The organism is Streptomyces sp. GL_148 (assembly GCF_057834205.1).
This window is the reverse complement of record NZ_CM174396.1, coordinates 1,306,665-1,419,883: the sequence shown is the minus strand read 5'-3', so window position 1 is coordinate 1,419,883 and position 113,219 is coordinate 1,306,665. Positions and strand designations below refer to the sequence as shown.

The following is a 113,219-nucleotide window of genomic DNA, read 5'->3' as shown; positions in this document are numbered from 1 at the left end:
TGGTCCCCGAGACGGCGAAGGAGGCGGCGAGCGCGCCCTGCGCCATGACCATCGCCATCGCCCCGACCGCGACGACCGCGGGCATCGCGACGGCGGCCGTCTTCTTCCAGTTGACCCGGCCCTCGGATGTCTTTCTCGTCGTGTGCGTCCTGCCGTTGCCCATGAGGTGTTCCTCCCGTACGTCGTCCGGTGCGCAGGGGGAGTGCAGAGGGGGGTGCACAGGGGTCTGCCATACTGCGGGCTTCCTGTGGCAGTTCGAGGCTAGGGCTGAATTTGAATAATAGTCAACAGCGCGGAACGAGCGGACGTTCGCAGGTTCGGCGGGCCGAACTCATAGCGATCGGCCGCAAGTTGTTCGCCGACACCTCGTACGACGCGCTCTCCATGGACGACATCGCCAAGCACGCAGGCGTCGCCAAGGGCCTCATCTACTACTACTTCAAGAGCAAACGCGGCTATTACCTGGCCATCGTCGAGGACTCGGTGGCCGAGCTCGTGGCCCGCGCCGCCGGCGAGAGCGAGCTGCCCAGCGCGCAGCGGGTGCGCACCACCATCGACGGCTACCTGTACTACGCCGAGCACCACCAGGCCGCGTACCGCACCATCGTCACCGGCGGCGTCGGCTCCGACTCCGAGGTCCTCGCCATCCGCGACGCCGTCCGCGAGGAACTCATCGCGACCATCGCCGACGGCGCGTACGGCCACCGCGAGATCCCGCCGATCGCCCGGCTGGCACTGGTCGGCTGGCTGGCGGGCGTCGAGGGCAGCACGCTCGACTGGATCGGCCCGGCGGAGCCTGCGGCGCAGGTCCCGGCGCAGGCCTCTGCGCAGGCCTGCGACGCGACCTCTGGCGAGACCTCTGGCGAGACGCCTGGCGAGGCCCCTGACGAGACCGCTGGCCGAGCCTCCGCCCAGACCCCTGCCCCGACCCTTGCCCAGCCCTCTGACGAGACCCTTGCCCAGACCCTTGCCCAGACCCCTGACGAGACCCTTGAGCAAGGCCTCACCCAGGCCCGGGAGGGCCGTGGACCCGGGGCTTCCGGGCGCCGCGGACACCCCGACCGGACCGAGTTCGGCGCCCTGCTGGTGCGCACGCTGCGCGCCACTCTGACGGTGATCGAGGAGTTCGCCCCCGAGTGCCCGGCCCCGCCCGTCCCCGAGGAGGATCCCGTGCCCGTGACGGGAAGCCCCTGATCGGGCATACTCAACCGCCGCAGCCCCTTGAACTGGACCTTCCCGCGATCCGGGAGGGCACCATCGGTTGTGAGCCCCGAGACCCGGCGACGCGTACCACCCTCACGCGCCGCCCCGTGCTTGACGAGTGAGGAGAGCGCTGCCATGACCGACCGCGCGCCGCAGGTGGACCGATCGCTGCCGACCGAGGAGTCCCGAGACCTGCTCGCGCTCGTACGCGAGATCGCGCAGCGGGAGATCCGCCCCCGGGCCGCCGAGGAGGAGGACGCCGGCCGTTTCCCCCGTGAGGTCTTCGCACTGCTCTCCGAGGCCGGACTGCTCGGGCTCCCGTACGCCGGTGATTTCGGCGGCGGCGACCAGCCGTACGAGGTCTACCTCCAGGTGCTGGAGGAGCTGGCCGCGGCCCGCCTGACCGTCGGGCTCGGCGTCAGCGTGCACTCGCTGGCCTGCCACGGCCTGGCCGGCTACGGAACCAAGGAACAGCAGACCGCGCACCTGCCCGCCATGCTCGGCGGCGGACTGCTCGGCGCGTACTGCCTCTCCGAGCCCGCCTCGGGCTCGGACGCGGCCTCCCTGACCACCAAGGCGGTCCGGGACGGCGACGACTGGCTGATCAGCGGCACGAAGGCCTGGATCACCCACGGCGGCGTCGCCGACTTCTACACGGTGCTGGCCCGCACCGGCGTGGACGGCCCGAAGGGCATCACGGCCTTCCTGGTCCCGGGCGACGCGGAAGGCCTCACGGCCGCGGTCCCCGAGAAGAAGATGGGCATGAGGGGCTCGCCCACCGCCCAGCTGCACTTCGACGGCGTGCGGGTCCCCGACGCGCGCCGCATCGGCGAGGAGGGCCAGGGCTTCACCATCGCCCTGGCCGCCCTGGACGCGGGCCGCCTCGGCATCGCCGCCTGCGCGATCGGCGTGGCGCAAGCCGCCCTGGACGAGGCCCTGGCCTACGCCCTGGACCGCAAGCAGTTCGGACACCCCATCGCGGACTTCCAGGGCCTGCGGTTCATGCTGGCCGACATGGCGACGAAGATCGAGGCGGGCCGCGCGCTGTACCTGGCGGCGGCCCGGCTGCGGGACGCGGGCAAGCCCTTCTCCCGCCAGGCGGCGATGGCCAAGCTCTTCTGCACCGACGCGGCGATGGCCGTCACGACGGACGCGGTCCAGGTACTGGGCGGCTACGGCTACACGGCGGACTTCCCGGTCGAGCGGCTGATGCGCGAAGCGAAGGTCCTCCAGATCGTGGAGGGCACGAACCAGATCCAGCGCATGGTCATCGCCCGCCACCTGGCGGGCCCGGAATCCCGTTGACCGGCCGGCCCGGGGCGGAGCTGACCGTACGGGAGGCCCTGTCCGACGCCGAGCTGAACGGACTGTTCTCCGCGTCCTGGCCGGGGCACCGGGACACGTCCTTCGCGCCGGTCCTGGCCCGCAGCCTGACCTGGATCACGGCGCGCAGCGGCGGGCGGCTCGTCGGCTACGTCAACGTGGCCTGGGACGGGGGCGTGCACGCCTTCGTCCTCGACACCACGGTGCACCCGGACGAGCGCCGCCACGGGCTCGGAGTGCGCCTGGTCCGGGCGGCCGCCGAGGCGGCGCGGGGCGCGGGCGCGCAGTGGTTGCACGTGGACTACGAGCCGCACCTCGGCGGGTTCTACGCCCGGTGTGGTTTCCGCCCGACGGCGGCGGGCCTGCTCGCCCTGTGAGCGGTCAGGCGCCGAAGAGGGGGCCGGTCGGCCAGATGGGGGAGGAGGCGATCCGGGACCACTCCGGATCGCGCTGCCCCGGCACGGTCCGGCCGTCCTCCTCCCACCGGGTGAGCAGCGCACGGTAGATGGGCGGGTCGGGGGCCTGCCGAACCGATTCTTCGTACCCTGCGGCGGGCGCCCGCCGCCGACGCCCCACCCTCGGCGTGGAAGTCTCCATCGTGGTCATACCGGGCCAACGCGCCACCGGACCCACGGGTAACCCCGCCCATCCGTTCGACCCTTCCCCACACCCCGGCACGGCTCAGCCAAATTCCAGCCTCGCCGGCGCTTGAGGCGCGGGGGCCCCGGGCGCCGGCCCCCGGCAACGGCGCCGCACCCGGCAACGGGTCCGGGCGGAGCCCGGGGAGGGGTCCGGGCGGAGCCCGGAGAAGTTGCCGGGGTGCCGCATCCGGCGAAGCGTCCGGGCGGGGCCCGGGGGAGGGGTCCGGGCGGAGTCCGGAGAAGTTGCCGGGGTGCCGCATCCGGCGAAGGGTCCGGGCGGGGCCCGGGGGAGGGGTCCGGGCGGAGTCCGGAGAAGTTGCCGGGGCGCCGCACCCAGCAACGGGTCCGGGCGGGGCCCGGGGAGGGGTCCGGGCGGAGTCCGGGGAAGTTGCCGGGAACGGCGCCGCACCCGGCAACGGGTCCGGGCGGAGCCCGGGGAACGGTGGAAGGGCGGGTAGGGGACAGCCCCGCAGGGCCCCGCCCCTCCAGCAGGAGCCGGATCAGCGCCAACCGGAAAGCATCCCGCACGCTCGGCCGGAGCCCCCGGAGCCCCCGGAGCCCCCGGAGCCCCCGGAGCCCCCGGAGCCCCCGGAGCCCCCGGAGCCCCCGGAGCCCCCGGAGCCCCCCGAGCGCCCAGGCGAGCGCACCCCACCCCCGCCGACGGCCCGGCCCCAACCGGGCCCCCGCACGACGTGTCTCCCTGCCAGTTCGTGCCACAACCCTGGCCCCCACCCAGCAATCTGACGTACCGTCATCTCCGCCCAGGTGTCACCCCTCGCACCCGTATCCGGAGGTTCGTCATGCCCGCCGACCGGCCCGTACCGCTCGATGAATACCCCATCCACCAGGCCCCGTTGTCGATGAAGCACCTCGTCACCGGCGACCGCAACGCCTACGACCGCTGCATCTTCCACGTCTTCGACCACGCGGGCCGCGCCGTCCTGATCCTCGGCCTCGGGGTCTACCCCAACGCCGGTGTCATCGACGCCTACGCCACCCTCCGCGTCGGCGACGAACTCCTCGCGGTCCGCGCCTCCGACGCCCTCACCGACGACCGCATGAACCTCTCCGTCGGCCCGCTCCGCATCACCGTCGACGAACCCCTCCAGCGGCTCACCCTCTCCTGCGCCGCCGACCCCGAGGACCCCGACGGGCTCTCGTACGACATCACCTGGACCGCGGAGTTCCCCGCCGTGTGGGAGCCGCACCACACCCAGCGCCGGGGCGACCGCCTCATCCTCGAAGGCCGCCGATTCGTCCAGGCGGGCGGCGTCACCGGCACCATCCGCGCCAAGGGCGAGGAGTTCACCCTCGACGCCGACTGGACCGGCACCCGCGACCGGAGCTGGGGCGTGCGCCCGATCCCCGGCGAGGAGGGCGGCCGCGCCGCCGAGGAGCACCGGCCCGAGGGCTTCCACTGGCTCTGGATCCCCGTCCGGTTCGAGGACCGCTTCCTGATGGTCATCACCCAGGAGGACGCCGACGGCCACCGGGCCCTCAGCGAGGCCGTCCAGGTCTTCCCCGAGGGCAGCGGCCGCCACGACGTACAGCTCGGCTGGCCGCACACCGACATCCGCTACCGTCCGGGCGGTCGCCACCCCGAGAGCGCCGTCGTGCACCTCACCGACCCGGCCGGCCGCAAACCCCTGGAGCTCGGCGTGGAGATCCTGAACTCCTCCCCGCTCGCCGTCGGGGCCGGCTACCCGCCCGCCTCCGACTGGCAGCACGGCACCTGGCAGGGCCGCGCCTGGACCGACCGCCGCACCTACGACCTCTCCGACCCCGCGGCCCACCCCATGGCCGCCTTCGGGGTCACCGACCACTCGGCCCGCTTCACCCTGGAAGGCCGCACCGGCTACGGCATCTTCGAGCACGGCAGCTTCGGCCGCCACGACCCCAGCGGCTTCGTCGACTACAGCTCGGTGGCCCCGTAGTCCCGGCCCACCGGACGGAACGACCGGCACCTCGACCTCAGCCTCAACAGCCAAGCCAGAGAAGGGGTTTCCCATGGCAGGACCGGCACCGCGCCCCCGTACCTCCACCCGCGAACCCGAGGAGCTGGGCCGGCGCCTCGCCGCCTGGCTCGACACCGAGCTCCCCGGTGCGAAGGTCACCAACATCTCCGTCCCCGGCTCCAACGGGATGTCCAGCGAGACCCTGCTCTTCGACATAGAGCACCCCGACGCGCCGATCCGGGCCTGCGCCCTGCGCCTCGCCGCCGACCCGGCCGCCTACACGGTCTTCCCCACCTACGACATGCCCCGCCAGCACCGGGTGATGAGCCTGGTCGCCACCCACACCGACCTACCGGTCCCGCGCGTGCAGTGGCTGGAAGAGGACCCCGGCCCGCTCGGGGCCCCGTTCTTCGTGATGGCCCGCGCCGAAGGGCGCGTACCGCCCGACGTGATGCCCTACACCTACGAGGGGAACTGGCTGCACGCCGCGACCGACGCGCAGCGCGCCGTACTCCAGGAGTCGAGCATCGCGCTCCTCGCCCGGCTGCACGACCAGTTCCCGCCCGAGGAGGCGCGGTTCCTCCTCCCGGAGGGCGACGGGAGCCCGCTGCGCCGTCACGTCGAGTCCCAACGCGCCTACTACAACTGGGTGGTGGCGGGGAAGTCCCGATCACCGCTGCTGGAGCGGGCGTTCGCCCGCCTCGAAGAGCTCTGGCCGGACGACGAGGGCGGCCCGGCCGTCCTCAACTGGGGCGACGCGCGCATCGGCAACGTCATCTACGAGGCCGACGGCTTTGAACCCGTGGCCGTACTCGACTGGGAGATGGCGGCCTGCGCCCCGCGCGAGGTCGACCTCGGCTGGACCGTCTACCTGCACTGCTTCTTCCAGGACCTGACCGTCGGTTTCGGCCAGCCGGGCCTGCCGGGCTTCCTGCGCCGCGAGGACATAGAACGCCGGTACGCCGAACTCACCGGGCACAGGCCGCGGGACATGGAGTTCCACACGCTCTACGCCGCCCTGCGGCACGGGATCGTGATGCTGCGCATCGCCTACCGGCAGGCGCACTTCGGCGAGGTGGAGATCCCGGCGGATCCCGACAGCTTGATCCTGCACCATGCCAGTCTCACCGCCATGGTGCAGGGAACGTACTGGTAAACGCCCTGGCAGCCGCCCGGCCCGCGGCTCAGGCGGCCTGCGCGTGCTGGCGCATCTGCGGCATCGCCGCGGGCTCGGGCATCCGCACGGGACGTGAGCCGGGGCCGCCGACGTGCGAGAAGGGCTGTGTACGCCAGTCCAGCCCCTGCGGCAGCGCCAGGTGGACGACGGGCTCCAGCTCGAGCTCCTGGGCGAGCTCGTCGTCACCGAGGCCGAGGGTGGGCAGCGCGTCGGAGGCCGGCCGCCCGGTGCCCGCGCACACCGTGAGCCCGAAGGGGTTCCACGGGGTCAGGCACAGGGCGTGCTCCGGCAGGAACTCCTCGTCCGCGACGAGGGCGATCGACTGGCCGCAGTCGGGGCAGGTGGCGTGGTGGATCTCGAAGCCCTCGGCGTATTCGAGGTAGTCGTCGTCGGCGGCGTAACCGCTCTCGACGATTTCCAGGGGCTCCGGTTCGGTACGACCGGCGCGCTTGGTGTTCAGCATGGATGTACTCCCCCTTGGGTGGGCCGGGCGGGCAGGTTCTTCGGCCACGGCCACTCCAAGCACTTCCCGTCGCGCGGCACGAGTAACCACATCCGGCCGCCGTACGCCCGCATACGCCTGTGGCCTTGGTCACATGCCTGCCGCAGGTGCCACCTCAATCCGTGGACACGGCTGGGCCAGAACGGATCGGGGCCGTAAGTTGTGCGGCTATGAGCGCAATGGAGGAGCTGGACCGTCAGATCGTGGATCTGCTCGTGCGGGACGGGCGGATGAGCTACACGGACCTGGGCAAGGCCACCGGGCTGTCCACGTCGGCGGTCCATCAGCGAGTTCGCCGGCTGGAGCAGCGCGGGGTCATCCGCGGTTACGCGGCGGTCGTCGACCCCGAGGCCGTCGGCCTTCCCCTGACGGCCTTCATCTCGGTCAAGCCCTTCGATCCGAGCTCACCCGACGACATCGCGGACCGGCTGGCCGGGGTTCCCGAGATCGAGGCCTGCCACAGCGTCGCGGGCGACGAGAACTACATCCTCAAGGTCCGCGTGGCCACCCCGCTGGAGCTGGAAGACCTCCTGGGCCGCCTGCGCGCCCTGGCCCACGTCTCCACCCGCACGACGGTCGTCCTCTCCACCCCGTACGAGGCCCGCCCGCCCCGCGTGTAGATCCAGCCTCGCCGGCCAACTCCAGCTCCTCCGGCGTTTGAGGAGCGGGGGCCCGGGGGCCGGCCCCCGGCAACGGCGCCGCACGCGGCAACGGGTCCGGGGCGCAGCCCCGGGGAACGGGCGAAGGGCCAGTAGGGGAATCGCCCCCAGCCCCCCACAGAGGGGCAGTGTTCCGGGAGGCGGACGGCACCCGCCAGACTGTCGGCATGACAGACCGCACCACCGCCGACTCCGCCACAGCCGCCGGAGCCCCCACCCCCACCGCCGGAGGCCCCCGCACGGTCCTCCTCCGCGGCGGCGAGGTCCACAGCCCCGCCGATCCCTTCGCCACCGCGATGGTCGTGGAGCGCGGCCACGTCGCCTGGGTCGGCTCCGAGGGCGCCGCGGACGCCTTCGCGCAGGGCGTGGACGAGGTCGTCGACCTCGACGGGGCGCTCGTCACCCCCGCCTTCACCGACGCCCACGTGCACACCACCTCCGCCGGCCTCGCCCTGACCGGCCTGGACCTGTCCACGGCCGGCTCCCTCGCCGAAGCCCTCCAGCGCGTGCGCGCGTACGCGGACGGCCGCCCCGCCGACCGGGTCCTGCTCGGCCACGGCTGGGACGCCGCCCGCTGGCCCGAACGCCGTGCGCCCCGCAGGCAGGAGCTCGACGAGGCCACCGGCGGCCGCCCGCTCTACCTCAGCCGCATCGACGCGCACTCCGCCGTGGTGACCACGGCGCTGCTCCGGCTCGTCCCCGAAGTCCGCGAGGCCGCCGACGAGCCGCTGACCCAGGGCGCCCACCACGCCGTACGCCGCGCCGCGCTCGGCGCCCTCACCCCGGCCCAGCGCGCCGAGGCCCAGCGGGCCGCCCTCGACCGGGCCGCTTCCCTCGGGATCGGCTCCGTCCACGAGTGCGGCGGCCCGGAGATCTCCTCCCCGGAGGACTTCACCGCCCTCCTGGAGCTCGCGCAGACCCACCCCGGGCCCCGGGTCTTCGGCTACTGGGCCGACCGGGACCTCGCCCGGGTCAAGGAACTCGGCGCCGTCGGGGCGGCCGGCGACCTCTTCGTCGACGGAGCCCTCGGCTCGCACACCGCCTGCCTGCACGCCCCGTACGCCGACGCGGACCACACGGGCATCGACTACCTCGACGCGCGGGCCGTCGCCGAACACGTCGCCGACTGCACCGCGGCGGGCCTCCAGGCGGGCTTCCACGCCATCGGAGACGCCGCGATCACCGCCGTGGTCACCGGGGTGCGGGCCGCCGCCGACATGGTCGGCCTGGACCGCGTCCGGGCCGCGCGGCACCGCGTCGAGCACGCCGAGATGATGACCCCGGCCACCATCGCGGCCTTCGCCGAGCTCGGCCTCACGGCCTCCGTGCAGCCCGCCTTCGACGCGCTGTGGGGCGGCGAGGAGGGCATGTACGCCGACCGGCTCGGCAGCGAGCGCGCCCGCACCCTCAACCCGTACGCGGCCATGCTCAAGGCGGGCGTCCCGCTCGCCTTCGGCTCCGACGCCCCGGTCACCCCGCTCGACCCCTGGGGCACCGTCCGGGCGGCCGCCTTCCACCACACCCCCGCCCACCGCATCTCCGCACGGGCCGCCTTCGCAGCCCACACCCGCGGCGGCTGGCGGGCCCTGGGACGCGACGACGCGGGCATCCTCGTCCCCGGCGCACCGGCCGACTACGCGGTCTGGGACACGGCCGAACTGGTGGTGCAGGCCCCCGACGACCGGGTCGCCCGCTGGTCCACGGACCCCCGCTCGGGCACCCCCGGACTGCCGGACCTGACCCCCGGCGGCGAGCTGCCGGTCTGCCTGGCCACCGTGGTCGGCGGCCGGGAGGTATTCGTACGGCCACAGGGGTGATCCGGGTGGCCGTGGTTCGGTGAGGGCGGCCGGACCCGGATAGGTTCGGCCGGGTCCACCACCGGACGTCCGAACCGGGCGGAGCCGATCGCACAGCCGCGCCCGCGCCTCGGGGGCGAGGGAAGGTTTCACCGCAAGGGTGTCCCCCCTGCTTCGCAGGGAGTTGGGGGCGGGTGGCCTCAGGTCGGGACCCGCGGTCCAGTAGACAACGGTCAGGCGGCCCGCAGCCAGCGGGAAGCCGGTCCGGCCCGAAGGACCGCGGGCCCCGATCGCTGTTCTAAAATCATCCTCTGCGACACGACGTACAGGATGTACGAGAACGCAAAAGGGGAATCAGTGAGCGACGGCGGACAGCGAAGCTACGGACCGCTCGGCACGGCCTTGGTGATCATTCCGACCTACAACGAGGCGGAGAACATCGGGCTGATCGTCGGCCGCGTCCGCGCGGCTGTACCCGGGGCCCACGTCCTGGTCGCCGACGACAACAGCCCGGACGGCACCGGAAAGCTCGCCGACGAGCTGGCGGCCGCGGACGACCAGGTCCACGTCCTGCACCGCAAGGGCAAGGAAGGCCTCGGGGCGGCCTACCTGGCCGGCTTCGGCTGGGGCCTGGAGAACGGCTACGGCGTCATCATCGAGATGGACGCCGACGGCTCCCACCAGCCCGAGGAGCTGCCCAGGCTGCTCACCGCCCTGGAGGGCGCCGACCTGGTGCTGGGCTCCCGCTGGGTGCCGGGCGGCCGGGTGGTCAACTGGCCCAAGAGCCGGGAGTTCCTCTCCCGGGGCGGGTCCACGTACTCACGGCTGATGCTGGGCGTCCCGATCCGCGACGTGACCGGCGGCTACCGCGCCTTCCGCCGCGAGACCCTCGAAGGGCTGGGCCTGTCCGACGTGGCCTCCGCCGGCTACTGCTTCCAGGTCGACCTGGCCCGCCGGGCCGTGCGGAAGGGCTTCCGCGTGGTCGAGGTGCCCATCACCTTCGTCGAGCGCGAGTTCGGCGACAGCAAGATGAGCAAGGACATCGTGGTGGAGGCCCTCTGGCGGGTCACCCAGTGGGGCATCAAGGAGCACGCCGGCAAGCTCTCGGGCAAGGTGTCGGACAAGCTGACGGGCAAGGCCCGGGACAAGTAGGCAGCCCGCGCCCGAGGCGGCCCGCCCTCCTGTCCGCCCCCCTAGGGGATGTCCGGTACCTCCGGCTGAGGACGTCTTTACACCCGCCCAGGCACACTGGGGGTATGACGACCGGAGTTCCGACCTCTACGGCCCCCCGGCGGCGTTCGCCCGCCCGTACGTACCTTCCCCTGGCCATCGCGGCCTGGTTGATCCTGGAGATCTGGCTGCTCGGCCAGGTCGCGGGAGTGATCGGCGGCGGGGGTGTCGCCCTGCTGCTCGCGGGCGGCCTGGTGCTGGGTGCGGTGGTCATCAAGCGGGCCGGGCGACGTGCCTTCAAGAACCTGACAGACACCTTCCAGCAGGCCCAGGAGGGCCGTCAGCCGACTCCGCAGCAGTCCGGCAGGCCCGGCACCGGAAACGGCATGACCATGCTGGCCGGCCTGCTCCTGATGATGCCCGGCCTGATCTCCGACGCGGCCGGGCTGCTGCTCCTGCTCCCGCCCGTCCGCGCCTTGATCGGCCGCCGGGCCGCCCGTTCCCTGGAGCGCAAGATGGCCTCCGCGGCGGCGGGCTCCTTCGGCGACGCCTTCCAGCAGGCCCGGATCCACTACCCGGACGGCAAGGTCGTCCCGGGCGAGGTCATCCACGGCGAGGTCATCCGCGAGGACGCCCCGCAGCGGCCCGACAATGGCTACCGGCCGCCGCTGACCCCCTGACCGGAGAAGCACGAATCAGACCGGACAGCAGACCGGACAGCGCGAAGCAGAGGGGCCCACCACACACTGTGTGGTGGGCCCCTCTGCTTCGTGCTGTCTTGCTGTGCCGCTGTGGCGTCCGGCTGTCAGGCGGACTTGCGGCTGTCCCGCGGATGCACGGCAATGTTCATGGCGCCGGAACGAAGGACCGCGAGCCTCTCGGCAAGCACTTCCTCCAGCTCCTCGCGGGTGCGCCGCTCCATGAGCATGTCCCAGTGCGTTCGCGCAGGCTTGCCCTTCTTCTCTTCGGGCCCATCCCCGTCAACCAGGAGTGCCATGGCGCCACACGCCTTGCACTCCCACTCCGGCGGAATTTCTGCCTCAACCGAGAACGGCATCTCAAATCGATGTCCGTTCTGGCATGCGTACTCCACCGCCTGGCGCGGGGCCAGATCGATGCCGCGGTCCGTCTCGTAGCTGGTAACCACGAGCCGCGTACCGCGGAGAGCTCGCTCACTCATGAATCGTGCCTCCCGGGCTTGTCGCCCACAGGACAGGTGTCGCTGTCGTCGTCATCCGGTCAACGTCCGGTCGGCGGTATAGATTCCCGCTCCGGGTCATGCGTCGCCCGTCGTACCGCCCCTTGTTGTACCCACCAGTGCCCGTTTTGTCACATCTGGCAGCAGATGTCACCCAACGTCTTCGCTTCATCAGCGCGCAGTAACGGTCCGCCTGGCAGGCCAAAGGCGTACACTACCGGCCCTTAGCGTGAACGTCGAAATTCGTTCCGAATTCGCGCGGCTGAAGTCTGCCGGATCCGGCGGAACCGCCGGATCCGCCGGATCCCCGGTCAGATCCGTTCGGGTACAGGATTCCCCGCCGCCTCCACCGCGCGCCGCACCGGCACTCGGGCGAGCAGCACGAAACCCAGTGCGAAGAAGACCACCAACGAGATGATCGCGTCCCGGTAGCTGCCCGTGACCTGGTACGTGAGCCCGAAAACGAGCGGCCCCACCCAGCTCAGCCCCCGGTCGCTCATCTCGTACGCCGAGAAGTACTCGGCCTCCTTGCCCGCCGGAACCAGGTGCGAGAACAGCGAGCGCGACAGCGCCTGGCTGCCGCCGAGCACCAGCCCGATCATCGCGGCGAGTGCGAAGAACCACACCGGGGTCCGGGCAGGCAGGAAGTATCCGGCGGCCAGCGTCACGCCCCAGGCCGCCAGCGATCCGAGAATCGTCCGCTTGGCGCCGTACCGGAGGGCCAGCCGGCCCATCCCCAGTGCACCGGCCACCGCCAGGACCTGTACGAGCAGGATCGCTCCGATGAGGGTGGACTGCTCCAGTTTCAGCTCCTCCGACCCGTAGATCGAGGCCTGGGAGATCACCGTCTGCACGCCGTCGTTGTAGATCAGGTACGCCAGCAGGAACGACAGGGTCAGCGGGTAGCGCCGCATGTCCTTCAGGGTGGCGATGAGCTGCTTCCAGCCGCTGACGGCCGGGGCGGCTCCCGGCTCCCGGACCACGGCGCGGTCCCGCAGCCGGCGCAGCGGGATCAGTGCGAAGGCCCCCCACCACAGGCCCGCGGAGGCCAGGCAGATGCGGATCGCCATGCCCTCGGTGAGACCGAAGGAGTCGTGGCCCATGTAGAGCGCCAGGTTCATCACGAGCATCAGCGAGCCCGAGGTGTATCCGAAGGCCCAGCCGCGCGAGGAGACCGTGTCCCGCTCGTCGGGTGTGGAGATCTGCGGCAGATAGGCGTTGTACAGCACCATCGAGACCGACAGCGAGGCGTTCGCGACGATCAGGAGCAGTCCGCCCAGCAGGTAGCGCTCACCGGCCAGGAAGAACATGCCGGCGGTCGCCGCGGCTCCCGTGTACGCGGCCACGGCCAGCAGCGGCTTCTTGCGGCCGGTCCGGTCGGCGACGGCCCCCGCCAGCGGCATGAGCAGCACCGCGAGGATCACCGAGGCCGACACCGTGTAGGCGAAGAAGGAGCCGGCCCGCACCGGGATGCCCAGTGGATGCACGAAGCCCTCGGCGTCCGCCGCGGCCTTGGCGATCGACGTGAGGTACGGCCCGAGGAACACGGTGAGCACGCTCGCCGAGTACACGGACACCGCGAAGTCGTAGAAGTACCAGCCGCGCTGCTCGCGCTTGCGGGCAGCCGTCGCCGCAGCCACTGCTGCGGCGGTGGTGGATCTGCCGTCCTCGGAACCCGGTTCCGCTTCGTCCGTCGTCTGCGCGCTCATGGCGGCCCCCTCGCTGGTCCCCGTAACGCCTCGCTGCCTCATGCCGGCGCGGGGCTGCGGGCACTGTCAGGCCCAGGCTCCGCGCCGGTCCAGCACCGTGCGCAAGATGTCGATCCGGTCGGTCATGATGCCATCGACTCCCAGGTCCAGGAGAGCCTCCATGCGTTCCGGTTCGTTCACGGTCCACACGTGAACCTGGAGTCCCCGCTCGTGGGCCGTCCGCACGAACCTCCGGTCCACCACGCGGATGCCCGCCTGGGTCTCCGGCACCTGCGCCGCCACCGCGCCCGCGCGCAGCGCGGCGGGGATCGCGTAGGACCGCAGCCGCAGCCCGAGCACCCCCGCCACCCCGTACGAGGTCGCCAGGCGCGGGCCGGCGATCCTCTGGGCCCGGGCGACCCGGCGCTCGGAGAAGGAGCCCACGCACACCCGGTCCCAGACCCCGGTCCGCGCGATCAGGCCGACCAGCGGGTGCACGGCGGACTCGTCCTTGATGTCCACGTTCCACCGGGCGTCGGGGAACTCCTCCAGCAGGTCCTCGAAGAGCGCGAGGGGCTCGCTCCCGCCGGCCCGGACCTCGCTGATCCGGCTCCACGGCAGTTCCCGGATGCGGCCCTGCCCGTCGGTGACCCGGTCCAGGGTGGCGTCGTGGAAGGCGACCAGCTTCCCGTCGGCGCTGGCGTGCACATCGGTCTCGAAGTACCGGTAGCCCGCGGCGGCGGCCCGCCGGAAGGCGGCGGCGGTGTTCTCCAGCCCGTCCAAGGACCCGCCGCGGTGTGCGAAGGGGATCGGACCCGGGTGGTCGAGATAGGGGTGGGGGAGGCGTACGTGTGTCACCGCGGCAGTATGCCCCCTGCTCCCGCCGGGCCGGGAGCGCCCCCGTGTCCGGCCGGTGAACGCCCGCCCTCCGCCCCCTGGATCCCCCTGCGCCCCGGTGGCACCCCTGGGGCCGGCCTCGCACCGGTCCCGTGGCACTCTGGACCGCAAGGATCGATCCAATGCCGCCCCCAAGAGGCCGGCAGGGGCCAATTTCGCGAAGGTGGACCGGAACTCATGGCGCAGTGGACCTCGGCCGTCGGTGCCGCACAGCTCGGCCGGCTCATCACCTCCCAGCAGGGCCGGACCGCCGTGCCCGGCGGGCGCAAGCTGCCCGCGTACCGCACGCTCGCCGACGGCATCCGCCTGCTCGTCCTCGAAGGCCGCATCCCCGTGGCCGCCCGGCTCCCCGCCGAGCGGGAGCTCGCCGTCGCGCTCGCCGTCAGCCGCACCACCGTCGCCGCCGCCTACGAGGCGCTGCGCGGCGAGGGGTTCCTCGAATCCCGCCGGGGCGCGGGCAGCTGGACCTCGGTGCCCGCCGGCAACCCCATGCCGGCCCGCGGCCTGGAGCCCCTGCCCCCCGAGTCCCTCGGCTCGATGATCGACCTCGGCTGCGCGGCCCTCCCGGCCCCCGAGCCCTGGCTCACCAAGGCCGTCCAGGGCGCGCTGGAGGAACTCCCGCCGTACGCCCACACCCACGGGGACTACCCGGCCGGCCTGCCCGCGCTGCGCCGCACGCTCGCCGACCGCTACACCGAGCGCGGCATCCCGACCATGCCCGAGCAGATCATGGTCACCACGGGCGCGATGGGCGCCATCGACGCCATCTGCAGCCTCTTCGCGGGGCGCGGCGAGCGGATCGCCGTCGAATCCCCGTCCTACGCCAACATCCTCCAGCTCATGCGCGCCGCCGGCGTCCGCCTCGTACCCGTGGCCATGGGGGAGGGGCTGACCGGCTGGGACATGGACGTCTGGCGCCAGGTGCTGCGCGACTCGGCCCCCCGCCTGGCCTACGTGGTCGCCGACTTCCACAATCCGACCGGGGCCCTGGCCTCGGACGAGCAGCGCCGCGCGATGGTCGAGGCGGCCCGCTCGGCCGGCACCGTCCTCGTCGCCGACGAGACGATGGTCGAGCTCCAGCTCGATCCGGCGATGGAGATGCCCCGCCCCGTCTGCTCCTTCGACCCGGCCGGCTCCACCGTCATCACCGTCGGCTCCGCCAGCAAGGCCTTCTGGGCCGGCATGCGCATCGGCTGGGTCCGCGCGGCCCCCGATGTCATCCGCAGCCTGGTGGCGGCCCGCGCCTACGCCGACCTGGGCACGCCCGTGCTGGAACAGCTCGCGGTGGACTGGCTGATGCGGACCGGAGGCTGGGCGCAGGCCGTGGAGATCCGCCGCGACCAGGCCCGGGAGAACCGGGACGCCCTGGTGGCGGCCGTCCGCCGGGAGCTGCCGGACTGGGAGTTCCGGGTCCCGCTCGGCGGCCTGACCCTGTGGGCCCGCGCGGGCGGGCTCTCCGGTTCCCGGCTGGCCGAGGTGGGGGAGCGGGTGGGCGTACGGGTCCCCTCGGGGCCCCGGTTCGGTGTCGACGGGGCCTTCGAGGGGTACGTCCGGCTCCCCTTCACCGTCGGCGGCCCGGTGGCCGAGGAAGCGGCGGCCCGGCTGGCCGCCGCGGCCCGGCTGGTGGCCACCGGAGCGGGCGGCGGCGGGGCGGAGCCGCCGCGCACCTTCGTCGCGTAGGACCGGCCCGATCCGGGAGGAAGCGCCCTGGGGCAGACGGGAGTTTGACGACAGGCCCTACGGGGCGTCCGCCGGCACCTCGGGGATCTCCGAGGCGTCGATCGCCGGGCCCTGCGCCTGGGCGGGCGGCTGGACGATGTGCAGCGGCTTGACCGGCGTGACGTGGTCGGGGACGGGCTTGGGCGGCGCCTGCCGCTCGGGCAGCAGGTCCAGTACGGCCTGCCGGTGTCCCGGGTGCGTGGCCTCGTCGTACGGGTCCGGCGTGGCCGGCACCTGGAGCCGGTGCACGGGACCGGCGCCGAGCCGGGCGTACCCGCGCCCCGGCGGCAGTACGGCCGTCGGCGTGGTGTGCGGGGGCAGCCCCAGCACATCGGCGATCTGCTGGATCGTGGCGGCTCCGAGCACCACGCGGGCCCTGGTGTGCTGCCAGACGGAGTCGTTCAGGAGCTCCAGGTGGTCGAACTGCTCGGCCACCACCACGGTGACGTGCGCGGCGCGCCCGTGCCGCAGCGGCACCTGGACCTGCGCGATCGGATCGGGGGCGCCCTCGGCGACGGCCAGGTGGGCCAGCACGCTGGGCCGGTCGAGCAGGATCCACAGCGGACGGCGGGTGTCCTCGGGTGCGGGCCGGCCGGCTTCGCGGGCCCGGTGGGTGGCGATCAGGCGCCGCTCGGTCTCGCGGGCGGCCCATTCCAGGGTGGCCAGCGCCCCGGTCGGCCCGCACTCCACGGCGAGGACGCCGACGCGGCCGGAGAGGCAGGAGTACTCGCCGGTGCCGCCGCCCTCCACGATCAGTACGTCGCCCCCGTGCCGCAGGGCCTGCAGGGCGATGGAGCGCAGCAGCGTGGACGTGCCGCTGCCGGGCTGGCCCACGGCCAGCAGGTGGGGCTCGGCGGAACGGGAGCCGGTGCGCCAGATGACCGGCGGCATGTCCCGGGGCTCGTCGCCGTCCAGGACGGGCAGGGTGCGCTGCACGCTGCCGGGGTCGGTGAATCCGAGCACGGTCTCACCGGGGGAGGTGACGAAGGGCTGGGCGGCGATACCTGTCGGCAGCGCCGCCAGCACGCTCAGGTCGAGCTGGTTTCCCTCCTCGTCCCAGTCGAAGAGATACTCCCGTCCGCGCCCGGACTTGGCGTGCAGCAGTGCCTCGATCCGGGCCCTCGATGCGGCCTCGCCGTCGGTGAAGTAGGCCGGGTAGCGGATGTGGAGCCGGGTGACGCGGCCCGCCTCGTCGAACTCGTAGCCGCTGAAGGCCTTGTCCCATTCCCCGCCGTGGGCGAAGAGGGGGCTCGGGTCCTCCGGGATGGAGAAGTACGGCACGAGGGCTTCGTAGAGGGAGCCGAGCCGTTCGGTCTCGGCATCGCTGGGCCCGGTCTTCACCGGGGTGCGGTCGCGTCCCCGCCAGGCCGCCGCCGCCATGAGGGTGATCAGGGCGGTGAGGGGGCCGTAGGGGACGAGCGCGACCACGAGGACGCAGGCGGCTCCCAGGAACAGCGCGGGACCACGCTTGTCCTTGGGGGTGTCGCACCACTTGCGCCGTCCGGCCGAGGCCAGCACGCGCAAGCCCCGTCCGATGGTGAGGAGCGGATGGAGGACGTCCGTGGCGCTGTCGGCGGCCGTGCGAGCGAAGTCGCGGCCCCGGGTCAGCGACACGGTGCCGCTGCTGAGGATGCGGGGAAGTGGGCGCCGGGCCACGGGCGTCTCCTGGAGTTGTGGATGCTTCGGGTGGGTGCCGGGGCCGGGCGCTAGAGCTTGATCCCGCCGAGAAGGCTCGCGAGGCTCGCCGTACTCGCCGTGATGCTGGGGGCGATGGCGGAGCCGGCGAGGAAGAAGCCGAAGAGTGAGCACACGAACGCGTGCGTCAGCTTCATGCCGTCCTTCTTGAAGAACAGGAAGCAGATGATGCCGAGCAGGACGACACCTGAGATGGACAGGACCATGAGTCAGTTCTCCTGGTGGGTGGGGACAGTCACCATCAGTTCTTCCAGGCTCACAGGAAGTATCAATGCGATAAAAGGTGCATATGGGTGAATCCAGTAATTTTTCACTTGACCGGCCCATCCCGGCTGGCGCGCCTGGCGGGATGGGGGGACGGGGGCCGCAGGGTGATCATTGCCTCGGCCCGCGCCTCTCATGTGCAGGTCCGGGCGCTACTCTGACGCTTCACCCGTACGGATGCAGTGCCGTGCGCAGCCCTGCCCGCGAAAGGCGGTACGACCGATGAGTGAGCACGTCGAGAACGGCTCCCAGGACTCCCAGGACTCCCGGAATTCCCAGGGCTCCCAGGACGCGCCGGACGCGCTGGACTCTCCGGGCGTTCCCGACGAGGACGTCGTCGAGCTGGCCACCAAGATCTTCGACCTCGCCCGCCGGGGCGAGACCGAGACCCTCGCCGCGTACGTCGACGCGGGCGTCCCGGCGAACCTCACCAACGACCGCGGCGACACCCTCGTCATGCTCGCCGCCTACCACGGCCACGCCGAAGCCGTCACGGCCCTGCTGGCCCGCGGAGCCGAGGCCGACCGCGCCAACGACCGCGGCCAGACCCCGCTCGCCGGGGCGGTCTTCAAGGGCGAGGAGGCCGTCATCCGCGCGCTGCTCGCCGGCGGAGCCGACCCGAACGCCGGAACGCCGTCCGCCGTGGACACCGCCCGCATGTTCGCCAAGGCCGACCTGCTGGAACTTTTCGGAGCCAACTAGTCCGGTTCTGGCCGTTCCCTGGCCGGTTCCAGGCCGGTCCAGACCTCACGGGTTGGTCACGGAGGCCTTAAATGTGGTCGCGGCGCACAAACCGCCTGGGTCATCATGGCGTCGGATTCGATTCGCGGACAGGGCGGACGGGCAGGAGCGGGCAGGACACAACGGGTGTCCGGCCCCCGCTCCTGGCCGGGTGGGGACCGCCGCCCTGGCCGAGAACACCGACGAGAGTGAGAAGGCAATGGTCTACATCGAGCGGAACCAGACGGCGGACGTCCTCACATGCTGTTACGCGGCCCTGTGAATTCCGATTCCCGGTTGCGTCCCCAGCTTGATTTGAGGCCATTCCCATGTTCGAACCAGTCATAGCGCCGAGCGGCACCCTGCTCGGGCTCCTCCAGCGGGGCCGCGGCGACGGCACGCTGCACGCACTCGCGGCGCCCAGGGCCGAGGCCCTCGCGGCGCTCAACCACTGCGTGGCCGGCGATCCGCGCCAGGACTGGCAGGTCGAGAACCGCTCCCTGTACTACGCACGCCTGTACCTGGACCTCGACGGCCCCCTGGGCGAGATCGAGGCCCACCTCTTCAGCGTCGACGACCTCGTCGACGAGGACGACCGCCGCACGGGCCTCGCCCTGTCCGTCCTGGGCCACCTGGCCTCGTACGGCCGCGACGACGCGCTCATGCTGCTGCGCCGGTACGCCGCCACGGGCGCCAACTGGGCCTGGGCCCTCGACGAACTCGCCCTGCGCGACGACGACGGGGGACTGCGCTCCCTGGCCGCCCCCGTCCTCGCCCGCTTCCCCGCCACCGCCGAGGGCGAGGCGCGGCTCGCCGCCGCCGTCCGCGACGCCTACGAGCCCAGGCCCTGGCGCCTGTGGGAAGAGGACCCCGGAGCCCCCGCCTACGCCGAGCGGCTGCGCGTCGCCCGCCAACAGGGCTCCTTCGACCGCTGGCAGCGCCAGCTCACCCCGCGCGGCCCCCAGCCCGGCTGGGGCGTCCAGGCCGTCTTCGACTGGGCCGCCGACGGACTGCGCCGGGGCACCCCCCTGCACGTCCCGGCCGCCCGCTGCCTCGCCGCCGTGGCCACCCCCGAGGACCGCTCCGCCATCCTGGCGGCCGCCGCCGGCGCCTCCGGAGAGGCCGCCCGCGCCACCGCGCTGCACCACCTGGTCCTCGCCGAGCCGGAGAACCCGGCCGTACTGGACCTCATCGAAGCCGCCGGCGACGAGCCGGCCGTAGCCGCCTACGAGCGCATGTGCGGCCCCGCCGCCGTCGAGCGGGCCCGACGCTGGGTCCAGCGCCCCGACGCCCTCGGAACGGCCGCAGGAGCCCTCCTGGCCGCCCGGGGCGGAGCAGAGGACGCCACCCTGGTCCTCGGAGCCCTGCGCTCCACCGTCCGCGGCTCGGGCCCGGACTCGACGCCGCTGTTCACCCTGGTCGACGGAGCGGGCCGGCTCCGCATCGGCTGCGCGGCGCCCGTACTGCGCCACATCTACCGCGAGACGTCCTCCTCCCACCTGCGGGGCCGCGCCGCGCGCGCCCTGGCCGCTACGGACCCCTCCTTCGCTGCGGGCTTCGCCGTCGAGTGCCTCTGGGACTGCGAGGAGACGACCCGCGAAGTGGCCGCCCGCCACGCGGAGACGGCCGACGCCCGAGTGGCCCCGCGCCTGCGCCGCCTGGCGGCGGACCCGGCGGAGGAAGAGGACGTCCAGTCGGCGGTCCGGAGCCGGATCGCCCCGGAGTCGGCCGTGTAGCCGCGTAGCCGCGCACCCCTCCGGAACGCACCGCGCCCCCGGTCCAAGGAACGGACCGGGGGCGCGCTGTCGGTTGCCGACCGTCGGGCTACGGCTTGCGCGGAGAGCTCGGCGACGGGTTCGCCGTGGCGGATCCGCCCGTCCGGGCCTCCTTCTCCCGTTCCTCCTGTGCGAGCCGCTGCTTGTCCTTGAGCACCGCGGCCTCCTTCGGGCTCAGGGTCCGCTTGGGGGCCTTGGCCGGGTCGGCGTAGACGGGCACGCAGGACGGCACCTTCGACGTCTCGACGGCGCCGAAGCCGATCGGGTGGATGTCCGAGGCGTCCACGGGCGTGCTCACCACCAGCGTGTGGCCCGGCGGCACCGTCTCCGGGGTGATCATCATCTGTGCGGACTCGTCCTGGGCGCCGGCGAACTCGCCCCCGCCCTCCCCGGGAGTGAGCCCCTGCGGGTAGGCCACGCTCGACGGGCACTGCTCCGACGGTTTGCGCGGCACCACCGCCACCGTGATCCCCAGCTCCCGCAGCTCGCGGACCGTCCCATCGAGCCCGTCCGGGTGGTAGATGTGAACCGAGATGGTGCCGTCGTCGTTTCGGGACACGGCGTACGCGGGCGACGTACCGCCGCCGTCGCCGAGCACCGGCAGGGCCACCAGACCCGCGACCGCCGCCGCCACCACGCCGAGGCCGATCGGGATCCGGTAGCGCCGGGCGGTTGACCGGGAAGGGGCGGCGGCGGGGGGCTGGTCCGCGGCGATGGCCATGAGCTCGGCCTTGAGCCGCTCCTCGAACGCGTTGGGCCTGCTGCTCATCGGACTACCTCCAGGTGCGGTTCCGGGGTGGGAAACGGGGCGGGTTCGGCGGCGCGCAGGGCGCGGCGGGCACGGTGCAGGCGGACGCGGACCGTCGTCGTGGTGACGCCCAGGGCCTGCGCCGCCTCCGCCGGCGTGAGGCCGTCGACGACGACCAGATCGAGCGCCGCGCGCAGCGGCTCGGACAGGGCGGCGTGCCGCTCGGCGACGGCCCGGAAGGCCCGCTCCGCGTCGATCCGCTCCTCCAGCGCGGCCACGTCCTCGTCGTCGAGGAGGCGGCGGCCGCTGAGCCGGGCCAGTGCGCCGCTCTCGCGGGCCAGGCCACGGGCGTGGCCCGACAGGACGTTGCGGGCGATGCCGAACAGCCAGGCGACCGGCACGCCCCGATCGGGCCGGTAGCCGCCGGCCGACCCCATCGCCGCGAGGAAGACGTCCGCCGTCAGGTCCGCCGCCACGTGCGGATCGGCTGTCCGGCGGGTGACGAACCCGAGGACCGCGTCGACGTGCTCCTCGTAGAACCTGCCGAACCCCTCGGGCGTGGTGAGATCCGGTGGCCCGGCCTCCCGTGATGGGTTGCGCACCCGTTTCCTCCCCGGTGTGCGGGGCCCCTGCGGCCCCGTTCACCCGTACTTGGCACCCGGCGCGCGAAGCGTTTCATCGGCCGCGCACCGCGGGTGCTCACAGGCCCCGCGGGACCTCAGCGGCTCCGTACGAACCGGACGGGGACCCCCGGCCGGGCCTGGGCCGCCGCGTCGAGCGCGGGGCCCGGCGGGACGACGCCGACGACCGGATAGCCGCCGGTCACCGGGTGGTCGGCCAGGAAGACCACCGGCTGCCCGTCCGGCGGAACCTGGACCGCGCCGAGCACCATCCCCTCGCTCGGCAGCTCACCACCCCGGGCCCGGACCAGCGGCGGTCCCTCCGTGCGCAGCCCGATGCGGTTCGAAGCGGCCGAGACCCGGTACGTCGCCCGCAGCAGCCGCCCCGTCACCGACTCCGCCGTGAACCAGTCTGCCCGCGGCCCCAGCCGCAGCGGAAGCACCAGTTCCGGGGGCGGGCCCGGCGCCGCCGGGGCATCCGCCCCGGCCACCGGATCCGGACCGGGCTCGCCCACCGGCAGCAGCGCCCCCGCCGACAGGACCGGCGGGCCGAGGCCCGACAGCAGATCGGTCGAGCGACTGCCCAGCACCGGCTCGACCGCGAAACCTCCCCGCACCGCGACGTAGCCGCGCACCCCCGACTCCGCCCGGCCCACCTCCAGCTCCGCCCCGGCGCGCAGCCATACCGGGGCTCCCCAGGCCACCGGGCGCCCGCAGGCCCGTACCGCACACGGCGCCCCCGTGACCGCCACCGTCACCGGGCCGCCCACCGCCCGCAGCCCCACGCCGTCCAGGGTCGTCTCCAGGACGGCCGCCCCCGGCGGATTGCCCAGCAGCCGGTTCGCCAGCGCGTGCGCCCCCGCGTCGAGGGCCCCCGAACGGGGGACACCGAGGTGGGCGTACCCGGGCCGGCCCAGGTCCTGGAGGGTGGTCAGCGCGCCCGCCCGTACGACCTCCAGCCCCCTCACAGCTCCGCCTCCGCCGCGGCGAACCGCACCCGTACCCCCGGCGCGAACAGCGCGGCCGGCTCGCGCGCCGGGTCCCACAGCACCGCGTCGGTGGACCCGATCAGCTGCCAGCCTCCGGGGGAGGAGCGCGGATAGACCCCGGCGTACTCGCCCGCGAGGGCCAGCGAGCCCGCCGGTACCGCCGTACGGGGCGTCGCGCGCCGGGGCAGGTGGAGGCGGGCGGGCAGGCCCGTCAGGTAGCCGAAGCCCGGGGCGAACCCGCAGAAGGCCACCCGGAAGGTGATCGCGCCGACGATGCCGGGCACCTCCTCGGGGGACACCTCCCACCGTGCGGCCACCTCCGCGAGGTCCGGGCCGTCGTAGCGCACCGCGACCGTCACCGGGGGCGGCCCGTCGGCCGGCGCCAGGGGGGCGACCCGCCAGCGTGCGATCCGGGCCGCGAGGGCGCGCGGCTCCCGTACCCCGTCCAGCAGGACGGTCCGGGCCGCGGGCACGATGTCCCGTACGCCGCCCAGCTCGCCCGCGTCCCGGCGGCGCAGCAGCTCCGCGTGGAGCGCGGCCACCTCCTCGGTGGAGTCCACCTCCAACAGCAGCGCCCCGGCGCCGGCCTCCAGGGCCCTCACGCGAAGGCCTCCACCCGGACCCCGGCCCCATCCAGCGCCCCGCGCACGCGCAGGGCCAGGCCCGCCGCCCCGGGGGTGTCGCCGTGCAGGCACAGGGACCGGGCGGCCACCGGGATCCGGGAGCCGTCCGCGGCCGTCACCGCGTGCCCGGCGGCCATGTCCACCGCGCGGGCCACCACCGCGTCCGGGTCGTGGACCACGGCGCCCGGCTCGCCTCGCGGTACGAGCGTGCCCGCAGGGGTGTAGGCGCGGTCGGCGAAGGCCTCCGGGACGGCCGGCAGCCCGGCCCGCCCGGCGGCGTCGAGCAGCAGGGAACCGGGCAGCCCGAGCACCGGGAGTCCGCCGGGACCGGCCGCGAGCAGCACGCCGGCCACCACGGCGGCGGCCTGGCCCGCGTCGTGCACGGTGCGGTTGTAGAGCGCGCCGTGCGGTTTCACGTACGACACCCGGGAACCGGCCGCCCGCGCGAAGACCTCCAGCGCCCCGATCTGGTAGGCCACCTCGTCGGCCAGCTCACCGGCCGGCACGTCCATGGAACGGCGGCCGAAGCCCGCCAGGTCCCGGTACGAGACCTGCGCGCCGATCCGCACCCCGCGCGCGGCCGCCAGCTCGCAGACGCGCCGCATGATGGACGGGTCGCCGGCGTGGAAGCCGCAGGCGACGTTGGCGCTCGTGACGACGGACAGCAGGGCCTCGTCGTCGGTCAGCGTCCACCGCCCGAAGCCTTCGCCGAGGTCGGCGTTGAGATCGATCACCGGGCCGGGCGCCGGGGTGTCCGGCGTGATCATGGAAGCCATGCGGTGAGCGTAGAACAGGGTGCGGGCCGCGCTCTCGCCGACGGCGGGAGGATCGGGCGAACCATCCCGTTTGGGCTGTTGTCAGGGTCAGCGCCTAGTCTTTGCCCGTGACTCTCCCTGCCCCGGCGAAGACCCTTCCCTCCCCGGCGTCGGGCCCGGCCGCCGACGAGGGCCTGGCCCGGCGGCTGCGCGCGCTCGCCTGCACCGCCCCGCTGCACGACCTCGACGTACGCAAGGCCAATCTGGCCGGTGAGTACGGGGTCTACGCGATGGCGGAGGTCGCGCTCGCCGCGATCGACCTGGTCACGCTCAACATGGACTTCGACACCGGCGCGGACCACGAGCAGATAGTGGCCCGCCTGCTGCCGCGCGTCGCCGCCCAGGCACCTGCGCGCCCCGCGGCCGAGCACGAGCGGGTGGCCCGCTGGGTGCTGGAGAACCTGATCAACGTCGGCAGCGTCGACCGCGGATTCCGCGCGATCTACGGCACGTTCGGCCCGGACGGGGTGTACGTCCGCCGCGACTACGACTTCAAGCTCATCGAGGAAGTCCCGGGCTACGGCGGCGCGGTGTACCTGCGCACCACGGACGAGGCCGTCAACGTCCTGGTCGGCGCCCTCGACACGGACGTCACCAGCGCGCAGATCGCCGCCGAGGTCAAGCTGGAGGTCCTGATCAGCCGGGGCCGCCTCGCCGACGCCCAGCTCGCCGCCGAACAGGCCCGCTACCGCACCGTCCAGTACGCCGAGACCCTGCGCCGCACGCTCGACGCGACCCGGCGCAACGTGCGGGCCGTGGACTGGCTGGTGACCGTCCCCGACATGATCGCGGAGGCCCTGGACCACGTCGCCGACCGCTACCGCCACGAGAACGCGATCCTGACCAACATCCGCAAGGCCCGCGACGAGGCGGAGGAGCCGGACAACAAGCGCCGCGCCGCCGAACTGGTCGACATCGTCAAGGACTGCATCCGCCGTCACACCCAGCTCCAGTCCCGGCTGCTCGACGCCGGACCGCTCTTCCGCGCCGAACAGGACCGCCAGGCCTTCGCGGCCCCCGCCCGGCGCTCCGGGATCGACCTGTACGGGCAGCTGGTAGCCCCCACGCTGCCGCTCCCGGTCGCGCAGGCCATCCGGGTCACGGACGCCTTCTTCGCGTCGGGCGCCGGCCTGCGCACCCCCGTCTCCGTCCGCGTCGCGGACCTGGTGGAGATCCTGCTGACCCCACCGGTGGAGCGCGAACACCTCGGTGTGGAGATGCCGGAGCCGGACCTGATCGCCACCCCGGACGACAGCCGCTTCAGCGAGGAGCAGCTCGCCGCCGCGATGGCCCTCCTGGAACTCCCGCACGACGCCCCGCGCCGCCTGTCCGGCCTCCTGGCGGAGGCCCGCCGCTCCGACCCCGACCTCCCCTACCTGGTCGCCCTGCTGGCGGTCCACGCGGCGAGCCCGGCGGTGGGCACGGCGTACCGCCAGGGCGAGGAGCGGCTCCTCTTCGCGGTCGACGACGGCACGGAACTCGAGGACCCCGAATTCGGCGGCGCGGACCTGATCGTCGGCACCGCCCTCCTGGACGCGGCAGCCATGACGGCGGACCGCACGGAGGCGGCATGACCCCACCCCACCCCCCGGCCCCCACGCCAGGCCGTCCCACCCACCCGGGGCCGGACCCCGCGCCCTCCCCCGCCGGGGGAGCACTGACGGGCCCCGCACCCTCGCGCGGCCGTGCCACCCCCCTCGGGTCGGACCCCGCGCCTGCGCCCGGCCGTGCCGCCGACCCCGTGTCGGACCCCGCGCTCGCGCGCGGCTGGGCTGAGCGCCCCGGGTCGGTCCCTACGCCCTCGCACGGCGGGGGAGCACTGACGGGCCCCGCACCCTCGCGCGGCCGTCCCACCCGCCTCGGGTCGGGCCCCGCGCTCGCGCGCGGCCGTGCCGCCCACCCCGGGTCGGGCCCCACGCCCGTGCGTGGCGGTGTCGTCGGCTCGGGCGGGCCCGCAGGCTCCGTCACCGGGGCGGAGCCCCTGGTGGCGCGGTCCCACCCGGGGGTGTGGGGGCTTGCCCCTGCTTTCGGGAAGGGGCGGGGTGGGGGAAGAACCGCCCCCGCAGCGGGCCCCGCTGCCACTGCCGCTGTCGCGGTGGCCACCGGATCCGCCACCGCCGACGGTCCGGCCGGCCCCGCCGCCGCACGGCCACCCGCGCACGCCCGGACGCGAGCCGCCGTCCCGCACACCGCAGGTGCCCGGCACACGCGCATCCGGCACACCCGCACCAGCCCCAGCACGAGTACCAGCACCCGCACCGCCGAGGAGACCCACCCGTGAGCGACCACCACGCCGAGCCCCCCGCGTGGAGCGAGCCCGACGCCCAGTCGGCCTCACCCTCGGCACCGGCCACGACCACGGCACCGGCACCGGCCACACCGGGCGGCCCCACTCCCGTGACCCCGGCGGACGCCGCAGACGCGGCCCGGCTCGTCGCGTTCGGGCTCCAGCCCAAGCTGCTGCCCGCCCGCGACGCCGAGTACGCCGAGCTGCTGCGCCGCTACCGCGAGGACCCCGCCTTCGCCCGGCTCGCCGACGCCGTCGCCACCGGCCTCGGCCTCGTCGTCCTGGAGGTGTCCCCCCGCGCAGGCATGGCCGTGGCCGCCGGTGAGGACTCCGTCTTCGCCGTCCGCATGGGCGACTACGCACGCCGCACCACCGCCGACTCCGCGGACCGCTTCCTGCACGGCCTCGCCCACCTCGCCGTGGCGGCCCTGGCCTTCCCCCGCCCCGAGGACCTCGCCGACGACGGCTACATCGGCCGGATCACCGTCAACGGCGTCGACGCCTTCGTCCGGCAGACCTGCCGCCGCCTGGAGGAGCGCGCCGAGGAACTCGGCGAGAACACCGACCCGGCCTCTGACGCCCCCGGCCTGGAGGCCGCCTGGCGGGTCTACACCCGCCGCAGTGCGACCGGCGCCACCAAGGACGCCCGCCGGCTGGCCGGTTCGACCACCGGCATCGTCGGCAAGGCCGCCGCCTTCCTCACCGACTCCGGCTTCCTCCAGCGCACCGGGGACGACGCCGGAGGCACGTACCGCACCACCCCCCGCTACCAGCTCCAGGTCCGCGACATGGCGGGCAGCGCGGCCATGGCAGAGCTCCTCGACCTGGGCGTGGTCCCCGTCAGCGACGGCTCCGCCAGCCTGCTGCCGCCGCCCGAGGGCGACGACCTGGAGCTCGCCGCCGACGCGGGCCTGCCCTTCCACGCCTGAGCCACCCCACCCGCCCGGGCCACCCGGCCGCCCGCCACCCGTCCCCGTACGACCTACGAAAGACCACGAGAGTCCGCCGCCATGTACGAGCTGTCCCGGATCCGCCTCTACTCCATCGGGCCCGCCGGCGCGCGCTACGCCGACACCGTGCTCGACCTGCGCGGAGTCGGCGAGCCGGTGCCCCACCCGGCGCCCGCCCAGGCGGAGTTCTTCGAGGACGAGCCCACCGGCCCGCCCCGCCGCCCCGCGCCCGCCGGCGTGCTCTTCCTGGAGAACGGCGGCGGCAAGTCCGTCCTGCTCAAGCTGATCTTCTCGGTGATGCTGCCCGGCCACCGCAACACCCTCGGCGGCGCGAGCTCCGGCGTCCTGCGCAAGTTCCTGCTGGCCGACGACTGCGGACACGTGGCGCTGGAATGGCAGCACACCCAGACCGGCGAGTGCGTGGTCGTCGGCAAGGTCAGCGAATGGCGCGGCCGCCAAGTCTCCAACGACCCGCGCAAGTTCGCCGAGGCCTGGTACTCCTTCCGCCCCGGACCGGGCCTCAGCCTGGACAACCTTCCGGTGGCCGAGGCCACTTCGGTGCGTCCGCCCGTGGAAGGCGCCTCCGGCGCCCAGGGCCGGCGCCGCACCATGAAGGGCTTCCGCGACGCCCTGACCGAAGCCGGCAAGGCGTACCCGCACCTGGAGGTGTACTTCGAGGAGATCCACGACCGCTGGAACGAGCACCTCACCGAGGTCGGCCTCGACCCCGAACTCTTCCGCTACCAGCGCGAGATGAACGCCGACGAGGGTGAGGCCGCCGGCCTCTTCGCGGTCAAGAAGGACTCCGACTTCACCGATCTGCTGCTGCGCGCCGTCACCGACACCCGGGACACGGACGGCCTCGCCGACCTCGTCCACGGCTTCGGCAACAAGCTCGGCCGCCGCGCCGAGCTGATGGCCGAACGGGACTTCACCGCGGGCTCCGTCGACCTCCTCACCAAGATCGTCGAGGCCGCCGCGGCCCGTTCCCGGCTGCGCGACGTCCACGCCGGCGCAGAACGCCGTACGCGCACCCTCGTCCGGCGCCTGTCCGCCCGCGCCGGCGAGGAGCGCGGCCGCGCCGCCGACCTCGCGCAGCGCGTCACCGGCGCCGCCCACCAGGTCACCGCCGCCGAATCCGCGCGCGCCCGCAGCGACGCCGTCTCGGCCGAACTCGCCTACCGGCACGCCTCGCTGGCCCTGACCGTCGCCGACAAGGCCGCCGCCGCGCAGCGCCGCGAACTCCTCGAAGCCCGCACCCTGCACTCCGCCTGGCAGGCCGCCGAGCACGTGCTGCGCCACCGCTCCGCCGCCGACCGCTCCGCCCGGGTCGCCGTCGCGATCCTGGAAGCCGAGCGGGACGCCGCCCCGGCGCTCGCCGCCCGGGCCACCGCCGCCACCGAGCTCGTACGGGCCCTGCACGCCGCCGCCGAGCAGGGCGAGCGCGCCGCCAACGAGGAGGAGGAGCGCTCCGCCGTCCTCCAGGAGACCGGCGAGGCCTCCCACCGCGCCGCCACCGCCGCCGCCACGGCCGCCCAGCGGGCCCGCAGCGAGGCCGAGCACCTGCGCGCCCGCCTCGCCGAGGTCCAGCAGGAGACCGCCGAGGCCGTCCGGGCCGGCTGGCTCGACGACTCCGCCCCCGACGCCGACCCGGCGCGCGCCGCCCTGGCCGCCGCCGACGCGGAGAAGACGGCCGTGGCCGCCTGGGACGAGTCCCGCGAGGCCTCCCGCGCAGCCGCCGAGGCCGCCCGCGAGGCCGCCGCGGCGGAATCCCGCGCGGAACTCACCGCCGCCCGCGCGGCGGACGCCGCCGACGCGGCCGAGGCGGCCCACGACGCCGAGCACCGGGCCGCCGAGTCCCTCGCCGGGGCCCCGCGCCTGGCCGCCCTCCTGGGCCTCCCGGACGCCCGGGGAGCGACCGGGACGGGCGATGACCCCCGGGGCTCCGCAGGGTCCCCCGCCCCGACCGGCACCGAGGCCGCCGGCCTCACGGTCGCCGACCTCGACCGGGGCGCCGACGAGCTGCGCGAACTGCTGACCCGTGGAGTCGCGACCGCCGAACGCCAGCTCTTCGACCTGCGCACCGCCGCCGCCGACGACTCCCGCATCCTCGGCGCCCTCGGCGACGGCGGCCTGCTGCCGCCCGGCCCCGACGTCCTCGCCACCGTCGAGTTCCTCGGCGAACACGGCATCCCGGCCCTCCCCGGCTGGCGCTACCTCGCCCAGTCCGTGGACCCGGCCGACCACGCCGCCGTCCTCGCCGCCCGCCCCGAACTCGTCGACGGCGTGGTCATCACCGACCCCGACACCCACTCCAGGGCCCGCGAGGTCCTCTCCGGCGCCGCTCTGCTGCCCCGCTCCACCGTCGCCGTCGGCACCGCCGCCGCCCTGCTGGCGCCGGTTCCCCCGGCCGGGGACGCCGCCGGGTCCGGCATCTTCATCGTCCCGCCGAACCCGGCCATGCACGACGAGCACGCCGCCGACGAGGAGCGCCAGGCGCTGCGCGCCCGCGCCACCGCCCGCGACACCGAGATCCGCGAGCTCGCCGCCCGCCTCTCCGGCGACCGCGAGCTCGCCGCCCGGCTGCTGTCCTGGCGCACCGGCTGCCCGCCCGGCCGCCTCGCCGAGCTCGCGGAGCAGGCGGCCGCCGCCCGCGGCTTCGCCGAGGAGACCGACGCCGAGCTCGCGGAGGCCCGTACGGTACGCGCCGAGGCCGACGAGGCCGCCGCCGACGCCGCCCGTGTCCGCGACGAGCGCCAGGACACCGCCCAACGCGCCCGCCGCGTCGCGGACGCCCTCGCCGGTCTCGCGTACCGGCTGCGCGAACGCGCCGGCTGGCAGACCAAACTGCGCGAACTCGCCGACGACGCCGCCGAGTCCGAGGCCCGCGCCGAGGTCTGCCTCGACCGGGCACGCGCCGCCGACGAGGACCGCCGCGCCGCCCAGCGCGCCGCCGACGACGCCCGCCGCACCGCCCGCGCCCTGCGCGCCGAGCGCGCCGAGATCGCCGGGGCACCCGATCCGCTGCCCGAGGGCGACGGCACGGCCAAGGCGCCGCTCCCGGCACTGCGCGAGGCCTACCGCGCCGCCTCCCAGCTCTACGAGAAGGTCGGCGTCGGCGCCGACCTGCGCTCCGAACAGGCCCGCGCCGAGAGCGACGAGTCCGTGGCCCTCGCCGAACTGGACCGCCTCACCAACAAGGTCCGTACCCGCGCCGCCCAGCTCCTCGAAGGCACCGACGGAGCCGACGGCCCCTCCCGGCAGGCCGCTTCAGCCCGCGCCGAAGCCCTCGTACAGATGCTGGAGACCCGCGCGTCCACCGCGAGCGAGCAGCTCGGGCGGCTGCGCGGCGAGGCCGAACGGCACGCCCCCGCCGAGGGCGGAGCACACACCGAGCTGCCCGAGGAGCTGATCCCCGACAACGTCGAGGAGGCCCAGGCCAGGCTCCGCACGGCCACCGCCCAACTCGCCGCCCACACCGCCGCCGTGGAGTCCGCCCGCGCGGCCCACGCCGACCTGCTGCGCGCCCACCGCACCGCCGAGGAGGGCGCGGGCGGTTTCGACGAGACCGCGGCCATGCTCCGGGACCTCCTGCGCGACCACACCCACCCGGAGGACGAGCAGGAGCCGGTGGCCCACCCCGGCAGCCTGGAGGAGGCCCGCCAGTCGGCCACCGAGGCCCGCCGCTCGCTACGGGCCTGCGCCGCCGACCTGTCGGCCGCCGAGGCCGCCGTCCGCGAGGCGAGCGACATCCTGGTCCGGCACGCCAACGCCAACCGCTACGAGCAGGTACGCACCCCCGCACGCCAGCAGATCCGCGAACTGCCCGCCTCCGCCCTGCCCGAGCACGCCGCGGCCTGGGCCGTGGCCTTCGCCCCCCGGCTGCGCGTCCTCACCGACGAGCTGGCGCAGCTGGAGCGCAACCGGGACAGCATCGTGGACCGGCTGCGCGGCCTCGTGGAGTCGGCCCTGGCCACCCTGCGCTCCGCCCAGCGGCTCTCCCAGCTCCCCGAGGGACTGGGCGAGTGGTCGGGCCAGGAGTTCCTGCGCATCCGCTTCGAGGAGCCCGACCAGGCCACCCTCACCGAGCGGCTCGGCGAGGTCATCGACGAGGCGACCCGCGGCGCCCTGAAGAAGAACAGCACCGCGACCTTCGGCGAAGGCCGCCGGGACGGCATGTCGCTGCTGCTGCACGGGGTCTCCGCGGCCCTGGAGCCCAAGGGCATCGCGGTGGAGATCCTCAAGCCCGACGCGGTGCTGCGCGCCGAGCGGGTCCCGGTCGGCCAGATGGGCGACGTGTTCTCCGGCGGCCAGCTGCTCACCGCCGCGATCGCGCTGTACTGCACGATGGCGGCGCTGCGCAGCAACGACCGGGGCCGCGACAAGCACCGGCACGCGGGCACGCTCTTCCTCGACAACCCGATCGGGCGCGCGAACGCCACGTACCTGCTGGAGCTCCAGCGGGCCGTCTCGGACGCCCTCGGCGTCCAGCTGCTGTACACCACGGGCCTGTTCGACACCACGGCCCTCGCCGAGTTCCCGCTGGTCATCCGGCTGCGCAACGACGCCGACCTGCGCGCGGGGCTCAAATACATCAGCGTCGAGGAACACCTGCGCCCGGGCCTGCCCCAGCAGTTCGCGGACGGGGAGACGATCCACGGAGAGATCACGGCGACCCGCATGTACCGGCGGAGCTAGGCCGTCGGCGGCCCGCCTCAGCCCCGCCCCGTGCCCGTCTGCGGCGGCCAGATGCCGGTCGCCTCGCCGCGCACGGGTATGCGGGGCGGCAGGGGAGGCGCCGAGCGGGCCTCCCGGCGCGCCTTGCGCCGCTCGCGCCGCCGGCCCCGCGCCGTACTGCTGGGCTCCGAGAGCACCCCGTAGCGCTGGTTCCACGTCTGCCGGGTGATCAGCACGTCGAGCACGCCCCACGTGGCCACGACCACCCCCGCTATCGCGCACAGCGACAGCGGAAGCGCCAGCCAGGAGCCGGTGACCGTCAGGAAGAAGGCGATCGTCGCGTCCGTCAGCGTCACCGCGACGATCAGCACCGCCCGCACGGCGGATCTCCGCACCGGGTCCGGCATGCGCCTGCGCCCCGCCGGCTGGTCCACCCACAGGGCCCGTCCCCGCGGCGCCCCGGGCCCCGCAGCGCCGTCCGCGTCGTCGTGGCCCTCGTAGCCCTCGTACCTCTTCGCCATGGTCGGCTCCCTCCCCTCCACGCGGCCGCTCATGCCCGCCCCGAACAGGTAGACGCGCGGAGGGGCCGATAGATTCCCGGATCCCGGACGCACCGGGCGCCCGGAAGTATCGCGGAACGAAGAATTCCAGCCATCCATTCCGCTACGGGAACCGAGGCCCCACCAAGTGTCATCTGCCACATATCGGGCCGCACTTCACGGGAACTATCGGACAACTCGTGATCTTCGCCCAGGCCTCAGGCCGAAAACGTCCGGACAGGCCTTCGAAGGTTCGCTGTGGCAGTAGTAGGCTCACGCCGTTTAAATGACGGAACACCAACCCCCGGTAACGGGGTTGAGCTGGGGAGGCTGGGGAGGCCATGCGCTTTCGCGGGAAGTCCATCCGCCGGAAGATCGTGGCGTTGCTCCTTGTGCCGCTCATCTCCCTGACCGCCCTCTGGGGCTTCGCAACGGTGATCACCGGCCGGCAGGCCGTCCAACTGCTCGGTGTCGCCTACGTCATCGACAAGGTCGGCTACCCCGTGGAGGACGTCGTCCGCGTCATCCAGAAGGAGCGCCGCCAGACCCTCGTGGTCATCGGCGACCCGCGCGCCGCCACCGCCAACACCGAGCTGCTCAAGAGCCGTGCGGCCACGGACGAGGCGGTCGAGAGGATCTCCGCCGACGCCAAGGACCCCGAGGTCGCCGACGAACTCGACCCGGACTCCGCCCAGCACCTGAGCTCCATCCTCGAAGCCTTCCGCAGCATCGGAGCGCTGCGCGGCGCGGTGGACGGGGGCTCCCTCGACACCAACCAGGCGCTGGAGCTCTACAACCGGCTCGTGGACCCCTGCTACGAGTTCCTCATGAACCTCCACGCGCTCCAGGACGTGGAGATGGACAAGCAGGGCCGCGCCCTCGTCGGCATCACCCGCGCCCGCGAGACGCTCTCGCGCGAGGACGCCCTGATCGCCGGGGCCCTCGCCGCCCGCAACGTCAGCCAGGCGGACATCCGGCACGTCTCCGACTACGTGGCGAACCGCAAGCTGCTCTACGAGTTCAACCTCGCGATCCTCCCGGCCGCCGACCGGGAGCAGTTCGAGCAGTACTGGAACAACCCGGAGAGCCGCTCCCTGCGCGAGGCAGAGGAACGATTCCTCGTCCAGGGCCCGACCCACAGCCCGCGCAACGTGACCGCCGCCGCGTGGGACGCGGCCTCCGGCAAGGTGCTCGAAGACCTCGCCGTCATGGGCACCGGCGCGGGCGACCGCTACCAGAAGCGCGTCGAACCCGTCGCCATGGACGTCCTGATCCAGGCCGCCCTCGCCGGAGTGCTCGGGTTCATCGCCCTCATCGTCTCCCTCGTCCTGTCGATGCGCATCGGCCGCGACCTGATCCGCGACCTGTCCCGGCTCCGCAAGGAAGCCCACGAGGTCTCCGGCATCCGCCTCCCCGGCGTGATGCGCCGCCTCGCCGCGGGCGAGCACGTGGACGTGGAGACCGAGGCCCCCCGCCTGGAGTACGAGAAGGACGAGGTCGGCCAGGTCGGTCAGGCCCTCAACTCCCTCCAGCGCGCGGCCATCGAGGCCGCGGTCAAGCAGGCCGAGCTCCGTCGCGGTGTTTCCGAAGTGTTCGTCAACCTGGCCCGCCGCAACCAGGTGCTGCTGCACCGCCAGCTCACCCTGCTCGACACCATGGAGCGGCGCACCGAGGACACCGAGGAGCTCGCCGACCTCTTCCGCCTCGACCACATGACCACCCGCATGCGCCGCCACGCCGAGGGCCTGGTGATCCTCTCCGGCGCGGCGCCCTCCCGCCAGTGGCGCAAGCCCATCCAGCTGATGGACGTCGTACGGGCGGCCGTCGCCGAGGTGGAGGACTACGAGCGCATCGAGGTGCGCCGGCTGCCGCGCCTGGGCATCGCCGGCCCGGCCGTCGCCGACGTCACCCACCTCATCGCCGAACTCCTGGAGAACGCCACCGTCTTCTCCCCGCCGCACACGGCGGTCCAGGTCCTCGGCGAGCGCGTGGCCAACGGTTTCACCCTGGAGATCCACGACCGCGGCCTCGGCATGACCCCCGAGGCGCTCTTCGACGCCAACCTCCGGCTCAGCGAGACCTCCGAGTTCGAACTCTCCGACACCGACCGGCTCGGCCTGTTCGTCGTCAGCCGGCTCGCGCACCGGCGCGATGTCAAGGTCCGCCTCCAGATCAGCCCCTACGGAGGCACCACCGCGGTGGTGTTCCTCCCGGTGGCCCTGCTGACGGAAGCTCCCGAGACCAACGGCACCGGCATCCGGCTGGACGGCGGCAAGGCGCTCGGCGCGCCGGTCGGCGCCACCCGCCAGAGGGCCGTCGCGGAGAGCAACGCCGCCGGGCGTCGGCTCCCGGCCGGCGCCGAACTGCGCGGGCCCGTCGAGCTGGAGGCCCCGATCGGCGTGCTGGGGCTGGACGAGCCCGTCACGGCCGCCGAGGACGCCCCCACCGGCCTCGCGGGCCCCGTCGGAGCCACCGGGCTCATTGGGGTCTCCGGAGCCAAGGGCCGGCCCGCCATGGCCACCCTCGACGACGAGACCCCGCCGAACGGCATCTCGCGCAACTCCCTGCTCGGCCTGCGCCCGGGCGCCCGCCCGCACACGGACCGGCACACCGAACGGGGCGGCCCCCGCAAGGGCGACCGCATCTCGGACCGTATGGGCGAGCGGGGCGCGGACGGCTCCGGCGACCGCGCGGGCCTCTGGAAGGGCGACCGGTCCGCCGACGCCCCCGCCGAGCGGGGCGGCGCCCGGCTCACCGAGCGCGACGCGGGCCGGGACGGCCTCCGCGACCGCGACCGGAGCCACGACCGGGACCGCGACCGCAGCCGCGACCGCAGCAGCCGTGACCGCCGCGACCGCGAGCGGGAGCCCCTGCCGCCCACCGGCCCGGTCCGGCTGGAGCCGGCCCGCGCGGAGTCGAACCGCCCCGACGGCCCGCGCTCCCCGGGCGCCGTCCCGCTCCCGCGCCGCCGGCCCACCCCGACCCTGGTCGCCGAGCACGGCCGGCGTGTGGAGCCCCGCCCGGTCTCGGCTGTCCCGGACCCAGCCCAGGAGGCGCTGGCCCCGACCGGACCGACGCACTCTGCCTCGGTCCCGTCCGGCCCGGTCCCGTCCGGCCCGGTCCCGTCCGGCCCGGGCAGTGCCGGCCGGGAGACATCCCCCCCGGGCACGGCCACGACCCTGCCCCGCCGGATCCGCCAGGCCAGCCTCGCGCCCCAGCTCAAGGACGCCCCCTCCCCGGGCCCCGCCGAAGCCGCCGCCGATCCGGGGGCCGACCGCGACGCCGAGGACGTACGCCGGCGCATGTCCTCGCTCCAGCGCGGCTGGACCGCGGGCCGCGACCACCACGCGCGGCAGCAGGCGGAGCAGGCCGACCAGACACAGCAGTCACAGGCGGCACAGCAGTCACCGGCACAGCAGTCACAGGCACGGCAAGCGCAGCAGCACGCACCACACCAGTCCGTGACCGAGGCCGGCACCCCTGCCGCCACCGGTCCCGGAAGCGAGAACGAAGGGGACGGTCGATGACCGCACCGCAGTCCGGCAACGGCAACGACACCAGGGGCCGCGGCTCCGGCCCGCTCAACTGGCTCCTCGACGAGCTCGTCGACCGGGTCGCCAGCATCCGCAAGGCCGTGGTCCTCTCCGGCGACGGCCTGCCCACCGGCAGCTCCAAGGACCTCACCCGGGAGGACAGCGAGCACCTGGCCGCCGTGGCCTCCGGCTTCCACAGCCTCGCCAAGGGGGTCGGCCGCCACTTCGACTCCGGCAGGGTCCGCCAGACCGTGGTCGAGCTGGACGAGGCGTTCCTCTTCGTCATGGCGGCCGGCGACGGGAGCTGCCTGGCGGTGCTCGCCGACGCCGACTCCGACGTCGGCCAGGTCGCGTACGAGATGACCCTCATGGTCAAGCGGGTCGGTGACCACCTGGCGACCGCCCCGCGCACCGGGCTGCCAGCCGGAGGGTGAGTCGGACGGCATGAGCGATCCAGGCCAGGACCACCCCGCCCACATCCCCGACGCCGCCTCCGACGCCGCCGGCGACCAGTGGTTCGACGACGACGCGGGTCCGGTGGTACGTCCGTACGCGATGACCCGCGGCCGGACCAGCCACGCCGGACAGCACCGCCTCGACCTGATCGCGCTGGTGGTCGCGGAAACCGCGGCCGACGACCCGGTCTGGGACACGACCCTGTCCCCGGAACACGCGGACATCCTCGGGCTCTGCCTGCTACGCCCGCAGTCCGTCGCGGAACTCGCGGCCGAACTCGACCTCGCGGTCGGGGTCGTACGCGTCCTGATCGGCGACCTCGTCGACGACGAACTGGTGCACGTGACCCGGCCGGTCCCCCCGGCCGAACTGCCCGACGAATCCATACTGCGTGAGGTGATCGATGGCCTTCGGGCGCTCTAGCCGCACCGGCGCCATGCATGCCGTGACGCCGGTCGAGCCGCTGACCCTGAAAATCCTGGTCGCGGGCGGTTTCGGGGTGGGCAAGACCACCCTGGTCAGTGCGGTGAGCGAGATCAGACCGCTCCGGACGGAGGAGCAACTCTCCGAGCCGGGCCGCGGCATCGACGACACCGGGGGAGTGGAGGGCAAGAACACCACCACGGTGGCCATGGACTTCGGGCGCATCACCCTGCGCGAAGACCTGGTGCTGTACCTGTTCGGCACCCCCGGACAGAACCGCTTCTGGTTCCTGTGGGACGAGCTGGCCCAGGGCTCGCTCGGCGCCGTCGTCCTCGCGGACACCCGACGGCTCTCCGACTGCTTCGCCGCCATCGACTACTTCGAACGGCGCGAGATCCCCTTCCTCGTCGCCGTGAACTGCTTCGACGGAGCCGACCAGCACCCCGTGGTGGCCGTACGGGAAGCCCTGGACCTCACTCCCGAGGTACCGGTGCTGCTGTGCGACGCACGCGACCGGGAGTCGGTGAAGGACGTCCTGGTGGGGGTCGTGGAGCACGCGATGACCCTGGCCAGGGCCCGCCGCCGGAGCCTGACGACGGGGGACCGCGACCCGGCCTGATCCGAAGGCCCGGCCCGGCCCGGACCGAGACATGGAGGCGGCCCGTACCCCCGCCGACTGGGGTACGGGCCGCAGCTCTCATGGGGGGATCAGGGGGCCCGGTCGCGGCGCGGGACCGTGGAGAGAGTGTGAACCCGCCACTGGGGGCCGTCAAGCATTCGGACAGCAGCCGCTGTTCAGCGGCCCACCAGGCACTGAGCGGCCCCGCCTAGCGCACGGCGACGACCGCCGAACCGTGCCCGAACAGCCCCTGGTTCGCGGTGATTCCGGCCCGCGCCCCCGCCACCTGCCGCTCCCCGGCCGTGCCCCGGAGCTGCCAGGTCAGCTCGCACACCTGGGCGATGGCCTGCGCCGGCACGGCCTCCCCGAACGACGCCAGCCCGCCACTGGTGTTGACGGGGATCCGCCCGCCGAGCGCGGTCGCGCCCTCCCGCACCAGCTTGGCCCCCTCGCCCTCCCCGCACAGGCCGATGTCCTCGTACCACTCCAGCTCCAGCGCGGTGGACAGGTCGTAGACCTCGGCGAGCGAGAGGTCGTCCGGCCCGAGCCCCGCCTCCTCGTACGCGGCCCGCGCGATCGAGGCCCGGAAGGAGCCGGGCGTCGCCGCCACGGCCGTCACCGAGTCGGTGGCGATGTCCGGCAGGTCCAGGACGGTACGGGGATAGGTGGGCGTCACCGTGGACACGGCCCGGATCCGCACCGGGTCCAGGGCGCCCCGCGAGCGCGCGAAATCCATGCTGCTCAGCACCAGGGCCGCGCCCCCGTCGGAGGTGGCGCAGATGTCGAGCAGCCGCAGGGGATCGGCGACGATCGCCGATGCGGCCACCTCCTCGGCCGTCACGGCCTTGCGGTAGCGGGCGTTCGGGTTCAGCAGCCCGGCCGCCGCGTTCTTCACCTTGACCTGCGCGAAGTCCTCACCGGTGTCCCCGTAGAGGGCCATGCGGCGCCGGGCGTACAGCGCGAAGTACGCCGGGTTCGTGGCCCCCAGGACCCGGAAGCGCAGCCAGTCCGGGTCGTCCGGCCGGTCCCCGCCCACAGGCGCGAAGAACCCCTTCGGGGCGGCGTCCGCCCCGACCACCAGCACCACGTCGGCGAGCCCGGCCAGGATCTGCGCCCGGGCCGCGCCGATGGCCTGGGCGCCGGACGCGCAGGCCGCGTACACGCTGGTCACGCGGGCACCCTGCCAGCCCAGCGCCTGCGCGAAGGTGGCTCCGGCCACGTAGCCGGGGTAGCCCGACCGCACGGTGTCGGCCCCCACGATGGACTGCACGTCGGTCCAGTCCAGCCCGGCGTCGGCGAGCGCGGCCCGCGCGGCGGCCCGCCCGTACTCGACGAAGCTGCGGCCCCACTTGCCCCACGGATGCATCCCGGCCCCGAGGACGGCGATATCGGCGACGGCGGCGCTCATCCGGCCACCACCCCCACGGGCCGGAACTGCCACGTGGTCCAGGCGGTCCCGTCCGGGCCGTCCGGGCCGTCGGGGTCCACGTTCAGCACGCCGCCGACCACCTCGACCTCCATCCCGACCGCCAGATCACCGACGCCCACCCCGGGCACCGTCTGCCCGAGCACGACCATCCCCTCGGCCTCCAGCTCCACGGCGACCAGGGTGTACGGGGTCCAGGGCACGTCGGGGTCGGACACGTACGGCGCGGGCGGCCGGTACCGCCCGTCCGTGTAGGACCAGACCCGGCCGCGCGGGGAGAGTGGGGTCTCGGCGAGCTCGCCGCCGCCCGGGCAGTGCGGATTGCGGCAGTACGCGTCCTCGCGCGGGAAGAACACGGCGGCGCAGGCGGAGCACCTGGTGCCGAGCAGACGGAACCCGCCGTCCGCATCGTCCCCGGTGAACCACCCGCTGACCACGGGTGTGCGTGTGCGTTCCAAGACCCCTCCCGAAACCGACATCTGACGAACCGTCAGGAGTCTGTCAGGGAACGAGCGGGAGCGCACCCCCGGGAACGCACTCCTCGCACGGGTTCTCGGCGAGCCACTTCCGCGCGATCTCGCCGAGCTCGGCGTCCCGACCGGCCAGCATCATCCGGATCATCTGCGCGTCCCCGCGCAGCGACCACCCCGGATTTCCGAAGCTGGCGGGGTTGTTCCGCTCGATCAGGAAGTGCGCCGGCCACGCAGTCCCGTAGCCGATCAGGGGGAGCGCGGCGAGATAGCGCTTCCGGCCGCGCGCCAGCCCGTACACGGTGAGAGCGAGGCCGGAAAGGGTGCCGGTGAGATGGATCCAGCGGGTGGCGGCGCGGGAGTGCATGGCGACGTAGTAGGGCCAGAACTCCTCGTACGAACTGAATGTCATGCGGGCACGGTACTCAGCGGTGAACGGAGGCGACAGAGACGGGAAAATCGAAATACGCGTCCGGGAACGCCTCCGGTGCGTACGTGAAATGCCACCACTCCTGGGGCAGGTTCACGAACCCCTGCGCGCCGAGCAGCCGCCCCAGCAGCTTCCGGTGCTCGCGGGCCGAGCCCGTCACCCGAGGACTGTCGGTGTGCGCGAGCGGATCGAAGAAGTCGAAGGGCGTCCCCATGTCGAGCGGCCCCCGGCCCACCTGCGTCAAGGTCACGTCGACGGTGCTGCCACGGCTGTGCCCGGACCTCTCGGCGATGTATCCCTCCGGGATCAGCCGTTCCTTGGCCACCTCCGGATAGAACTCCGCCTTGGTCCGCTGATCCGCCCCGTCCCGGGCCCACCGCACGAACCGGTCGACGGCCCGCTGCGGCCGGTAGCAGTCGTACACCAGCAGCGAATACCCACCACGCAAAGCCTCCCGCTGCGCCCGCCGCAACGCCTCGGCGGCGGGCCGGGCGAGCAGACAGACGGGCTCGTCATAGCCGTCCACGACCGCCCCGGTGAAATTCCGCGACGTGGCGTACCGCATCTCCTGCCCGATGGTCGCATCCACCTCAGCCACCACAACGAACCCCGCGCCCCGCCCCGCGAGGCCGACCCGAGGCGGGACTACCACTACCTCAGAACTGCCCACCCCCCTGGGACTGCCCGCCAACCCGGCTGCGGTCACCGACCCGAGACCGCCGGGAGCGGCCACCGACCCTGGCGATGCCCCGGCTCCCGGCGTGCCCACTACCTCGGAACTGCCCACCACTCTGGGACTGCCCGCCAACCCGGCTGCGGTCACCGAGCCGGGACCGCCGGGCGTGACCGCCGCCCCTGGCGTGACCGCCGCCCCTGGCGCGGTCACCGCTCCGGGCGCGGTCACCGCTCCGGGCGTGCCCACCCTGGAACTGCCCGCGACCCCTGGCGCGGTCACCGCTCCCGGTGTGCCGAGCACGCCAGGAGGACTGCCCACCGACGCGGGCGCCACTGTCCCGGGATTGCCCGGTGCGGCCATCGCCCCCGGCGTAACCGCCGCCAGGACTCCCAGCACGCTCACCCATCCCGCAACGACGGCCATCTGCATACCCCTTGGCATACCATCGCCGCATGCCGGCGCACCTGAAGGACTCGCACTGCTCCGCCTGTGGGGCCCTGTTCGATACGGCCGACTGGCCCCGTACCTGCCCCTCGTGCGGAGCGGTCGCCTACCGCAACCCCCTCCCGGTCGCCGTCGCCCTGCTCCCCGTCGAGGACGAGCTCGGCACCGGCCTGGTAGTCATCACCCGCACCATCGAGCCCGCTCGCGGCGGCATCGCCCTGCCCGGCGGATTCATGGACTTCGGCGAGGACTGGCGCGAGTCGGTCGTCCGCGAACTCCGCGAGGAGACCGGCATCTACGCCCCGGCGTCCGAGGTCGCCCTCGCCGACACCCTGAGCTCACCGGCCGGCCACCTGCTCGTCTTCGGCCTGCTGCCCGTCCGCCCCGCCGCCTCCCTCCCGCCGTCGGCCCCGACGGACGAAACCACCGGCTGGCACGTCCTGCGCAGCCCGGAGCCCCTGGCGTTCCCGCTCCACACGCAGGCCGCCGCCGCGTGGTTCGAAGGCCGCTACACGTGAGCACCCGCACGGCTTAGCCCGGCCCCAGTCCCGGTCCGGGCACCTGCCCGGCCCTCGGCCCCGACCCCGGCTTCGGCCCCCGGCGCAGGCCTAAGCCCTGGTACCCGGCCCCGGCCTCGGCCCCCGGCCCTGGCCTCGGCCCCCGGCCCTGGCCTCGGCCCCCGGCGCAGGCCTCGGCCCTGGCCCCCGGCCCTGGCCTCGGCCTCCGGCCCTGGCCTCGGCCCCCGGCGCAGGCCTCGGCCCCCGGCCTCGGCCCCCGGCCGCAACTCCTCCCCGCCCGCCCCCGCCGGCGGCTACCGGCTGCCCCGACGCCAGCGCCGCTCCACCCGCAGGCCCCTCAAAGCCCCCGCAGCACCACCCCCTCCACCCGCTCCCCGGCCTCGTCCTCCACCACCACCGCGTCCCCGTCCCACCGCACCACGTACCGTTCCACCTCGCCCGGCTCGAAGCCCGGCCCCGGGTCCCGGATCACCAACCCGCCGCCCGTGCGGCCCCGCGCCGGGGCCCACGCCTCCAGGCCCACCGACCCGTCGGCCACCCGCACCGGCAGCAGCGAGCCGGCCCGTGCCAGCACAGGGATCCGGTCCGCCGGGGCGTCCAGCAGGATCTGGCCCGGCCCCTCGTACGCCCGTCCCGTCGCCGTGTCGTACCACCGCCCGCGCGGCAACCGCACCGCCCGCCGGTCCGACCCGCACTCCAGTACCGGGGCCACCAGCAGGGCGTCACCCAGCAGGAACGCGTCCTCGCAGTCCCGCAGCGCCCGGTCCTCCGGCGCCCCCCACCACAGCGGCCGCACGTACGGGGCCCCGGTCCGCCGCGCCAGATGGGCCAGCGTCACGAAGTACGGCCGCAGCCGCTCCCGTTCCGCCAGCGCGGCCCGCGCGGCCCGGGTGGTCTCCTCCCCGAACTCCCACGGCTCCCGCCGCCCCGCCCAGATCGCCGCATGCGTCCGGAACAGCGGCAGGTAGGAGCCCAGTTGCAGCCACCGCAGGTACAACTCCGGTGAGGGCGAACCCCAGAAGCCGCCGATGTCCGGCCCCGAGTACGGCACCCCGCACAGCCCGAGACCCAGGACCAGCGCCAGCGAGGCCCGCAGCCCGTCCCAACTGCTCTCCACGTCACCGGACCACGTACCCCCGTACCGCTGCATCCCCGCCCACCCCGACCGGGAGAAGAGGAACGGCCGCTCCGCCGGGCGCAGCCGTACGAGCCCCTCCCAGCCCGCGCGCGCCATCGCGAGGGCGTACACGTTGTGCGCCTCCCGGTGGTCCCCGCCGGCTCCGTCCAGCGCGTGCCGCGCGGAGCGGGGGAGCGTCCGGTCCCCGAACGGGGCGAAGGAGACCGGCTCGTTCATGTCGTGCCAGACCCCGGCGAAGCCCTGCGCGAGCCGTTCCCCGTACAGCCCGCCCCACCACCGCCGCACCGCCGGATCGGTGAAGTCCGGGTACGCGCACTCGCCAGGCCACACCTCGCCCCGCACTTCCCGTCCCGCCGCGTCCCGTACGAAGGCCCCGTGCGGGCCGACCGCGAGCCCCGAGTCGTGTATCGGGTCGCCGGCCTTCACCGCCGGGTCGACGATGGAGACCAGCCGGACACCGGACTCTCCCAACTCCCGTGCCAGCCCGGGCAGATCGGGGAACCGTTCGCGGTCCACGGTGAAGACCCGGTGGCCGTCGTAGTGGTCGATGTCCAGATGGACGGCCGACAGCGGCAGCCCGTGCTCGGCGTACCCCGCCACGATCCGGCGCACCTCCACCGCACTCCCGAACCCCCACCGCGCGTGCTGGTACCCGAGCGCCCACTCCGGCGGCACGGCCGCCCCGCCCGTCAGTCCGGACCAGCCCTGCAACACCCGCCCGGGCGGCCCCACCAGCACCCAGCACCGCAAGGGGCCTCCCTCCATGCGCAGTTCGCAGGAGCCGGGCCGGTCCGCCCCCGAGCCGGCGCCCTCCTCGCCCTCCCGCAACACCACCCGCCCGTCCCAGGAGTTGTCGTGGAAGACCAGGTGCGTACCCGCGTCCGCGACCACCAGCTGCACCGGCATCGTGATGTACAGGGGTTCCTCGCCGGAACCGGATCCGAACCCACCCTCGGGATCGGTGTTCCACAGCCGGTAGCTCCCGTCCCGCAACCGCGGCCCCACCGCCCGCCCGCCCAGCCCGAACACCCGCGCGTCCGCCGCCACCTCACTACGCAACAACCACCGCCCGCCCCCGCGGCCCCCACCGCGGGCTTCCGCTCCCGCGCCGCCGACCTGCCCGCTCGCTCCGCCCCCGCGGCCGGTCCCGTCGGCTTCGCCCGCGCCACCGGCGCAACTGCCGGCTCCCGCGGCCCGGTCCGTATCGCCGGCTCGGTCGGCTCCGTCGGCACCGGCCCCGCCATCCGTTCCGCCCCCGCTCCCCGGCCCGGCCGCATCACCCCCGGACCCGGCGGAGCCCACCGGCTCCCACCACCGCGGCGGCAGATCCCGCCGCAGCACCGCCCCGCCGGGCGTGCGCACCTCCACCGCCCCGTGCCGGGACACCGCCACCGTCACCCGCTCGGACACCACCCGCCAGCCCCCGTCGGTGTCCGGCTCCAGCACGGCACGCGGATCGGGCTCCGGCCCGCTGCCGACCACCGCGTACGAGGGCGTAGGCGCCGTGCCGTCCCAGCTCCAGAACACCGCCCCGCCCACGGTGACCCGGACGAGCAGCTCCGAACGGGTGAACCGGAGCACCCCACCACCCGGCCGGGGCTCCGTACCGGTCAGCAGACCCGGCACCCGCGCCCGCTCCGCGCCCCGGGGTGCGAGCCCCGCCGCGTCCACGCGCCGGTTGCGCCACGCGGAGCGCCAAGCGCGCCGCCCCCGCTCGCCGCCGAGGTCCTTCACCGCACGCACCAGCCCACGACCGTCCATGGCGCCCACCCTGCCACCGCCACCTGGCCCAGAAGGCGCCGTTCAACTGCCGTTCACCCGCAAAAGGATCACAGCCGACCGTCGATGACGGCTCTGGTGCGGATGTCGATCACATGGCATCGTCCCTGTGAGCCCCCGTGCGCACACCCCGCGCGCGATGGCACCGTACGAACACCAGACGCCACACACCACGCCAGACCACGACACGCCCACGAGGCGCGAACCGCCGACGTGACCGGGAGCCGACGCATGACCGCAGCAGCCACCCCCTCCGAGCCCCTCTGGTCCCCGGGCCCCGACCGGATCGCCGCGGCCCGGATCACCGCCTTCCAGGCCTGGGCCGCCGAACACCACGGCGCCCCCGCGGACGGCGGCTACCCGGCCCTGCACAGCTGGTCCGTCGACGAGCTGGACACCTTCTGGCAGGCCGTCGCCGAGTGGTTCGACGTGCGCTTCACCACCCCGTACGAGGCCGTCCTCGCGAACCGGTCCATGCCGGGCGCGGCCTGGTTCCAGGGCGCCACCCTCAACTACGCCGAGCACGCCCTGCGCGCCGCCGAGGACCCGGCCCGCGCCGCCGACGCGGCCCTGCTCCACGTGGACGAGACCCACGAGCCCACCCCCGTCACCTGGGCCGAGCTCCGCCGCCAGGTCGGCGCGCTCGCCGCCGAACTGCGCGCCCTGGGCGTGCGCCCCGGCGACCGGGTCAGCGGCTACCTCCCCAACATCCCCGAGGCCGTCACCGCACTCCTCGCCACCGCCGCCGTCGGCGCCGTCTGGACCTCCTGCGCTCCCGATTTCGGGGCCCGCAGCGTCCTGGACCGCTTCCAGCAGGTGGAGCCGGTGGTCCTCTTCACCGTCGACGGCTACCGCTACGGCGGCAAGGAACACGACCGCCGCGACACGGTCGCCGAACTGCGCGCCGAGCTCCCCTCGCTGCGCGCCGTGGTCCACATCCCGCTCCTCGGTACGCCGGCCCCCGCGGGCGCGCTCGACTGGTCGGACCTCACCTCGGGCGAGACCGAGCCGGTCTTCGAACCGGTCCCCTTCGACCACCCGCTCTGGGTCCTCTACTCCTCCGGCACCACCGGCCTGCCCAAGGCCATCGTCCAGTCGCAGGGCGGCATCCTCCTCGAACACCTCAAGCAGCTCGGCCTGCACTGCGACCTGGGCCCCGAGGACCGCTTCTTCTGGTACACCTCCACCGGCTGGATGATGTGGAACTTCCTCGTCTCCGGCCTCCTCACCGGAACCACCGTCGTGCTCTACGACGGCAGCCCGGGCTACCCCGACACCGGCGCCCAATGGCGCATCGCCGAGCGGACCAAGGCGACCCTCTACGGGACCTCCGCCGCCTACGTGATGGCCTGCAGCAAGGCGGAAGTCCACCCCTCCCGCGACTTCGACCTCTCCTCGGTCAAGTGCGTGGCCACCACCGGGTCCCCGCTGCCGCCCGACGGCTTCCGCTGGCTCCACGACGAGGTGGCGGAAGACCTCTGGATCGCCTCCGTCAGCGGCGGCACCGACGTCTGCAGCTGCTTCGCCGGCGCCGTCCCCACCCTCCCGGTCCACATCGGCGAGCTCCAGGCCGCCTGCCTGGGCACGGACCTCCAGGCCTGGGACCCCTCCGGCAAGCCCGTCACCGGCGAGGTCGGCGAGCTCGTCGTCACCAACCCCATGCCGTCCATGCCGATCCGCTTCTGGAACGACCCCGACGGCAGCCGCTACCGCGACAGCTACTTCGAGATGTTCCCCGGCGTCTGGCGCCACGGAGACTGGATCACGATCACCGAGCACGGTTCCGTCGTCATCCACGGCCGCTCCGACTCCACCCTGAACCGCCAGGGCGTCCGGATGGGATCCGCGGACATCTACGAGGCCGTCGAGCGACTGCCCGAGATCAAGGAATCCCTGGTCATCGGCTTGGAGGAACCGAACGGCGGGTACTGGATGCCGCTCTTCGTCCACCTTGCGCCCGGCGCCGTCCTCGACGACGCCCTCCGCTCCCGGATCAAGGCGACGATCCGCGAGGAGCTCTCCCCGCGCCACGTCCCCGACGAGATCATCGAGGTACCGGGCATCCCGCACACCCTCACCGGCAAGCGCATCGAGGTCCCGGTCAAGCGCCTCCTCCAGGGCGCCCCCATGGCCAAGGCGGTCAACCCCGGCTCGGTCGACAACCTCGACCTCCTGCACTTCTACGAGGAGCTCGCCCGCACCCGCGGCTGACGCGAACGGCCACTGTCAGTGGTGATGATTACTCTGAGTGAGCAAGCGATCGCGTCACTCAGGGGGAACCATGCCACGCTCGAACGACACCGGAACCGCCGCCACCACGGGCCGTCCGGCCCGCACCGGCAGGCGCCGCACCCTGCGCCGCGAAGTCCCCAGCACCGTCGGCCTCCTGGCCGACGCCGGGGACTTCGCGGCCATGCGCGGGTACCGCAGCTTCGCCTTCGACGACCACCGCGACTACCTGGACCACGTGGACCGGCTGCTCCGCTCCCTCGCGGCCCAGGGCATCCACACGACCATCGCCCTCTTCGACCCGGTGGAGTACGCCGACTACTGCGCGGACCGCGGACTGGATCCGGACACCCCCGGAGCCCGCACCCGCTTCACCGCCGTACTGGGCGGCGCCACCGGCGGCCTCCCGTATGCCGGCCAGCCCATCGACGAACTGGTCCCGCTCCTCGTGGACGCGGCCGTCCGGCAGGCCACCTGGGAGTACGCGAGCTCGCTGCTGGCCGAAGTGGGCCGCTGCGCCGACTGCGGGGAGGACATCGGGACCGCCTCCTTGGAGCGCGCCACCGAGGTGCTCCGGCGCCTGGTGGCCCGGGCCGGCCCGGGCCACCACCACCTGGTGTGCAGTGTCCCGGCACAGGAGGAACAGCTCGTGGCGGTCCTGCACGCCGACACCGGCCCGGGCGGCCGGCCCCGGGTGGACGGCCGCGACGGCCTGGACTTCGTGACCGTCCTCGCCGCGGGCCTGGCCCTCGGCGGGCCCGGGGGACTGGTCCTGCGCAGCACCACCGAGGGTGACCGGGACCGCGTCCACGGCTGGCGGCTGGACCGCGGCCGCCTGGTACCCCTCTCCGCGGCGGCCGTGTTCAACGCCTACTGCACCGACGCCGACACCGGAGAGCCCGTGGGCCCCGAGCCCGGCGTCGAGTACTGCCCCGGCTACGAGGTGGACGAACCGGGCCCGCCGCACCACTGAGCCGGGCCCGCCCCGCCCACCCCGGCAACGGCCGAGGGGCCCCCGCCACCGGCGAAGGCCCCTCGAACGTCGCGCCACACCAGCCGACGCAGTGCTTACTCGTCCTGCTCGTCCTACTCGCCGGACAGCACGGCCTGAGCTGCCATCCGGGCCTCCTCGGCGCTGTCCGCGGCGCGCGCGGCGGCAGCCGCACGCTCGCACTGCGCGAGGGAGTACTTGGCCAGCGTCGCCCGCACGTAGGGAATCGAAGCGGCACCCATCGAAAGGGAGGTGACACCCAGACCCGTCAGCACACAGGCCAGCAGCGGGTCGGAGGCGGCCTCGCCACAGACGCCGCAGCTCTTGCCCTCGGCCTTGGCGGCCTCGGCCGACATGGCGATCAGGTCGAGCAGCGCGGGCTGCCACGGGTCCTGCAGCCGTGAAACGGCGCCGACCTGACGGTCGGCGGCGAAGGCGTACTGGGCCAGGTCATTGGTGCCCAGCGAGAGGAACTCGACCTCCTGGAGGATCGAGCGCGCCCGCAGCGCGGCGGAGGGGATCTCCACCATCGCACCGAACTTCGCCTTCAGACCGGCCTCGCGGCAGGCGTCCGCGAACGCCTTGGCGTCGATGCGGTCGGCCACCATCGGGGCCATGACCTCGAGGTAGACCGGCAGCCCCTCGACGGCCTTGGCCAGCGCGGTGAGCTGCGTACGCAGCACGTCCGGGTGCTCGAGCAGCGAACGCAGACCACGGACGCCCAGAGCCGGGTTCGGCTCGTCGGCCGGGGTCAGGAAGTCCAGCGGCTTGTCGGCGCCGGCATCCAGAACGCGTACGACGACACGGCCCTCGGGGAAGGCTTCGAGGACCTTGCGGTACGACTCGACCTGCTTCTCCTCGGTCGGCGCGTGCTTGCTGTCGTCCAGGAAGAGGAACTCGGTGCGGAACAGGCCCACACCCTCCGCCCCGGCATCGAGGGCAGCCGGCACGTCCGCAGGGCCGCCGATGTTGGCCAGCAGCGGCACCTTGTGACCGTCGGACGTGGCGCCCGGACCGGAAGACGCGGAGAGAGCGGCCTTGCGCTCGGCGGCCGCGGCCTCCAGCTCGGCCCGCTTCGCCGCGCTCGGCTCCACGAACAGGTCGCCGGTGCTGCCGTCGACGGCGATGACCGTACCTTCGGCGATCTCACCGGCACCGGGCAGCGCGACGATGGCCGGCACGCCCAGCGCCCGCGCGAGGATCGCGCTGTGGCTGGTCGGGCCGCCTTCCTCGGTCACGAAACCGAGGACCAGCGCCGGGTCGAGCAGAGCGGTGTCGGCGGGAGCCAGGTCCCGCGCGATCAGCACGTACGGCTCGTCACTGTCGGGCACACCCGGCATCGGCACGCCGAGCAGGCGCGCGACGATGCGGTTGCGCACGTCGTCCAGGTCGGCCACGCGGCCGGCCATGTACTCACCGGCACCGGCGAGCAGGTCACGGTAGGCGGCGAACGCGTCGTACACACCGCGCTCGGCAGTGCTGCCGACGGCGATGCGCCGGTCGACGTCCGCCATGAGCTCGGGGTCCGTGGCGATCATCGCCTGGGCCTCGAGCACGTGCTGGGCCTCGCCACCGGCCAGCTGGCCCCGGGCGATCAGGTCGGCCGATACAGCCTCCACGGCCTGACGGGCGCGCCCCTGTTCGCGCTCCGCCTCGTCCGCGGTGATCTGCCGCGCCGGCGGCTCGAGAACCGCCGTGCCCATGTGCCGAACCTCGCCGATCGCCACACCGTGGCTCACGCCGACGCCTCGCAGCGTTGTCTCCATTTCACCTGTCTCCGATTGAGCGGCGGGTCCACCCGCCGCGTTGGATGTGCCAGTGCGTCTAGAAGGCGAAGGTCACTGCCAGCCGAAGAGGGCGTCTCCGGCCTTGACGTCTCCGGCCTCGATCACGTCGGACAGGGAATCGGCAGTCGCTTCCAGCGCCACGACGGGGCAGATGGGGGACTTGCCGGCGGCCTCGACCGCGGCGGGGTCCCAACGAATGACCTCCTGGCCGCGGGTCACGGTGTCGCCCTTGTTGACGAGCAGCTCGAAGCCCTCGCCGTTGAGCTGAACGGTGTCGATGCCCAGGTGCGTGAGTACACCGTGGCCTTCGCCGTCGACTACGACGTACGCGTGCGGGTGCAGGGAGACCACTACACCGTCTACGGGGGACACGGCCGCCGAAGGCTCGCGCACGGGATCAATGGCGGTGCCCGGTCCCACCATCGCGCCGGAGAACACCGGATCGGGCACTGCCGCGAGTCCGATCGCGGTCCCGGCAAGTGGGGACGTCACGCTGGTCATGGGGGCCTCCCAGGGGTGGGGCTTCGTCGTGTCGCCGTCACTACCTGTCGCGAACGGCGTACTCTCCAGAAGGATAAGTCACAACATGTTCGGGTTCGCCCGATGTTGGTCCCGAACCGGACTGGTCCTTCGGCACGGAGACTAGTGGACTAGACCGGTGGACTAGACCATACGCCTGAATCGATTTGCTTGGGCCCTGGCGGACCTGTACTGTCGTGACTCCCGCCAGCAAGCCCCGCGTGAACATTTCGCGAACGGCCGATGGACGGGACTCCTCCTCTCTCTTGTTCTGATCTTGATCTCACCTCCTTTTCGCATGCCTATTCGGCAAAGCGGAGAGTGGTCAGAGAGAAAGAAAAGGCCTGATAGAGTCGGACTCGCCGGAAAGGGAAACGCGAAAGCGGATGACCTGGAAGGCGGAAAACAAGCGAGACAGACTCTGATAGAGTCTGAAACGCAAGAACAGAACAGAACGAAAAGCCCGGAGGAAAACCCGCGAGGGTGAGTACAAAGGAAGCGTCCGTTCCTTGAGAACTCAACAGCGTGCCAAAAATCAACGCCAAAAAGTTGATACCCCGTCCATTTCGGTGGATGAGGTTCCTTTGAAAAAAGACCTGTGAGGTCGCGGCTTCGGCCCTGACACCTGCAGGCAATTACACAGCGAGGACGCAGTGGACGGTCGGTCTTATTCCGACATGACTGTCCCGCTCTAAGTGCGTGTGCACCGGATAACCGGTAAACATTCATGGAGAGTTTGATCCTGGCTCAGGACGAACGCTGGCGGCGTGCTTAACACATGCAAGTCGAACGATGAAGCCCTTCGGGGTGGATTAGTGGCGAACGGGTGAGTAACACGTGGGCAATCTGCCCTTCACTCTGGGACAAGCCCTGGAAACGGGGTCTAATACCGGATAACACTCCTGCCTGCATGGGCGGGGGTTAAAAGCTCCGGCGGTGAAGGATGAGCCCGCGGCCTATCAGCTTGTTGGTGGGGTAATGGCCCACCAAGGCGACGACGGGTAGCCGGCCTGAGAGGGCGACCGGCCACACTGGGACTGAGACACGGCCCAGACTCCTACGGGAGGCAGCAGTGGGGAATATTGCACAATGGGCGAAAGCCTGATGCAGCGACGCCGCGTGAGGGATGACGGCCTTCGGGTTGTAAACCTCTTTCAGCAGGGAAGAAGCGAAAGTGACGGTACCTGCAGAAGAAGCGCCGGCTAACTACGTGCCAGCAGCCGCGGTAATACGTAGGGCGCAAGCGTTGTCCGGAATTATTGGGCGTAAAGAGCTCGTAGGCGGCTTGTCACGTCGGATGTGAAAGCCCGAGGCTTAACCTCGGGTCTGCATTCGATACGGGCTAGCTAGAGTGTGGTAGGGGAGATCGGAATTCCTGGTGTAGCGGTGAAATGCGCAGATATCAGGAGGAACACCGGTGGCGAAGGCGGATCTCTGGGCCATTACTGACGCTGAGGAGCGAAAGCGTGGGGAGCGAACAGGATTAGATACCCTGGTAGTCCACGCCGTAAACGTTGGGAACTAGGTGTTGGCGACATTCCACGTCGTCGGTGCCGCAGCTAACGCATTAAGTTCCCCGCCTGGGGAGTACGGCCGCAAGGCTAAAACTCAAAGGAATTGACGGGGGCCCGCACAAGCAGCGGAGCATGTGGCTTAATTCGACGCAACGCGAAGAACCTTACCAAGGCTTGACATATACCGGAAAGCATTAGAGATAGTGCCCCCCTTGTGGTCGGTATACAGGTGGTGCATGGCTGTCGTCAGCTCGTGTCGTGAGATGTTGGGTTAAGTCCCGCAACGAGCGCAACCCTTGTCCTGTGTTGCCAGCATGCCCTTCGGGGTGATGGGGACTCACAGGAGACCGCCGGGGTCAACTCGGAGGAAGGTGGGGACGACGTCAAGTCATCATGCCCCTTATGTCTTGGGCTGCACACGTGCTACAATGGCCGGTACAATGAGCTGCGATACCGTGAGGTGGAGCGAATCTCAAAAAGCCGGTCTCAGTTCGGATTGGGGTCTGCAACTCGACCCCATGAAGTCGGAGTTGCTAGTAATCGCAGATCAGCATTGCTGCGGTGAATACGTTCCCGGGCCTTGTACACACCGCCCGTCACGTCACGAAAGTCGGTAACACCCGAAGCCGGTGGCCCAACCCGTAAGGGAGGGAGCTGTCGAAGGTGGGACTGGCGATTGGGACGAAGTCGTAACAAGGTAGCCGTACCGGAAGGTGCGGCTGGATCACCTCCTTTCTAAGGAGCACAGTACCGATTGCAGACAAACGTTCTGCACGGTCAGCTCAGGGTGGAACGTTGATTAGTTGGCACGGTTTCCTGGATGGATCACAAGTACTGCTTCGGCGTGGAAAGTGACTCACTGACGGGGGATCGTGCTTGGCACGTTGTTGGGTATCTGAGGGTACGGCCGTAAGGCTTTATCTTCGTGATGCCGGCCCCAGTGAACTCGCCAGCTTGTCTGGTGGGGTGATGGGTGGCTGGTCGTTGCTTGAGAACTACACAGTGGACGCGAGCATCTGTAGGCCAAGTTTTTAAGGGCGCACGGTGGATGCCTTGGCACCAGGAACCGATGAAGGACGTGAGAGGCCGCGATAGGCCCCGGGGAGCTGCCAACTGAGCTTTGATCCGGGGGTGTCCGAATGGGGAAACCCGGCAGTCGTCATGGGCTGTCACCCACTGCTGAACACATAGGCAGTGTGGAGGGAACGCGGGGAAGTGAAACATCTCAGTACCCGCAGGAAGAGAAAACAACCGTGATTCCGGGAGTAGTGGCGAGCGAAACCGGATGAGGCCAAACCGTATGCGTGTGATACCCGGCAGGGGTTGCGCATGCGGGGTTGTGGGAATTCTTTTGATCGGTCTGCCGGCCGGTCGGCGAGTCAGAAACCGTTGATGTAGTCGAAGGACATGCGAAAGGTCCGGCGTAGAGGGTAAGACCCCCGTAGACGAAACATCAGCGGCTTGCTTAAGAATCTCCCAAGTAGCATGGGGCCCGAGAAATCCCGTGTGAATCTGGCGGGACCACCCGCTAAGCCTAAATATTCCCTGGTGACCGATAGCGGATAGTACCGTGAGGGAATGGTGAAAAGTACCGCGGGAGCGGAGTGAAATAGTACCTGAAACCGTGTGCCTACAAGCCGTGGGAGCGTCGCCGTTATTCTTCGGAATAACGGTCGTGACTGCGTGCCTTTTGAAGAATGAGCCTGCGAGTTAGCGGTGTGTAGCGAGGTTAACCCGTGTGGGGAAGCCGTAGCGAAAGCGAGTCCGAATAGGGCGATTGAGTTGCACGCTCTAGACCCGAAGCGGAGTGATCTAGCCATGGGCAGGTTGAAGCGGAGGTAAGACTTCGTGGAGGACCGAACCCACCAGGGTTGAAAACCTGGGGGATGACCTGTGGTTAGGGGTGAAAGGCCAATCAAACTCCGTGATAGCTGGTTCTCCCCGAAATGCATTTAGGTGCAGCGTCACGTGTTTCTTGCCGGAGGTAGAGCACTGGATAGGCGATGGGCCCTACCGGGTTACTGACCTTAGCCAAACTCCGAATGCCGGTAAGTGAGAGCGTGGCAGTGAGACTGTGGGGGATAAGCTCCATGGTCGAGAGGGAAACAGCCCAGAGCATCGACTAAGGCCCCTAAGCGTACGCTAAGTGGGAAAGGATGTGGAGTCGCAGAGACAACCAGGAGGTTGGCTTAGAAGCAGCCACCCTTGAAAGAGTGCGTAATAGCTCACTGGTCAAGTGATTCCGCGCCGACAATGTAGCGGGGCTCAAGCGTACCGCCGAAGTCGTGTCATTGCAGCAATAGGGCCAACGCCCGCTGTGATGGGTAGGGGAGCGTCGTGTGCCGGGTGAAGCAGCAGCGGAAGCTAGTTGTGGACGGTTCACGAGTGAGAATGCAGGCATGAGTAGCGATACACACGTGAGAAACGTGTGCGCCGATTGACTAAGGGTTCCTGGGTCAAGCTGATCTGCCCAGGGTAAGTCGGGACCTAAGGCGAGGCCGACAGGCGTAGTCGATGGACAACCGGTTGATATTCCGGTACCCGCTTTGAAACGCCCAATATCGAATCAGGCGATGCTAAGCCCGTGAAGCCGTTCCGGACCCTTCGGGGAAAGGAAAGTGGTGGAGCCGGTGACCCAGACTTGTAGTAGGTAAGCGATGGGGTGACGCAGGAAGGTAGTCCAGCCCGGGCGGTGGTAGTCCCGGGGTAAGGGTGTAGGCCGAGGGGTAGGCAAATCCGTCCCTCATATAAGGCTGAGACCTGATGCCGAGCCGATTGTGGTGAAGTGGATGATCCTATGCTGTCGAGAAAAGCCTCTAGCGAGTTTCATGGCGGCCCGTACCCTAAACCGACTCAGGTGGTCAGGTAGAGAATACCGAGGCGTTCGGGTGAACTATGGTTAAGGAACTCGGCAAAATGCCCCCGTAACTTCGGGAGAAGGGGGGCCATCACTGGTGATCGGATTTACTCCGTGAGCTGGGGGTGGCCGCAGAGACCAGCGAGAAGCGACTGTTTACTAAAAACACAGGTCCGTGCGAAGCCGTAAGGCGATGTATACGGACTGACGCCTGCCCGGTGCTGGAACGTTAAGGGGACCGGTTAGTCACATTTCGGTGTGGCGAAGCTGAGAACTTAAGCGCCAGTAAACGGCGGTGGTAACTATAACCATCCTAAGGTAGCGAAATTCCTTGTCGGGTAAGTTCCGACCTGCACGAATGGCGTAACGACTTCTCGACTGTCTCAACCATAGGCCCGGTGAAATTGCACTACGAGTAAAGATGCTCGTTTCGCGCAGCAGGACGGAAAGACCCCGGGACCTTTACTATAGTTTGATATTGGTGTTCGGTTCGGCTTGTGTAGGATAGGTGGGAGACTTTGAAGCGGCCACGCCAGTGGTTGTGGAGTCGTCGTTGAAATACCACTCTGGTCGTGCTGGATGTCTAACCTCGGTCCGTGATCCGGATCAGGGACAGTGTCTGATGGGTAGTTTAACTGGGGCGGTTGCCTCCCAAAAAGTAACGGAGGCGCCCAAAGGTTCCCTCAGCCTGGTTGGCAATCAGGTGTTGAGTGTAAGTGCACAAGGGAGCTTGACTGTGAGACCGACGGGTCGAGCAGGGACGAAAGTCGGGACTAGTGATCCGGCGGTGGCTTGTGGAAGCGCCGTCGCTCAACGGATAAAAGGTACCCCGGGGATAACAGGCTGATCTTCCCCAAGAGTCCATATCGACGGGATGGTTTGGCACCTCGATGTCGGCTCGTCGCATCCTGGGGCTGGAGTCGGTCCCAAGGGTTGGGCTGTTCGCCCATTAAAGCGGTACGCGAGCTGGGTTTAGAACGTCGTGAGACAGTTCGGTCCCTATCCGCTGTGCGCGTAGGAATATTGAGAAGGGCTGTCCCTAGTACGAGAGGACCGGGACGGACGAACCTCTGGTGTGCCAGTTGTCCTGCCAAGGGCATGGCTGGTTGGCTACGTTCGGGAGGGATAACCGCTGAAAGCATCTAAGCGGGAAGCCTGCTTCAAGATGAGTATTCCCACCTCCTTGAGAGGGTAAGGCTCCCAGTAGACGACTGGGTTGATAGGCCAGATGTGGAAGCCCGGTAACGGGTGGAGCTGACTGGTACTAATAGGCCGAGGGCTTGTCCTCAGTTGCTCGCGTCCACTGTGTTAGTTCTGAAGCAACGAACTGTGTCATATCCGGTTTGGTTAACTTCATAGTGTTTCGGTGGTCATAGCGTTAGGGAAACGCCCGGTTTACATTCCGAACCCGGAAGCTAAGCCTTTCAGCGCCGATGGTACTGCAGGGGGGACCCTGTGGGAGAGTAGGACGCCGCCGAACAATCATTGTGGGAAAGCCCCGCACCAACCCTTATAGGGTTCGGTGCGGGGCTTTTCTGCGTTTACGGACCGGTGCACGGGCTCCTGTAGGGTCAGGGGGCACCGTTCGATATTTCTACAGTCACAGTGGAGGCCCCCGGGTGGAGGTCCAGGAGACTCGGGTTCAGACTGACCGAATTTTCACCATTCCGAACATCCTGAGCATGGCGCGCCTCGCAGGCGTGCCCCTGTTCCTGTGGCTGATCCTGGCCGAGCACGACGGCTGGGCTCTTGCCGTCCTCATGCTCAGCGGGATCAGCGACTACCTCGACGGGAAGCTGGCACGGCGCTGGAATCAGATCAGCAGCCTCGGCCGGCTACTGGATCCCGCCGCGGACCGGCTGTACATCCTGTCCACCCTGTTCGGTCTCACGTACCGCGAGATTCTGCCGCTGTGGCTCACCGGGGCGCTGCTCGCGCGTGAGCTGATGCTGCTGGTCATGGTCTGGATCCTGCGCCGGCACGGCTATCCGCCGCCCCAGGTCAACTTCCTCGGCAAGGCCGCGACCTTCAACCTGATGTACGCGTTCCCCTTCCTCCTGGTGAGCACCTGGTCGGGCTGGTTGGCCTGGACGGGGTCAGTTTTCGGATGGGCGTTCGCCGGATGGGGTACAACGCTCTATTGGTGGGCAGGAGTCCTTTACGTGGTGCAAGTCCGCCGGCTCGTGAAGGCGGACGCCACGGCCGATTGAGCTCGCTCGGCGCCTGACTGACGCGGGGGAGTGGTCCAGTCACCGTCCGGGACGGGTGAGGTCGGCGATACGCCGTCTCTCAAGGAGGACTCTTCCGACATGAAGGCCGTCGTGATGGCCGGTGGCGAAGGCACTCGGCTTCGTCCCATGACCTCAAGCATGCCCAAGCCGCTCCTGCCGGTGGCGAACCGGCCGATCATGGAGCACGTGCTCAGGCTGCTCAAGCGGCATGGGCTCAGCGAGACCGTGGTCACCGTGCAGTTCCTGGCGTCACTCGTCAGGAACTATTTCGGTGACGGCGAGGAGCTCGGTATGGAGCTCACCTATGCCAACGAAGAGAAGCCACTCGGTACCGCCGGCAGCGTGAAGAACGCCGAGGAGGCTCTGAAGGACGACACGTTCCTCGTCATCTCCGGCGACGCGCTGACCGACTTCGACCTGACCGACCTGATCCGTTTCCACAAGGAGAAGGGCGGGCTCGTCACGGTGTGCCTCACCCGGGTGCCGAACCCGCTGGAATTCGGCATCACCATCGTGGACGAGGAAGGCAAGGTCGAGCGCTTCCTGGAGAAGCCGACCTGGGGCCAGGTGTTCTCGGACACCATCAACACCGGCATCTACGTCATGGAGCCGGAGATCTTCGACTACGTGGACGCGGACGTCTCGGTGGACTGGTCCGGTGACGTCTTCCCACAGCTGATGAAGGAAGGCCGGCCCATCTACGGCTACGTCGCCGAGGGCTACTGGGAGGACGTCGGCACCCATGAGAGCTACGTCAAGGCCCAGGCCGACGTACTCGAGGGCAAGGTCCAGGTCGACATGGACGGCTTCGAGATCTCCCCGGGCGTGTGGATCGCCGAAGGGGCCGAGGTGAGCCCGGACGCGGTGCTGCGCGGACCGCTGTACATCGGGGACTACGCCAAGGTCGAGGCCGGAGTGGAGATCCGCGAGCACACCGTCGTCGGATCCAACGTCGTCGTGAAGAGCGGTGCGTTCCTGCACAAGGCCGTCGTGCACGACAACGTGTACATCGGGCCGCACAGCAACCTCCGCGGCTGTGTCATCGGCAAGAACACCGACATCATGCGGGCCGCCCGGATCGAGGACGGGGCCGTCATCGGCGACGAGTGCCTCGTCGGCGAGGAATCGATCATCCAGGGGAACGTCCGGGTCTACCCCTTCAAGACGATCGAGGCGGGCGCCTTCGTCAACACCTCGGTCATCTGGGAGTCCCGGGGGCAGGCACATCTGTTCGGCGCGCGCGGGGTCACCGGAATCCTGAACGTGGAGATCACCCCGGAGCTGGTGGTCCGGCTGGCCGGTGCCTATGCGACGACCCTGAAGAAGGGGGCCACGGTCACCACGGCCCGCGACCACTCCCGCGGCGCGAGAGCGCTCAAGCGGGCCGTGATCTCGGCGCTCCAGGCCAGCGCCATCAACGTCCGGGACCTGGAGAACGTACCGCTGCCCGTGGCGCGGCAGCAGACCGCACGCGGCAGCGCCGGTGGGATCGTGCTGCGGACCTCGCCGGGAGTGCCCGACTCGGTCGACATCATGTTCCTCGACGAGCGGGGGGCGGACCTCTCCCTCCAGCAGCAGCGCAAGCTCGACCGGGTCTACGCGCGCCAGGAGTACCGGCGGGCGTTCCCCGGCGAGATCGGCGACCTGCAGTTCCCGGGAAGCGTCTTCGACGCCTACACCGGTTCGCTGCTGCGGCGCGTGGACACCACCGGGGTCGCCGACTCCGGGCTCAAGGTGGTCGTGGACGCCTCCAACGGCAGCGCAGGCCTGGTGCTGCCCAGCCTGCTGGGCCGCCTCGGAGTGGACGCCCTCACGGTCAATCCGGGGCTCGACGAGTCCCGGCCCACGGAGACGGCCGAATCCCGCCGGGCGGGCCTGGTGCGGCTCGGGGAGATCGTGGCGTCCTCACGGGCCGCCTTCGGAGTGCGGTTCGACCCGGTGGGCGAGCGGATCTCCCTGGTGGACGAGCGCGGCCGGATCATCGAGGACGACCGGGCGCTGCTGGTGCTGCTCGACCTGGTGGCCGCCGAGAAGCGCAGCGGCAAGGTGGCGCTGCCGGTGACCACGACGCGGATCGCCGAGCAAGTGGCGGCGTACCACGGGACCCAGGTGGAGTGGACGACGACCTCGCCCGACGATCTGACGCGGGTGGGCCGGGCGGAGAACACCATCTTCGGTGGTGACGGGCGGGGCGGATTCATCGTTCCCGAGTTCAGCAGCGTCTTCGACGGATCGGCCGCCTTCGTGCAGCTGATCGGGCTGGTGGCGCGGACGCAGCTCACGCTGAGCCAGATCGACGCCCGGATCCCGCGGGCGCACGTGCTCAAGCGGGACGTGCCGACGCCGTGGGCGGTGAAGGGACTCGTCATGCGGCGGGTCGTGGAGGCGGCCGGGGACCGGCAGGTGGACACCACCGACGGGGTGCGGGTCGTGGAGGCCGACGGGCGGTGGGCCCTGGTGCTGCCGGACCCGGCGGAGGCGGTCACCCACTTGTGGGCCGAGGGACCCGACGACGCGTCCGCGCAGGCGCTGCTGGACGGCTGGGCAGCGGTGGTGGACGGCGCCGGGCACTGAGCGCCCCGCGCGGGACGGCGTAGTCCGCAACGCAGCGGCGTAGGGCCGGAAGTCCGGTGGAGCGGGTGGGGCGAAGGTCCCGTCCGGTCCACCGGGCGTCCGCATTCGGTGGGAGCGGCGCCGACATGCGACGATGTGCGGCATGTCGCAGCCGCCCCACAACCGCAGTTCGCCGCCTCCGGCGCGGCCGGACGCTTCCATGTCGCTGCTGACGCACGTGATGGACCACTCCCTCGACGAGGGCTACGCGGAGGCTTCGGCCCGGCGCGAGGCCGAGGGCACGTCCGGCCTGCCGCGGACCCTGAAGGCCAAACTGGGTCTCGCCGCCGGGCTCGTGCTCGCCGCCATGGTCGTCACCCTGGGCGCCGCGCAGGCGCGGGCGACCGCGCCGGTGCTGGCGAAGGAGCGTCACGAACTCATCGACCGGGTCGAGCGGGCCGATGCGCACGCGGACGGTCTGGAGCGGGACATCGAGCGGCTGCGGGACAGCGTCGCCGGCCGGCAGCGCGAGGCCCTCAAGCAGCACGGCGGGGAGCAGGGCCAGCTGGTGGCGCTGCTGTCCGGGGCCACCGAGGTGCACGGGCCCGGGATCAAGCTCACGGTGGACGACGCGAAGGGCTCGACGACCGGAGACGGTTCGCAGCCCCGCGAGAGCGCCGGATTCTCGGACACCGGGCGGCTCCGCGACCGCGACATGCAGAAGATCGTCAACGGGCTGTGGCAGTCGGGGGCGGAAGCGATCTCGATCAACGGGCAGCGGCTGACGTCCCTCTCGGCGATCCGGGCCGCGGGTGACGCGATACTGGTCGACAACAGGCCGCTGGTGCCGCCGTACGAAGTGCTGGCGATCGGCGACAAGAAGCGCCTCGGGACCGCCTTCCAGGACTCCGCGGACGGCCAGTACCTGCACGTGCTGCAGGAGAACTACGGCATCCGCTACTCCTTGTCGTCCGAGGCCGAGATGCGCCTTCCGGCCGCGTCGAGCCTGACCGTACGTACGGCTACAGCAGCAGAGCAGCAGAAGGGTGCATCGTGATCGCGGTACTGGGCCTCGTGGTCGGAGTGGTGGTCGGACTTCTCGTCCGGCCCGAAGTGCCGGCCGTGATGGAGCCTTATCTGCCGATCGCCGTGGTCGCGGCGCTGGACGCGGTGTTCGGAGGCTTGCGCGCGATGCTGGACGGCATCTTCGTGGACAAGGTCTTCGTGGTGTCGTTCCTGTCGAACGTGGTCGTGGCGGCGCTGATCGTCTTCCTCGGCGACAAGCTGGGGGTCGGCTCTCAGCTGTCCACGGGTGTGGTCGTCGTCCTCGGCATCCGCATCTTCTCCAACGCCGCGGCCATCCGCCGGCACGTTTTCCGGGCGTGAGGCCGATGAGCACGAACGACACCCCGCCCGAGGAGCCCGGGGCCGCGGCGCAGCGGCCGAAGGCACAGCCTCCGCTGGAGCCGTCGGCAGGGCCCGTGGGCCGCGCGCCCGAGCCCGGGGCGGAGCGGGGCCGGGAGGAGACCGAAGACGCGTCGAGCGTGCACGCGCCGACCGGGTACGCGCCGACGGGGCCCGAGGAGACCGGGCCCGAGCAGACCGGTCGGCAGCGGCTGGCGGCCGGGCTGTGGCCGCCGCGGGTGAGCCGTGCCCAACTGATCGTCGCGGTGCTGCTGTTCGTCCTGGGGCTCGGCCTGGCCATCCAGGTACGGTCGAACAGCGACTCCAGCGCGCTGCGCGGCGCCCGTCAGGAGGACCTCGTACGGATCCTCGACGAGCTGGACGGGCGGACCAAGCGGCTCGAGGACGAGAAGCAGACGCTCGATGACCAGCGCCGGGAGCTGGAGAGCAGCTCCAACCAGGCCGAGGAGGCCCGGAAGCAGACCGTGGAGAAGGAACGCCAACTCGGGATCCTGGCCGGTACGGTGGCGGCGCAGGGGCCGGGCATCGTGCTGAAGATCACGGACCCCAAGGGTCAGGTGCTGTCGGACAAGCTGCTGGACACCCTCCAGGAGCTGCGGGCCGCCGGGGCCGAGGCCATCCAGATCAACGGGGTGCGGATCGTGGCGGACTCGTACTTCTCGGACGAGGAGGACGGGGTCGCGATCGACGGTAAGAAGATCACACAGCCCTACGAGTTCAAGGTGATCGGCAAGCCGCAGGACCTGGAGCCGGCGCTCAACATTCCCGGTGGCGTCGTCCAGTCGCTGGAGAAGGAGCAGGCGGTCGTCAGCGTCACACGTCCGGCGAAGATCGTCGTGGATGCCTTGCGGGCTGCGAAGCAGCCTGACTACGCTCGGTCGTCATCGTCGTGATGCGCGAGATGCGGGAGACGGGCTCACGCGGGTCAATGCCTGCGGGGGGTCGACGCGCTGAAGTCGCGGTGCGTGGTGGAAACTGTCTGATGGTTACGGACGTTGTAAGTGTGTCCGGGTCGGCAGGTGTTGCATTCGGAGTTCGTCCTGCCCCACGGGCGGGTCTGTTTCGGTCAAGGGGAATCGCCCGTGAAGTTGTTTGAGAAGTTGTTCGGCAAGAAGAACCGCGAGGAAAGCGGTGCGGCCAGGCACCGCGCGGGGCATGGAGACGTGGAAGGGCAGGGCGACCGGCCGCTCTTCCGCGACGAGGTCGCCGGGGCGGGTGACATTTCGGGCGCGCACGGCGCGTCGGCTGTTGACCCTGCCGGTACCGGACGCATAGGTTTCGGTGAACCATCAACCTCAAGTACGGGTGGAGGGTTTGCCTCCGACCCGTATGCCACCAATGCCTCCGCGGGGCAGCCGCGGCGCGAGGAGCCGTCCATGTCGGCCGAGCAGATTTGCAGCAGGTGCGGGCACCGCAGCGATGCGGCGAGCCGGTTCTGCTCCAACTGCGGGGCGCCGCTGCGGGCGGGTCTGACGCCGGAGCGTGCCTCGGAGACCACGTCCACCATCTCGATCTCGGGCCTCGAGGCCTACGAGGCCGAGGTGTCGGGACAGACGCACGTGTCGTCCTCGCTGTCCCCCGAGGCCCAGGCCGCGGTGGAAGCGCTGCCGCCGGGTTCCGCTCTGCTGATCGTGCGGCGCGGCCCGAACTCCGGCAGCCGGTTCCTCTTGGACGGTGAGCTGACGACGGCCGGCCGGCACCCGCAGAGCGACATCTTCCTGGACGACGTCACCGTCTCCCGGCGCCATGTCGAGTTCCGCAGGAGCCACGACGGTTTCACCGTCTCCGACGTCGGCAGCCTCAACGGCACGTACGTGAACCGTGAACCGATCGACTCCGTCGCCCTGCACAACGGCGACGAGGTGCAGATCGGCAAGTACCGGCTGGTCTTCTACGCGAGCCTGCGGGGGCACTGACCCTTCAAGGGAAGGTCCCATGCTGCGTATCCCGGCAGGCGGTGCCGCCAAGAGCGGCACCGCCGGTACCGCCTCCTCGGGCGTGCGGCTGGTGAGCATCGGCACGGTGCTCACGATGCTGCGTGACGAGTTCCCCGAAGTCACGATCTCGAAGATCCGTTTCCTGGAGGCGGAGGGGCTCGTCGAGCCCCGGCGCACACCTTCCGGATATCGCAAGTTCAGCACCGACGACGTGGAGCGCCTCGCCCACGTCCTGCGGCTCCAGCGTGACCACTACCTTCCGTTGAAGGTCATCCGCGAGCAGCTCGACGCGCTCGCGCGGGGTGAGCAGATCCGCATCCCGTCGCCCACGGCGCACGGGGAGTCCGTCGACCCCACGAGCCCCGTCGCCCTTTACGGCGAGGTGGGCCGGGAGCGGCCGACCGTGGCCCGGGTGGGCCGGGCCGAGCTGATCGCCGCCGCGGAGGTGGACGAGGTCCAGCTCGTGGAGTGGGAGTCCTACGGGCTCATCGCGGAGGCGCCCGGCGGCGGCTTCGACGCCGAGGCCGTCACCGTGGCCCGTCTGGTGGCCGATCTCGGCCGATTCGGTCTGGAGCCGCGTCACCTGCGGGCGATGAAGGCCGCCGCGGACCGGGAGGCCGGTCTGGTGGAGCAGGTCGTCTCGCCGCTGCGCCGGCACCGCAATCCGCAGACCAGGGCCCATGCCGAGGCCACCATGAAGGAGCTCGCGGGGCTCTCCGTACGGCTGCACGAGGCCCTCGTACAGACTGCTCTCGGGGTGCGGCTGCACTGATCCGGAGGGGTTTTCGGGCCGACTTCGGGTGTCTTCGCAGGGGCTTCGGGGCAGGCTTGGGGGAGCCCGACTACCCAAACCTGCCGGGCAGGTCCTAGGGTTGCTGTGTGAACGAGCTCGACGTTGTGGGTGTCCGGGTGGAAATGCCCTCGAACCAACCGATCGTGCTCCTGCGTGAAGTGGGAGGCGACCGGTACCTCCCCATCTGGATCGGACCAGGGGAGGCGACCGCCATTGCCTTCGCGCAGCAGGGCATGGCCCCTGCCCGGCCGCTGACACACGACCTTTTCAAGGACGTGCTGGAGGCGATCGGCGAGGAGCTCACCGAAGTCCGGATCACGGATCTGCGGGAGGGCGTTTTTTACGCGGAGCTCGTCTTCGCTAGCGGAGTCGAGGTGAGCGCGAGGCCCTCCGACGCCATAGCGCTCGCCCTGCGGACCGGGACGCCGATCTACGGCAGCGACGGCGTGCTCGACGACGCCGGAATCGCGATCCCGGACGAGCAGGAGGACGAGGTGGAGAAGTTCCGCGAGTTCCTCGACCAGATTTCGCCAGAGGACTTCGGTACCGGCCCGCAGTGAGGCGCGGGTCGCGCCGTCCTCCCGGATATTTCAGCCCATTCGAGTAGCCTTTCCCCGCAATGGGGTACGGGAAACCACTCTCAGGGTGATTATCACTCGGCGTGCCGAGTGTGGCGATCGTTGACGCACCCCTGGTGACTGCCTACCTTCGAGATGGCAGGTCAAGGACGGAGGGTCGGCGTGAGAGTCACGGGCGACGGTATGACCGGGGGCATCCCCGCACGGAGTGACGGTGGGCCGTACCCGCTGCACGGTGGTGCGGTGAACTCCGCGCGCCGTCAGCCGGAGCCCGCGCCGGTCGGTTCGGTGGGGCCGGTGGGGCCCCAGGGCGGCGAGTCCGCACCCGAGCAGGTCGGATACCGAGGGCCGACGGCGTGTGCCGCGGCCGGCATCACGTACCGGCAGCTCGACTACTGGGCGCGCACCGGGCTGGTGGAGCCCACGGTGCGTCCGGCTTACGGGTCGGGGACCCAGCGCCTCTACAGCTTCCGGGACGTGGTCGTCCTCAAGATCGTGAAGCGCTTCCTGGACACCGGGGTGGCGCTGCAGAACATCCGCACCGCCGTGCAGCATCTGCGCGACCGGGGCTTCTCGGACCTGGAGCGGATGACGCTGATGAGCGACGGCGCCACCGTCTACGAGTGCACCTCGCCCGATCAGGTCGTCAGCCTGCTCCAGGGCGGCCAGGGAGTCTTCGGCATCGCCGTGGGCGTGGTCTGGCGCGATGTCGAGAACGCGCTGTCGCAGCTGCACGGGGAGCGCGTGGACACGGGCGAGACGGTGGTCGGGCACAACCCGGCCGATGAGCTGGCCGCCCGGAGGAACCGGGCCGTCTGAGGCGCCGGGTGCGGGGCCGGGTGTGGGGTGGGGACGGGCCGGTGGTCCGTCCGGTCCCGGCCGGGCCGTCCTGGTCGCGCGCGTTTGGTCGAGCGCGGTCCTGGCGGGCCGCCCCGGCTCGCCTGGCTCGGGTTCGGGCCGATTGTCAGTGGCGTAGGGCAGCATCGGAGCTGTGAGAGCCGCGCCGACCATCCTGCACCTGGACATGGACGCCTTCTACGCATCCGTGGAGCAGGCGTCGAAGCCGAGCCTGCGCGGCAAGGCCGTCATCGTCGGTGGTCTCGGGCCGCGCGGGGTCGTCGCGACCGCCTCCTACGAGGCCAGGCGGTTCGGCGTGCATTCGGCCATGCCGATGGCCCAGGCGCGGCGGCTCTGCCCGAACGGCGCGTGCCTGATTCCGCGCTTCAGCCTGTACCGCGCGGTCAGCGACACGGTCATGGGGATGCTCCGGGAGCTCTCTCCCCTCGTGGAGCCGCTGAGCCTGGACGAGGCCTTCGTGGACCTCGAGGCGGGAGGCGTCGCCTTCGACGCGGAGGCCGCGCGGGCCGTTGGTGAGCGGCTCAGGGCCGACATCGCCGCCGCGACCGGGCTGAGCGGGTCGGTGGGGCTCGCGGGGTCCAAGATGCTGGCCAAGGTCGCCTCCGAGGAGGCCAAGCCGGCCGGGCTGCTGCTGATCGAGGTCGGCACGGAGCGGGCGCACCTCGCACCCATGTCGGTACGGACCCTGCCCGGGGTGGGGCCGGCCACCGGGGAGCACTTGCGGCGGGCCGGGATCACCACGGTGGGGGAGCTGGCGGCGGCCGGCGAGGACGAACTGGTCCGGATGGTGGGGCGCTCGCACGGGGTCGGGCTCTACCGGATGGCGCTGGGTGTGGACGAGCGGCCGGTGGTCGCCGAGCGCGATGCGAAGTCGGTGTCGGTGGAGGACACCTTCGACGTGGACCTGCACGACCGGGTACGGATCCGCAACGAGGTGCAGCGGCTCGCGGACCGGTGCGTGGAGCGGCTGCGCGGCTCGGGGCACTCGGGGCGGACCATCGTGCTCAAGGTGCGGCGGTACGACTTTTCCACGCTGACCCGTTCGGAGACCCTGCGGGGGCCCACGGACGACGCCTCGGTGGTGCGGGAGGCGGCGGCGCGGCTGCTGGAGGCCGTGGACACCACGGGCGGGGTGCGGCTGCTGGGGGTGGGTGTGACGGGGCTGGCGGACTACACGCAGGAGGACCTCTTCGCGTTCGCCGATGCGATGGCTGCGGGGGCGGGCGTGGCCGCCGCCGGGGACGGGGAGGGTGCCGTTGCCGCGGGTGCGGATCTTGCCGAGGGGGCTTCGCCGTCCGGCGGGGGTGCGGGGCGGCCGGCGGCCGGCGCTGATGGGGGGCAGGAGCCCCCGGGTCTGACCCTGGGGGAGGTTGCGGGGCCTGGGCCGGGCGAGGGTGCCGGGCAGGGCCAGGAGCGGGCCTCCGCCGCCGGGGCGGGGCCTGGCGAGCTCGCCGGGCAGGGCCATGGGCAGGCTGAGGCCGTAGGGCCGGGGCAGGGGGAGCGTTTCGGGGAGAGCCAGGCCGCTCAGCCGGGCCCGGGCCAGGGGCTGGGCCAGGGGCCTGGGGAGGGGCGGCGTGTGAGCGTTGGGCCGGGGCAGGGTGCTGGGGCGGGGCCGAGGGAGAGCGTGGGGCAGGGCCAGGCAGCTGTGCAGGAGCAGGCCGCCGAGCAGGGCCAGGCGGCAGGGTCAGGGCAGCAGGAGAGCGCTGGGCCCGGTCAGGGCGATCAGCGGGGTCAGGGTGGGGTTGCTGGGCACGTGCTGGGTGCCCAGCAGGCTCAGGGCGCTGGGCAGGGGCTCGGGGGTGCGGGGGGCGTGGGAGGTGTGGTTGAGCGGCGGTGGCCGGCCGGGAGCGATGTGCGGCATGCGGTGTACGGGCCCGGGTGGGTTCAGGGCAGCGGGGTCGGGCGGGTGACCGTACGGTTCGAGCAGCCCGGATCAGAGCCGGGCCGGGTGCGAACGTTCCTGGTGGACGACCCCGAGCTGGAGCCGTCCGATCCGATGCCGCTGGTCGGGGAACGGGCCGTGGGGGTCGGGGGCTCGACGGCTTCCACGGCTTCGACGTGAGTCTGCGAGGTCATGTCGTTTCGCCGCGCCTGGGCGCCCGGATTCCGGGGTGCGCCTGGGGAGCCGTGTGCTGCCGGGGTCCGTGGCGGCGGGCACGTACTTGATGCCTGCGGCCGGTCCACGCGGTGCCACCGGGTGCCGCATGCACGCTGCTGGATGCCGGCTGCGCAGTGTGAGGCGCTGAGTATCAGCTAACCGCTGGTAGGTGCCTGCTGCCCACTGCCCGCTACCGCTGCGCGCTGCCGTTGCCCGGAGCTGCTTGCCGCTGCCGCTGCCGCTGCCGCTGCCGCTGCCGTTGCCCGGAGCTGCTTGCCCGCTGCCCGCTGCCCGCTGCTCGCTGCCCGCTGCCGCTGCCCGGTGTCTGGGCTTGGCGCCTGCTGCCGCCGTTGCCAGGTGTCGGCCGCCGCTGCACCGTTCCCGCTGGCGGGTGTCAGTTGCCGCTGCCTCTGGTGCACCCTGCCTGCCGCCTGGGCGTACGCCGTCTGGCGCCTGGTGTGCGGTGTCCGTTGGCGGGCGTGGGTGGGGGGAGGGGGCGTGGGGGGGATTGTTTGAGGGTGTGCCCGTGGGGAGCCCGCTGCCCCGGTTCGTTGGGGGGCAGCGGGTGTGGGGGTGGTGGGGTCAGGGGGTGTCGGGGGTTTGGTGGCCGAAGTCGTGCTGGAAGTCCGACGGGAGGGCCAGGTCCAGGCCGTAGTGGTGGTAGAGCTGCAGCTCCTGTTCGGGGGAGAGGTGGCGGCCGACGCCGAAGTCGGGGGCGTCCTTGATGAGGGAGCGTTCGAAGGGCACGCGCAGGGTGTCGCCCACCATCTCGCTGGGCTCCAGCGGGACGAAGGCGTCCCGGCTGAAGAGTCCGGTGCGTACGGCGGCCCATTCCGGGACGCCCGTGGCGTCGTCGAGGTAGACCTCGTCGACGGTGCCGATCTTGGTGCCATTGCGGTCGAACGCCTTGCGGCCGATCAGGCTGCGGGGATCGATGTCGGTCTGCACGGTCCGGTCCCTCCACTTGGGCGCAACTCCTCCGTAATGACTACAAAAGTGCATTTCGGGAGAGGGGGCCACTCGAGGGAGGTGACCAGATCCTCGCTGGTAGGCTGGGTGACGGCTGTTGACCCTGTGCGGGAGAGTCCTCCGAGTGAGTGAGACGGAGGCGCCGAAGGAGCAAATCCTCCCCGGAATCTCTCAGGCATACGTACCGCACGTGGTGAGGCCACTCTGGAAAGCAGGTGTGGGTACCGGGCGCGCAGTGCCGGTCCCTCTCCTCACCGACGGTGAAAGCCGGATCTCGTGGGCGATCCCCACGCGGCCCGGTGAAGCTCTCAGGTTGTGATGACAGAGGGGGAGGCCGTCCGGGTGCCCGCGCCGTGGTGCCCCTCGCAGGTCGTACGACCAGGAGGCCTCCGTACATGACCGCCAACCGCATTTCGCTCTCCCAGCTGGAGCGAGGCATCCCCTTCGAGCAGCGCCACATCGGCCCGGATGCCGAGGCGCAGGCGAAGATGCTCGCTCAGGTGGGCTACGGCTCCCTCGACGAGCTCACCGCCGCCGCGGTGCCGGATGTGATCAAGACCACCGCCGCGCTGAACCTGCCCGAGGCGCGGACCGAGGCCGAGGTGCTCGCCGAGCTGCGTCAGCTCGCCGACCGCAACCAGGTCCTGTCGTCGATGATCGGCCTGGGTTACTACGGCACCTTCACGCCGCCGGTGATCCTGCGCAACGTCATGGAGAACCCGGCCTGGTACACGGCGTACACGCCGTACCAGCCGGAGATCTCCCAGGGCCGCCTCGAGGCCCTGCTGAACTTCCAGACCGTCGTCGCCGAGCTGACCGGCCTGCCGACCTCCGGCGCCTCCCTGCTCGACGAGGGCACGGCGGCCGCCGAGGCGATGACCCTGGCCCGCCGCGTGGGCAAGGCCAAGGGCAACGTCTTCCTCGTCGACGCCGACGCGCTGCCGCAGACCATCGCGGTGATCGAGACCCGTGCCGAGCCGATCGGCATCGAGGTCGTGGTCGCGGACCTGTCGGACGGGATTCCCGCCGAGATCGCCGAGCGCGGCGTTTATGGTGTGCTCCTCCAGTACCCCGGTGCCTCGGGCGCCGTACGGGAGATCAAGCCGGTCATCGAGCAGGCGCACGCGCTCGGCGCCATCGTCGCCGTCTCCGCCGACCTGCTCGCCCTGACCCTGCTGACCTCGCCGGGTGAGCTGGGCGCGGACATCGCGGTCGGCACCACCCAGCGCTTCGGCGTCCCGATGGGCTTCGGCGGACCGCACGCCGGCTACATGGCCGTCCAGGCCAAGCACGCCCGCTCGCTGCCTGGCCGCCTCGTCGGCGTCTCCGTGGACGCGGACGGCAACAAGGCCTACCGTCTGGCGCTGCAGACCCGTGAGCAGCACATCCGCCGCGAGAAGGCCACCAGCAACATCTGCACCGCACAGGTGCTCCTCGCCGTCATGGCCGGCATGTACGCCGTCTACCACGGCCCGGACGGGCTGCGGACGATCGCCCGCCGCACCCACCGCTACGCCGCCCTGCTCGCCGCCGGTCTGACGGCCGGCGGGGTCGAGGTCGTGCACGGCGCCTACTTCGACACCATCACGGCGCGGGTCCCGGGCCGGGCCGCCGAGGTCGTGGCCGCGGCGCGCGAGGGCGGGGTCAACCTGTACCAGGTCGACGCCGACCTGGTCTCCGCCGCCTGCGACGAGACCACCCTGCGCGCCGACGTCGACGCGGTGTGGGCGGCCTTCGGGGTCACCGCCGACCTGGAGGCGCTCGACGCCGCCACGGCCGACGCGCTTCCCGAGGGGCTGCTGCGCCAGGACGCGTACCTGACCCACCCGGTCTTCCACCAGCACCGCTCCGAGACCGCGATGCTGCGCTACCTGCGCAAGCTCGCGGACAAGGACTACGCGCTGGACCGCGGCATGATCCCGCTGGGCTCCTGCACCATGAAGCTCAACGCGACCACCGAAATGGAGTCGGTCACCTGGCCCGAGTTCGGCCAGTTGCACCCCTTCGCCCCGGTCGAGCAGGCCGAGGGGTACCTCACGCTCATCACCGAGCTGGAGGAACGTCTCTGCGAGGTCACCGGCTACGACAAGGTCTCCATTCAGCCGAACGCCGGCTCCCAGGGTGAGCTCGCCGGCCTGCTGGCCGTCCGCGCCTACCACCGGGCGAACGGCAACGAGCAGCGCACCGTCTGCCTCATCCCGTCCTCCGCGCACGGCACCAACGCCGCGAGCGCCGTGATGGCCGGCATGAAGGTGGTCGTCGTCAAGACCGCCGACGACGGCGAGGTGGACGCGGACGACCTGCGCGCCAAGATCGAGCAGTACCGCGACGAGCTCGCCGTGCTGATGATCACGTACCCCTCCACGCACGGTGTGTTCGAGGAGCACGTCGCCGACATCTGCGCCCAGGTGCACGACGCCGGCGGCCAGGTCTACGTGGACGGCGCCAACCTCAACGCCCTGGTGGGCCTGGCCAAGCCGGGTCACTTCGGCGGCGACGTCTCGCACCTGAACCTGCACAAGACCTTCTGCATCCCGCACGGCGGTGGCGGCCCGGGCGTCGGCCCGGTCGGTGTCCGGGCGCACCTGGCCCCGTACCTGCCCAACCACCCGCTCCAGCCGACCGCCGGTCCGGAGACGGGCGTCGGTCCGATCTCGGCCGCTCCGTGGGGCTCGGCCGGCATCCTGCCGATCTCCTGGTCGTACGTGCGCCTGATGGGCGGCGAGGGTCTCAAGCGCGCCACCCAGGTGGCGGTGCTCGGCGCCAACTACATCGCCAAGCGCCTGGAGCCGCACTACCCCGTGCTCTACACCGGCCCGGGCAACCTGGTCGCGCACGAGTGCATCATCGACATGCGCCCCCTGTCGAAGGCGACCGGCGTGAGCATCGACGACATCGCCAAGCGCCTGATCGACTACGGGTTCCACGCGCCGACCATGTCCTTCCCGGTCGCCGGCACGCTCATGATCGAGCCGACGGAGTCCGAGGACCTCGCCGAGATCGACCGCTTCTGCGACGCGATGATCGCCATCCGCGCCGAGATCGAGCGGGTCGCGGGCGGCGAGTGGCCGGTGGACGACAACCCGTTGGCCAACTCCCCGCACACGGCGGCGGCGCTGGGCGGCGAGTGGAACCACCCGTACACCCGCGACGAGGCCGTCTTCCCGGGCGGGGTGTCGGCCGCGGAGAAGTACTGGCCGCCGGTGCGCCGCATCGACGGTGCCTTCGGCGACCGGAACCTGGTGTGCTCCTGCCCGCCGCTGGACGAGTACGACAACTGATCGTCACCGTCACCGTCACCTGATCGACCACTGATCCGGTGACCTGACGAAGTGGCGTGGCGAAGGGGCCGGTCCGGGAATTCCCTCCTGGACCGGCCACTTTCGCTTGCGACGTCGGCTAGGCCGCCTTCATCACCTGTGTCGCCGCGAGCGCGCGGTGCGGGGCGATGATCTGGCCGTCCGGCAGCAGCTCACCGGTGTCCTCGAAGAGCAGGACGCCGTTGCACAGCAGGCTCCAGCCCTGTTCCGGGTGAACGGCCACGGGGTGTGCGGCCTCCCGGTCGGCGGAGTCGGCGGACGGGCATGCTGGCTTGTGCTGGCACATGGATGCGTTCTTTCGCTGCGGTGTGGTCTGTGTGCTGCGGCTCGATGCGTTGGTCATGGCCGCCCCCCGTATCAACGACTTGGCTCGGTCAGAGTCCCCAGTGTTCCCCCACGACCTAGTGTCCGGAGGGATTTCCCGGCAGCTGTCCTCATAGATTGATGACGCATCACCCGTGCGGGCGGTTCAGGTCAACTCCCCTGTCATTTCGGATGGTTCGCTGGGGGCCCGAGTGGGCTAGGCCGAATGGGCAGATCTGGCCAGGGGCCGGATCAGGCGGCCGGCGCGGCCATGGAGGGCGGTACCGGGGGAGCCGTCGGCGTGAGCCGATGGGTCAGCACGGGCAGCAGTTCGGACACGGGGTGCGGCCGGTACGCGGCGATGCCGGGCGGGGCGGGCGCCAACGGGATCAGGAGGTCGGCGGCGGCCGGCAGTCCGGCGGAGGCGTCGGCGCCCACCGATCCGTGCAGCCACAGGGTCAGCATGTACAGCTCCGGTACGGACAGCAGCCGCGGCTGGTAGTTCTTGCCGAGCGATTCGGCCTGGCGCAGCGCGCGTTCGGTGGCGGAGACGTAGGGGCCCTCGAAGAAGTGGGAGAAGGCCCACCCGTCCGGTGTCAGCCGGGTGTCGGCCGCCGCGACGTAGCGGTCCCCGCTGCGGATCAGGAACCGCCAGCCGGTCAGGCGGGTGCGCGGCGGCCTGCCGCCGGCGGCCAGACCGGAGACGTGCAGCCGGTCCAGTACGTGGACGGGCAGGGGCAGTTCGGCGGTCATCGGCCCCTGGAGGGCGCGCAGGGCCGGGGTGTGCGCCTCATGGACGGCGGTGGGGGAGCCGAGAGCCGCGAGGACGCTGCGCAGGGCGGGCGCGGGAGCCGGAGGGACGTGCAGCGGCATGATGGGTCGCCTCTCGCTTGGGAGACTGTGGAACGGGGCGGGTGCGGGGTGCGGACGGCGCTGTCGCATTCTGGGGTCAGAGGGGGGCTGAGGGGCAATGGCCGCGCGCCAACTCTCTGCCTCGCATGCGGAGTTTATCCGACATGTGTTCACGCAGTGTTTCGGCTAGCTGTCCCGCCTATTGCCGACAAGGCGCTTACCGGTCCCGCTGACGTGACATTCGTGCCGGGTGCGCGCAAAAATTCCGCGCTGACCTCGGAGGTTACCGGATGGGGGCTCGGCTGAAAAGCGTCGGTTATCGGTAACCGGCAAGGTCTACGCTGTATTTGCGTGGAGGCGCTTGCCAGGTGAATGTGCCAAAGCGCCCGTCGGCCAAACCGGCGCGCGCTCCCCGCCAGTCACGCCCCTTCCGCGTTATCGATCACGCCGCCGGGGCATCATCGACCGTAACGCGCGCCTGGGTGGTGGATCCATTCCACGCCGGCCAGGCCCAGTCGAGGAGGGACGCTCCGATGGGGGAGAAGGTCGTGGCGGGCGGATTCGACCTGTCCGATCGGCAACGGTACCGGAGGAAGCTTCACGAGTGCCTGGAGGTACTGGAGCGACTTCTGGAGGAGAAGAGGTTCGATCGTCCCAAGAACATGATGGGGCTGGAGATCGAGTTGAATCTCGCGGGTGCCGACGGGTTGCCGAGAATGGTGAATGCGCAGGTCCTCGAACGCATTGCGAGCAATGATTTCCAGACCGAACTGGGAATGTTCAACCTGGAGGTGAACGTCCTCCCGCACCGGCTCGGCGGCCGGGTATTCGACCAGCTCGCCGAGGAACTGAGCGCGGGTCTCGGCTATGCCCACCGGCAGGCTCAGGAGGTCGACGCCGGGGTGGTCATGATCGGAATTCTGCCGACGATCTCCCGCACCGACCTGGTCACCGCCAACCTCTCGGCGGTGGACCGCTACTCCCTGCTCAACGAGCAGATCCTGATGATGCGGGGCGAGGACTTCACGCTCGACATCGACGGGGTCGAGCGGCTGACCTGGACCTCCGGGTCGATCGTGCCGGAGGCCGCCTGCACCTCCGTACAACTGCACCTGCAGGTGACCCCGGCCCGGTTCGCGGACGTGTGGAACGCGGCCCAGGCGGTGGCGGCCGTACAGATAGCCGTCGGCGCCAACTCGCCCTTCCTGTTCGGGCGGGAGCTGTGGCGGGAGTCGCGGCCGCCGCTCTTCCAGCAGGCCACCGACACCCGGCCACCCGAGCTCCAGGCGCAGGGGGTGCGCCCGCGCACCTGGTTCGGCGAGCGGTGGGTGGACTCGGCGTACGAGCTCTTCGCCGAGAACGTCCGCTACTTCCCCGCCCTGCTGCCGATCTGCGACGAGGAGGAGCCGCTGCGGGTGCTCGCCGAGGGCGGGGTGCCGACCTTGCAGGAGCTGGTGCTGCACAACGGCACCGTCTACCGCTGGAACCGGCCCGTCTACGGGGTCGCCGACGGGGTGCCGCACCTGCGCGTGGAGAACAGGGTCCTACCCGCCGGCCCGACGGTGGCCGACGTCGTCGCCAACGCCGCCTTCTACTACGGGCTCGTACGGACGCTCGCGGACGAGCAGCGCCCGGTGTGGAGCCGGCTGCCCTTCGCGGAGGCGGAGGCCAACTTCGACGCGGCCTGTCGCTACGGCATCGACGCCCGGCTGCGCTGGCCGCGCCGGGGCCGGGGCGGTGGACTGGCGAGCGTGCCCGCGGTGCGGCTGGTGCTGGAGGAACTGCTGCCGATGGCGGCCGCCGGACTGGACGCGTGGGGCATCGAGCCCGCCGACCGGGACCACTACCTCGGCATCATCGAGGAGCGGTGCCGGCGCCGCGTGAACGGAGCCACCTGGCAGGTGGACACGTACCACCGGGCGGTCGCGGGCGGGCTGGAGCGGGACGCGGCGCTGGCCGCGACCACGCGCCGCTACAGCGAGCTGAGTCACCGGGGCGATCCCGTGCACACCTGGCCGGTGGGTCTGGGGGGTGGCGCGGCGGCAGCCGGAAGGGCGGCCGCGGACTGATTCCGGGGCCCGCCCGGTCCCGCCCGGTGATCCCCCTGCCCCGTGGAGGAGGCAGTATGGGGTGATCGGGGCGGGTCGCCCCGCGAGATGTCGCAGCGGTGGCGGGACGGGAGACGGGCGTGCGGACGGAGCCGGAACCGGTGGTCGGGGAGCTCGAACTCGGCGAGGGCCCGAGCGGGCGAAGGATGCTGCGCTCCGAGACGCTGCTCGTGCTCGCGCTGTCCCTGGGCGCGAGCGGCGTCTCGGCGCTGATCAGCTTCATCGGCTCGCTGACCAAGCCGGGCGGGCTCAAGGACCAGGCCGCCACGCTCAACGGCTCCTACGCCCCGGGGCGGCCCTGGCTGGACCTGGCCTGGCAGCTGTTCGGCATCGCGAGCGCCCTCGTCCCCGTCCTGCTCGTCGCGCACCTGCTGACCCGTGAGGGCGCGCCCGGGCTGAAGGTGCTGGGCTTCGACCGCACCCGGCCCGGGTGGGACCTGGGCCGGGGCGCGCTCGTCGCCGCCTGCATCGGCAGCGCGGGGCTGGCCTTCTACCTGGGGGCCCGGGCGACCGGCTTCAACCTCACGGTGGTGCCGGAGGCGCTGCCCGACGTGTGGTGGAAGTTCCCCGTGCTGATCCTCTCCGCGGTGCAGAACTCCGTGGTGGAGGAGGTCATCGTGCTGGCCTACCTGCTGCGCCGGCTCGACCAGCTGGGCTGGTCGCCGATGGCCGCGCTGCTCGCCAGCTCCGTGCTGCGCGGCTCGTACCACCTGTACCAGGGCATCGGCGGGTTCATCGGCAACGTGGTGATGGGCGTGGTCTTCGTCCTCGCCTACCGGCGCTGGGGCCGGGTGGGGCCGCTGGTCGTCGCGCACGCACTGCTCGACATCGTGGCCTTCGGCGGGTACGCCCTGCTGGCGGGCAAGGTGGGCTGGCTGCCCACCCCGTAGGCGCACGGCCCGGCGGGCGGCCGGCCGCCGGACGTACTGCCGGGCCGCTTACGGTGCGCTGAGCAGCTCGCCGTCGACGACCGTGACCGCGCGCCCGATCAGCAGCGTACGGTCGCCCAGCAGCCGGACCCGGACCAGGCCGGTGCGGGCTCCGCCCTGGAGGCCGACCAGCTCCGTGCGGCCCAGCCGCCGCGCCCAGAAGGGGGCCAGCGCGGTGTGGGCGCTGCCGGTGACCGGGTCCTCGTCGATGCCGAACGCGGGGAAGAAGCCGCGCGAGACGAAGTCGTAGCCGCGGGAGGGGTCCTCGGCCGCCGCGGTCACGATGATCCCGCGCCGGGAGTAGCCGCGCAGGGCGGCGTGGTCCGGCGTGAGCTCCCGTACGGTCCGCTCGTCGGCCAGCTCCACCACGAGGTCCCCGATGTGCTCGGAGGTGTCGTGGACCGACTTGACCGTGGCGCCCAGCGCGCGCTCCACGGCGGCGTCCGGTTCCACCTCGGTCAGGGAGGAGGTCGGGAAGTCCATCACCAGGGTCCCGTCCTCGGCGGCCGTGACCTTCAGGATTCCGCAGCGCGCAGCGAAGCGGACCGTCCCTGTCGCGAGGCCACTGGTGGCCAGGACGTGGGCGGTGGCCAGGGTCGCGTGGCCGCACATGTCGACCTCGGCTGCCGGGGTGAACCAGCGCAGCGCCCAGTCCGCCTCGCCGCCGGGCGGGAGCGGATGGGCGAAGGCGGTCTCGGAGAGGTTGACCTCGGCGGCGACCTGCTGGAGCCAGGCGTCCGGGGGGAACCCGCCTTCGAGGAGCAGGACCCCGGCGGGGTTGCCGCCGAAGGGGCGGTCGGTGAAGGCGTCGACGATTCGGATGCGCATGTCCTCGACCGTAGGGACGCGGCGGAGCCGCCCGCAAAGGCCAATCCGGGATCACTGGACTGGACTGGACTGGATCGGGCTGGGCTGGACCCCGGGTCGAGTTCGTTAAAGGAGTTTCCGATATATCGTTGACGCATCGCGATGGGTCAACGATAGTGGAGACATCGCAACAGCGACATCGAGATGCGAATGACGAAAGGAGCGCAGTCATGCGTTCACGCGGACAGCACGGACACGGCCACGGACATGAGCACGGACGGGGTCACGGCCACTGCGGGCCGGACCGTCGGGAGGAGTTCCAGGGGCGGCGCGCCGCCTTCGGGCCGTTCGGGCCGCCCTTCGGCGGCGGGCCCTTCGGTGGCCGCGGCGGGCGCGGCGGACCGCGCGGCCGGGCCCGGCGGGGTGATGTGCGCGCCTCCATCCTGGCGCTGCTCACCGACCGGCCCATGCACGGCTACGAGATGATCCAGGAGATCGGCGAGCGCAGCGGCGGGGCGTGGAAGCCCAGCCCGGGGTCGGTCTACCCGACCCTGCAGCTCCTGGAGGACGAGGGCCTCATCACCAGCGAGAGCGAGGGCGGCAAGAAGCTGTTCACGCTCACCGACGCCGGCCGCACCGAGGCCGAATCCGGCCCGGACGCCCCGTGGGCGGAAGTCGGGCGAGGGTTCGACTTCGAGGCGATGAACGAGGTCCGGACGGCCGGTTTCGGCCTGATGGAGGCCTTCGGCCAGGTCTTCAAGACCGGCACTCCCGCGCAGCGGGAGAAGGCCCTCGCCGTCGTCAACGACGCCCGCAAGAAGCTCTACCTGATTCTGGCCGACGAGCACTGAGTGCCGGTCGGCGGGACCTCCCGCACGCGACGGCGCGCCCCGCGAGCTTCTCGTGGGGCGCGCCGTCGTATACGTGCGTAAGTGCGTGTGCGTACGGACCTGCTCGACCGGGAGTGGTGCTCAGGCGACCAGGCCGGAGAGCTTGCGGAGCGACTCGTTCAGGGCGGCGGTGGCCGAGTCCTTGAGCTTGCCCGCCATGAGGGAGACCGCGGCGCCGGTGAACTCGCCGTCGATGCGGACCGTGGTGGCGCCGCCGTCCGGGATCAGGGTGTAGCGGGTCAGGACGGCCACACCCATCGGGCCCTTGCCGGTGATCGCGAAGACGCGCTCGGCCTCCAGCTCCGAGACCGTCCAGAGGACCTCGGCGGGGAAGCCCATCATCTTCATGTTCTCGGCGAAGGTGGAGCCCACCGCGAGGGTCTCGGGGCCGCCCTTCGGGAAGTTGGTGTGGGTCATGCTCCACTGGCCGTAAGCGTCCCAGTCGGTCAGCTGGGACCAGAGCTTCGCGGCGGACGCCTCGATGCGTGATTCCGCGGTGACTTCAGCCATGCGACCACCCCTTCTCGTCAGGTACGTGCGGCGGAAGGTAGTCCCGGCGGACGCAACATTCAAGACTGACGACCTGTCAGATATCGGGGAGCGGGGCGGGCGTGGACCCGGGCGGCGTCGGGCAGGTCTCGGGAGCGTCTCAACAGGTGTCACGGTCCCGTCACTCCTGACCGGCCCTGTCATGATGTCCGAATGCAAGCGTCAGGGAGACATGCCGGACTGGGCCTCGCCCTCGTTTCGGCGATCGCGTTCGGTGGTTCGGGTGTGGCGGCGAAGCCGCTGATCGAGGCGGGTCTGGATCCGCTCCACATGGTCTGGCTCAGGGTGGCCGGGGCGGCGCTCGTGCTGTCCCCGCTGGCCTGGCGCCATCGCGATCTCGTACGCCGCAAGCCCCTGCTGCTCGCCGGATTCGGGCTCATCGCCGTGGCCGGGGTCCAGGCCTTCTACTTCGCCTCGCTGTCCCGGATCCCGGTCGGCGTGGCCCTGCTGCTCGAGTACCTCGGCCCGGCGCTGCTGCTCGGCTGGATCCGCTTCGTGCAGCGCAGGCCCGTGACCCGGGCCGCCGCGGCCGGCGCCGCCGTGGCCGTCGTGGGTCTCGCCTGCGTGGTGCAGATCTGGGCCGGGCTCAGCCTCGACCTGCTCGGCGTGCTGCTCGGCCTCGCGGCCGCCTGCTGTCAGGCCTTCTACTTCGTCTTCGCCGACCAGGGCAGTGACGGGGACGACGTGCCGGACCCGATGGGCATGATCGCGTACGGCATGATCGTCGGCACCCTCGTGATGACCGTGATCGCCCGGCCCTGGCAGATCGACTGGCAGGTACTCGGCGGCGACGCGGCGCTCGGGGACCTGATGGTGCCCGCGCCGGTGCTGCTCGGCTGGGTGGTGCTGATCGCGACCGTCTTCGCGTACCTGACCGGTGTGGTCTCCGTGCGCAAGCTGTCGCCGCAGGTCGCCGGCGTGGTGGCCTGTCTGGAAGCGGTCGTGGCGACCGTACTGGCCTGGGTGCTCCTCGGCGAGCACCTCTCGACCTGGCAGATCATCGGCGGCGCGCTGGTACTGGGCGGAGCCTTCATCGCGCAGACCTCCCGGCAGACCGCGCCCGGGGTCGCGGAGCCGGTGGCCGCCCTGGACCGCGACCCGAGCAAGGTCTAGGCTCTCGATCATGCCGACGACCGTGCTTCCGCCTCCGGCCAGGTCCCTGGCGCGGGCGGCTGCCACCACGTAGGAGAACCCGGCCCGGGCCGTGACCCGGGCGGATTCGCGCTGCCCGCGAAGCGATGACCTGCTCCTTTCATCCTTCACGCACGCGCGGAGACCTCTCGTGTCGATCCAGTCGGACCAAACGCCCGCCACCGGGCGCAGCCTGCTCTTCCTCGTCATCGCCGGAACCGCCTGGGGTACGGCGGGGGCGGCGGCCTCGCTGCTCTACCTCGCCAGTGACCTCGGCCCGCTCGCCCTGTCGTTCTGGCGGTGCGCGGGCGGGCTGGCGGTGCTGCTCGCGGTACTCGCCGTACGCCGTCGCCCGCGGGGCGGCGCCGTCGGGGCTGGCGGCGTCCGGGCGGGCACCGTCCGGTCGGGCACCGTTCGTGCGGGCACCGTCCGGGCGCGGGCCTCGGTGGGGTCGCTGATCGGGACCGGGCTGCTGTTCACCCTCTTCCAGTCCGCGTACTTCGCCGCCGTGCGCGAGACCGGCCTGGCCGTGGCCACGGTGGTCACCCTCGGATCCGGGCCCGTGCTCATCGCGCTCGGGGCCCGGTACTGGATGGGGGAGCGGCTCGGGCGGGGCGGGATCCTCGCGGTCGGCGGGGCGCTGGCCGGACTGGCCGTACTCGTCCTCGGCAGCGGCGGCGGCGAGGTGCGGCCGCTCGGCGTCGGCTGGGCACTGCTGTCGGCCTCCGGCTACGGGGCCATGACCCTGCGGGCCAGGCTCCTCGGGCGGCGCGGGACCGGCGGGGACCCGCTGGTCACCACCGTCTGGTCGGTCGGGGTGGGCACGGTGTGCCTCTTGCCGTTCGCCCTGGTGGAGGGCCTGATGCCGCATGCCGCGGAGCCCGTCCGGGTGCTCTGGCTGCTCGCCTACATGGCCACCGTGCCGACCGCGCTGGCCTACGCGCTCTACTTCAGCGGGGCCGCCGCGGTGCGGGCCGCGACGGTGTCCGTGATCATGCTGATCGAGCCCGTCGGTGCGGCGGCGATCGCCGTCCTGGTGCTCGGGGAGCGGCTGACCGGGCCGGTCGTGCTGGGGACCGTACTCCTGCTGACGGCGGTGGGGGCCCTGATCGCCGCCGAGTCGAGGCGGCCGGCAGACGCGCAGGAGGCGGACGCACAGGAGGGCGACGCACAGGAGGGCGGGCCGGAGGTCCGGCCCGCCCTCGCCGGCCAGGCGGCCGTCAGAGTGCGGTGATGTAGTCCGGGACGGGGATGCCCGGGGCGAGGTCGGCGGCCGGGACCGGGGTCCCGTACGCCGGCGCGACCGGGACCACGCCCGACCAGAACGGCAGGTCGAGGTCTTCGGCGTCGTCGCCCGGGCCGCCGCTGCGGACCTTGGCGGACACCTCGTTCAGGTCCAGGCGGATCACGGCGGTGGCCGCGAGCTCCTTGGCGTTCGCCGGCCGGGAGTCGGCCGAGCGGCCCGGGACGACCTGGTCGACGAGGGCGTCGAGCGCGATCCGCCGCTCCTCGGGATCGGTCACCTCGTAGGCGGTGCCGTGCACGACCACCGAGCGGTAGTTGAGCGAGTGGTGGAAGGCGGAGCGGGCCAGGACCAGGCCGTCGAGGTGCGTCACGGTGAGGCAGACCGGCAGCCCCGGGTCGGCCTTGCCGGCCGCGAGGAGCGGGCGCGAACCCGTGGACCCGTGCACGTAGAGGGTCTGGCCGACGCGGCCGAAGAGGGTCGGCAGGACCACCGGAGCGCCGTCGCGGATGAAGCCGAGGTGGCAGAGGTAGGCCGCGTCCAGTATCGAGTGCACCGTCTCGTGGTCGTAGTGCGCGCGGTCGCGGTACCGGCTGGGGACGGTACGGTCGGTGGGCGCGTACCCGGCGGCCGATGCCTGCGGGGGTGCGGTTTCGGCCGCTGCCGTCGACGTCTCCGTGGTGCTCTCGGGGGCAGGCGTGACGCTCATCGTGCGGACTCCGTTGTACTAGTGCATACTTGGCTTTGTGCTAGGAGAGTATCTGATCATCGGGCGGCGCGCATCGGAAATCGCCGCGAGTGTGGAAGCGGGCGTCGCCTCGGGCGCGCTCGCGCCGGGAGCGCTGTTGCCGCCGATGCGGGAGCTCGCGGGCGTGCTGGGGGTGAACCCCAACACCGTGGCCGCCGCGTACCGCACGCTGCGCGAGCGCGGGGTCATCGAGACCGACGGGCGGCGCGGCAGCCGGGTGCGGGCCCGCCCGGCGACCGCACCGCGCGACCAGCTGCGTATGGCCGTCGCGGACGGGGTGCGCGACATCGCCTCCGGCAACCCGGACGTACGGCTGCTGCCCGCGCTGGGCGATGCCCTGGCGGGCGCGGCGCGCCGGTACGCCGCCGAGCCGACGCTCTACGGCCACGACCCGGTCGTTCCGGAGTTGGCCCGGCTCGCCAGGGCGGCCTTCGACGCGGACGGGGTGCCGGCCGGGGAACTGGCCGTGGTCTCGGGCGCGCTGGACGGCATCGAACGGGTCCTGGCCGCGCACCTGCGGCCCGGGGACGCGGTGGCGGTCGAGGATCCGGGGTGGGGGAGCGTGCTTGACCTCGTCCCGGCGCTGGGGCTGCGGGTGGTGCCGATTGCCGTGGACGACGACGGGCCGCTGCCCGACTCGGTGGAACGGGCACTGGCGCAGGGGGTGCGGGCGCTGCTCGTGACGGCCCGGGCGCAGAACCCGACCGGGGCGGTGGTGAGCGCGGAGCGGGCCGCGGAACTGCGGGCGGTGCTCGCCGGGTACCCGGACGTGCTGGTCATCGACGACGACCACGGACACGGCATCGTGGACCTGCCGCTGAACGCGCTGGGCGGGGCGACCCGCCACTGGGTGCTGATCCGCTCCACCGCGAAGGCGTACGCACCGGACCTGCGGCTCGCCGTGCTGACCGGGGACGGTGTCACGCTCGACCGGGTCCGGGGACGGCAACGGCTGGGCCCGGGCTGGGTGAGCAGGCTGCTGCAGTACACGGCGGTGGAACTGTGGAAGGCCGGGGCGGTCGACCATGCGGCGGTCGCCCGGTCCTACGGGGAGCGCCGGGACGGACTGGTCGCGGCGCTGGCCCGGCGCGGGGTGCGCGCGCAGGGGCGGAGCGGGATGAACGTGTGGGTGCCCGTCGCCGAGGAGACGGCGGTGGTGACGCGGCTGCTGGGCTCGGGCTGGGCGGTCGCTCCGGGGGCCCGCTTCCGGGTGGAATCCGGGCCGGCGGTGCGGATGACGATGTCGACGGTGTCCCTGGCGGACGTACCGGGGCTGGCGGAGGCGGTGGCGTCGGCGGTCCGCCCGGCGGCCGGGGGGCGGCTCGACTGACGGGGCCGGGGCGGGTGGCCGGGGGCGGCTCGACTGCGGGGTCCGCCCGGCCGCCGGGGGTGGCTCGACCGGCGGCCGGGGGTGGCTCGACCGGCGGCCGGGGCGGACGGAACGTGACGACGGGTCTCAGCGGCGCCGGGTCTGGGTGAGGGCCGCGCCGGCCAGGACGACGGCCGCGCCCACCGGGGTGTTCCAGTGGAGCTGTTCGTCCAGGAGCAGGACGCCCGCCGTCGTCGCGATGACCGGGATGAAGTACGTGACCATCTGCGCGGTGGTCGGGCCGATCTCCGTGACCAGGCCGTACTGCATCTGGAGGGCCATGCCCGTGCCCAGGGCCCCCAGTGCGATCACCGACAGGGTCGGCCAGAGCGGGAACGAGCTCGGGGCCGAGGTGAACAGGAGGCTGACCGCTGCCAGTTGGAGGGTGGAGACCAGGAGCTGGGCTCCGGTCAGGGCCACCGGGGAGCCCGGTGTGGAGGCCAGGGTGCGGCGTACGTAGATCCAGCCGATCGGATAGCAGAGCGCGGCCAGCAGGGCGAGTGCGGTGCCCTTGGCATCGAGACCGGAGAAGCCCTGCCAGGCGCCGAGGACGGTCAGGACGCCGAGGAAGCCCAGGCCCAGGCCGGCGAAGCGGCGGCGCGTCGGGCGGTCCTCGGAGAGCGCGACCAGGGAGAGGGCCATGCCCCACAGCGGCGAGGTGGCGTTGCAGATGCCCGCCAGGCTGGAGGGGATGCTCAGTTCCGCGTACGCGAAGAGGGAGAACGGGGCGGTGTTCAGCAGCAGCGCCGCCACCGACAGGTGGGCCCAGGTGCGCCGGCCCCGGGGGAGCGGTTCGCGGCGGATCAGGAGCACCGTGAGCAGGGCGAGCGCGCCGAAGAAGACCCGGCCGAGGGCGACCTGGAACGGGGCGTACGCCTCCGTGCCCACCTTGATCAGCAGGAAGCTGAAGCCCCAGATCACCGAGAGGATCGCGAAGCGCAGGCGCCAGTCCAGGCGGGCGGTGGCGGAGGCCTTCGCGGTGGGGCCGGGACCGGGGGTGGTCTGGGTCTGGATCCGGGTCTGGGGGGCGGCCGGGGAGAGGGGTGGGACCGGGGTGCTGGGGGCGCTCATGACAGCAACTTTGGCCCTCGCGATCTCGTAGGACAAGCGAAAGTTGTTTGGGGTGACGTCGTAGGATTGCTTACATGTTGAACTTGGAGCGGCTGCGCACCCTCGATGCCCTCGCCCGCCACGGGTCCGTCAGTGGCGCCGCCGACGGGCTCCACGTCACCACCTCCGCCGTGTCCCAGCAGATGGCCAAACTGGAACGGGAGGTCGGGCAGCCGCTGCTGGCCAAGAACGGGCGCGGGGTCCGGCTCACCGACGCTGGACGGCTCCTCGCCGAGCACGCGGCCCGGATCATCTCCCAGGTCGAGCTCGCCCAGGCCGATGTCGAGGCCCGGCGCGGGTGTGCGGTCGGCGAGCTGCGGATCGGCGCCTTCCCGACCGCCATGCGCGGGCTGCTGCCGCAGGTCCTCGCGGAGCTGCGCGCGGAGCACCCCGAACTGCGGCCCCGGGTACGGGAGCAGGAGCCGGAGGAGAGCATGACCGCCGTGGTGCGGGGCGACCTCGACATGGCCCTCGCCATCGACTGGCACAACAAGCGGATGCCCGTACCGGTCGAGCTCGCGCGGGCCCATCTCCTGGACGACTGCGTGGACATCGCGGTGCCGGCTGGGCATCCGCTGGCCGGCCGCGACGGGATCTGCCTGGCCGATCTCGGCGAGGACGACTGGATCTCCTGGACCCCGGGGCAGTTCTGCCACGAGTGGCTCGTCTCCACCCTGCGCGGTAGTGGCGTCGAGCCCCGGATCGCGCACATCGCCGAAGAACACCACACCCAACTGGCCTTCGTGGAGGCCGGGCTGGGTGTGTGCGTGGCCCCCCGGCTGGGGCGCGGACCCGTGCCGCCGGGGGTCCGGCTGCTGCCGGTGCGCGACAGCGTCCGGCGCCACGTGTACGTCGTCTGGCGGGCGGACGCCGACCGCCGGCCGTCGATCCGGGCCGCCGTCGAGGCCTTGAGGAGGGCGGCCTCGACTGTGACCGCTGCCTCGGCCGCCGCGGGGGACGGCCGGGCGGCGCGGGCCTGACCGGCAAGATCCGAAAGAGACGGCCTAGATCTTGCGGAAGTCCCAGGACACGATCGAGTCCGGTGTCAGCCGGATCCAGGCGTGCCGTCCGTCGTGCGGCATCTCCGTGATGCCGAAGTTCTTGACGGGGAAGAGCCGCTCCGGCTCTGCCAGTTCCTCGCACGGCTCGCCCGTACGGGGAGCCTCGCCGACGAAGACGGCCGTGCCGGACAGTTCCACCCCGCGCAGTTCGTCGTAGGCCTCGCCGGCGTCCACGACCACCGATATGCGGGGGTCCTTGCGGAGGTCGGACCAGCGGCGGCTGCGGGTGATCGAGTACAGCCACAGGGAGGTGCCGTCCCAGGCGAACCAGAGCGCGCCCACGTGCGGGCGCCCGTCGGGGGAGACCGTGGCCACCCGGCAGGTGCGCTGCTCGCGCAGGAAGGCGTGCGTCTCCTCGTCGGTCATCATGATGCGGCGGCCCCGCCGCTGCGCCCTGTCCGCGGGTGTCCCGTCCATAGGTGTCCCGTCCGTATGTGTCCCGTCCATGGGTGTCCTGTCCATGTGGTCCGCGCCCCTTCACATCTGACTGTGTGTCAGGAATCATGCGGGCTCTTCCGTCGCCACGCCAGGGGGAGCCATGGCCGATCTCGATCCCGCCACCACCGCACTGCTCACCGTGGAGTGTCAGAACGGTGTCGTCGGCGAGGAGAGCGCCCTGCCGGAGCTGGCGAAGGAGGCGCGGGACTCCGGCATGCTGGACCGGGTCGCCGCGCTGGTCGAGGCCGCGCGGGGGGCCGGGGTGCAGGTACTGCACGCGGTCGCCGAGCGGCGGCCGGACGGGCTCGGGGCCAACAGCAACGCCCGGCTGTTCCGGGCCGCGGGGCGGCTGCCGGTGCGTCAGCTGACCGGCAGCCCGGCGGTGGAGGTCGCCGCACCCCTCACCGTCGCCGAGCAGGACCTCGTGGTGCGCCGGCTGCACGGGCTCTCCCCGATGGCAGGCACCGACCTGGACGCTCTGCTGCGCAACCTCGGCATCCGCACCCTCGTCGTCACCGGGGTCTCTTCCAACATCGCGATCCCGAACACCGTCTTCGACGCGGTCAACCTCGGCTATCAGGTCGTGGTCCCGTCCGACGCCATCGCCGGGGTGCCCGCCGCCTGCACCGCCGAGGTGATCCGCAACTCCCTCTCCCTCGTCGCGACCATCACCACGGCCGAAGCCCTCCTGGCGCAGTGGGCCCCGGCGCGCTGATCTCCGTAACCCCCGGGGTGCGCGGCAGGGCGCGGCCTCATGCGGCTGCCGGCCGATCGCACGGCGCGGAGCGCCCGTAGGGGATCCGATGGATCCGGTGGAGGGGCCGCGCTTCCCGGCGACCGGTCGCGGCGGGCGGCCGGGACGGGCCGCAAGCGCCAGGTCCGGGCCGGGCCCCGATGTGTAGTGTGGCGACATGAAGGCGGAGACCTTGCGAGGCAACCTGGAAGGCATGCTGCTGGCCGTCCTGGAGCCCGGAGAGCAGCACGGCTATGCCGTCATCGAGGAACTCAAGCGGCGCAGCGGTGACGCGATCAACCTGCCCACGGGGACGGTCTATCCGGCCCTGCACCGGCTGGAGGCCGCGGGGCTGGTCGGCAGCGAGTGGTCGACGTTCAACGGCCGCCGCCGCCGCAACTACTTCCTCACCACGGCCGGACGCCGCGCCCTGGCCGACAAGCGCACGGCCTGGCGGGAGGTCTCCGCGGTCATCTCGGTGGTGCTCGGGGGCGGGGCGTGACCGAAGCGGCGGTACTGCGGCGCTACACCGCCCGCATCGCCGAACACCTCGTCGGGCCGTCCTCCAGGCGGTCGGAGATCCTCGACGAGGTGCTGGACGGCCTGGAGTGCGCCACCGAGAGCAATCTGGAGCTCTGCCCCGACGCCGAGGAGGCCGCGCAGCGCGCAGTCCGGGAGTGGGGTCCGCCCGCCGAGGTGGCCCGGGCCTACAACGACGCCACCCTGCGCATCAGCGCCAACCGCCTGTCCGCGCGTGCCGTCTGCGCACTGCCACTGCTCGCGGCGACCTGGGCGTCCGCCATGCTCGGGGGTCCGGCCGGCCCCTGGGTGAACCGGCATCCGCCGTTGCTGCTGCTGGGGCTGTCGGTCGTCGCGTTCGGCTGTGTGCTCTCCCTGGCGGGGGCCGTCTCCGGGCTCCGTACGGGCCGTGGCATCGAGGCGGCGGACCCCCGGCGGGACCGCGGGGTCACGACCGGGACGCTCGCGGCCCTCATCGGACTGCTCTGCGTGCTCGGTGCGCTGATCCTGCTGATGCTCCATCGCGGCCTGAGCCATCCCGAATCCCTGGACTGGCCGATGGTTTCCGTCGCGGCGGCCCTGACCCTCCTGGCCGGCGCCTACTTCGGGCTGGCCCTGCAGCGTTTCCTCTCGGTCATGCGGGGGGCCGGATCCCCGTAACGTCCCAAAACGTTCGGGCATCGCGTGTAAGGCGCGTAAGGCCGTGTAATACCGCGTAATACCGCGATCAGAGCCCCCGGCGGGGGCGGCATCCATGGACGGATGCCGCCCCGCCGGGGGCTCTTCGTGTTTCCCGGGCAGGGCCCGAGGCCCGAGGCCCGTGCAACTTCCTTGTCGGGCCGTGGCCTTGTTGCGGAGGCCACGCCCCGGCGACTACGTTGAACCCATGTGTAGCGTGGCTACACAATAGCGTCGCTACAGGAGGTGTGCCGTGGAGCGCATGACGCGATGGGTGCTCGCCTATCGACTGCCCGTGGTCCTGGTCTGGGTGGTGCTCACGCTGGTCGGGGGCGCCCTGTCCGGCAGCACGATCGAGGAGCTTTCGTTCGAGTCCCGCCTCCCGGACAAGCCGGCCCAGGTGGCGAACGACACCCTCGCCCAGCGCTTCTCCCAGACCGGCGGCAAGAACGCCCCGCTGCTCCTCGTGGTGACCGTGCCGGACGGCACGACCGCCGACAGCGAGGGCGTCCGCAAGGCCTGGGGAGACCTGATCGCCAAGGTCACCCCGCAGGGCGGCCGCAGCGTGTCCTACGCGAACACCGGCGACGACTCCCTGATCTCCCGGGACAAGCGCACCACTGTCGCGCTGCTCTACCCGCCGGCGAACCGCACCAACGTCCCCTACGAGCAGTCGCTCCCGGGGATCAAGCAGACGGTCGAGCAGGCGAAGATCGCGGGCGCTCCGGTGGAGCTGACCGGCCAGCCCGTCCTGTCCGGCCGCGACAGCGGAGCCCGGCGCAGCCCGGTCCACGAGACGCTGATCGGCGCCCTGGGAGCCCTGGTCGTGCTCGGCCTCGTCTTCACCAGCGGCCTGGCCGTCGTTCCGCTGCTGATGGCCGCAGTGGCCATCCCCACCACGTTCCTGCTGGTGCGCGGGATCACCGGGGTCACCGACGTCTCGTTCATCGTGCAGTACCTGGTGGCCCTCATCGGTCTGGGCATCGCCATCGACTACGCCCTCCTCGTCGTCACCCGCTGGCGGGAGGAACGGCAGAAGCCCGGAGCCGACGGCCCCGGTCCCGCCGCCCGCCGCGAGGCGGTCGTACGCTCCGTGGCCAGCGCGGGCCATGCCGTCGCACTGAGCGGCGCCACCGTGGCGATCTCGCTCGCCGCGCTCGTGGTCCTGCCCGTCCCCTTCCTGCGCAGCGTCGGCTACGCGGGTCTGCTGATCCCGCTCGTCAGCGTCGCGGTCGCGCTGACCTTGCTGCCCGTCCTGCTGTACTCGTGGGGCGACAGGCTCGACCGGCCGCGCCGGGCGCACCGCCCCGACAGCAGGATGTGGGGCCGGATCGCCGGGGCCACCACACGCCGTCCCGCGCTCACCGCGGTGATCAGCGGCGCGCTGCTGCTGGCGCTGGCCGCGCCCGTACTCGCCCTGCGCCTGGGGCAGCCCGCCACCGTGACGCTCGCTCAGGGCGGGCAGCCCGCGGCGGCCTTCCAGCGGATCGTCGACGCGGGCTTCGGAGAGGGCATCGCACGCCCCCTGGAAGTCATCGTGGACGCCGGCGGCAGTGACGCGATGGACAACCGGCTCGGCGGTCTCGATGGCGTCGCCGGCTCCGTGGCCCCGGCGGACTGGGAGCGCGGCGGACAGCGCATCGTCGACGTGTGGACCAAGGCCGACCCGTCCAGCGGCGACGGCCGGGACACGGTGACCGCGGTCATGGACACGGCGGGGGAGACCCGCGGCGCGCTGGTGGGCGGGGGACCCGCCCAGGACGTCGACTTCATCGACGCGGTCTACGGATCCCTCGGGCTCATCCTCGTCTTCGTCGCCCTGCTCACCTTCGTGGTGCTGGCCCGGACCCTGCGGTCGGTGGTCCTGCCCGTGAAGGCCCTGATCCTCAACGCGCTGTCGACCTGCGCGGCGTACGGCGTGGTCGTGCTCGTCTGGCAGGAGGGCTACGGCAGCGAGGCGCTGTTCGGCACACCGGCGATCGGGGCGGTGACCGTCTGGATCCCCATGGCGGTCTTCGCCTTCCTCTTCGGACTGTCGATGGACTACGAGGTGTTCATCCTCCACCGCATCCGCGAAACCCATCTGGAGCTGACCGCCGAGGGGGTGCGCGACACGGTGATCCCCTCCGTCGTGACGGGCATCAGCCGGACCGGCCGGCTCGTGACCTCCGCGGCGCTCATCCTCTTCCTGGCCTTCACCGCCCTGGCCGGCATCCCCATCACCGATGTGAAGGTGTTCGCCACCACGCTGGCGGCGGGCATCATCATCGACGCCACCGTCGTCCGGGGCCTGCTTGCCCCGGCCCTGGTCACCCTCCTCGGGCGGTCCAACTGGTGGTTCCCGCACGCCTTGGGCCGATTGCTCGTGACCTCCCCCCGGCGGGCGGCCGGCCCGAGGCAGGACCCCACCGGCGACGCGGCGTCAGAGGGCGGGGGCGGGGCGGCGACGGTGACCGCCGTACCCTCCGAGCCGACGACGGGCCCGCGCGGCCGCGGCTGAACGGGGCACATGGGGCGCCTGGGGCCCTTGGGTCGCCTGCTGAGGGTTGCCGGTCCGCCGGCCATGTCGTTGGCCATCTCGTTGGCCATCTCGTTGGCCATCTCGTTGGGCATCCGTCACGGCGGATGCCTAGCACTCGAAGCCTCCCCGCCCGATCATGACCGCACGGTCCTGCCCCGGGACGCGGCAGACGGGGATCACGGGTCATGCGAAGGCCCCGGCGCAGAGGAGTGGCACGTCATGGAAGACGAGGCGGCGGACGTGGTGGCCACGGCCACGGCGATCGTGCATGCGGCGGCGGCCAGGCGGGCGCGGCAGGAGCTGGTCGTACGGGCGGGGGCATGGCTCTCGGCCGGGGTGTTCCTGACCGGTTGCCCGTCCGGTCTGTGGTGGCGAGGGGACCGGGCGAACGTCCCGCTCGTCGGAGAGGTGCTCGCCGGCTGGGGCCCGGGCGTGATGCCCTATCCGACCGACCTGATCGGGCTGATGCTCCTGGTGTGCGCGGCCCTCTCCGGGGCGGCCGGGGCCGGCGCCCTGTGGTGCGGCGCGGCGGACATCGCCCGCCGCGTGAACCCGCTCGCGCGCTACGACCGGCCCGGGGAAAACCATGGATGGTGAACCATGATCGCCGGATAGCCTGGATAAATGCTCACAGAAGTGATCGCGACCCGCTATGTGACGCCCCTGCGTGAGGGCGGCTCGCTCCCGGGGATCGTGGAAGCCGACGACCTCGGTACGTACGTCATGAAGTTCACCGGAGCCGGTCAGGGGCGCAAGACCCTGGTCGCCGAGGTCATTTGCGGCCGGTTGGCCCAGCGCCTGGGGTTGCGCGTGCCCCGGCTGGTGCAGATGCAGCTCGATCCGGTCATCGGGCTCGGCGAGCCCGACCAGGAGGTCCAGGAGCTGCTCAAGGCGAGCGGCGGGCTGAACCTCGGGATGGACTACCTCCCCGGCTCGATCGGCTTCGACCCGCTCGCGTACCAGGTGGATCCGGTGGAGGCGGGGCGCGTGGTCTGGTTCGACGCCCTGATCAACAACGTCGACCGGTCCTGGCGCAATCCCAACATGCTGGTCTGGCACGGGGACCTCTGGCTCATCGACCACGGCGCCACCATGATCTGGCACCACAACTGGCCCACTGCCGAGAGCGCCGCCGCCAAGCCGTACAACGCCTCCGACCACGTACTGGCCCCCGTCGGCCCGGACATCGCCGCGGCGGCGGCCGCGCTCGCGCCGCTGGTCACCGAGGAACTGCTCACCGAGGTCGCGGCCGACGTGCCCGACGAGTGGCTGGTCGACGAGCCGGGCTTCGGCTCCACCGACGCGCTGCGCCGCGCCTATGTGGAGGCCCTGCTGCCGCGCGCGGCCACGATCCACGAGAGGATCACGATGGAGGCCGAGGCGAAGGTCCGGTCGGGTCCGCCCGGCTGGCTCGCCGACCGCCTCGACCCCCGTCCCCGGAAGATGAAGAGCGACAGCGAGTGATCAAGCGGGACGTCTTCGAGTACGCGCTGGTGCGCGTGGTGCCCCGGATGGAGCGCGGCGAGTGTTTCAACGCCGGCGTGATCGTCTACTGCCGGGCGCATTCCTACGTCCGTGCGCGCACCCACCTCGACGAGGCCAAGCTCCTCGCCCTGGACCCGGAGGCCGACGTGGCCGGGGTGCGGGCCGCGCTGCGCGGGGTCGAGGGAGTGTGCGCGGGCGGCGAGTCCGCGGGGCAGGCGGCCGGTGACGACGCGGGGCGGCGGTTCCGGTGGCTGATCGCGCCGCGCAGCACGGTGGTGCAGCCGGGCCCGGTGCACACCGGCCTGACGGCCGATCCTGCTGCGGAGGTGGAGCGGTTGCTGGACCTGCTGGTCCGGTAGAGGGTCGGGCGGGTCCCGCCGGTCGTTCGAGTGCGGCGCCGTTGCGGGGGCTCTGCCCCCGGACCCCCGCGCCTCAAACGCCGGCGGGGCTGGTTGGTGCCCGGCGCCGCTGGTTGTGGACCGGCGCCGCCGGTTGTGCACCGACGGGGCTGGATCTGCTCCCGTTGACACGGAGTGCCAGGGCTCCTAGCGTCTCCTCAGCTGAAGCTACTAAGCGGTTGCTCACCCCTGAGGGGCCGCTTTCCGAGGGCGAGGAGATCCAGCATGTCCACCACCGAGCAGCGCGTCGCGATCGTGACCGGGGCGGCCCGGGGCATCGGCGCGGCCACCGCCGTACGCCTGGCCGCCGAAGGACGGGCGGTCGCCGTCCTCGACCTGGACGAGGCGGCCTGCAAGGACACCGTCGAGGCGATCACGGCGGCCGGCGGCACGGCCGTCGCGATCGGCTGCGACGTCTCCGACAGCGCGCAGGTGGAGGCGGCCGTCGAGCGGGTGGTGAGCCTGCTCGGCGCCCCGACCATCCTGGTCAACAATGCGGGTGTGCTGCGGGACAACCTGCTCTTCAAGATGAGCGACACCGACTGGGACACCGTCATGAACGTGCACCTGCGCGGTGCGTTCCTGATGTCGAAGGCCTGTCAGAAGCACATGGTGGCGGCCAAGTTCGGCCGGATCGTGAGCCTCTCCAGCAGCTCCGCGCTCGGCAACCGCGGCCAGGCCAACTACTCGGCGGCCAAGGCCGGCCTGCAGGGCTTCACCAAGACCCTGGCCATCGAGCTCGGCAAGTTCGGCATCACGGCGAACGCCGTCGCCCCCGGTTTCATCGTCACCGAGATGACCGCGCACACGGCCGCCCGGGTCGGCATGGACTTCGAGGACTTCCAGGCCGCGGCCGCCACCCAGATCCCGGTGCAGCGCGTCGGGCGCCCGGACGACGTGGCCAACGCGATCGCCTTCTTCACCGGCGAGGCCGCCGGCTTCGTTTCCGGCCAGGTCATGTACGTGGCCGGCGGCCCGCTCAGCTGAGAGAAGGCAGGGTATACGTCATGACGTACGACGGAACGGACAGCGGCAAGGTCGCGCTGATCACCGGGGCGAGCCGGGGCATCGGCTACGGCATCGCCGAGGCTCTGGTGGCGCGCGGCGACCGGCTCTGCATCACCGGCCGGAACGAGGATGCCCTCAAGGAGGCCGTCGAGCAGCTCGGCGCGGACCGGGTGATCGCGGTCGCGGGCAAGGCGCACGACGAGGCCCACCAGGCGGTCGCCGTGGAGCGCACGATGGAGGCCTTCGGCCGCGTCGACTTCCTGATCAACAACGCGGGGACCAATCCGGTCTTCGGGCCGATCGCGGACCTGGACCTCGGTGTCGCGCGCAAGGTCTTCGAGACCAACGTGATCTCGGCGCTCGGCTTCGCCCAGCGGACCTGGCACGCCTGGCAGAAGGAGAACGGCGGGGCGATCGTGAACATCGCCTCGATCGCCGGTGTCTCCGCCTCGCCCTTCATCGGGGCGTACGGGATGAGCAAGGCGGCCATGGTCAACCTGACGCTCCAGCTCGCCCATGAGATGGCGCCGGGGGTCCGGGTCAACGCGATCGCGCCCGCGGTGGTGAAGACCAGGTTCGCGCAGGCGCTCTACGAGGGCCGGGAGCAGGAGGCGGCGGCGGCGTACCCGCTGGGCCGGCTCGGGGTCCCGGAGGACATCGGAGGGGCCGCCGCGTTCCTCACATCTGCACAAGCGGAATGGATCACGGGACAGACTCTCGTCGTCGACGGAGGAATGTTCCTTAATGCCGGAGTGCATTGACCGATAATCGGACGCATTTGCCTCCGAAGGGGAGGCAAATGCGTACCGAATGGGCACGTAATCGGTCAAGTGCCGCACGAAACATACCCATTGGTTTCGTGATGCTCTGCGGTAGGGTCTGCCGCACCCCTGGCTGATCGAGGAGCGTGCACGTGTTCAACCGGACCAGATGCCTGCAGATCACTGCGGCCCTTGCGTCCATATCCCTGCTCTCCGGATGCGGCCTGTTTTCGGACGACGGCGGCAATGGAGAACAGCGGATTGTCGTCGGAACGACGAGCGCACCCACGACCCTCGATCCAGCCGCGGCCTGGGACGGCTCCTGGGAGCTCTACCGGAACGTCTACCAGACCCTGCTGGCGTTCCCCACGGGTGCCACCAAGCCCCAGCCGGACGCCGCACAGAGCTGTGAGTTCACCGACTCCGGGAACGAGTCGTACCGCTGCACCGTGCGCAAGGGCCTGAAGTTCTCCGACGGCGAGCCGCTGGACGCCAAGGCCGTCAAGCACTCCCTGGACCGGATCAAGGCCATCAACGCCCCGTCCGGCCCCAAGGCCCTCTTCGGCAGCCTCGACAAGATCGAGACGCCGGACGCGCAGACGGTGGTCTTCCACCTGAACACCCCGGACGCCACCTTCCCCTTCGTGCTCGGCTCCCCGGCCGCCTCGCTGGTCTCGCCGAAGCAGTACCCGGCCGACAAGCTGCGCGAGGGCGACGAGGTCACCGGCTCCGGCCCGTACACCCTCGAGTCGTACAAGGACGGCAGCGAGGCGGTCCTGAACCGCAACGACAGCTACAACGGCTTCGCCAACCGCCGCAACGGCGGGGTCACCATCCGTTACTTCGCGGACTCCAAGAAGATGATCGCGGCCCTCAAGGGCAAGGAGATCGACGCGACCTACCGCGGCCTCTCCGCCGACGAGGTCAAGGACCTCCAGGCCCCCGCCTCGCACGACGCGGGCGTCCAGGTCGTCGAGAACGTCGGCTCGGAGATCCGCTACCTGATCTTCAACCCCGCGGACCCGCAGGTCGCGAAGGTCGAGGTGCGCCAGGCGATCGCGCAGATCGTCGACCGCGGGGCGCTCGTCTCCAAGGTCTACCAGGGCACCGCCGAGCCGCTCTACTCGATGGTCCCCAAGGGGGTCGTCGGCCACAAGACGCCGTTCTACGACTCCTACGGCCAGCCGGACGTGGCCAAGGCCAAGAAGGCCCTCAAGGACGCCGGGATCCCCACGCCGGTGAACCTGACCTTCTGGTACACCACCGACCGCTACGGCGCCTCCACCGCGGACGAGTTCACGGAGCTCAAGCGCCAGCTCGACGAGAGCGGGCTCTTCAAGATCACCCTGCGCGGGCAGCCCTGGAAGGCGTTCCAGGAGGGCTACAAGAAGGGCGAGTACCCGGTCTTCGGCCGCGGCTGGTTCCCCGACTTCCCGGACCCGGACAACTTCATCGCGCCGTTCGTCGGCAAGGAGAACGCGGTCGGCACCCCGTACGAGTCCGCCGAGATCCTGAACGTGATCCTGCCCAAGTCCCGCCGCGAGAGCGACCGTTCGGCCGGCGTCCACGAGTTCGAGAAGGCCCAGCAGATCTTCGCCGACGACGTCCGGCTGCTGCCCCTGTGGCAGGGCAAGCTGTACGTCGCCGCCCGCGACGACATCGCCGGCGCGGAGCGGGCGCTCGACCCGCAGACCGTCATGCAGGTGTGGGAGCTGTACCGCAAGACCAGCTGGTAGCAGGCCCGTAGACCGCCCCGCCCGTCCGCACCGCCCACCGGGCGGGGCGGGCGGGCGTCGCGTTGTCAGTGGCCACCGGTAAGTTCTGGACCAGTCGCGCGAAGCAGTTGCGCGAGCGCCCATGCGTGCAGACACGCAGACGTGCAGACGTGAAGTCTCGAACAACGTGTACCGGAGGTTGTCGCCGTGACCCAGATGCTGCCCGAGTCCTGGCTCCCCGTCCTCGGCGGGGAGCTGGACCAGCCCTACTTCAAAGAACTCACCGAGTTCGTCGAGAAGGAGCGGGCGAACGGGCCGGTCTACCCGCCCCGCGAACAGGTCTTCGCGGCCCTGGAGGCCACTGCCTTCGACCAGGTGAAGGTACTGGTCCTCGGCCAGGACCCGTACCACGGCGCGGGCCAGGGCCACGGACTGTGCTTCTCCGTGCAGCCCGGCGTGAAGACCCCGCCCTCGCTGCGCAACATCTACAAGGAGATGCATGCGGAGCTGGGCACCCCGATCCCGGACAACGGCTACCTGATGCCGTGGGCCGAGCAGGGCGTCCTGCTGCTCAACGCGGTGCTCACCGTCCGCGAGGCCGAGCCCAACTCGCACAAGGGCAAGGGCTGGGAGAAGTTCACCGACGCGGTGATCCGCGCCGTGGCCGAGCGCCCCGACCCGGCCGTCTTCGTCCTCTGGGGGGCGTACGCGCAGAAGAAGCTCCCGCTGATCGACGAGGAGCGGCACGCGGTCGTCAAGGGGGCCCACCCCTCCCCGCTGTCGGCCAAGAAGTTCTTCGGCTCCCGGCCCTTCACCCAGATCAACGAGGCCGTCGCCGCCCAGGGCCATGCGCCGATCGACTGGCGGATCCCGGACCTGGGCTGATGCCCGACCGCGCCTAGGCGGCATTGCCGGTGCCTCCGGCTAGCGTCTTGATGATCAGACCGGAACAGGTCTGACGGGAACAAGCCGGAGGCCGCGTTGACGGAGCAGCAGGAGGCGTCCGAGGACGCCGTCATGACCAGGATCGGCCAAGCGGTCATCCTGCTGCACGCCGGCGACCGCGAGGAGGCCCGCAACCGGCTCGGGGAGATCTGGTCCGAGATCGCCGCGGAGGGCGACTCCCTGCACCGCTGCACGCTCGCGCACTACCTGGCCGACGCGCAGGACGACCCCGCCGAGGAGCTGGCCTGGGACCTGCGCGCCCTGACCGCCGCGCACGCCGACGCCGACGGGCCCGGTCCGCCGGCGGCGGTCCGGGTCTTCTACCCGTCGCTGCACCTGAGCCTGGCCGCCGACTACGTGAAACTACGGCGCCCCGAGGCGGCCCGGATCCACCTGGCGCGGGCCCGCGCCGCCACCGGGGCCCTGGCCGACGACGGGTACGGGAACGGCGTACGGGCCGCCATCGCGCGGCTGGAGCGCCGGATCGCGGCGGAACCGGTGGAGGGGCCCCGACCGTTCCCGGAGCAGAACCAGTAGTGGGAGCGGGGGCGGGGGCCGGGAAGCGCCCGACCGGGGGTCCGGCAGGGTGGAGCCGTCAGCCGTCAGCCGTCAGCCGTCAGCCGTCAGCCGTCAGCCGCCCTGGACGCCCGCGCAGATGCGGGCCTCCGGGCTGTCCGGGTGCCAGCGCCCGTGCCGGCGGCCCAGCGCACACACGTCGGCCGGCCGCACCGGCAGCTCCCGCACCAGCTCGCGCGGCACCTCGCCGCCCTCGGAACCGGGCCGGCCGGGGTGCTGCCCGCCCGGCCGCCCGTCGGTGTGGTCGCGGTGCCCGCCGGGCTGCCGGGGCTCCGGGATGTCCGGGACCGGCGCAGCGGCCGCCGGGGCTCCGCGGGCTGCCCGCCGGCCGTCCCCCGGCGCCCGCGCGGCCGGGACTCCGGCCCGCGGGACGGCGGCCCGGCCGGAAGTGGAGGGGGCCGGCCCGGCGGGCTGTCCCGGCCCTGCCTCCACGGCCTCCAGCGCCTCCAGGGCGGGCGCCCGTACGACCACGGGCGCGGCCCCCGGCCCGCCACGGGGCTCGTGCCGGGGCGGCGCCCCCGAGGTGCCGGGGGCGGTCGCCGGCTGCAGGGGGGCCGGGGTCACGTTCACGCAGCCGGAGACGGCCGAGACCGCACAGGCGACGCCGAGCAGCAGCTTTGTCGTGGTTCGGGTTGGATGCACTCACACAACTCTGCTGTGCGAGGACCCTGTTGCGAAAACCCGGAGCCGATATTCACCCCGCACGGGTGACGGCTACTCGCCCGTGGCGCCGTCGAGGTGCTCCCGCAACAGGTCCGCGTGGCCGTTGTGGCGCGCGTACTCCTCGATCATGTGGTGGTACACCCAGCGCAGGCTGAACACCTCGCCCCGGCGGTGGCTCTCGGGCTTCGAGGCCAGGTCCAGGGAGTGGCCGGCCGCGGCCTGCCGGGCCAGCTCTATCTCCGTCTGCCACACCTGCTCGGCCTCGGCCCAGGTGTCCCCGTCGGCGAAGTGGAAGTCCCCGTCCGGGTTCTCGCGGGTGCTGTACAGCTCGGGCAGCTCCTCGTCCAGCATGATCTCCCGGAACCAGTACCGCTCCACCTCGGCCATGTGCCGCACCAGCCCCAGCAGGCTCAGTTCGGACGGCAGCAGCGGGGTCGTGCGCAGCTGCGCGTCGGACAGTCCCCCGCACTTCCAGGCCAGGGTGGAGCGGTGGTAGTCGAGCCAGCCGTCGAGCATCTCGCGCTCGTCGGCCGTGGTGGAGGGTTCGGAACGGTGGGATCCGTCGCTGATCGTCATGGGGCCCATCCTGATCGAACACGACTGTGGTCACCACCGATTAGGCTGCGTACTCCCACAAGGAACAAACCTGGAGGTCCCGGTGAAGGTCGGCTGTATCGGACTCGGAGACATCGCGCAGAAGGCGTACCTGCCCGTCCTGACCACCCGCCCGGGACTCGAACTGCACTTGCAGACCCGGACCCCGGCCACCCTCGAGCGGGTCGGCGCGCAGCACCGCCTCCCGGCCGAACGCCTGCACACCGACCTCGACTCGCTGCTCGCGCAGAAGCTCGACGCGGCCTTCGTGCACGCCCCGACCGCCGTCCACCCCGAGATCGTGGAACGGCTGCTGGAAGCGGGCGTGCCGACCTACGTCGACAAGCCGATCGCCTACGAGCTCGCGGAATCGCGCCGCCTGGTCGAACTGGCCGAAGAGCGCGGGGTCTCCCTCGCCGTCGGCTTCAACCGCCGCCACGCGCCCGGCTACGCGCAGTGCGCCGACCACGCGCGCGACCTGATCGTCATGCAGAAGAACCGGGTCGGTCTGCCCGAGGACGTACGGACCTTCGTCCTGGACGATTTCATCCACGTCGTCGACACCCTGCGCTTCCTGCTGCCCGCCGAGGCCGACCAGGTCGACGTACGGGCCGTGGTGCAGGGCGGCCTGATGAGCCAGGTGGTGCTCCAGCTGTCCGGTAGGGGCTTCACCGCGCTCGGCATCATGAACCGGCTCTCCGGTTCCACGGAGGAGGTGCTGGAGGTCTCCGGGCAGGACACCAAGCGTCAGGTCGTGAACCTCGCGGAGGTCATCGACCACAAGGGGCAGCCCACGGTCCGGCGGCGCGGGGACTGGGTGTCGGTGGCCCGCCAGCGCGGCATCGAGCAGGTCGTCGACGCCTTCCTGGAGGCCGTCGCCACTGGCACGACCCTCAGCGCGCGCGACGCCCTGCTCACCCACGAACTGTGCGAGCGGGTGGTGAGGGCCGCCCTGGAGCAGGCGTCCTGAGCGGCCGCGGCACAGACGGCTACCCGGTGGGCGTCCGCGGTGTCCCCAGGGGCGCCCCGGCGGCTTTCCCGAGCCGCACGGAGCGGGCGCCCGCCACCGCGCAGTAGACGGCCAGAGCGGTCAGCGCGGCCCCCACGGGCCAGTCCCCGAAGCGGACGTACAGGGTCGTGCCCCGTGCCAGCGGGACCTCGTACACCCGGGCCGTGCTCGCCGAGGTGGACAGCGCCGGCCCGATCCGCTCGCCGGACGGGCCGCGCACCTCGCTGATGCCGGTCAGGGTGGCGTGCACCACGGGGCGGCCGGTCTCGGCGGCGCGCAGCGCGGACAGCGAGGCGTGCTGGGCCGGGGCCCAGCTGTCCTGGAAGGTGGACGTGGCCGACTGGTCGACCAGCAGGGCGGCGCCCTCCCGGGCGAGGTGGCGGCTCATGTCCGGGAACGCCGACTCGAAGCAGACGAGCGGGCCGACCCGGACGCCGTCCCGGCCGGGCAGGTCCATCAGGACCGGCGCGCTGCCCGGGACGCGGTTCTCGTCGGCCGCCTTGCCGACCGAGGTGGCCCAGCCCATCAGTTCGCGGGCCGGCACGTACTCCCCGAAGGGCACCAGGCGCATCTTGTCGTACCGGTCACCGGTGGGGCCCCCGGGACCGACGAGCACGGCCGATTTGCGGATCCCCGGCCGGTCGGCGGCCCGCGCGTCCACGTTGACCAGCAGCGGAGCCCCCACCCGCGCCGACAGGGCGGAGAGCCGCCGGGTCAGGTCCGGGCGGGCCGTCAGGTCCTCGCCGACACTGCTCTCCCCCCACACCACCAGATCGGGCCGCCGGCCGGCCAGGGTCCCGGTCAGTTGCTCACCGATGGCGAACCGCCGCTCCGCACTGTCCGGGGAGTCCGGGAGCAGGCCCGGCTGCACGAGCGCCACGCGCAGCGAGCCCGCCAGCTCCGGGCCGGGCGCCCACATCCACACCACCCCCGTCAGCACCGCGCAGCCCGTCACCCCGGCCAGCGCCGCCGACCGGGCCCCCGGGGACGCGATCAGCAGTACCAGCGCGCAGTTCACCGCCACGACCAGCAGCCCGACCAGCCAGACCCCGCCCACCGAAGCCAGCCGCAGCGCGGGCGCCACCTGCCACTGACTGGCACCGAGCAGCCCCCACGGCCCGCCCAGCCCCTGCCAGGAACGGGCCAGCTCCGACAGCAGCCAGCCCGCCGGTACGAGGACCAGCGCGGCCGCCGCCCGCCCCGGTCCCGGAGTCCCGCCGAGGAGCTCCCGCACCAGCAGCGCCCAGGGAATCCAGAGCAGGCCCACGAGCGCCGCCACGGCGAAGAGGAACACGTGGAGGCTGGGCAGCAGCCAGTGGTGGACGGCGAAGACGAAGCCGGCGCCGCCGAGCCAGCCCTCCAGGGCCGCGCGCCGGCCGGTGGGGGCCGACCTCAGAAGCAGGATCCAGGGCACGAGGGCGACGTAGGCGAACCACCACAGCGCCGGCGCGGGGAAGGCGAGGCAGGGCAGGGCTCCCGCCGTGAACGCCGCCGGCGCACGCCACCACGGGACCCGCTTCGGGACCGTCGAGACCGTCACCATGTCGTAGGGCCTCCGCTTCCAGTGTGGAACAGCCCTGCCGGTCGAACCATCAGAACGACGTGTGCCGCCACTTCTCGTGGACGGTGACCCGCGAGAGCCGCCACCCGGAGCGGGCGGTACGGGCGACGGCGAAGGTGTAGCGCCCCGCCGCGACGAAATTGGGCGCGGTGACGGCGGGACCACCCTCGTCGGGCTCTTCCCCGGCCAGCCGCATGGGATTGAGGAAGTCGGCCCGGACCTCCGCCGTGTCACCGGGGGAGCCGCCCTGGTCCTGGATGCGGATGAGCCGGTTGACGATGAGGTGCTGGCGCACCGGGAACAGCTTCATCGTCTCGGCGAGCCAGTCCGCGACCTCCCCGGCCGGGCCCTCGATCCCGCCGGCCGAGGCGTAGTCGGCCCGCCCGCCCGGGGCGAACAGGGCGCGGTACGCGTCCCAGTCGCCGTCGTCCACGGCGATGGCGTACCCCGTGACCAGCTCGTCGATCGCCAGTCGGTCCATCACGCCCGCAAGGTCCACACGCTGCGTCATCGGGTCAGTGTGCGGGCGCGGGGCGCCAAGGCCAAGGGGCGTGCGCGGCCCGGATCTTCCGGCCCCGGGTCAGTGACCGGAACGCGCCTCCCGGGGACGGACCACCACGAGGTACGCGTCGCTGGCCAGATCCATCACCACCTCCGCCGGCACACCCTCGCGCATCCGCTGCGCCGCGTACTCCTCGGCCGGCCAGCTCCCCCTCGGACTCCCGGCCGGAAACCGCTCCAGCACCACTCGACCCATGGGACACCCCCTGCTGCTCGCCTTCAGGTCTCTCCCAGCACAACGACGCGAAGGCCGCCCGGGAACGTTCCCGGACGGCCTTCGATTCACGCGAAGCGGTGAGCGGGAGCCGAGCTCCCGCCGAAAGAGACGGCCTAGCTGTATTGATCACGAGCGTTGTTGACACTCGGCAGGTCTTGAACATGGCGAAGACCTCCGGTGTGGTGGGAGCTGTCTAGGAACTCACCGCACGGAGGCCTTCGTGTCCCACCGTAATGCCCGGCTGACCGTCTTCGGTAGGCGACTGCTCGTCGAACGTGTCTGCTCGGGTCGCCCCGTCGCGCATGTCGCGGCCGAGATGGGCATATCCAGGGCCACCGCCCACAAATGGGTCCGCCGGTGGCGGACGGAAGGCGACGCGGGTCTTCACGACCGCTCCAGCCGCCCCCGCACGACGCCCCACCGGACGCCCCCCTCACTCGAGGCCCGCGTCTGTGACCTGCGCCAGAGCCGCAAGCTCGGCCCCGCACGGATCGGCCCGATCCTCGGCCTGCCGGCCTCGACCGTGCACCGGATCCTGGCCCGTCACGGCCTGAACCGGTTGGCCTGGCTCGACCGGCCCACCGGACAGCCGATCCGCCGCTACGAACGCGACCGGCCGGGCGAACTGGTCCACGTCGACATCAAGAAACTCGGGAACATACCCGACGGCGGCGGATGGCGCGTGGTGGGCCGCACGGCCGGCGACCGCAACCGCCAGGCCACCACCACCGAACGCAAGAGCAGCACACCAGTGATCGGCTATAGCTACATCCACTCCGCCGTCGACGACCACTCCCGCCTCGCCTACAGCGAGGTCCTGGCCAACGAACGGCAGGAAACCGCGGCCGGCTTCTGGCAGCGGGCGAGCGCCTTCTTCTCGGCCCACGGCATCACCGTCGAACGCGTCCTGACCGACAACGGCTCCTGCTGCAAGTCCAAGCTCTTCACCCGGACGCTGGCCGCGGCGGGCATCGCCCACAAACGAACCCGGCCCTACCGGCCGCAGACCAACGGCAAGGTCGAACGCTTCAACCGCACCCTGCTCGAGGAGTGGGCCTACCTGCGGCCCTACTCCTCCAACGACGAGCGGACCGCCGCCCTGGCAGACTTCCTCCACACCTACAACCACCACCGCTGCCACACCGCACTGGCCGGACACCCACCCATCAGCCGAGTCAACAACCCTGCGAGTCAATACACCTAGCCGGCCGACTCGCCGGCGTGGGGGCTGAGGACACCCATGCCGATCAGGACGAACAGCAGGATGCCGAGCAGGACCCGGTAGATCACGAACGGCATGAAGCTCCTGCTGGAGATGAACTTCATGAACCAGGCGATGACCGCGTAGCCGACGAGGAAGGCGATGACCGTGGCGAAGATCGTCTGGGGCCATTCGATGTGCCCCGGGTCCTCCAGCACGTCCTTGATCTCGAACAGGCCGGAGGCCAGCACGGCCGGGATGGCGAGGAGGAAGGAGTAGCGCGCGGCCGCCTCGCGGGTGAAGCCCAGCAGCAGACCGCCGGAGAGCGTGGCACCCGACCGGGACACACCCGGGATCAGGGCCAGGGCCTGGCAGAGACCGAAGATGAGGCCGTCCTTGACGCCCAGTTCCTTCAGGGTCTTGCGCTCACGGATGGCGCGGTGCCGGCCGCCCTCCTCGTCGCGCGCGGCCAGCCGGTCGGCGAAGCCGAGCACGAGGCCCATCACGATGAGGGTGGTGGCGATCAGGCGCAGATCGCGGAACGGGCCCTCGATCTGGTCCTTGAAGGCGAGGCCGAGGACACCGATCGGAATCGAGCCGACGATCACCAGCCAGCCCATCTTGGCTTCCTGCTCGGAGCGCAGCGCCTTCGTGTACAGCGAGCGGAACCAGGTGGAGATGATCTTTGCGATGTCCTTGCGGAAGTAGATCAGTACGGCGGCTTCGGTGCCGATCTGCGTGATGGCGGTGAAGGCCGCTCCCGGATCGTGCCAGCCGGCGAACGCCGCGGTCAGCCGGAGGTGGGCGCTGGAGGAGATCGGGAGGAACTCCGTGAGTCCTTGGACGAGACCGAGGATGAGGGATTCGATCCAGTTCATGTCGGGGTGCGCTCGTCCTTGTGATCGTTGGGCAGTTCGGGTCCGATGCTAGGGCCCGTGGGGTGCCGCGGTGACCACAGGGGGGTGTACGGCCGCCAGTTCCCGCGTAGGCATGGGGCGATCGGGCCTTCGCACGGGCGCCAGCCGGTGCCGCTTGCGCCAGGCGACGACGGCAGCACCCACCGCGGAGACGGCGATGAAGCCGAAGGAGGCGAGGAACGCGGGGGAGGTCGGGGACGAGGCGCTGGCCCCCGCGATCACGTACGCGGCGGTGTTCGGGACCACGCCGATCGCGGTGGCGAGGAGGAAGGGGAGCCAGCCGCAGCGGGACAGCGCGGCGGCGTAGTTGGCCATGGCGAAGGGCAGACCGGGGAAGATCCTGACCGCCAGCATCGAGCGGAAACCGTGCCGGGCCAGCTGGTCGTCGGCCGCCTGCAGCCACCGGCCGCGGATCAGCGGACGCAGGGCGTCACGGCCCATCATCCTGCCGAGGCCGAAGGCGATCCCGGCGCCGATCACCGAGCCGCCGACCGCCGCGACCAGGCCGAACTGCGAGCCGAAGAGGGCCCCGGCGGCCAGGTTGAGCAGGGGGCGCGGCACCAGGGCGGCCGTGCACACCCCGTACGCCGCGGCGAAGAGCAGGACCGCGGTGCCCACCGGGAGCCCCGGGGGCCAGCCCTCCGACAGCAGGCGCTGGGGCTCGTACAGCACGACGCAGACGCCGGCCGCGAGGAGCAGCACGACGAGCAGCGAGAGCCGCGTCCACGGCGCGAGGAGGAGGGACATTCCGGGAGACTAACCGACCCCCCTGTCCGAGCGCCGTAATCTGGGCCTCATGCAGTCGAACGACCGGCGGCCTCCACGCGTTCCGCACAGCGACCTGGCCGACCTGTTGGTGGCGAGGCTCACGGAGTCCTACGGCGCCGCGGCCGACGCGGGGCGGGCCGGGCCCATGGCCGCGTACATGAAGGACGTCTCGCCGTTCCTCGGGATCCCCACCCCGCTGCGACGCGAGCTGTCGAGGACCGTGACCAAGGACACCCCGAAACCGTCCGAAACGGACTGCGCGGCCCTCGCGCTGCGCTGCTGGGAGCTTCCGGAGCGTGAGTACCGGTACTTCGCCGTCGACTACCTGCGCCGGCACGTCTCCCGCTGCTCCTCCGGCTTCCTGCCCGTGGTCCGGCACCTGATCGTGACGGTCCCCTGGTGGGACACCGTCGACCTGCTCGCCGCGCACACCGTCGGGCCGCTCGTGGCGGCGGACCCGGCGCTCACCGCCGTCATGGACGAGTGGATCGAGGACGAGGACCTGTGGGTGGCCCGCACCGCCCTGCTCCACCAGCTCCGGTACAAGTCCGCGACCGACGCCGAGCGGCTGTTCGCGTACTGCCGCCGCCAAAGCGGCCACCCCGACTTCTTCGTCCGCAAGGCCATCGGCTGGTGCCTGCGCGAGTACGCCAAGACGGACCCCGGCGCCGTACGCGCCTTCGTCACCGCCGAGCGGGAGTCGCTGTCCCCGCTCTCGGTGCGCGAGGCGCTCAAGAACATCGGCGGGGCGTAGGGCGGCGACCGCCTGCCGGGCGCACATCAGGCGCGCCCCGGGGCAAGTCCCCTCCGGCGCCGCGAAATTCATTGGCCCCGGCGCGCCCGGTCCGGCAGGATCGACCGCATGTCCAGGCACGCCTTCCCCGCAGCGCCGTCCGCAGTCGCGGACGCGCCGAAGGCTGCCGTCCCCGCACAGCTCGCCGCAGGCGCACCCGCATTCGGCGGCGCCCGAAGCTGACCCTTCCCGGATCGTCCGGCGGACCCCACAGGGGGAGGGTCGGATCGCTCAGGGGGTCCCGTATTTCCAGCTTCGGAACCACACGGGAAGACATCATGGCCAAGACGGCCTTCGTGCGCACCAAGCCGCACCTCAACATCGGCACCATGGGTCACGTCGACCACGGCAAGACGACACTGACCGCCGCCATCACCAAGGTCCTCGCCGAGCGCGGCGGCGCCTCCTTCGTGCCCTTCGACCGGATCGACCGGGCCCCCGAGGAGGCCCGGCGCGGCATCACCATCAACCTCACGCACGTCGAGTACGAGACCGACACCCGCCACTACGCCCACGTGGACATGCCCGGCCACGCCGACTACATCAAGAACATGGTCACCGGCGCGGCACAGCTCGACGGGGCGATCCTCGTCGTCTCCGCCCTCGACGGGGTCATGCCGCAAACCGCCGAGCACGTGCTCCTCGCCCGGCAGGTCGGCGTGAACCACATCGTCGTCGCGCTGAACAAGGCCGACGCCGGGGACCCCGAGCTCACCGACCTGGTCGAGCTGGAGGTCCGCGAGCTGCTCACCGCGAACGGCTACGGCGGGGACAGCGCCCCGGTCGTACGGGTCTCCGGGCTCGGGGCGCTGGACGGCGACCCGCGCTGGACCTCGTCGATCGAGGCCCTGCTCGACGCCGTGGACACGTACGTGCCCATGCCCGTGCGGTACACCGACGCGCCGTTCCTGATGCCGGTCGAGAACGTCCTGACCATCACCGGGCGCGGCACCGTCGTCACCGGCGCCGTCGAGCGGGGCACCGTGGCCATGGGCGACCGCGTCGCGCTGCTCGGCGGCGACGGCGCGGCCGTGGAGTCCGTGGTCACCGGGCTGGAGACCTTCGGGAAGCCGATGGAGTCCGCCGAGGCCGGGGACAACGTCGCGCTGCTGCTGCGCGGGGTGCCCCGCGACGCGGTGCGCCGCGGCGACGTGGTGGCCGCGCCCGGCAGCGTCGTACCGAGGCGCCGCTTCACGGCGCGGGTGTACGTCCTGTCCGCCCGCGAGGGCGGCCGCACCACGCCGGTGGCGACCGGCTACCGGCCCCAGTTCTACATCCGCACCGCCGACGTGGTGGGGAACGTGGACCTGGGCGAGGCGGGCGCGGCCCGGCCGGGGGACACGGTCACCATGACCGTGGAGCTCGGGCGGGACGTCCCGCTGGAGAGCGGGCTCGGCTTCGCGATCCGCGAGGGCGGGCGCACCGTCGGGGCCGGGACGGTGACCGAGGTCGGATAGCGGCCCGGTAGCGGGCGGGCGGTACCCGCTGTGGTGGCGGTGGTCGGCTTGCGCCAGACTGCCGTCACCACTGGCATGCGGGGAGGGAGCAGTTCGTGGAAGACGGCGGCATGGGCGGCGGGAGCGGCAGCGGCAGCGGGGAAGGCAAGGGCACGGCTCTGGTGCTCGGCGGCGGCGGGCTGACCGGCGTCGGCTGGGAGGCCGGCATGCTCTACGGGCTCGCCCGCGCGGGCGTCGACCTGACCGGAGCCGACCTCGTCGTCGGGACCTCGGCCGGCTCCGTCGTCGGCGCGCAGCTCACCTCCGGACTGCTCACCCCGCAGGAGCTGTACGAGCGCCAGCTCGGCGACCCCGGCGGGGAACTCCCCGCCAAGCTGGGGGCCTCCCTGATCGGGCGGTACGCCGTCGCGATGGTGCGCTCCCGCGACGCGAAGTCCTACCGGCGCCGGATCGGCGCCTTCGCGCTCGCCGCCGATACGGAGCCGGAAGAGGTGCGCCGCAAGGTGCTGGAAGCCCGGCTGGTGTCGCACGAGTGGCCCGAGCGGCGCCTCGTCGTCACGGCGGTGGACGCGATGACCGGCGAGCTCGCCGCCTTCGAGCGCGGGAGCGAGGCCGGGCTGCTCGACGCCGTCACGGCGAGCTGCGCCGTGCCGGGTGTGTGGCCGCCCGTGACCGTCGCCGGGCGGCGGTTCGTCGACGGCGGGATCCGCTCCGCGACCAACGCCGACCTCGCCTCCGGCTACGCGCGCGTGGTCATCCTCGCGCCGATGGCCGCGGGCGCCGGACTGATCCCCTCGCCCGCGGCGCAGGCCGCACGGCTGCGGGAGGCCGGGGCGAAGGTGCTGCTGATCACCCCGTCGTCGCAGGCCCGCAAGGTCTTCGGACGCAACGTACTGGACCCCGGGCGCCGCGATCCCGCCGCGCGGGCGGGGCTGGAGCAGGCCGCGCTCCACGTGGAGCAGGCGCGCGGGGTGTGGGCGGCTCCGGGGGCCTGACAATGGTCCGGTGAGTGACGAACAGATCCCGGTGATCCGGGACGTGGCCCAGGGCACCGCCAAGCTGATGCCGGACATCGACCGGGAGCGGGCCTGGCTGCTCACCGTGGACGGGGCGCCGCAGTCGTACGTGGACCTCGACGACCCGGAGCACCTGGAGTTCGAGTACGTACGCCGCCTCGCGCACGTCCTGGACTGCGTGGGCGAGCCGGGGGCCCCGCTGGACCTGCTGCACCTGGGCGGCGGCGCGCTGACCCTGCCGCGGTACGCGGCGGCGGGCCGGCCGGGGTCGCGCCAGGACGTGGTCGAGTTCGACGCCGGGCTCGTGGCGCTGGTCGGCGAGTTCCTGCCGGTGGCCGCCGGGAGCGGCATCACGGTGCACGTCGCCGACGCGCGGGCCTGGCTGGCCGGGGCGCCCGACGCGAGCGCGGACGTGGTGGTCGGGGACGTCTTCGGGGGATCCCGGGTGCCCGCTTCGCTGGCCTCGGTGGAGTACGCGCGCGAGGTGGCGCGGGTGCTGCGGCCCGGCGGGGTGTACGTGGCGAACCTCGCCGACGGGGCGCCGTTCGCGTTCCTGCGGGGCCAGCTCGCGAACTTCGGGGCGGTCTTCGGGGAGTTGGCGCTGATCGCGGAGCCGGGGGTGCTGCGCGGTCGGCGCTTCGGGAACGCGGTGCTGCTGGCTTCGGAGCGGGAGCTGCCGGTGGCGGAGCTTTCGCGGGTGTGCGCGGGGGACGCGTTTCCGGCGCGGGTGGAGGTGGGGGAGTCCCTCGCGCGGCTGATGCGGGGGGCTCTGCCGGTGGCCGACGCCGATGCGGTGGCTTCGCCGGAGCCGCCGGAGGGGGCGTTCAGCCTCGGCTGAGGGGGCTTGCGGGCCGGCCGCTGCGCGGAGCCGGGGCTCCGCCCCGGACTCCGCGCCTCACACGCCGGCGGGGCTGAGAGGTCGCCTCACACGCCGGCGGGGCTGGATTGGGCGGGGCTGGAGTCGGCCGGGCTCGGCTTGGTGAGGTCGGGGCCGATGGCGGCGGGCGGCTTGCGGGTCATGCGGCGGACGTCCGGGACCAGGAGGACGGCTGCCGTCACCACGACCACCAGGGCCGCGCAGCCCCAGAGGGCCGAGGTGCGGCCGATCGCGGTTTCGACCGGGCCGGCCATCGCCATGGCCAGCGGGAGCATCGAGAGCGAGCCGAACCAGTCGTAGGAGGAGACGCGGGAGAACATCTCCTCGGGGATCTCCTGGTGCATCGTCGTCATCCAGCTCACGCCGAACACCTCGATGGCGCCGCCGCTCACGAACATCACCGCGCACAGGCCCCACACGGGGAGCGGTACCGCCAGCCCCGCGGAGGGGAGCGCCAGCGGGAACACGCACAGGGTGCCGGCCAGCAGCAGGCGGCGAGGTTTCCAGACCATCATCAGGACGGCCCCGCCGATGGTGCCGAGGCCGAAGAAGGCCAGGGCCACGCCCCACGGAGCCGCCCCTCCCAGTTGCTCCATGGCGACCAGGGGCCCGTAGACCGCTTCGGCGGCGCCGACGACGGCCACGACGACGGAGAACTGGAGCACGATGCTCCACAGCCAGGGACGGCTCCTGAACTCCACCCAGCCCTCGCGCAGATCGGACAGCAGGCCGCCGCCGGGAGCGCGTTCGGCGATGTGGCCGACGTCGAGGAAGGCGCGCAGGGCTCCGGCTGCGGCGAAGGCGGCCGCGTCCACGGCGAGCACCCAGCCGGGGCCCAGGAAGGCGACCATGGCTCCGCCGAGGGCGGCCCCGCCGACGCCGGCGCCGTTCATCGCCATCCGGAAGAGGGCGAAGGCGCGGTTGGCCTGCGGGCCGGAGACGCTGGACATGAGCATGCCCTCGGCGGCCGGGTTGAAGAAGGCCGTACCGGTGCCGCACAGCGCCGTGAGCAGCATCATCTGCCACAGCTTCGGATCGCCGGTCAGGACGAGGGCGGCGAAGGCGCCCTGCGAGAGGCAGTTGAGGGTGTTGGCCGCGACCATGACGTGGTGGCGGGGGATCCGGTCGGCGACCGCTCCGCCGATGAGGAGGAAGAGGACGAGCGGCAGCGTACGGGCGGCGGCCACCAGGCCGAGGTCGCCGGCGGTGCCGCCTGCCTGGCCGACCGCGAAGGCGGTCGCGATGAGCGCTCCGTGGCTCCCGAGGTTCGTGATGACCGCGGCACCCGTCAGCAGGGTGTAGTTGCGGCCGGCCCACTCGGGCCTCCGGCGCGCGGAGGACGGACGGCCGGTACCGGGGGAGAGGGAGGGGGGAGAGCTCACCCCCGGACTATCCCCGTCCCGGGCCGGGAATCCAAACGGATATCCGGCCCGGGAGGCAGGGCGGGGGAGATCAGCCCGCGTTGAGGCGGACGCTGCTCAGGATCTTCTCGTAGGTCTCCTTGCTCACTTCGCCCGGGACACCGGCGGCGCCGTAGAGGACCCAGGTGCAGAGGTCACCGTTGGCGGTCAGGAAGCTGAAGGCGACGGACTTGCCGTCGGAGGAGCACTTGTTCTCCTTGGGCAGGCCGCTGACGGTCGCGGTCGCCATGTGGCCCTTGAGCCCGGAGGAGGTCGTGTACTCCTTCGCCTCGGCCACCTTGGTGGTGCCCTTCGGCGCCTTCTGCGCGTACGCGGCGAAGGCCCAGTTGCCGGCCTCGTTGTACGCGGCCTCGGCGGTGCCCTTCGCGCCCATGCCGCCCTTGGTGCCGGTGGCCGCCAGTGAGGTCGAATCCTCCTTGCCGTCCTTGTCGGAGTCGACCATGCACCACTCCTCCTTGAGGATGGCGGGCGCGCCCATCATGACGATGGCCGAGCCGTCGTTCTTGGATTCGTCCCCGAAGCCGATGGACAGGCCCGAGGACTGAACGGCCCAGTCCGGCGGGACGTCGAAGGCGGTGCCGCGCTTCGGGTTGACGACGACCTTCCAGCCGGGGATCACCGGCTTGACCTCGGGGCCGCCGCGCGGGTTGGCGCTCGGGCTCGCCGGGGCGGGAGCCGCCGAGGAAGCCGGGGCGGAGGGGGAGGAGCTCGGCTTGTCGTCCGCCTGGTTGGAGCCCTTGTCGTCCCGGGTCAGGACGAACGCCCCGGTGGCGGCGGCCGCCACGACGACGGCCGAGGCCGCGACGATGGCCACGGTCCTGGTCGCGAACGGGCTCCCGCCGCGCGGGGGCCGGGGCGGCGGGGTGCCGCCCCACTGGGGTACGGGAACGGTCGGGGGCTGCTGGCCCCACGCCTGGGGAGCGGGGGGCTGCTGCGGGTACCCGTAGCCGGGCTGCTGCTGCTCCCCGTACGCCGCGGTGGGCGGTTGCTGCTGGTACGGGTACGGGTTCGGCGTTCCCGGCTGCTGCTGGTACGGGTTCTGATGCGCGTCCTGGGGGTTCGGTTCGCCCCCGGGCGGCTGCTGCTGTCCTGGCCACATGGCCGGTAACGATAGTGGGAGTGCGGTCGGGGATCCACGGCCGCCCCCGTACGGGTATGGCCAACGCCTACTACTCGCGGGTAACATCGCGTCCCATGAGCGCTGAACAGATGAACGTGGGCGAACTGCTCGCCGCGACCGTGCCGATGGCCAAGACCCTGAACCTCCAGTTCGTGGAGACCACCCCCGAGCGTGCCGTCGTCCGGCTCCCGGACCAGCCGGACTTCCACAACCACCTCGGCGGCCCGCACGCCGGCGCCATGTTCACCCTCGCCGAGTCCGCGAGCGGCGCGATCGTCCTGGCCGCCTTCGGCGACCAGCTCTCGCGCGCCGTGCCCCTCGCGGTGAAGGCGGAGATCGGCTACAAGAAGCTCGCCAAGGGCGTCGTGACGGCCACCGCCACCCTCGGCCGCCCGGCCGCCGACGTCGTCGCCGAACTCGACGCGGGCGGCCGCCCCGAGTTCCCCGTCACCATCGCCATCCAGCGCGAGGACGAGGCCGTGACCGGCGAGATGACCGTCGTCTGGACGCTGCGCCCGAACGCCTGACCCCGCTAGTGCTGTGACCGGAAAGGTTCACCGGGTCGCGACGCCCGGCACGGCACCTCGCCGCGTTGTCGGACCACGCCGGTACGTCCAGTACGAGGCGCGGTCCTCCGCCTTGCGATGCACCGCACCGAACGCCGCGACCGGCAAACCTTTCCGGCCACAGCACTAGTGTGATGCGCCGGAAATCTCATGGCTAAGTCTGTAGCCTGTTTGCATGTCTCCGGGTCCTCGTGCTGTTGAAGTCCGCCTGTCTGATGAAGAGCGTGCGGAGTTGTTCCGTTGGGCGGGTGGGGCTGTGGCGCCGCGGTTCGCGGAGCGTGCTCGTATCGTGCTGGCCTGTGAGGGTGGGGTGCCGAACGCGCGGGTCGCCGTGGAAGTCGGTGTGACCGCGGCGACGGTGCGGAAGTGGCGTGGGAAGTTCGCGGTGGAGGGCATCGCGGGGCTTGAGGACGGGATGCGCATCGGCCGGCCGAAGCCCGACCTCGTTCTGAGCGAGTCCGAACGGGCTCAGCTGACCCGGTGGGCCAGGCGTGCGAAGACCGCCCAGTACCTGGCACTTCGCGCGAGGATCGTGCTGCGTTGCGCGGACGGTGGGACGAACAAGCAGACCGCGGCCGAGCTCGGCATCGACACCTCGACCGTTGTCCGCTGGCGTGGTCGTTTCATCGCCGAGCGTCTGGACGGCCTGGCCGATGAGCCCAGGCCGGGCCGGCCGCCCTCGATTCTCCTCGACCAGGTCGAGGAGGTGATCGTGGCGACCTTGGAGTCCACTCCGGGCCAGGACACCCACTGGTCGAGGGCCTCGATGGCAGCCCGCACGGGCCTGTCGAAATCGACGGTCGGCCGGATCTGGAAGCGGTTCGACCTGAAGCCACACCTGCAGGATTCCTTCAAGCTGTCCACCGATCCGCAGTTCGTCGCCAAGGTCGTCGACGTCGTCGGCCTCTACCACAACCCACCCGAGCGGGCCGTGGTGTTATGCGTGGACGAGAAGTCCCAGATCCAGGCGCTGGACCGCTCGCAGCCGGTGCTGCCGATGATGCCGGGCATGCCCGAGCGCCGCACCCACGACTACCTGCGGCACGGCATCACCAGCCTGTTCGCCGCCTTCAACATCGCCGACGGCACCGTGATCAGTGAACTCCACCGCCGCCACCGGGCCATCGAGTTCAAGAAGTTCCTGGTCACGATAGACAAGACAGTGCCCCACGACCTCGACGTGCATCTGGTCTGTGACAACTACGCCACCCACAACACCCCCGAGATCCGGACGTGGCTGGCCAGACACCCCCGCTTCCACGTCCACTTCACCCCCACCGGATCGTCCTGGATCAACCAGGTCGAGCGGTGGTTCGGCCTCCTGACCGACAAGCTCATCCGCCGCGGCGTCCACACCTCCGTTCAGGCTCTCGAGAGCGACATCAAGGAGTGGATCGCCACCTGGAACGAGAATCCCCGGCCGTTCACCTGGACGAAGACCGCCGACGAGATCCTCAAATCCCTCGCCGACTACCTCACCAAAATCACCCCACCAGCAAGCAGCAACCAACCACAAACTTAAGCCTGAGATTTCCGGCGCATCACACTAGAGTCCCTACTGCGACGACGGATGGAGGGGGTCCCGTGCCGGGCCGAGCCAAGATCAGCATCAGCCTCGACGCCGAGCTCGTGGTGGAGGTGATGGTCCTCGCCGGGATCGGATCGCCCCAGGACGCGGTGGAGGCCGTCGTACGGGACTATGTCGAGCGCGGCCACCGCACCGAGGCACGGGTCCAGCTCCAGGACGAGCCCCGGCGCGAGGCCGACCCGGGTGGGCAGCCGCAGGGCTGAACATCGGCGTCTGCCGGCCTTGCGAGGGAGACGCCTCGGGGTTGGACCTCGGCGTCTGCCGGTCTCTGGGGCAGCCGCAGGGCTGAACATCGGCGTGGTGGTGGCGCGCCTGAAGCGGGCCCGCGCGGCGGTCGGCGCACAGTGGGCGGCGGGAGCGGTCCGGCGCGGGCCGCTCCCGCCACCTGACGCCGATGCCCACGCCGCAGGGAGCGCCCATGAGCGAGGCCGTGTCCAGACGCCGTGCGATGCGCCTCCTCGGAGCGATGGGCGCGGCCTTCGGCGCGGCCGGCTGCGTACCGGCGCCGCCGCCCGGCACGCAGCCCCGTAAGGCCTCCGCCTCCGCGGCGTCCCCCGCCGCCGCGCCCGCGGCCGGCCGCACCGCCCGGATCGACGCCCTGCTGGAGCGGCTCACCCTGGAGGAGAAGACCGTCCTGCTGCACGGCGGCCCGGACCCGGACCCGCTCGGCCAGGCCGGCTACGTGCCCGGCATCCCGCGCCTGGGCATCCCCGCGCTCCGCCTCGCCGACGGTCCGGCCGGGGTCCGCGTCGCCAGGCCCGCCACCGCGCTGCCCGCGCCGGTCCTGCTCGCCTCCGCCTTCGACCCGGCGC

General features: G+C 71.9%; 100 protein-coding genes, 3 rRNA genes, 1 pseudogene and 1 riboswitch (2 of these 105 cut by a window edge). Of the genes and pseudogenes, 66 read left to right on the top strand and 38 right to left on the bottom strand.

Annotated features, from left to right (window positions below; genetic code table 11):
* Positions 1-85, bottom strand: partial view of a DUF6230 family protein gene (locus tag AC3IYI_RS06455; protein ID WP_489411449.1) — the 5' portion only. 464 nt of this gene lie to the left of the window's left edge; only the first 85 of its 549 coding nucleotides appear in the window; its start codon is at positions 83-85; the stop codon falls past the left edge of the window.
* Between the two features lie 188 nt (positions 86-273).
* Here AC3IYI_RS06455 and AC3IYI_RS06450 point away from each other — a divergent pair.
* From AC3IYI_RS06450 to AC3IYI_RS06440, 3 genes and pseudogenes are all read left to right on the top strand, one after another.
* A pseudogene (locus AC3IYI_RS06450) lies at positions 274-795 on the top strand (TetR/AcrR family transcriptional regulator); the annotation flags it as partial.
* Between the two features lie 543 nt (positions 796-1,338).
* Entirely contained in the window at positions 1,339-2,508 is a 1,170-nt protein-coding gene (locus AC3IYI_RS06445; protein ID WP_489409282.1) for an acyl-CoA dehydrogenase family protein, read from the top strand.
* Positions 2,505-2,903, top strand: coding sequence for a GNAT family N-acetyltransferase (locus AC3IYI_RS06440; protein WP_489409281.1), 399 nt, complete (start codon positions 2,505-2,507; stop codon positions 2,901-2,903). The genes AC3IYI_RS06445 and AC3IYI_RS06440 overlap by 4 nt, the downstream gene beginning before the upstream one ends.
* A 4-nt stretch (positions 2,904-2,907) precedes the next feature.
* On the opposite strand, the gene AC3IYI_RS06435 is transcribed toward AC3IYI_RS06440, so the two are convergent.
* Entirely contained in the window at positions 2,908-3,123 is a 216-nt protein-coding gene (locus AC3IYI_RS06435) for a hypothetical protein (protein ID WP_489409280.1), read from the bottom strand.
* A gap of 844 nt (positions 3,124-3,967) precedes the next feature.
* Here AC3IYI_RS06435 and AC3IYI_RS06430 point away from each other — a divergent pair.
* Both AC3IYI_RS06430 and AC3IYI_RS06425 read left to right on the top strand, forming a co-directional pair.
* On the top strand, positions 3,968-5,101 hold the full coding sequence (locus AC3IYI_RS06430) for an Rv3169 family protein (RefSeq protein WP_489409279.1): 1,134 nt from the start codon (positions 3,968-3,970) through the stop codon (positions 5,099-5,101).
* Between the two features lie 73 nt (positions 5,102-5,174).
* Positions 5,175-6,278 (top strand): phosphotransferase family protein, encoded by a 1,104-nt coding sequence (locus AC3IYI_RS06425; protein ID WP_489409278.1) that lies wholly within the window; start codon positions 5,175-5,177, stop codon positions 6,276-6,278.
* A gap of 28 nt (positions 6,279-6,306) precedes the next feature.
* On the opposite strand, the gene AC3IYI_RS06420 is transcribed toward AC3IYI_RS06425, so the two are convergent.
* Positions 6,307-6,762: a hypothetical protein gene (locus AC3IYI_RS06420; RefSeq protein ID WP_489409277.1), complete on the bottom strand. Its 456-nt coding sequence runs from the start codon at positions 6,760-6,762 to the stop codon at positions 6,307-6,309.
* 218 nt (positions 6,763-6,980) lie between these two features.
* On the opposite strand from AC3IYI_RS06420, the gene AC3IYI_RS06415 reads away from it, so the two are divergent.
* From AC3IYI_RS06415 to fxsA, 4 genes are all read left to right on the top strand, one after another.
* Complete coding sequence (locus tag AC3IYI_RS06415) at positions 6,981-7,421, top strand: Lrp/AsnC family transcriptional regulator (RefSeq protein ID WP_267756984.1); 441 nt, start codon at positions 6,981-6,983, stop codon at positions 7,419-7,421.
* 206 nt (positions 7,422-7,627) lie between these two features.
* Positions 7,628-9,277, top strand: a complete 1,650-nt coding sequence (locus AC3IYI_RS06410; RefSeq protein ID WP_489409276.1) for an amidohydrolase — start codon at positions 7,628-7,630, stop codon at positions 9,275-9,277.
* Between the two features lie 309 nt (positions 9,278-9,586).
* Complete coding sequence (locus AC3IYI_RS06405) at positions 9,587-10,408, top strand: polyprenol monophosphomannose synthase (protein WP_489409275.1); 822 nt, start codon at positions 9,587-9,589, stop codon at positions 10,406-10,408.
* 104 nt (positions 10,409-10,512) lie between these two features.
* A complete protein-coding gene (fxsA, locus tag AC3IYI_RS06400) occupies positions 10,513-11,106 on the top strand; it encodes an FxsA family membrane protein (RefSeq protein WP_489409274.1) in 594 nt (197 codons plus the stop codon).
* A 125-nt stretch (positions 11,107-11,231) separates the two neighbouring features.
* Here fxsA and AC3IYI_RS06395 read toward each other — a convergent pair whose 3' ends face one another.
* The 3 genes from AC3IYI_RS06395 to AC3IYI_RS06385 form a co-directional block, all read right to left on the bottom strand.
* Positions 11,232-11,606, bottom strand: coding sequence for an RNA polymerase-binding protein RbpA (locus AC3IYI_RS06395; RefSeq protein WP_007262928.1), 375 nt, complete (start codon positions 11,604-11,606; stop codon positions 11,232-11,234).
* Positions 11,607-11,935: 329 nt separating this feature from the next.
* Positions 11,936-13,333 carry an MFS transporter gene (locus AC3IYI_RS06390; protein ID WP_489409273.1) on the bottom strand — a complete coding sequence of 466 codons (1,398 nt, stop codon included), beginning with the start codon at positions 13,331-13,333 and terminating at the stop codon, positions 11,936-11,938.
* A 66-nt stretch (positions 13,334-13,399) separates the two neighbouring features.
* Positions 13,400-14,170 (bottom strand): glycerophosphodiester phosphodiesterase family protein, encoded by a 771-nt coding sequence (locus AC3IYI_RS06385; protein WP_489409272.1) that lies wholly within the window; start codon positions 14,168-14,170, stop codon positions 13,400-13,402.
* Positions 14,171-14,386: 216 nt separating this feature from the next.
* Between AC3IYI_RS06385 and AC3IYI_RS06380 the strand changes: the two genes are divergently transcribed.
* A complete protein-coding gene (locus AC3IYI_RS06380; RefSeq protein WP_489409271.1) occupies positions 14,387-15,889 on the top strand; it encodes an SCO1417 family PLP biosynthesis transcription factor in 1,503 nt (500 codons plus the stop codon).
* A 57-nt stretch (positions 15,890-15,946) separates the two neighbouring features.
* Here the strand turns inward: AC3IYI_RS06380 and AC3IYI_RS06375 are convergent, their stop codons facing one another.
* Entirely contained in the window at positions 15,947-17,584 is a 1,638-nt protein-coding gene (locus AC3IYI_RS06375; protein WP_489409270.1) for a P-loop NTPase family protein, read from the bottom strand.
* 50 nt (positions 17,585-17,634) lie between these two features.
* A complete protein-coding gene (locus AC3IYI_RS06370) occupies positions 17,635-17,829 on the bottom strand; it encodes a hypothetical protein (RefSeq protein ID WP_030031218.1) in 195 nt (64 codons plus the stop codon).
* Positions 17,830-18,109: 280 nt separating this feature from the next.
* Between AC3IYI_RS06370 and AC3IYI_RS06365 the strand changes: the two genes are divergently transcribed.
* Complete coding sequence (locus AC3IYI_RS06365) at positions 18,110-18,589, top strand: ankyrin repeat domain-containing protein (protein WP_489409269.1); 480 nt, start codon at positions 18,110-18,112, stop codon at positions 18,587-18,589.
* A gap of 347 nt (positions 18,590-18,936) precedes the next feature.
* Positions 18,937-20,343, top strand: a complete 1,407-nt coding sequence (locus AC3IYI_RS06360) for a HEAT repeat domain-containing protein (RefSeq protein WP_489409268.1) — start codon at positions 18,937-18,939, stop codon at positions 20,341-20,343.
* An 88-nt stretch (positions 20,344-20,431) separates the two neighbouring features.
* On the opposite strand, the gene AC3IYI_RS06355 is transcribed toward AC3IYI_RS06360, so the two are convergent.
* The 5 genes from AC3IYI_RS06355 to AC3IYI_RS06335 all read right to left on the bottom strand — a co-directional run bounded on the left by AC3IYI_RS06355 (position 20,432) and on the right by AC3IYI_RS06335 (position 24,138).
* Positions 20,432-21,151: a hypothetical protein gene (locus AC3IYI_RS06355; protein ID WP_489409267.1), complete on the bottom strand. Its 720-nt coding sequence runs from the start codon at positions 21,149-21,151 to the stop codon at positions 20,432-20,434.
* Positions 21,148-21,732, bottom strand: coding sequence for an RNA polymerase sigma factor (locus tag AC3IYI_RS06350; protein ID WP_489409266.1), 585 nt, complete (start codon positions 21,730-21,732; stop codon positions 21,148-21,150). The genes AC3IYI_RS06355 and AC3IYI_RS06350 overlap by 4 nt, the downstream gene beginning before the upstream one ends.
* A gap of 116 nt (positions 21,733-21,848) precedes the next feature.
* A complete protein-coding gene (locus AC3IYI_RS06345) occupies positions 21,849-22,718 on the bottom strand; it encodes a 5-oxoprolinase subunit C family protein (RefSeq protein ID WP_489409265.1) in 870 nt (289 codons plus the stop codon).
* Positions 22,715-23,341: a 5-oxoprolinase subunit B family protein gene (locus tag AC3IYI_RS06340; protein WP_489409264.1), complete on the bottom strand. Its 627-nt coding sequence runs from the start codon at positions 23,339-23,341 to the stop codon at positions 22,715-22,717. The genes AC3IYI_RS06345 and AC3IYI_RS06340 overlap by 4 nt, the downstream gene beginning before the upstream one ends.
* Entirely contained in the window at positions 23,338-24,138 is an 801-nt protein-coding gene (locus AC3IYI_RS06335) for a LamB/YcsF family protein (RefSeq protein WP_489409263.1), read from the bottom strand. Before AC3IYI_RS06335 ends, AC3IYI_RS06340 begins: the two co-directional genes overlap by 4 nt.
* 107 nt (positions 24,139-24,245) lie before the next feature.
* On the opposite strand from AC3IYI_RS06335, the gene AC3IYI_RS06330 reads away from it, so the two are divergent.
* The 4 genes from AC3IYI_RS06330 (at position 24,246) to AC3IYI_RS06315 (ending at position 32,112) form a co-directional block, all read left to right on the top strand.
* Positions 24,246-25,751, top strand: a complete 1,506-nt coding sequence (locus AC3IYI_RS06330; protein ID WP_489409262.1) for a hypothetical protein — start codon at positions 24,246-24,248, stop codon at positions 25,749-25,751.
* Between the two features lie 521 nt (positions 25,752-26,272).
* Positions 26,273-26,458, top strand: a complete 186-nt coding sequence (locus AC3IYI_RS06325) for a hypothetical protein (protein WP_489409261.1) — start codon at positions 26,273-26,275, stop codon at positions 26,456-26,458.
* Positions 26,455-27,393, top strand: a complete 939-nt coding sequence (locus AC3IYI_RS06320) for a hypothetical protein (RefSeq protein WP_489409260.1) — start codon at positions 26,455-26,457, stop codon at positions 27,391-27,393. The genes AC3IYI_RS06325 and AC3IYI_RS06320 overlap by 4 nt, the downstream gene beginning before the upstream one ends.
* A gap of 81 nt (positions 27,394-27,474) precedes the next feature.
* Positions 27,475-32,112: a hypothetical protein gene (locus tag AC3IYI_RS06315; protein WP_489409259.1), complete on the top strand. Its 4,638-nt coding sequence runs from the start codon at positions 27,475-27,477 to the stop codon at positions 32,110-32,112.
* A gap of 17 nt (positions 32,113-32,129) precedes the next feature.
* Here AC3IYI_RS06315 and AC3IYI_RS06310 read toward each other — a convergent pair whose 3' ends face one another.
* On the bottom strand, positions 32,130-32,612 hold the full coding sequence (locus AC3IYI_RS06310) for a hypothetical protein (protein ID WP_489409258.1): 483 nt from the start codon (positions 32,610-32,612) through the stop codon (positions 32,130-32,132).
* A 359-nt stretch (positions 32,613-32,971) separates the two neighbouring features.
* On the opposite strand from AC3IYI_RS06310, the gene AC3IYI_RS06305 reads away from it, so the two are divergent.
* The 4 genes from AC3IYI_RS06305 to AC3IYI_RS06290 are packed head-to-tail and all read left to right on the top strand — an operon-like array spanning position 32,972 to position 37,661.
* Entirely contained in the window at positions 32,972-36,157 is a 3,186-nt protein-coding gene (locus AC3IYI_RS06305; RefSeq protein WP_489409257.1) for a sensor histidine kinase, read from the top strand.
* On the top strand, positions 36,154-36,597 hold the full coding sequence (locus AC3IYI_RS06300; RefSeq protein WP_489409256.1) for a roadblock/LC7 domain-containing protein: 444 nt from the start codon (positions 36,154-36,156) through the stop codon (positions 36,595-36,597). Before AC3IYI_RS06305 ends, AC3IYI_RS06300 begins: the two co-directional genes overlap by 4 nt.
* Positions 36,598-36,607: 10 nt before the next feature.
* Positions 36,608-37,042, top strand: a complete 435-nt coding sequence (locus AC3IYI_RS06295; protein ID WP_489409255.1) for a DUF742 domain-containing protein — start codon at positions 36,608-36,610, stop codon at positions 37,040-37,042.
* Positions 37,023-37,661 carry a GTP-binding protein gene (locus tag AC3IYI_RS06290; protein ID WP_489409254.1) on the top strand — a complete coding sequence of 213 codons (639 nt, stop codon included), beginning with the start codon at positions 37,023-37,025 and terminating at the stop codon, positions 37,659-37,661. Before AC3IYI_RS06295 ends, AC3IYI_RS06290 begins: the two co-directional genes overlap by 20 nt.
* A 208-nt stretch (positions 37,662-37,869) precedes the next feature.
* Here the strand turns inward: AC3IYI_RS06290 and AC3IYI_RS06285 are convergent, their stop codons facing one another.
* The 4 genes from AC3IYI_RS06285 to AC3IYI_RS06270 form a co-directional block, all read right to left on the bottom strand.
* A complete protein-coding gene (locus tag AC3IYI_RS06285; RefSeq protein WP_489409253.1) occupies positions 37,870-39,069 on the bottom strand; it encodes a lipid-transfer protein in 1,200 nt (399 codons plus the stop codon).
* Positions 39,066-39,524: a Zn-ribbon domain-containing OB-fold protein gene (locus AC3IYI_RS06280; RefSeq protein WP_489411448.1), complete on the bottom strand. Its 459-nt coding sequence runs from the start codon at positions 39,522-39,524 to the stop codon at positions 39,066-39,068. The genes AC3IYI_RS06285 and AC3IYI_RS06280 overlap by 4 nt, the downstream gene beginning before the upstream one ends.
* A gap of 64 nt (positions 39,525-39,588) precedes the next feature.
* Entirely contained in the window at positions 39,589-39,969 is a 381-nt protein-coding gene (locus AC3IYI_RS06275) for an Mpo1-like protein (protein ID WP_243341581.1), read from the bottom strand.
* 13 nt (positions 39,970-39,982) lie between these two features.
* Positions 39,983-40,720, bottom strand: a complete 738-nt coding sequence (locus tag AC3IYI_RS06270) for a M15 family metallopeptidase (RefSeq protein ID WP_489409252.1) — start codon at positions 40,718-40,720, stop codon at positions 39,983-39,985.
* A gap of 395 nt (positions 40,721-41,115) precedes the next feature.
* Between AC3IYI_RS06270 and AC3IYI_RS06265 the strand changes: the two genes are divergently transcribed.
* Positions 41,116-41,625 carry an NUDIX domain-containing protein gene (locus AC3IYI_RS06265; protein WP_489409251.1) on the top strand — a complete coding sequence of 170 codons (510 nt, stop codon included), beginning with the start codon at positions 41,116-41,118 and terminating at the stop codon, positions 41,623-41,625.
* A gap of 337 nt (positions 41,626-41,962) precedes the next feature.
* On the opposite strand, the gene AC3IYI_RS06260 is transcribed toward AC3IYI_RS06265, so the two are convergent.
* Positions 41,963-44,524: a glycoside hydrolase family 31 protein gene (locus AC3IYI_RS06260; protein WP_489409250.1), complete on the bottom strand. Its 2,562-nt coding sequence runs from the start codon at positions 44,522-44,524 to the stop codon at positions 41,963-41,965.
* A gap of 249 nt (positions 44,525-44,773) precedes the next feature.
* Here AC3IYI_RS06260 and AC3IYI_RS06255 point away from each other — a divergent pair, with 249 nt between their 5' ends.
* Together AC3IYI_RS06255 and AC3IYI_RS06250 are read left to right on the top strand one after the other, a co-directional pair.
* A complete protein-coding gene (locus AC3IYI_RS06255; protein ID WP_489409249.1) occupies positions 44,774-46,753 on the top strand; it encodes an acetoacetate--CoA ligase in 1,980 nt (659 codons plus the stop codon).
* 70 nt (positions 46,754-46,823) lie between these two features.
* On the top strand, positions 46,824-47,744 hold the full coding sequence (locus AC3IYI_RS06250) for a DUF8829 domain-containing protein (RefSeq protein WP_489409248.1): 921 nt from the start codon (positions 46,824-46,826) through the stop codon (positions 47,742-47,744).
* Between the two features lie 113 nt (positions 47,745-47,857).
* Here AC3IYI_RS06250 and ptsP read toward each other — a convergent pair whose 3' ends face one another.
* Positions 47,858-49,528 (bottom strand): phosphoenolpyruvate--protein phosphotransferase, encoded by a 1,671-nt coding sequence (ptsP, locus tag AC3IYI_RS06245; RefSeq protein WP_489409247.1) that lies wholly within the window; start codon positions 49,526-49,528, stop codon positions 47,858-47,860.
* 72 nt (positions 49,529-49,600) lie between these two features.
* Positions 49,601-50,050 (bottom strand): PTS sugar transporter subunit IIA, encoded by a 450-nt coding sequence (locus tag AC3IYI_RS06240; RefSeq protein ID WP_489409246.1) that lies wholly within the window; start codon positions 50,048-50,050, stop codon positions 49,601-49,603.
* A 742-nt stretch (positions 50,051-50,792) separates the two neighbouring features.
* On the opposite strand from AC3IYI_RS06240, the gene AC3IYI_RS06235 reads away from it, so the two are divergent.
* The 13 genes from AC3IYI_RS06235 to AC3IYI_RS06175 all read left to right on the top strand — a co-directional run bounded on the left by AC3IYI_RS06235 (position 50,793) and on the right by AC3IYI_RS06175 (position 66,876).
* Positions 50,793-52,317, top strand: a 16S ribosomal RNA gene (locus tag AC3IYI_RS06235).
* Between the two features lie 286 nt (positions 52,318-52,603).
* Positions 52,604-55,727, top strand: a 23S ribosomal RNA gene (locus AC3IYI_RS06230).
* Positions 55,728-55,801: 74 nt separating this feature from the next.
* Positions 55,802-55,919: ribosomal RNA gene (rrf, locus tag AC3IYI_RS06225) — 5S ribosomal RNA — on the top strand.
* Together the 16S, 23S and 5S rRNA genes form the textbook arrangement of a ribosomal RNA operon.
* A 139-nt stretch (positions 55,920-56,058) precedes the next feature.
* A complete protein-coding gene (gene clsA / locus AC3IYI_RS06220) occupies positions 56,059-56,649 on the top strand; it encodes a cardiolipin synthase ClsA (RefSeq protein ID WP_243342103.1) in 591 nt (196 codons plus the stop codon).
* A 99-nt stretch (positions 56,650-56,748) separates the two neighbouring features.
* Positions 56,749-59,244, top strand: coding sequence for a sugar phosphate nucleotidyltransferase (locus AC3IYI_RS06215; protein WP_489409245.1), 2,496 nt, complete (start codon positions 56,749-56,751; stop codon positions 59,242-59,244).
* A gap of 133 nt (positions 59,245-59,377) precedes the next feature.
* A complete protein-coding gene (locus AC3IYI_RS06210; RefSeq protein WP_489409244.1) occupies positions 59,378-60,280 on the top strand; it encodes a DUF881 domain-containing protein in 903 nt (300 codons plus the stop codon).
* Positions 60,277-60,609 carry a small basic family protein gene (locus AC3IYI_RS06205; protein WP_243342106.1) on the top strand — a complete coding sequence of 111 codons (333 nt, stop codon included), beginning with the start codon at positions 60,277-60,279 and terminating at the stop codon, positions 60,607-60,609. Before AC3IYI_RS06210 ends, AC3IYI_RS06205 begins: the two co-directional genes overlap by 4 nt.
* Complete coding sequence (locus AC3IYI_RS06200; RefSeq protein ID WP_489409243.1) at positions 60,606-61,541, top strand: DUF881 domain-containing protein; 936 nt, start codon at positions 60,606-60,608, stop codon at positions 61,539-61,541. The genes AC3IYI_RS06205 and AC3IYI_RS06200 overlap by 4 nt, the downstream gene beginning before the upstream one ends.
* Before the next feature lie 483 nt (positions 61,542-62,024).
* Positions 62,025-62,564, top strand: a complete 540-nt coding sequence (locus tag AC3IYI_RS06195; RefSeq protein ID WP_274547808.1) for an FHA domain-containing protein — start codon at positions 62,025-62,027, stop codon at positions 62,562-62,564.
* 19 nt (positions 62,565-62,583) lie between these two features.
* A complete protein-coding gene (gene ftsR / locus AC3IYI_RS06190; RefSeq protein ID WP_489409242.1) occupies positions 62,584-63,357 on the top strand; it encodes a transcriptional regulator FtsR in 774 nt (257 codons plus the stop codon).
* 107 nt (positions 63,358-63,464) lie between these two features.
* Positions 63,465-63,938, top strand: a complete 474-nt coding sequence (locus tag AC3IYI_RS06185) for a bifunctional nuclease family protein (RefSeq protein ID WP_030009777.1) — start codon at positions 63,465-63,467, stop codon at positions 63,936-63,938.
* A gap of 180 nt (positions 63,939-64,118) precedes the next feature.
* On the top strand, positions 64,119-64,775 hold the full coding sequence (locus AC3IYI_RS06180; protein WP_374325766.1) for a MerR family transcriptional regulator: 657 nt from the start codon (positions 64,119-64,121) through the stop codon (positions 64,773-64,775).
* Positions 64,776-64,947: 172 nt separating this feature from the next.
* Complete coding sequence (locus AC3IYI_RS06175) at positions 64,948-66,876, top strand: DNA polymerase IV (RefSeq protein ID WP_489409241.1); 1,929 nt, start codon at positions 64,948-64,950, stop codon at positions 66,874-66,876.
* 618 nt (positions 66,877-67,494) lie between these two features.
* Here AC3IYI_RS06175 and AC3IYI_RS06170 read toward each other — a convergent pair.
* Positions 67,495-67,860, bottom strand: coding sequence for a PRC-barrel domain-containing protein (locus AC3IYI_RS06170; protein WP_489409240.1), 366 nt, complete (start codon positions 67,858-67,860; stop codon positions 67,495-67,497).
* Positions 67,861-67,979: 119 nt separating this feature from the next.
* Positions 67,980-68,078, top strand: a riboswitch (glycine riboswitch).
* Between the two features lie 198 nt (positions 68,079-68,276).
* Here AC3IYI_RS06170 and gcvP point away from each other — a divergent pair.
* Positions 68,277-71,162: an aminomethyl-transferring glycine dehydrogenase gene (gcvP, locus tag AC3IYI_RS06165; RefSeq protein WP_489409239.1), complete on the top strand. Its 2,886-nt coding sequence runs from the start codon at positions 68,277-68,279 to the stop codon at positions 71,160-71,162.
* Between the two features lie 118 nt (positions 71,163-71,280).
* On the opposite strand, the gene AC3IYI_RS06160 is transcribed toward gcvP, so the two are convergent.
* Positions 71,281-71,487 carry a DUF5999 family protein gene (locus tag AC3IYI_RS06160; RefSeq protein WP_327251645.1) on the bottom strand — a complete coding sequence of 69 codons (207 nt, stop codon included), beginning with the start codon at positions 71,485-71,487 and terminating at the stop codon, positions 71,281-71,283.
* 269 nt (positions 71,488-71,756) lie between these two features.
* Positions 71,757-72,377, bottom strand: a complete 621-nt coding sequence (locus AC3IYI_RS06155; protein WP_489409238.1) for a hypothetical protein — start codon at positions 72,375-72,377, stop codon at positions 71,757-71,759.
* A gap of 512 nt (positions 72,378-72,889) precedes the next feature.
* Between AC3IYI_RS06155 and AC3IYI_RS06150 the strand changes: the two genes are divergently transcribed.
* Together AC3IYI_RS06150 and AC3IYI_RS06145 are read left to right on the top strand one after the other, a co-directional pair.
* Complete coding sequence (locus AC3IYI_RS06150) at positions 72,890-74,425, top strand: glutamate-cysteine ligase family protein (protein WP_489409237.1); 1,536 nt, start codon at positions 72,890-72,892, stop codon at positions 74,423-74,425.
* A gap of 185 nt (positions 74,426-74,610) precedes the next feature.
* A complete protein-coding gene (locus AC3IYI_RS06145) occupies positions 74,611-75,354 on the top strand; it encodes a CPBP family intramembrane glutamic endopeptidase (protein ID WP_489411907.1) in 744 nt (247 codons plus the stop codon).
* Positions 75,355-75,402: 48 nt separating this feature from the next.
* Here AC3IYI_RS06145 and AC3IYI_RS06140 read toward each other — a convergent pair whose 3' ends face one another.
* Positions 75,403-76,221: a PhzF family phenazine biosynthesis protein gene (locus tag AC3IYI_RS06140; protein ID WP_489409236.1), complete on the bottom strand. Its 819-nt coding sequence runs from the start codon at positions 76,219-76,221 to the stop codon at positions 75,403-75,405.
* A gap of 209 nt (positions 76,222-76,430) precedes the next feature.
* Here AC3IYI_RS06140 and AC3IYI_RS06135 point away from each other — a divergent pair, with 209 nt between their 5' ends.
* The gene (locus tag AC3IYI_RS06135; protein WP_489409235.1) at positions 76,431-77,051 is read left to right on the top strand and encodes a PadR family transcriptional regulator; all 621 of its coding nucleotides are present in this window, start codon (positions 76,431-76,433) and stop codon (positions 77,049-77,051) included.
* 120 nt (positions 77,052-77,171) lie between these two features.
* Here the strand turns inward: AC3IYI_RS06135 and AC3IYI_RS06130 are convergent, their stop codons facing one another.
* On the bottom strand, positions 77,172-77,600 hold the full coding sequence (locus AC3IYI_RS06130; protein WP_489409234.1) for a type II toxin-antitoxin system Rv0910 family toxin: 429 nt from the start codon (positions 77,598-77,600) through the stop codon (positions 77,172-77,174).
* Between the two features lie 192 nt (positions 77,601-77,792).
* Here AC3IYI_RS06130 and AC3IYI_RS06125 point away from each other — a divergent pair, with 192 nt between their 5' ends.
* The gene (locus tag AC3IYI_RS06125; protein ID WP_489409233.1) at positions 77,793-78,752 is read left to right on the top strand and encodes an EamA family transporter; all 960 of its coding nucleotides are present in this window, start codon (positions 77,793-77,795) and stop codon (positions 78,750-78,752) included.
* Between the two features lie 169 nt (positions 78,753-78,921).
* Positions 78,922-80,004: a DMT family transporter gene (locus tag AC3IYI_RS06120; RefSeq protein ID WP_489409232.1), complete on the top strand. Its 1,083-nt coding sequence runs from the start codon at positions 78,922-78,924 to the stop codon at positions 80,002-80,004.
* Here AC3IYI_RS06120 and AC3IYI_RS06115 read toward each other — a convergent pair.
* The gene (locus tag AC3IYI_RS06115) at positions 79,991-80,722 is read right to left on the bottom strand and encodes a pyridoxamine 5'-phosphate oxidase family protein (RefSeq protein ID WP_489409231.1); all 732 of its coding nucleotides are present in this window, start codon (positions 80,720-80,722) and stop codon (positions 79,991-79,993) included. The two genes, AC3IYI_RS06120 and AC3IYI_RS06115, sit on opposite strands and share 14 nt — an antisense overlap.
* A 37-nt stretch (positions 80,723-80,759) precedes the next feature.
* Between AC3IYI_RS06115 and AC3IYI_RS06110 the strand changes: the two genes are divergently transcribed.
* The gene (locus AC3IYI_RS06110; protein ID WP_489409230.1) at positions 80,760-82,091 is read left to right on the top strand and encodes an aminotransferase class I/II-fold pyridoxal phosphate-dependent enzyme; all 1,332 of its coding nucleotides are present in this window, start codon (positions 80,760-80,762) and stop codon (positions 82,089-82,091) included.
* A 126-nt stretch (positions 82,092-82,217) separates the two neighbouring features.
* On the opposite strand, the gene AC3IYI_RS06105 is transcribed toward AC3IYI_RS06110, so the two are convergent.
* Positions 82,218-83,201, bottom strand: coding sequence for a DMT family transporter (locus AC3IYI_RS06105; RefSeq protein WP_489409229.1), 984 nt, complete (start codon positions 83,199-83,201; stop codon positions 82,218-82,220).
* 74 nt (positions 83,202-83,275) lie between these two features.
* Here AC3IYI_RS06105 and AC3IYI_RS06100 point away from each other — a divergent pair, with 74 nt between their 5' ends.
* Positions 83,276-84,220 (top strand): LysR family transcriptional regulator, encoded by a 945-nt coding sequence (locus AC3IYI_RS06100; RefSeq protein WP_489409228.1) that lies wholly within the window; start codon positions 83,276-83,278, stop codon positions 84,218-84,220.
* 24 nt (positions 84,221-84,244) lie between these two features.
* On the opposite strand, the gene AC3IYI_RS06095 is transcribed toward AC3IYI_RS06100, so the two are convergent.
* Positions 84,245-84,718: a pyridoxamine 5'-phosphate oxidase family protein gene (locus tag AC3IYI_RS06095; RefSeq protein ID WP_489409227.1), complete on the bottom strand. Its 474-nt coding sequence runs from the start codon at positions 84,716-84,718 to the stop codon at positions 84,245-84,247.
* Positions 84,719-84,839: 121 nt separating this feature from the next.
* Between AC3IYI_RS06095 and AC3IYI_RS06090 the strand changes: the two genes are divergently transcribed.
* From AC3IYI_RS06090 to AC3IYI_RS06035, 12 genes are all read left to right on the top strand, one after another.
* Complete coding sequence (locus tag AC3IYI_RS06090; protein ID WP_489409226.1) at positions 84,840-85,454, top strand: cysteine hydrolase family protein; 615 nt, start codon at positions 84,840-84,842, stop codon at positions 85,452-85,454.
* Positions 85,455-85,650: 196 nt separating this feature from the next.
* The gene (locus AC3IYI_RS06085) at positions 85,651-85,974 is read left to right on the top strand and encodes a PadR family transcriptional regulator (protein ID WP_489409225.1); all 324 of its coding nucleotides are present in this window, start codon (positions 85,651-85,653) and stop codon (positions 85,972-85,974) included.
* The gene (locus AC3IYI_RS06080) at positions 85,971-86,651 is read left to right on the top strand and encodes a hypothetical protein (protein ID WP_489409224.1); all 681 of its coding nucleotides are present in this window, start codon (positions 85,971-85,973) and stop codon (positions 86,649-86,651) included. Before AC3IYI_RS06085 ends, AC3IYI_RS06080 begins: the two co-directional genes overlap by 4 nt.
* A gap of 280 nt (positions 86,652-86,931) precedes the next feature.
* On the top strand, positions 86,932-89,169 hold the full coding sequence (locus tag AC3IYI_RS06075; protein WP_489411906.1) for an MMPL family transporter: 2,238 nt from the start codon (positions 86,932-86,934) through the stop codon (positions 89,167-89,169).
* Positions 89,170-89,409: 240 nt separating this feature from the next.
* Positions 89,410-89,787, top strand: coding sequence for a hypothetical protein (locus tag AC3IYI_RS06070; RefSeq protein ID WP_489409223.1), 378 nt, complete (start codon positions 89,410-89,412; stop codon positions 89,785-89,787).
* Between the two features lie 27 nt (positions 89,788-89,814).
* The gene (locus AC3IYI_RS06065) at positions 89,815-90,654 is read left to right on the top strand and encodes a HipA family kinase (protein WP_489409222.1); all 840 of its coding nucleotides are present in this window, start codon (positions 89,815-89,817) and stop codon (positions 90,652-90,654) included.
* On the top strand, positions 90,651-91,034 hold the full coding sequence (locus AC3IYI_RS06060; RefSeq protein WP_489409221.1) for a DUF3037 domain-containing protein: 384 nt from the start codon (positions 90,651-90,653) through the stop codon (positions 91,032-91,034). Before AC3IYI_RS06065 ends, AC3IYI_RS06060 begins: the two co-directional genes overlap by 4 nt.
* A gap of 264 nt (positions 91,035-91,298) precedes the next feature.
* Positions 91,299-92,060 carry a 3-oxoacyl-ACP reductase FabG gene (gene fabG, locus AC3IYI_RS06055; RefSeq protein ID WP_489409220.1) on the top strand — a complete coding sequence of 254 codons (762 nt, stop codon included), beginning with the start codon at positions 91,299-91,301 and terminating at the stop codon, positions 92,058-92,060.
* Between the two features lie 20 nt (positions 92,061-92,080).
* Entirely contained in the window at positions 92,081-92,842 is a 762-nt protein-coding gene (locus AC3IYI_RS06050; protein ID WP_489409219.1) for an SDR family oxidoreductase, read from the top strand.
* A gap of 152 nt (positions 92,843-92,994) precedes the next feature.
* Positions 92,995-94,578, top strand: a complete 1,584-nt coding sequence (locus tag AC3IYI_RS06045; protein WP_489409218.1) for an ABC transporter substrate-binding protein — start codon at positions 92,995-92,997, stop codon at positions 94,576-94,578.
* Positions 94,579-94,773: 195 nt separating this feature from the next.
* Positions 94,774-95,442, top strand: coding sequence for a uracil-DNA glycosylase (locus tag AC3IYI_RS06040; protein ID WP_489411905.1), 669 nt, complete (start codon positions 94,774-94,776; stop codon positions 95,440-95,442).
* A 96-nt stretch (positions 95,443-95,538) separates the two neighbouring features.
* Entirely contained in the window at positions 95,539-96,039 is a 501-nt protein-coding gene (locus AC3IYI_RS06035) for a hypothetical protein (protein ID WP_489409217.1), read from the top strand.
* A gap of 93 nt (positions 96,040-96,132) precedes the next feature.
* On the opposite strand, the gene AC3IYI_RS06030 is transcribed toward AC3IYI_RS06035, so the two are convergent.
* Together AC3IYI_RS06030 and AC3IYI_RS06025 are read right to left on the bottom strand one after the other, a co-directional pair.
* Positions 96,133-96,720, bottom strand: coding sequence for a hypothetical protein (locus AC3IYI_RS06030; RefSeq protein WP_489409216.1), 588 nt, complete (start codon positions 96,718-96,720; stop codon positions 96,133-96,135).
* A gap of 72 nt (positions 96,721-96,792) precedes the next feature.
* Positions 96,793-97,317 carry a DinB family protein gene (locus AC3IYI_RS06025; RefSeq protein WP_489409215.1) on the bottom strand — a complete coding sequence of 175 codons (525 nt, stop codon included), beginning with the start codon at positions 97,315-97,317 and terminating at the stop codon, positions 96,793-96,795.
* A gap of 82 nt (positions 97,318-97,399) precedes the next feature.
* Between AC3IYI_RS06025 and AC3IYI_RS06020 the strand changes: the two genes are divergently transcribed.
* The gene (locus tag AC3IYI_RS06020; RefSeq protein ID WP_489409214.1) at positions 97,400-98,305 is read left to right on the top strand and encodes a Gfo/Idh/MocA family protein; all 906 of its coding nucleotides are present in this window, start codon (positions 97,400-97,402) and stop codon (positions 98,303-98,305) included.
* 19 nt (positions 98,306-98,324) lie between these two features.
* Here the strand turns inward: AC3IYI_RS06020 and lnt are convergent, their stop codons facing one another.
* The 3 genes from lnt to AC3IYI_RS06005 all read right to left on the bottom strand — a co-directional run bounded on the left by lnt (position 98,325) and on the right by AC3IYI_RS06005 (position 100,662).
* On the bottom strand, positions 98,325-99,887 hold the full coding sequence (lnt, locus tag AC3IYI_RS06015) for an apolipoprotein N-acyltransferase (protein WP_489409213.1): 1,563 nt from the start codon (positions 99,885-99,887) through the stop codon (positions 98,325-98,327).
* Positions 99,888-99,936: 49 nt separating this feature from the next.
* Positions 99,937-100,416, bottom strand: coding sequence for a nuclear transport factor 2 family protein (locus AC3IYI_RS06010; RefSeq protein ID WP_489409212.1), 480 nt, complete (start codon positions 100,414-100,416; stop codon positions 99,937-99,939).
* A gap of 69 nt (positions 100,417-100,485) precedes the next feature.
* Positions 100,486-100,662, bottom strand: a complete 177-nt coding sequence (locus tag AC3IYI_RS06005) for a DUF8839 family protein (RefSeq protein WP_243339660.1) — start codon at positions 100,660-100,662, stop codon at positions 100,486-100,488.
* A gap of 241 nt (positions 100,663-100,903) precedes the next feature.
* Between AC3IYI_RS06005 and AC3IYI_RS06000 the strand changes: the two genes are divergently transcribed.
* Positions 100,904-101,887 (top strand): IS481 family transposase, encoded by a 984-nt coding sequence (locus AC3IYI_RS06000; RefSeq protein ID WP_489409211.1) that lies wholly within the window; start codon positions 100,904-100,906, stop codon positions 101,885-101,887.
* Here the strand turns inward: AC3IYI_RS06000 and AC3IYI_RS05995 are convergent.
* Together AC3IYI_RS05995 and AC3IYI_RS05990 are read right to left on the bottom strand one after the other, a co-directional pair.
* The gene (locus AC3IYI_RS05995; RefSeq protein WP_489409210.1) at positions 101,884-102,762 is read right to left on the bottom strand and encodes an undecaprenyl-diphosphate phosphatase; all 879 of its coding nucleotides are present in this window, start codon (positions 102,760-102,762) and stop codon (positions 101,884-101,886) included. The genes AC3IYI_RS06000 and AC3IYI_RS05995 overlap by 4 nt on opposite strands.
* A gap of 48 nt (positions 102,763-102,810) precedes the next feature.
* Positions 102,811-103,548, bottom strand: coding sequence for a TVP38/TMEM64 family protein (locus AC3IYI_RS05990; protein ID WP_489409209.1), 738 nt, complete (start codon positions 103,546-103,548; stop codon positions 102,811-102,813).
* 49 nt (positions 103,549-103,597) lie between these two features.
* On the opposite strand from AC3IYI_RS05990, the gene AC3IYI_RS05985 reads away from it, so the two are divergent.
* The 4 genes from AC3IYI_RS05985 to AC3IYI_RS05970 all read left to right on the top strand — a co-directional run bounded on the left by AC3IYI_RS05985 (position 103,598) and on the right by AC3IYI_RS05970 (position 107,673).
* Complete coding sequence (locus AC3IYI_RS05985; protein WP_489409208.1) at positions 103,598-104,323, top strand: DNA alkylation repair protein; 726 nt, start codon at positions 103,598-103,600, stop codon at positions 104,321-104,323.
* Positions 104,324-104,640: 317 nt separating this feature from the next.
* A complete protein-coding gene (gene tuf / locus AC3IYI_RS05980) occupies positions 104,641-105,819 on the top strand; it encodes an elongation factor Tu (RefSeq protein ID WP_489409207.1) in 1,179 nt (392 codons plus the stop codon).
* 110 nt (positions 105,820-105,929) lie between these two features.
* On the top strand, positions 105,930-106,814 hold the full coding sequence (locus tag AC3IYI_RS05975) for a patatin-like phospholipase family protein (protein ID WP_489411904.1): 885 nt from the start codon (positions 105,930-105,932) through the stop codon (positions 106,812-106,814).
* 67 nt (positions 106,815-106,881) lie between these two features.
* Positions 106,882-107,673, top strand: a complete 792-nt coding sequence (locus AC3IYI_RS05970; RefSeq protein ID WP_489411903.1) for a spermidine synthase — start codon at positions 106,882-106,884, stop codon at positions 107,671-107,673.
* Between the two features lie 86 nt (positions 107,674-107,759).
* On the opposite strand, the gene AC3IYI_RS05965 is transcribed toward AC3IYI_RS05970, so the two are convergent.
* Together AC3IYI_RS05965 and AC3IYI_RS05960 are read right to left on the bottom strand one after the other, a co-directional pair.
* The gene (locus AC3IYI_RS05965; protein ID WP_489409206.1) at positions 107,760-109,094 is read right to left on the bottom strand and encodes an MFS transporter; all 1,335 of its coding nucleotides are present in this window, start codon (positions 109,092-109,094) and stop codon (positions 107,760-107,762) included.
* A 70-nt stretch (positions 109,095-109,164) separates the two neighbouring features.
* Positions 109,165-110,232: a DUF8017 domain-containing protein gene (locus tag AC3IYI_RS05960; RefSeq protein WP_489409205.1), complete on the bottom strand. Its 1,068-nt coding sequence runs from the start codon at positions 110,230-110,232 to the stop codon at positions 109,165-109,167.
* Between the two features lie 95 nt (positions 110,233-110,327).
* Between AC3IYI_RS05960 and AC3IYI_RS05955 the strand changes: the two genes are divergently transcribed.
* The 4 genes from AC3IYI_RS05955 to AC3IYI_RS05940 form a co-directional block, all read left to right on the top strand.
* Positions 110,328-110,780 carry a DUF4442 domain-containing protein gene (locus AC3IYI_RS05955; RefSeq protein ID WP_489409204.1) on the top strand — a complete coding sequence of 151 codons (453 nt, stop codon included), beginning with the start codon at positions 110,328-110,330 and terminating at the stop codon, positions 110,778-110,780.
* 214 nt (positions 110,781-110,994) lie between these two features.
* Positions 110,995-112,341, top strand: coding sequence for an IS630 family transposase (locus AC3IYI_RS05950; RefSeq protein WP_489405530.1), 1,347 nt, complete (start codon positions 110,995-110,997; stop codon positions 112,339-112,341).
* Between the two features lie 119 nt (positions 112,342-112,460).
* Positions 112,461-112,610 (top strand): DUF2191 domain-containing protein, encoded by a 150-nt coding sequence (locus tag AC3IYI_RS05945; RefSeq protein ID WP_243339741.1) that lies wholly within the window; start codon positions 112,461-112,463, stop codon positions 112,608-112,610.
* 215 nt (positions 112,611-112,825) lie between these two features.
* Positions 112,826-113,219: the beginning of a beta-glucosidase family protein gene (locus tag AC3IYI_RS05940; RefSeq protein WP_489409203.1), read on the top strand. 2,132 nt of this gene lie beyond the right edge of the window; 394 of the gene's 2,526 nt are visible here — the first part of the coding sequence; it begins with the start codon at positions 112,826-112,828; its stop codon lies off the right edge, out of view.

Coding starts and splice junctions, on each gene's coding strand:
- AC3IYI_RS06255 (WP_489409249.1), top strand. CDS start 44,774: ATGACCGCAGCAGCCACCCCCTCCGAGCCCCTCTGGTCCCCGGGCCCC.
- AC3IYI_RS06260 (WP_489409250.1), bottom strand. CDS start 44,524: ATGGACGGTCGTGGGCTGGTGCGTGCGGTGAAGGACCTCGGCGGCGAG.
- AC3IYI_RS06295 (WP_489409255.1), top strand. CDS start 36,608: ATGAGCGATCCAGGCCAGGACCACCCCGCCCACATCCCCGACGCCGCC.
- AC3IYI_RS05960 (WP_489409205.1), bottom strand. CDS start 110,232: ATGTGGCCAGGACAGCAGCAGCCGCCCGGGGGCGAACCGAACCCCCAG.
- AC3IYI_RS06150 (WP_489409237.1), top strand. CDS start 72,890: ATGGGGGAGAAGGTCGTGGCGGGCGGATTCGACCTGTCCGATCGGCAA.
- AC3IYI_RS06435 (WP_489409280.1), bottom strand. CDS start 3,123: ATGGAGACTTCCACGCCGAGGGTGGGGCGTCGGCGGCGGGCGCCCGCC.
- AC3IYI_RS06395 (WP_007262928.1), bottom strand. CDS start 11,606: ATGAGTGAGCGAGCTCTCCGCGGTACGCGGCTCGTGGTTACCAGCTAC.
- AC3IYI_RS05995 (WP_489409210.1), bottom strand. CDS start 102,762: ATGAACTGGATCGAATCCCTCATCCTCGGTCTCGTCCAAGGACTCACG.
- AC3IYI_RS06065 (WP_489409222.1), top strand. CDS start 89,815: ATGCTCACAGAAGTGATCGCGACCCGCTATGTGACGCCCCTGCGTGAG.
- AC3IYI_RS06025 (WP_489409215.1), bottom strand. CDS start 97,317: ATGACGATCAGCGACGGATCCCACCGTTCCGAACCCTCCACCACGGCC.
- AC3IYI_RS06210 (WP_489409244.1), top strand. CDS start 59,378: ATGTGCGGCATGTCGCAGCCGCCCCACAACCGCAGTTCGCCGCCTCCG.
- AC3IYI_RS06145 (WP_489411907.1), top strand. CDS start 74,611: ATGCTGCGCTCCGAGACGCTGCTCGTGCTCGCGCTGTCCCTGGGCGCG.
- AC3IYI_RS06430 (WP_489409279.1), top strand. CDS start 3,968: ATGCCCGCCGACCGGCCCGTACCGCTCGATGAATACCCCATCCACCAG.
- fabG (WP_489409220.1), top strand. CDS start 91,299: ATGTCCACCACCGAGCAGCGCGTCGCGATCGTGACCGGGGCGGCCCGG.
- AC3IYI_RS06290 (WP_489409254.1), top strand. CDS start 37,023: ATGGCCTTCGGGCGCTCTAGCCGCACCGGCGCCATGCATGCCGTGACG.
- AC3IYI_RS06305 (WP_489409257.1), top strand. CDS start 32,972: ATGCGCTTTCGCGGGAAGTCCATCCGCCGGAAGATCGTGGCGTTGCTC.
- AC3IYI_RS05970 (WP_489411903.1), top strand. CDS start 106,882: ATGCCGGACATCGACCGGGAGCGGGCCTGGCTGCTCACCGTGGACGGG.
- AC3IYI_RS05975 (WP_489411904.1), top strand. CDS start 105,930: ATGGGCGGCGGGAGCGGCAGCGGCAGCGGGGAAGGCAAGGGCACGGCT.
- AC3IYI_RS06070 (WP_489409223.1), top strand. CDS start 89,410: ATGGAAGACGAGGCGGCGGACGTGGTGGCCACGGCCACGGCGATCGTG.
- AC3IYI_RS06125 (WP_489409233.1), top strand. CDS start 77,793: ATGCAAGCGTCAGGGAGACATGCCGGACTGGGCCTCGCCCTCGTTTCG.
- AC3IYI_RS06365 (WP_489409269.1), top strand. CDS start 18,110: ATGAGTGAGCACGTCGAGAACGGCTCCCAGGACTCCCAGGACTCCCGG.
- AC3IYI_RS06250 (WP_489409248.1), top strand. CDS start 46,824: ATGCCACGCTCGAACGACACCGGAACCGCCGCCACCACGGGCCGTCCG.
- AC3IYI_RS06310 (WP_489409258.1), bottom strand. CDS start 32,612: ATGGCGAAGAGGTACGAGGGCTACGAGGGCCACGACGACGCGGACGGC.
- AC3IYI_RS06420 (WP_489409277.1), bottom strand. CDS start 6,762: ATGCTGAACACCAAGCGCGCCGGTCGTACCGAACCGGAGCCCCTGGAA.
- AC3IYI_RS05950 (WP_489405530.1), top strand. CDS start 110,995: ATGTCTCCGGGTCCTCGTGCTGTTGAAGTCCGCCTGTCTGATGAAGAG.
- AC3IYI_RS06010 (WP_489409212.1), bottom strand. CDS start 100,416: ATGACGCAGCGTGTGGACCTTGCGGGCGTGATGGACCGACTGGCGATC.
- gcvP (WP_489409239.1), top strand. CDS start 68,277: ATGACCGCCAACCGCATTTCGCTCTCCCAGCTGGAGCGAGGCATCCCC.
- AC3IYI_RS06095 (WP_489409227.1), bottom strand. CDS start 84,718: ATGGACGGGACACCCGCGGACAGGGCGCAGCGGCGGGGCCGCCGCATC.
- AC3IYI_RS05945 (WP_243339741.1), top strand. CDS start 112,461: ATGGTCCTCGCCGGGATCGGATCGCCCCAGGACGCGGTGGAGGCCGTC.
- AC3IYI_RS06160 (WP_327251645.1), bottom strand. CDS start 71,487: ATGTGCCAGCACAAGCCAGCATGCCCGTCCGCCGACTCCGCCGACCGG.
- AC3IYI_RS06040 (WP_489411905.1), top strand. CDS start 94,774: ATGCTGCCCGAGTCCTGGCTCCCCGTCCTCGGCGGGGAGCTGGACCAG.
- AC3IYI_RS06005 (WP_243339660.1), bottom strand. CDS start 100,662: ATGGGTCGAGTGGTGCTGGAGCGGTTTCCGGCCGGGAGTCCGAGGGGG.
- AC3IYI_RS06140 (WP_489409236.1), bottom strand. CDS start 76,221: ATGCGCATCCGAATCGTCGACGCCTTCACCGACCGCCCCTTCGGCGGC.
- AC3IYI_RS06275 (WP_243341581.1), bottom strand. CDS start 39,969: ATGACATTCAGTTCGTACGAGGAGTTCTGGCCCTACTACGTCGCCATG.
- AC3IYI_RS06355 (WP_489409267.1), bottom strand. CDS start 21,151: ATGAGCAGCAGGCCCAACGCGTTCGAGGAGCGGCTCAAGGCCGAGCTC.
- AC3IYI_RS06155 (WP_489409238.1), bottom strand. CDS start 72,377: ATGCCGCTGCACGTCCCTCCGGCTCCCGCGCCCGCCCTGCGCAGCGTC.
- AC3IYI_RS06085 (WP_489409225.1), top strand. CDS start 85,651: ATGAAGGCGGAGACCTTGCGAGGCAACCTGGAAGGCATGCTGCTGGCC.
- fxsA (WP_489409274.1), top strand. CDS start 10,513: ATGACGACCGGAGTTCCGACCTCTACGGCCCCCCGGCGGCGTTCGCCC.
- AC3IYI_RS06335 (WP_489409263.1), bottom strand. CDS start 24,138: ATGGCTTCCATGATCACGCCGGACACCCCGGCGCCCGGCCCGGTGATC.
- lnt (WP_489409213.1), bottom strand. CDS start 99,887: ATGGTGACGGTCTCGACGGTCCCGAAGCGGGTCCCGTGGTGGCGTGCG.
- AC3IYI_RS06380 (WP_489409271.1), top strand. CDS start 14,387: ATGGCGCAGTGGACCTCGGCCGTCGGTGCCGCACAGCTCGGCCGGCTC.
- AC3IYI_RS06130 (WP_489409234.1), bottom strand. CDS start 77,600: ATGGCTGAAGTCACCGCGGAATCACGCATCGAGGCGTCCGCCGCGAAG.
- AC3IYI_RS06425 (WP_489409278.1), top strand. CDS start 5,175: ATGGCAGGACCGGCACCGCGCCCCCGTACCTCCACCCGCGAACCCGAG.
- AC3IYI_RS06390 (WP_489409273.1), bottom strand. CDS start 13,333: ATGAGCGCGCAGACGACGGACGAAGCGGAACCGGGTTCCGAGGACGGC.
- AC3IYI_RS05990 (WP_489409209.1), bottom strand. CDS start 103,548: ATGTCCCTCCTCCTCGCGCCGTGGACGCGGCTCTCGCTGCTCGTCGTG.
- ptsP (WP_489409247.1), bottom strand. CDS start 49,528: ATGGAGACAACGCTGCGAGGCGTCGGCGTGAGCCACGGTGTGGCGATC.
- AC3IYI_RS06215 (WP_489409245.1), top strand. CDS start 56,749: ATGAAGGCCGTCGTGATGGCCGGTGGCGAAGGCACTCGGCTTCGTCCC.
- AC3IYI_RS06360 (WP_489409268.1), top strand. CDS start 18,937: ATGTTCGAACCAGTCATAGCGCCGAGCGGCACCCTGCTCGGGCTCCTC.
- AC3IYI_RS06415 (WP_267756984.1), top strand. CDS start 6,981: ATGGAGGAGCTGGACCGTCAGATCGTGGATCTGCTCGTGCGGGACGGG.
- AC3IYI_RS06105 (WP_489409229.1), bottom strand. CDS start 83,201: ATGAGCGCCCCCAGCACCCCGGTCCCACCCCTCTCCCCGGCCGCCCCC.
- tuf (WP_489409207.1), top strand. CDS start 104,641: ATGGCCAAGACGGCCTTCGTGCGCACCAAGCCGCACCTCAACATCGGC.
- AC3IYI_RS06315 (WP_489409259.1), top strand. CDS start 27,475: ATGTACGAGCTGTCCCGGATCCGCCTCTACTCCATCGGGCCCGCCGGC.
- AC3IYI_RS06075 (WP_489411906.1), top strand. CDS start 86,932: ATGACGCGATGGGTGCTCGCCTATCGACTGCCCGTGGTCCTGGTCTGG.
- AC3IYI_RS06410 (WP_489409276.1), top strand. CDS start 7,628: ATGACAGACCGCACCACCGCCGACTCCGCCACAGCCGCCGGAGCCCCC.
- ftsR (WP_489409242.1), top strand. CDS start 62,584: ATGCTGCGTATCCCGGCAGGCGGTGCCGCCAAGAGCGGCACCGCCGGT.
- AC3IYI_RS06135 (WP_489409235.1), top strand. CDS start 76,431: ATGCGTTCACGCGGACAGCACGGACACGGCCACGGACATGAGCACGGA.
- AC3IYI_RS06405 (WP_489409275.1), top strand. CDS start 9,587: ATGTACGAGAACGCAAAAGGGGAATCAGTGAGCGACGGCGGACAGCGA.
- AC3IYI_RS06115 (WP_489409231.1), bottom strand. CDS start 80,722: ATGAGCGTCACGCCTGCCCCCGAGAGCACCACGGAGACGTCGACGGCA.
- AC3IYI_RS06090 (WP_489409226.1), top strand. CDS start 84,840: ATGGCCGATCTCGATCCCGCCACCACCGCACTGCTCACCGTGGAGTGT.
- AC3IYI_RS06195 (WP_274547808.1), top strand. CDS start 62,025: ATGTCGGCCGAGCAGATTTGCAGCAGGTGCGGGCACCGCAGCGATGCG.
- AC3IYI_RS06240 (WP_489409246.1), bottom strand. CDS start 50,050: ATGACCAGCGTGACGTCCCCACTTGCCGGGACCGCGATCGGACTCGCG.
- AC3IYI_RS06100 (WP_489409228.1), top strand. CDS start 83,276: ATGTTGAACTTGGAGCGGCTGCGCACCCTCGATGCCCTCGCCCGCCAC.
- AC3IYI_RS05955 (WP_489409204.1), top strand. CDS start 110,328: ATGAGCGCTGAACAGATGAACGTGGGCGAACTGCTCGCCGCGACCGTG.
- AC3IYI_RS05985 (WP_489409208.1), top strand. CDS start 103,598: ATGCAGTCGAACGACCGGCGGCCTCCACGCGTTCCGCACAGCGACCTG.
- AC3IYI_RS06285 (WP_489409253.1), bottom strand. CDS start 39,069: ATGAGCGCCGCCGTCGCCGATATCGCCGTCCTCGGGGCCGGGATGCAT.
- AC3IYI_RS06050 (WP_489409219.1), top strand. CDS start 92,081: ATGACGTACGACGGAACGGACAGCGGCAAGGTCGCGCTGATCACCGGG.
- AC3IYI_RS06300 (WP_489409256.1), top strand. CDS start 36,154: ATGACCGCACCGCAGTCCGGCAACGGCAACGACACCAGGGGCCGCGGC.
- AC3IYI_RS06370 (WP_030031218.1), bottom strand. CDS start 17,829: ATGGTCCTGTCCATCTCAGGTGTCGTCCTGCTCGGCATCATCTGCTTC.
- AC3IYI_RS06445 (WP_489409282.1), top strand. CDS start 1,339: ATGACCGACCGCGCGCCGCAGGTGGACCGATCGCTGCCGACCGAGGAG.
- AC3IYI_RS06265 (WP_489409251.1), top strand. CDS start 41,116: ATGCCGGCGCACCTGAAGGACTCGCACTGCTCCGCCTGTGGGGCCCTG.